106 protein-coding genes and 2 pseudogenes are annotated in these 115,343 nt (G+C 51.3%); 36 read left to right on the top strand and 72 right to left on the bottom strand.

The window, feature by feature from the left end:
* The 9 genes from FEK66_RS05720 to fkpA form a co-directional block, all read right to left on the bottom strand.
* Positions 1–155: GTP-binding protein (locus FEK66_RS05720; RefSeq protein WP_001690099.1), on the bottom strand; the 155-nt coding region annotated here is incomplete at its 3' end.
* 70 nt (positions 156–225) lie between these two features.
* On the bottom strand, positions 226–2,340 hold the full coding sequence (gene fusA, locus FEK66_RS05725; RefSeq protein ID WP_001603897.1) for an elongation factor G: 2,115 nt from the start codon (positions 2,338–2,340) through the stop codon (positions 226–228).
* 96 nt (positions 2,341–2,436) lie between these two features.
* Positions 2,437–2,907 (bottom strand): 30S ribosomal protein S7, encoded by a 471-nt coding sequence (gene rpsG / locus FEK66_RS05730; RefSeq protein WP_001138043.1) that lies wholly within the window; start codon positions 2,905–2,907, stop codon positions 2,437–2,439.
* A gap of 96 nt (positions 2,908–3,003) precedes the next feature.
* A complete protein-coding gene (gene rpsL, locus FEK66_RS05735; protein WP_000246815.1) occupies positions 3,004–3,378 on the bottom strand; it encodes a 30S ribosomal protein S12 in 375 nt (124 codons plus the stop codon).
* 125 nt (positions 3,379–3,503) lie between these two features.
* Entirely contained in the window at positions 3,504–3,791 is a 288-nt protein-coding gene (gene tusB / locus FEK66_RS05740; protein WP_135495223.1) for a sulfurtransferase complex subunit TusB, read from the bottom strand.
* A gap of 7 nt (positions 3,792–3,798) precedes the next feature.
* Positions 3,799–4,158 carry a sulfurtransferase complex subunit TusC gene (tusC, locus tag FEK66_RS05745; protein ID WP_130261005.1) on the bottom strand — a complete coding sequence of 120 codons (360 nt, stop codon included), beginning with the start codon at positions 4,156–4,158 and terminating at the stop codon, positions 3,799–3,801.
* Entirely contained in the window at positions 4,158–4,544 is a 387-nt protein-coding gene (tusD, locus tag FEK66_RS05750) for a sulfurtransferase complex subunit TusD (protein WP_001209689.1), read from the bottom strand. Before tusD ends, tusC begins: the two co-directional genes overlap by 1 nt.
* Positions 4,544–5,266, bottom strand: a complete 723-nt coding sequence (locus tag FEK66_RS05755) for a transcriptional regulator (RefSeq protein WP_000091466.1) — start codon at positions 5,264–5,266, stop codon at positions 4,544–4,546. The genes tusD and FEK66_RS05755 overlap by 1 nt, the downstream gene beginning before the upstream one ends.
* A 166-nt stretch (positions 5,267–5,432) precedes the next feature.
* Positions 5,433–6,245, bottom strand: coding sequence for an FKBP-type peptidyl-prolyl cis-trans isomerase (gene fkpA / locus FEK66_RS05760; protein WP_130208921.1), 813 nt, complete (start codon positions 6,243–6,245; stop codon positions 5,433–5,435).
* Between the two features lie 220 nt (positions 6,246–6,465).
* On the opposite strand from fkpA, the gene FEK66_RS05765 reads away from it, so the two are divergent.
* A complete protein-coding gene (locus FEK66_RS05765; protein ID WP_064527535.1) occupies positions 6,466–6,684 on the top strand; it encodes a protein SlyX in 219 nt (72 codons plus the stop codon).
* Positions 6,685–6,732: 48 nt separating this feature from the next.
* Here FEK66_RS05765 and slyD read toward each other — a convergent pair whose 3' ends face one another.
* From slyD to kefG, 4 genes are all read right to left on the bottom strand, one after another.
* Positions 6,733–7,323 (bottom strand): peptidylprolyl isomerase, encoded by a 591-nt coding sequence (gene slyD / locus FEK66_RS05770; RefSeq protein WP_000861334.1) that lies wholly within the window; start codon positions 7,321–7,323, stop codon positions 6,733–6,735.
* Between the two features lie 94 nt (positions 7,324–7,417).
* On the bottom strand, positions 7,418–7,618 hold the full coding sequence (locus FEK66_RS05775) for a YheV family putative zinc ribbon protein (RefSeq protein WP_001007734.1): 201 nt from the start codon (positions 7,616–7,618) through the stop codon (positions 7,418–7,420).
* 9 nt (positions 7,619–7,627) lie between these two features.
* The gene (kefB, locus tag FEK66_RS05780) at positions 7,628–9,433 is read right to left on the bottom strand and encodes a glutathione-regulated potassium-efflux system protein KefB (RefSeq protein ID WP_000399147.1); all 1,806 of its coding nucleotides are present in this window, start codon (positions 9,431–9,433) and stop codon (positions 7,628–7,630) included.
* Positions 9,433–9,984, bottom strand: a complete 552-nt coding sequence (gene kefG / locus FEK66_RS05785) for a glutathione-regulated potassium-efflux system ancillary protein KefG (RefSeq protein ID WP_130261043.1) — start codon at positions 9,982–9,984, stop codon at positions 9,433–9,435. Before kefG ends, kefB begins: the two co-directional genes overlap by 1 nt.
* Positions 9,985–10,114: 130 nt before the next feature.
* Between kefG and FEK66_RS05790 the strand changes: the two genes are divergently transcribed.
* From FEK66_RS05790 to FEK66_RS05805, 4 genes are read left to right on the top strand one after another with little or no spacing between them, the layout of a single operon-like run.
* Positions 10,115–12,028, top strand: a complete 1,914-nt coding sequence (locus FEK66_RS05790) for an ABC transporter ATP-binding protein (protein WP_135495224.1) — start codon at positions 10,115–10,117, stop codon at positions 12,026–12,028.
* Positions 12,028–13,050 carry a hydrolase gene (locus tag FEK66_RS05795; protein ID WP_135495225.1) on the top strand — a complete coding sequence of 341 codons (1,023 nt, stop codon included), beginning with the start codon at positions 12,028–12,030 and terminating at the stop codon, positions 13,048–13,050. The genes FEK66_RS05790 and FEK66_RS05795 overlap by 1 nt, the downstream gene beginning before the upstream one ends.
* Positions 13,044–13,262 carry a YheU family protein gene (locus FEK66_RS05800; protein WP_064527543.1) on the top strand — a complete coding sequence of 73 codons (219 nt, stop codon included), beginning with the start codon at positions 13,044–13,046 and terminating at the stop codon, positions 13,260–13,262. Before FEK66_RS05795 ends, FEK66_RS05800 begins: the two co-directional genes overlap by 7 nt.
* A gap of 53 nt (positions 13,263–13,315) precedes the next feature.
* Positions 13,316–14,185, top strand: a complete 870-nt coding sequence (locus tag FEK66_RS05805) for a phosphoribulokinase (protein WP_130208927.1) — start codon at positions 13,316–13,318, stop codon at positions 14,183–14,185.
* A 54-nt stretch (positions 14,186–14,239) separates the two neighbouring features.
* Here the strand turns inward: FEK66_RS05805 and FEK66_RS05810 are convergent, their stop codons facing one another.
* Complete coding sequence (locus FEK66_RS05810) at positions 14,240–14,644, bottom strand: OsmC family protein (protein ID WP_001148908.1); 405 nt, start codon at positions 14,642–14,644, stop codon at positions 14,240–14,242.
* A gap of 301 nt (positions 14,645–14,945) precedes the next feature.
* Here FEK66_RS05810 and crp point away from each other — a divergent pair, with 301 nt between their 5' ends.
* Both crp and FEK66_RS05820 read left to right on the top strand, forming a co-directional pair.
* Positions 14,946–15,578, top strand: a complete 633-nt coding sequence (gene crp, locus FEK66_RS05815; protein ID WP_000242755.1) for a cAMP-activated global transcriptional regulator CRP — start codon at positions 14,946–14,948, stop codon at positions 15,576–15,578.
* Positions 15,579–15,628: 50 nt separating this feature from the next.
* Positions 15,629–17,719 carry a YccS/YhfK family putative transporter gene (locus FEK66_RS05820; RefSeq protein WP_130209200.1) on the top strand — a complete coding sequence of 697 codons (2,091 nt, stop codon included), beginning with the start codon at positions 15,629–15,631 and terminating at the stop codon, positions 17,717–17,719.
* Positions 17,720–17,775: 56 nt separating this feature from the next.
* On the opposite strand, the gene argD is transcribed toward FEK66_RS05820, so the two are convergent.
* The 5 genes from argD to ppiA all read right to left on the bottom strand — a co-directional run bounded on the left by argD (position 17,776) and on the right by ppiA (position 21,113).
* A complete protein-coding gene (argD, locus tag FEK66_RS05825) occupies positions 17,776–18,996 on the bottom strand; it encodes a bifunctional acetylornithine/succinyldiaminopimelate transaminase (RefSeq protein WP_135495226.1) in 1,221 nt (406 codons plus the stop codon).
* Positions 18,997–19,081: 85 nt separating this feature from the next.
* Positions 19,082–19,645 carry an aminodeoxychorismate synthase component 2 gene (pabA, locus tag FEK66_RS05830; RefSeq protein ID WP_135495227.1) on the bottom strand — a complete coding sequence of 188 codons (564 nt, stop codon included), beginning with the start codon at positions 19,643–19,645 and terminating at the stop codon, positions 19,082–19,084.
* A gap of 31 nt (positions 19,646–19,676) precedes the next feature.
* Positions 19,677–20,279, bottom strand: a complete 603-nt coding sequence (locus tag FEK66_RS05835; RefSeq protein WP_131161827.1) for a putative adenosine monophosphate-protein transferase Fic — start codon at positions 20,277–20,279, stop codon at positions 19,677–19,679.
* Positions 20,269–20,436, bottom strand: coding sequence for a YhfG family protein (locus FEK66_RS05840; protein ID WP_000736860.1), 168 nt, complete (start codon positions 20,434–20,436; stop codon positions 20,269–20,271). The genes FEK66_RS05835 and FEK66_RS05840 overlap by 11 nt, the downstream gene beginning before the upstream one ends.
* Before the next feature lie 104 nt (positions 20,437–20,540).
* Positions 20,541–21,113 (bottom strand): peptidylprolyl isomerase A, encoded by a 573-nt coding sequence (gene ppiA / locus FEK66_RS05845; RefSeq protein ID WP_064527557.1) that lies wholly within the window; start codon positions 21,111–21,113, stop codon positions 20,541–20,543.
* Between the two features lie 264 nt (positions 21,114–21,377).
* Here ppiA and tsgA point away from each other — a divergent pair, with 264 nt between their 5' ends.
* The 6 genes from tsgA to FEK66_RS05875 all read left to right on the top strand — a co-directional run bounded on the left by tsgA (position 21,378) and on the right by FEK66_RS05875 (position 28,581).
* The gene (tsgA, locus tag FEK66_RS05850; RefSeq protein ID WP_130208935.1) at positions 21,378–22,559 is read left to right on the top strand and encodes an MFS transporter TsgA; all 1,182 of its coding nucleotides are present in this window, start codon (positions 21,378–21,380) and stop codon (positions 22,557–22,559) included.
* A 261-nt stretch (positions 22,560–22,820) separates the two neighbouring features.
* Positions 22,821–25,364, top strand: coding sequence for an NADPH-nitrite reductase large subunit (gene nirB / locus FEK66_RS05855; protein WP_000049213.1), 2,544 nt, complete (start codon positions 22,821–22,823; stop codon positions 25,362–25,364).
* Positions 25,361–25,687, top strand: a complete 327-nt coding sequence (nirD, locus tag FEK66_RS05860; RefSeq protein ID WP_000084764.1) for a nitrite reductase small subunit NirD — start codon at positions 25,361–25,363, stop codon at positions 25,685–25,687. Before nirB ends, nirD begins: the two co-directional genes overlap by 4 nt.
* Positions 25,688–25,813: 126 nt before the next feature.
* The gene (nirC, locus tag FEK66_RS05865) at positions 25,814–26,620 is read left to right on the top strand and encodes a nitrite transporter NirC (protein ID WP_130208937.1); all 807 of its coding nucleotides are present in this window, start codon (positions 25,814–25,816) and stop codon (positions 26,618–26,620) included.
* Positions 26,621–26,638: 18 nt separating this feature from the next.
* The gene (cysG, locus tag FEK66_RS05870) at positions 26,639–28,012 is read left to right on the top strand and encodes a siroheme synthase CysG (protein WP_130261013.1); all 1,374 of its coding nucleotides are present in this window, start codon (positions 26,639–26,641) and stop codon (positions 28,010–28,012) included.
* Between the two features lie 401 nt (positions 28,013–28,413).
* Positions 28,414–28,581: a YhfL family protein gene (locus tag FEK66_RS05875; protein ID WP_064527562.1), complete on the top strand. Its 168-nt coding sequence runs from the start codon at positions 28,414–28,416 to the stop codon at positions 28,579–28,581.
* A gap of 107 nt (positions 28,582–28,688) precedes the next feature.
* Here FEK66_RS05875 and FEK66_RS05880 read toward each other — a convergent pair whose 3' ends face one another.
* The 20 genes from FEK66_RS05880 to hofM all read right to left on the bottom strand — a co-directional run bounded on the left by FEK66_RS05880 (position 28,689) and on the right by hofM (position 46,519).
* Positions 28,689–29,774 carry an aminotransferase class I/II-fold pyridoxal phosphate-dependent enzyme gene (locus FEK66_RS05880; RefSeq protein WP_130261014.1) on the bottom strand — a complete coding sequence of 362 codons (1,086 nt, stop codon included), beginning with the start codon at positions 29,772–29,774 and terminating at the stop codon, positions 28,689–28,691.
* 11 nt (positions 29,775–29,785) lie between these two features.
* The gene (locus FEK66_RS05885; protein WP_130261015.1) at positions 29,786–31,090 is read right to left on the bottom strand and encodes a YhfT family protein; all 1,305 of its coding nucleotides are present in this window, start codon (positions 31,088–31,090) and stop codon (positions 29,786–29,788) included.
* A gap of 11 nt (positions 31,091–31,101) precedes the next feature.
* On the bottom strand, positions 31,102–31,455 hold the full coding sequence (locus tag FEK66_RS05890; RefSeq protein ID WP_000719728.1) for a DUF2620 domain-containing protein: 354 nt from the start codon (positions 31,453–31,455) through the stop codon (positions 31,102–31,104).
* 10 nt (positions 31,456–31,465) lie between these two features.
* Positions 31,466–32,344, bottom strand: coding sequence for a phosphotriesterase-related protein (locus FEK66_RS05895; RefSeq protein ID WP_130261016.1), 879 nt, complete (start codon positions 32,342–32,344; stop codon positions 31,466–31,468).
* Positions 32,341–33,567, bottom strand: coding sequence for a phosphopentomutase (locus FEK66_RS05900; protein WP_135495228.1), 1,227 nt, complete (start codon positions 33,565–33,567; stop codon positions 32,341–32,343). The genes FEK66_RS05895 and FEK66_RS05900 overlap by 4 nt, the downstream gene beginning before the upstream one ends.
* Positions 33,567–34,730 (bottom strand): YhfX family PLP-dependent enzyme, encoded by a 1,164-nt coding sequence (locus FEK66_RS05905; RefSeq protein ID WP_131161833.1) that lies wholly within the window; start codon positions 34,728–34,730, stop codon positions 33,567–33,569. Before FEK66_RS05905 ends, FEK66_RS05900 begins: the two co-directional genes overlap by 1 nt.
* A gap of 83 nt (positions 34,731–34,813) precedes the next feature.
* Positions 34,814–35,176 (bottom strand): PRD domain-containing protein, encoded by a 363-nt coding sequence (locus FEK66_RS05910; protein ID WP_130208951.1) that lies wholly within the window; start codon positions 35,174–35,176, stop codon positions 34,814–34,816.
* Between the two features lie 16 nt (positions 35,177–35,192).
* Positions 35,193–36,098 (bottom strand): GntR family transcriptional regulator YhfZ, encoded by a 906-nt coding sequence (gene yhfZ / locus FEK66_RS05915; RefSeq protein ID WP_135560262.1) that lies wholly within the window; start codon positions 36,096–36,098, stop codon positions 35,193–35,195.
* 291 nt (positions 36,099–36,389) lie between these two features.
* On the bottom strand, positions 36,390–37,394 hold the full coding sequence (gene trpS / locus FEK66_RS05920; protein WP_130208955.1) for a tryptophan--tRNA ligase: 1,005 nt from the start codon (positions 37,392–37,394) through the stop codon (positions 36,390–36,392).
* Entirely contained in the window at positions 37,387–38,145 is a 759-nt protein-coding gene (gene gph / locus FEK66_RS05925) for a phosphoglycolate phosphatase (protein ID WP_135495230.1), read from the bottom strand. Before gph ends, trpS begins: the two co-directional genes overlap by 8 nt.
* On the bottom strand, positions 38,138–38,815 hold the full coding sequence (gene rpe / locus FEK66_RS05930; protein ID WP_135495231.1) for a ribulose-phosphate 3-epimerase: 678 nt from the start codon (positions 38,813–38,815) through the stop codon (positions 38,138–38,140). Before rpe ends, gph begins: the two co-directional genes overlap by 8 nt.
* 17 nt (positions 38,816–38,832) lie before the next feature.
* Positions 38,833–39,669: an adenine-specific DNA-methyltransferase gene (gene dam, locus FEK66_RS05935; RefSeq protein ID WP_130217642.1), complete on the bottom strand. Its 837-nt coding sequence runs from the start codon at positions 39,667–39,669 to the stop codon at positions 38,833–38,835.
* A gap of 106 nt (positions 39,670–39,775) precedes the next feature.
* A complete protein-coding gene (gene damX / locus FEK66_RS05940) occupies positions 39,776–41,074 on the bottom strand; it encodes a cell division protein DamX (RefSeq protein WP_135495232.1) in 1,299 nt (432 codons plus the stop codon).
* Positions 41,075–41,165: 91 nt separating this feature from the next.
* Positions 41,166–42,254, bottom strand: a complete 1,089-nt coding sequence (gene aroB / locus FEK66_RS05945) for a 3-dehydroquinate synthase (protein ID WP_130208963.1) — start codon at positions 42,252–42,254, stop codon at positions 41,166–41,168.
* Between the two features lie 56 nt (positions 42,255–42,310).
* Positions 42,311–42,832, bottom strand: a complete 522-nt coding sequence (aroK, locus tag FEK66_RS05950; protein ID WP_001507994.1) for a shikimate kinase AroK — start codon at positions 42,830–42,832, stop codon at positions 42,311–42,313.
* 400 nt (positions 42,833–43,232) lie between these two features.
* Positions 43,233–44,471 carry a DNA uptake porin HofQ gene (gene hofQ, locus FEK66_RS05955; RefSeq protein ID WP_130261022.1) on the bottom strand — a complete coding sequence of 413 codons (1,239 nt, stop codon included), beginning with the start codon at positions 44,469–44,471 and terminating at the stop codon, positions 43,233–43,235.
* Positions 44,383–44,787 (bottom strand): DUF2531 family protein, encoded by a 405-nt coding sequence (locus FEK66_RS05960; protein ID WP_135495233.1) that lies wholly within the window; start codon positions 44,785–44,787, stop codon positions 44,383–44,385. The genes hofQ and FEK66_RS05960 overlap by 89 nt, the downstream gene beginning before the upstream one ends.
* Positions 44,777–45,217, bottom strand: coding sequence for a DNA utilization protein HofO (locus FEK66_RS05965; RefSeq protein WP_130258692.1), 441 nt, complete (start codon positions 45,215–45,217; stop codon positions 44,777–44,779). Before FEK66_RS05965 ends, FEK66_RS05960 begins: the two co-directional genes overlap by 11 nt.
* Positions 45,201–45,740 carry a PilN domain-containing protein gene (locus FEK66_RS05970; protein WP_130261023.1) on the bottom strand — a complete coding sequence of 180 codons (540 nt, stop codon included), beginning with the start codon at positions 45,738–45,740 and terminating at the stop codon, positions 45,201–45,203. The genes FEK66_RS05965 and FEK66_RS05970 overlap by 17 nt, the downstream gene beginning before the upstream one ends.
* Positions 45,740–46,519, bottom strand: coding sequence for a DNA utilization protein HofM (gene hofM / locus FEK66_RS05975; RefSeq protein WP_130261024.1), 780 nt, complete (start codon positions 46,517–46,519; stop codon positions 45,740–45,742). The genes FEK66_RS05970 and hofM overlap by 1 nt, the downstream gene beginning before the upstream one ends.
* A gap of 119 nt (positions 46,520–46,638) precedes the next feature.
* Between hofM and mrcA the strand changes: the two genes are divergently transcribed.
* On the top strand, positions 46,639–49,191 hold the full coding sequence (gene mrcA, locus FEK66_RS05980; protein WP_130208973.1) for a peptidoglycan glycosyltransferase/peptidoglycan DD-transpeptidase MrcA: 2,553 nt from the start codon (positions 46,639–46,641) through the stop codon (positions 49,189–49,191).
* A gap of 166 nt (positions 49,192–49,357) precedes the next feature.
* On the opposite strand, the gene nudE is transcribed toward mrcA, so the two are convergent.
* Complete coding sequence (gene nudE, locus FEK66_RS05985; RefSeq protein ID WP_126511443.1) at positions 49,358–49,918, bottom strand: ADP compounds hydrolase NudE; 561 nt, start codon at positions 49,916–49,918, stop codon at positions 49,358–49,360.
* Between the two features lie 321 nt (positions 49,919–50,239).
* Here nudE and igaA point away from each other — a divergent pair, with 321 nt between their 5' ends.
* The 4 genes from igaA to hslO all read left to right on the top strand — a co-directional run bounded on the left by igaA (position 50,240) and on the right by hslO (position 54,423).
* Positions 50,240–52,375, top strand: a complete 2,136-nt coding sequence (igaA, locus tag FEK66_RS05990) for an intracellular growth attenuator protein IgaA (protein ID WP_130221393.1) — start codon at positions 50,240–50,242, stop codon at positions 52,373–52,375.
* A 64-nt stretch (positions 52,376–52,439) separates the two neighbouring features.
* On the top strand, positions 52,440–53,108 hold the full coding sequence (gene yrfG, locus FEK66_RS05995) for a GMP/IMP nucleotidase (RefSeq protein WP_130208977.1): 669 nt from the start codon (positions 52,440–52,442) through the stop codon (positions 53,106–53,108).
* A gap of 10 nt (positions 53,109–53,118) precedes the next feature.
* Positions 53,119–53,520, top strand: coding sequence for a ribosome-associated heat shock protein Hsp15 (gene hslR / locus FEK66_RS06000; RefSeq protein ID WP_000660493.1), 402 nt, complete (start codon positions 53,119–53,121; stop codon positions 53,518–53,520).
* A 24-nt stretch (positions 53,521–53,544) separates the two neighbouring features.
* Positions 53,545–54,423 carry an Hsp33 family molecular chaperone HslO gene (gene hslO / locus FEK66_RS06005; RefSeq protein WP_130208979.1) on the top strand — a complete coding sequence of 293 codons (879 nt, stop codon included), beginning with the start codon at positions 53,545–53,547 and terminating at the stop codon, positions 54,421–54,423.
* Between the two features lie 130 nt (positions 54,424–54,553).
* Here the strand turns inward: hslO and FEK66_RS06010 are convergent, their stop codons facing one another.
* Complete coding sequence (locus FEK66_RS06010) at positions 54,554–56,278, bottom strand: DUF4153 domain-containing protein (protein WP_135495234.1); 1,725 nt, start codon at positions 56,276–56,278, stop codon at positions 54,554–54,556.
* 378 nt (positions 56,279–56,656) lie between these two features.
* Here FEK66_RS06010 and pckA point away from each other — a divergent pair, with 378 nt between their 5' ends.
* The 3 genes from pckA to nadS all read left to right on the top strand — a co-directional run bounded on the left by pckA (position 56,657) and on the right by nadS (position 59,068).
* Entirely contained in the window at positions 56,657–58,279 is a 1,623-nt protein-coding gene (gene pckA, locus FEK66_RS06015) for a phosphoenolpyruvate carboxykinase (ATP) (RefSeq protein ID WP_130208983.1), read from the top strand.
* A gap of 116 nt (positions 58,280–58,395) precedes the next feature.
* Entirely contained in the window at positions 58,396–58,713 is a 318-nt protein-coding gene (locus FEK66_RS06020; RefSeq protein ID WP_130208985.1) for a type II toxin-antitoxin system RelE/ParE family toxin, read from the top strand.
* A gap of 58 nt (positions 58,714–58,771) precedes the next feature.
* Complete coding sequence (gene nadS / locus FEK66_RS06025) at positions 58,772–59,068, top strand: NadS family protein (RefSeq protein ID WP_130208987.1); 297 nt, start codon at positions 58,772–58,774, stop codon at positions 59,066–59,068.
* A gap of 30 nt (positions 59,069–59,098) precedes the next feature.
* Here the strand turns inward: nadS and envZ are convergent, their stop codons facing one another.
* Both envZ and ompR read right to left on the bottom strand, forming a co-directional pair.
* Positions 59,099–60,451: a two-component system sensor histidine kinase EnvZ gene (gene envZ / locus FEK66_RS06030; protein ID WP_135408046.1), complete on the bottom strand. Its 1,353-nt coding sequence runs from the start codon at positions 60,449–60,451 to the stop codon at positions 59,099–59,101.
* Positions 60,448–61,167 (bottom strand): two-component system response regulator OmpR, encoded by a 720-nt coding sequence (gene ompR / locus FEK66_RS06035; RefSeq protein WP_001157751.1) that lies wholly within the window; start codon positions 61,165–61,167, stop codon positions 60,448–60,450. Before ompR ends, envZ begins: the two co-directional genes overlap by 4 nt.
* Before the next feature lie 227 nt (positions 61,168–61,394).
* Here ompR and greB point away from each other — a divergent pair, with 227 nt between their 5' ends.
* From greB to FEK66_RS06075, 8 genes are all read left to right on the top strand, one after another.
* A complete protein-coding gene (greB, locus tag FEK66_RS06040) occupies positions 61,395–61,871 on the top strand; it encodes a transcription elongation factor GreB (RefSeq protein WP_000856744.1) in 477 nt (158 codons plus the stop codon).
* 96 nt (positions 61,872–61,967) lie between these two features.
* Positions 61,968–64,289 carry a Tex family protein gene (locus FEK66_RS06045; RefSeq protein WP_135410770.1) on the top strand — a complete coding sequence of 774 codons (2,322 nt, stop codon included), beginning with the start codon at positions 61,968–61,970 and terminating at the stop codon, positions 64,287–64,289.
* A gap of 456 nt (positions 64,290–64,745) precedes the next feature.
* Positions 64,746–64,973 carry a ferrous iron transporter A gene (gene feoA / locus FEK66_RS06050; protein WP_001200455.1) on the top strand — a complete coding sequence of 76 codons (228 nt, stop codon included), beginning with the start codon at positions 64,746–64,748 and terminating at the stop codon, positions 64,971–64,973.
* A 16-nt stretch (positions 64,974–64,989) separates the two neighbouring features.
* Positions 64,990–67,311 carry a Fe(2+) transporter permease subunit FeoB gene (gene feoB / locus FEK66_RS06055; RefSeq protein ID WP_130261029.1) on the top strand — a complete coding sequence of 774 codons (2,322 nt, stop codon included), beginning with the start codon at positions 64,990–64,992 and terminating at the stop codon, positions 67,309–67,311.
* 10 nt (positions 67,312–67,321) lie between these two features.
* Positions 67,322–67,558 (top strand): [Fe-S]-dependent transcriptional repressor FeoC, encoded by a 237-nt coding sequence (gene feoC, locus FEK66_RS06060; protein WP_000157586.1) that lies wholly within the window; start codon positions 67,322–67,324, stop codon positions 67,556–67,558.
* A gap of 203 nt (positions 67,559–67,761) precedes the next feature.
* Entirely contained in the window at positions 67,762–68,640 is an 879-nt protein-coding gene (gene rpnA, locus FEK66_RS06065) for a recombination-promoting nuclease RpnA (protein WP_135495235.1), read from the top strand.
* A gap of 72 nt (positions 68,641–68,712) precedes the next feature.
* Complete coding sequence (locus tag FEK66_RS06070; RefSeq protein WP_130261031.1) at positions 68,713–68,982, top strand: AbrB/MazE/SpoVT family DNA-binding domain-containing protein; 270 nt, start codon at positions 68,713–68,715, stop codon at positions 68,980–68,982.
* Positions 68,976–69,341, top strand: coding sequence for a type II toxin-antitoxin system PemK/MazF family toxin (locus FEK66_RS06075; protein ID WP_135495236.1), 366 nt, complete (start codon positions 68,976–68,978; stop codon positions 69,339–69,341). The genes FEK66_RS06070 and FEK66_RS06075 overlap by 7 nt, the downstream gene beginning before the upstream one ends.
* An 18-nt stretch (positions 69,342–69,359) precedes the next feature.
* On the opposite strand, the gene bioH is transcribed toward FEK66_RS06075, so the two are convergent.
* Positions 69,360–70,130, bottom strand: coding sequence for a pimeloyl-ACP methyl ester esterase BioH (gene bioH / locus FEK66_RS06080; RefSeq protein ID WP_135495237.1), 771 nt, complete (start codon positions 70,128–70,130; stop codon positions 69,360–69,362).
* Positions 70,131–70,167: 37 nt separating this feature from the next.
* Between bioH and gntX the strand changes: the two genes are divergently transcribed.
* The 3 genes from gntX to gntT all read left to right on the top strand — a co-directional run bounded on the left by gntX (position 70,168) and on the right by gntT (position 73,142).
* The gene (gntX, locus tag FEK66_RS06085; RefSeq protein WP_135495238.1) at positions 70,168–70,851 is read left to right on the top strand and encodes a DNA utilization protein GntX; all 684 of its coding nucleotides are present in this window, start codon (positions 70,168–70,170) and stop codon (positions 70,849–70,851) included.
* Between the two features lie 58 nt (positions 70,852–70,909).
* Positions 70,910–71,485: a Fe-S biogenesis protein NfuA gene (gene nfuA / locus FEK66_RS06090; protein ID WP_000619389.1), complete on the top strand. Its 576-nt coding sequence runs from the start codon at positions 70,910–70,912 to the stop codon at positions 71,483–71,485.
* A gap of 340 nt (positions 71,486–71,825) precedes the next feature.
* On the top strand, positions 71,826–73,142 hold the full coding sequence (gntT, locus tag FEK66_RS06095) for a gluconate transporter (protein WP_135495239.1): 1,317 nt from the start codon (positions 71,826–71,828) through the stop codon (positions 73,140–73,142).
* Positions 73,143–73,252: 110 nt separating this feature from the next.
* Here the strand turns inward: gntT and malQ are convergent, their stop codons facing one another.
* Together malQ and malP are read right to left on the bottom strand one after the other, a co-directional pair.
* The gene (gene malQ / locus FEK66_RS06100) at positions 73,253–75,337 is read right to left on the bottom strand and encodes a 4-alpha-glucanotransferase (protein WP_135490435.1); all 2,085 of its coding nucleotides are present in this window, start codon (positions 75,335–75,337) and stop codon (positions 73,253–73,255) included.
* A gap of 9 nt (positions 75,338–75,346) precedes the next feature.
* Positions 75,347–77,740, bottom strand: a complete 2,394-nt coding sequence (gene malP, locus FEK66_RS06105; RefSeq protein WP_135495240.1) for a maltodextrin phosphorylase — start codon at positions 77,738–77,740, stop codon at positions 75,347–75,349.
* Between the two features lie 623 nt (positions 77,741–78,363).
* Here malP and malT point away from each other — a divergent pair.
* Entirely contained in the window at positions 78,364–81,069 is a 2,706-nt protein-coding gene (gene malT / locus FEK66_RS06110) for an HTH-type transcriptional regulator MalT (RefSeq protein WP_130261037.1), read from the top strand.
* A gap of 42 nt (positions 81,070–81,111) precedes the next feature.
* Here the strand turns inward: malT and rtcA are convergent, their stop codons facing one another.
* Positions 81,112–82,128: an RNA 3'-terminal phosphate cyclase gene (gene rtcA / locus FEK66_RS06115; protein ID WP_135495326.1), complete on the bottom strand. Its 1,017-nt coding sequence runs from the start codon at positions 82,126–82,128 to the stop codon at positions 81,112–81,114.
* 3 nt (positions 82,129–82,131) lie between these two features.
* A complete protein-coding gene (gene rtcB / locus FEK66_RS06120) occupies positions 82,132–83,358 on the bottom strand; it encodes an RNA-splicing ligase RtcB (protein WP_130209011.1) in 1,227 nt (408 codons plus the stop codon).
* Between the two features lie 186 nt (positions 83,359–83,544).
* Between rtcB and rtcR the strand changes: the two genes are divergently transcribed.
* Positions 83,545–85,143, top strand: a complete 1,599-nt coding sequence (rtcR, locus tag FEK66_RS06125; protein WP_138211423.1) for a DNA-binding transcriptional regulator RtcR — start codon at positions 83,545–83,547, stop codon at positions 85,141–85,143.
* Here rtcR and FEK66_RS06130 read toward each other — a convergent pair.
* From FEK66_RS06130 to glpE, 3 genes are read right to left on the bottom strand one after another with little or no spacing between them, the layout of a single operon-like run.
* Entirely contained in the window at positions 85,125–85,883 is a 759-nt protein-coding gene (locus FEK66_RS06130; RefSeq protein WP_130209015.1) for a DeoR/GlpR family transcriptional regulator, read from the bottom strand. The genes rtcR and FEK66_RS06130 overlap by 19 nt on opposite strands.
* Before the next feature lie 16 nt (positions 85,884–85,899).
* Complete coding sequence (glpG, locus tag FEK66_RS06135; protein WP_130221379.1) at positions 85,900–86,730, bottom strand: rhomboid family intramembrane serine protease GlpG; 831 nt, start codon at positions 86,728–86,730, stop codon at positions 85,900–85,902.
* A gap of 44 nt (positions 86,731–86,774) precedes the next feature.
* Positions 86,775–87,101, bottom strand: a complete 327-nt coding sequence (gene glpE / locus FEK66_RS06140) for a thiosulfate sulfurtransferase GlpE (protein ID WP_130221378.1) — start codon at positions 87,099–87,101, stop codon at positions 86,775–86,777.
* Positions 87,102–87,290: 189 nt separating this feature from the next.
* Between glpE and glpD the strand changes: the two genes are divergently transcribed.
* Positions 87,291–88,796: a glycerol-3-phosphate dehydrogenase gene (gene glpD, locus FEK66_RS06145; protein WP_135410762.1), complete on the top strand. Its 1,506-nt coding sequence runs from the start codon at positions 87,291–87,293 to the stop codon at positions 88,794–88,796.
* Between the two features lie 57 nt (positions 88,797–88,853).
* Here the strand turns inward: glpD and FEK66_RS06150 are convergent.
* From FEK66_RS06150 to asd, 16 genes and pseudogenes are all read right to left on the bottom strand, one after another.
* A pseudogene (locus FEK66_RS06150) lies at positions 88,854–89,452 on the bottom strand (hypothetical protein).
* 2 nt (positions 89,453–89,454) lie between these two features.
* Positions 89,455–89,801 (bottom strand): annotated as a pseudogene (locus FEK66_RS06155) (hypothetical protein).
* 104 nt (positions 89,802–89,905) lie between these two features.
* Positions 89,906–90,883, bottom strand: coding sequence for a PstS family phosphate ABC transporter substrate-binding protein (locus tag FEK66_RS06160; RefSeq protein ID WP_135495242.1), 978 nt, complete (start codon positions 90,881–90,883; stop codon positions 89,906–89,908).
* Between the two features lie 130 nt (positions 90,884–91,013).
* Complete coding sequence (locus FEK66_RS06165; RefSeq protein ID WP_171020822.1) at positions 91,014–92,144, bottom strand: fimbrial protein; 1,131 nt, start codon at positions 92,142–92,144, stop codon at positions 91,014–91,016.
* 13 nt (positions 92,145–92,157) lie between these two features.
* Positions 92,158–92,934 (bottom strand): molecular chaperone, encoded by a 777-nt coding sequence (locus FEK66_RS06170; RefSeq protein ID WP_130209025.1) that lies wholly within the window; start codon positions 92,932–92,934, stop codon positions 92,158–92,160.
* Positions 92,900–93,424 carry a fimbrial protein gene (locus FEK66_RS06175; protein WP_135495243.1) on the bottom strand — a complete coding sequence of 175 codons (525 nt, stop codon included), beginning with the start codon at positions 93,422–93,424 and terminating at the stop codon, positions 92,900–92,902. Before FEK66_RS06175 ends, FEK66_RS06170 begins: the two co-directional genes overlap by 35 nt.
* A 7-nt stretch (positions 93,425–93,431) precedes the next feature.
* The gene (locus tag FEK66_RS06180; RefSeq protein ID WP_130209029.1) at positions 93,432–93,995 is read right to left on the bottom strand and encodes a fimbrial protein; all 564 of its coding nucleotides are present in this window, start codon (positions 93,993–93,995) and stop codon (positions 93,432–93,434) included.
* Complete coding sequence (locus FEK66_RS06185) at positions 93,995–96,586, bottom strand: fimbrial biogenesis usher protein (protein WP_167854255.1); 2,592 nt, start codon at positions 96,584–96,586, stop codon at positions 93,995–93,997. The genes FEK66_RS06180 and FEK66_RS06185 overlap by 1 nt, the downstream gene beginning before the upstream one ends.
* Before the next feature lie 41 nt (positions 96,587–96,627).
* Positions 96,628–97,380: a fimbria/pilus periplasmic chaperone gene (locus FEK66_RS06190; RefSeq protein ID WP_130209031.1), complete on the bottom strand. Its 753-nt coding sequence runs from the start codon at positions 97,378–97,380 to the stop codon at positions 96,628–96,630.
* Positions 97,381–97,500: 120 nt separating this feature from the next.
* The gene (locus FEK66_RS06195; RefSeq protein WP_130209033.1) at positions 97,501–98,205 is read right to left on the bottom strand and encodes a fimbrial protein; all 705 of its coding nucleotides are present in this window, start codon (positions 98,203–98,205) and stop codon (positions 97,501–97,503) included.
* A gap of 482 nt (positions 98,206–98,687) precedes the next feature.
* Positions 98,688–101,135, bottom strand: coding sequence for a glycogen phosphorylase (gene glgP, locus FEK66_RS06200; RefSeq protein ID WP_130209035.1), 2,448 nt, complete (start codon positions 101,133–101,135; stop codon positions 98,688–98,690).
* A gap of 18 nt (positions 101,136–101,153) precedes the next feature.
* The gene (glgA, locus tag FEK66_RS06205) at positions 101,154–102,587 is read right to left on the bottom strand and encodes a glycogen synthase GlgA (RefSeq protein WP_130209037.1); all 1,434 of its coding nucleotides are present in this window, start codon (positions 102,585–102,587) and stop codon (positions 101,154–101,156) included.
* On the bottom strand, positions 102,587–103,882 hold the full coding sequence (gene glgC, locus FEK66_RS06210; protein ID WP_130217714.1) for a glucose-1-phosphate adenylyltransferase: 1,296 nt from the start codon (positions 103,880–103,882) through the stop codon (positions 102,587–102,589). The genes glgA and glgC overlap by 1 nt, the downstream gene beginning before the upstream one ends.
* A gap of 17 nt (positions 103,883–103,899) precedes the next feature.
* Entirely contained in the window at positions 103,900–105,873 is a 1,974-nt protein-coding gene (gene glgX / locus FEK66_RS06215) for a glycogen debranching protein GlgX (protein ID WP_135495244.1), read from the bottom strand.
* Positions 105,870–108,056, bottom strand: a complete 2,187-nt coding sequence (glgB, locus tag FEK66_RS06220) for a 1,4-alpha-glucan branching enzyme (protein WP_130209043.1) — start codon at positions 108,054–108,056, stop codon at positions 105,870–105,872. The genes glgX and glgB overlap by 4 nt, the downstream gene beginning before the upstream one ends.
* 271 nt (positions 108,057–108,327) lie before the next feature.
* Entirely contained in the window at positions 108,328–109,431 is a 1,104-nt protein-coding gene (asd, locus tag FEK66_RS06225) for an aspartate-semialdehyde dehydrogenase (protein WP_064527660.1), read from the bottom strand.
* A gap of 191 nt (positions 109,432–109,622) precedes the next feature.
* Here asd and yhgN point away from each other — a divergent pair, with 191 nt between their 5' ends.
* On the top strand, positions 109,623–110,216 hold the full coding sequence (gene yhgN / locus FEK66_RS06230; RefSeq protein WP_138211424.1) for an NAAT family transporter YhgN: 594 nt from the start codon (positions 109,623–109,625) through the stop codon (positions 110,214–110,216).
* Positions 110,217–110,272: 56 nt separating this feature from the next.
* Here yhgN and gntU read toward each other — a convergent pair whose 3' ends face one another.
* The 5 genes from gntU to FEK66_RS06255 all read right to left on the bottom strand — a co-directional run bounded on the left by gntU (position 110,273) and on the right by FEK66_RS06255 (position 115,227).
* A complete protein-coding gene (gene gntU / locus FEK66_RS06235) occupies positions 110,273–111,613 on the bottom strand; it encodes a gluconate transporter (protein WP_000210111.1) in 1,341 nt (446 codons plus the stop codon).
* A gap of 3 nt (positions 111,614–111,616) precedes the next feature.
* On the bottom strand, positions 111,617–112,144 hold the full coding sequence (gntK, locus tag FEK66_RS06240; RefSeq protein WP_000108320.1) for a gluconokinase: 528 nt from the start codon (positions 112,142–112,144) through the stop codon (positions 111,617–111,619).
* 138 nt (positions 112,145–112,282) lie between these two features.
* Positions 112,283–113,278: a gluconate operon transcriptional repressor GntR gene (gntR, locus tag FEK66_RS06245; RefSeq protein ID WP_138211425.1), complete on the bottom strand. Its 996-nt coding sequence runs from the start codon at positions 113,276–113,278 to the stop codon at positions 112,283–112,285.
* A gap of 93 nt (positions 113,279–113,371) precedes the next feature.
* Entirely contained in the window at positions 113,372–114,067 is a 696-nt protein-coding gene (gene yhhW / locus FEK66_RS06250) for a quercetin 2,3-dioxygenase (RefSeq protein WP_135495245.1), read from the bottom strand.
* 122 nt (positions 114,068–114,189) lie between these two features.
* Entirely contained in the window at positions 114,190–115,227 is a 1,038-nt protein-coding gene (locus tag FEK66_RS06255; protein ID WP_135408133.1) for an oxidoreductase, read from the bottom strand.
* Between the last annotated feature and the right edge of the window lie 116 nt (positions 115,228–115,343).

Consider the following 115,343-nt stretch of genomic DNA (forward strand, 5'->3'; position numbering starts at 1 on the left):
TTATCGATCTGGTCGAATGCACGAGCAGCACCGCCGTAGGTTTTAGCCAGTACGGTGGTGATTGCAGCGGTCAGAGTAGTTTTACCGTGGTCAACGTGGCCGATAGTACCAACGTTAACGTGCGGTTTTGTACGTTCAAATTTTTCTTTAGACACGGCTATATTCCTTACTATAGTGCTCTCCCCTTCAGGAGAGAGCACGGGACTTTGGTATTAACCCTTAGGCTTATTTACCACGGGCTTCAATTACGGCCTGAGCAACGTTACTCGGCGCTTCATCATACTTCAGGAATTCCATGGTGTATGATGCACGACCTTTGGTCAGAGAACGCAGCTGAGTTGCGTATCCGAACATTTCAGACAGCGGTACTTCAGCGTGGATCTTAACGCCAGTAACTTCAGATTCCTGACCTTTGAGCATACCACGACGACGGCTCAAGTCACCGATAACGTCACCGGTGTTCTCTTCTGGAGTTTCTACTTCAACCTTCATGATCGGCTCAAGCAGAACTGGTTTCGCTTTCTTAAAGCCTTCTTTAAAGGCGATAGAAGCAGCCAGTTTAAACGCCAGTTCAGAGGAGTCAACGTCATGGTAAGAACCGAAGTGCAGACGAACACCCATGTCTACTACCGGGTAGCCTGCCAGCGGACCTGCTTTCAGCTGTTCCTGGATACCTTTATCAACGGCCGGGATGTATTCGCCAGGGATTACACCACCTTTAATGTCGTTGATGAACTCGTAGCCTTTCGGGTTTGAACCCGGCTCCAGCGGGTACATGTCGATAACAACATGACCATACTGACCACGACCACCAGACTGTTTCGCGTGTTTACCTTCAACATCGGTAACTTTCTGGCGGATAGTTTCACGGTAAGCAACCTGCGGTTTACCTACGTTCGCTTCAACGTTGAATTCACGCTTCATACGGTCAACGATGATGTCGAGGTGCAGTTCGCCCATACCCGCGATGATGGTCTGGTTAGATTCTTCGTCAGTCCATACACGGAAAGACGGGTCTTCTTTAGCCAGACGGCCCAGAGCCAGACCCATTTTTTCCTGGTCAGCTTTGGTTTTCGGTTCAACTGCGATGGAGATTACCGGCTCAGGGAATTCCATACGTTCCAGAATGATCGGCGCATCCGGGTCACACAGGGTGTCACCAGTGGTTACGTCTTTCAGACCGATTGCAGCAGCGATGTCACCCGCGCGAACTTCTTTGATCTCTTCACGTTTGTTAGCGTGCATCTGAACGATACGACCGAAACGCTCACGTGCAGCTTTCACGGAGTTCAGTACGGTATCACCAGAGTTAACCACACCGGAGTAAACACGGAAGAAGGTCAGGTTACCAACAAACGGGTCGGTAGCGATTTTGAACGCCAGTGCAGAGAACGGCTCGTCATCACTTGCGTGACGTTCAGCCGGAGTGTCTTTACCGTCGTCCAGGATACCGTTGATCGCAGGTACGTCAACCGGGGATGGCAGGTAATCAATTACCGCATCCAGCATCGCCTGAACACCTTTGTTCTTGAACGCAGAACCACAGGTTACCAGGATGATTTCGTTGTTCAGAACGCGCTGACGCAGAGCACCTTTAATCTCTTCTTCAGTCAGTTCTTCACCACCCAGGTATTTTTCCATCAGCTCTTCAGAAGCTTCAGCTGCGGATTCGATCAGGTTCTGGTGCCATTCGTTAGCCAGTTCAACCATGTCTGCCGGGATATCTTCGTATTCGAAGGTTACGCCCTGGTCAGCGTCGTTCCAGTTGATAGCTTTCATTTTCACCAGGTCAACAACACCGGTGAAATGTTCTTCAGCACCAATCGCCAGCTGCAGCGGAACCGGGTTCGCGCCCAGACGGGTTTTGATCTGGTTAACAACTTTCAGGAAGTTCGCACCCATGCGGTCCATTTTGTTAACGAACGCAATGCGCGGAACTTTATATTTGTTTGCCTGACGCCATACGGTTTCAGACTGCGGCTGAACACCACCAACTGCGCAGTAAACCATTACCGCACCATCGAGAACACGCATGGAACGTTCTACTTCGATTGTGAAGTCAACGTGCCCCGGGGTGTCGATGATGTTGATGCGATGCGGCTCATACTGCTTAGCCATACCAGACCAGAATGCAGTAGTTGCAGCGGAAGTGATGGTAATACCACGTTCCTGCTCCTGCTCCATCCAGTCCATGGTTGCAGCGCCGTCATGAACTTCACCGATTTTATGGTTTACACCGGTGTAGAACAGAATACGTTCGGTAGTAGTGGTTTTACCGGCGTCGATGTGCGCACTGATACCGATGTTACGGTAACGTGCGATGGGTGTTGTACGAGCCATTTGTTTCCTCGTTTATCTTTTAGGCGTTCAATTTAAGTAGCCCAAAGCGGGCTGCTTACTGGAAGCGCCCGCCTGGTGACTAAAACTCCGAAGGGATTACCAACGGTAGTGTGCGAACGCCTTGTTGGCTTCGGCCATACGGTGAACGTCTTCACGTTTCTTAACTGCAGTACCTTTGTTTTCTGCAGCATCGGAAAGTTCGTTCGCCAGGCGCAGAGCCATGGATTTATCACCGCGTTTACGAGCAGCTTCAACGATCCAACGCATTGCCAGAGCATTACGACGAACCGGACGGACTTCAACTGGTACCTGATAAGTAGAACCACCAACGCGGCGAGACTTAACTTCTACAGTCGGGCGCACGTTTTCGAGAGCTACTTCGAATGCTTCCAGTTCAGATTTACCAGAGCGCTGAGCCAGGGTCTCCAGCGCGCTGTATACGATAGATTCAGCAGTAGATTTTTTACCATCTACCATCAGGATATTTACAAATTTAGCCAGCAGTTCTGATCCGAACTTCGGATCCGGCAGAATTTTACGCTGACCAATGACGCGACGACGTGGCATGGAAATACTCCGTTGTTAATTCAGGATTGTCCAAAACTCTACGAGTTTAGTTTGACATTTAAGTTAAAACGTTTGGCCTTACTTAACGGAGAACCATTAAGCCTTAGGACGCTTCACGCCATACTTGGAACGAGCCTGCTTACGGTCTTTAACGCCGGAGCAGTCAAGCGCACCACGTACGGTGTGGTAACGAACACCCGGGAGGTCTTTAACACGACCGCCACGGATCAGGATCACGGAGTGCTCCTGCAGGTTGTGACCTTCACCACCGATGTAGGAAGTCACTTCGAAACCGTTAGTCAGACGAACACGGCATACTTTACGCAGTGCGGAGTTCGGTTTTTTAGGGGTGGTAGTATATACACGGGTACATACGCCACGTTTTTGCGGGCATGCTTCCAGCGCAGGCACGTTGCTTTTCGCAACTTTGCGAGCACGTGGTTTGCGTACCAGCTGGTTAACTGTTGCCATTAAATAGCTCCTGGTTTTAGCTTTTGCTTCGTAAACACGTAATAAAACGTCCTCACACAATATGAGGACGCCGAATTTTAGGGCGGTGTCGAAAAGGTGTCAAGAAATATACAACGATCCCGCCGTCACCAGGCCATCTGGCTGGTGTGCTTAACCGTAAGTCTGACGAAATCAGTATAGTCAATCGGGATGATATCGTTCGAAATTTGAGCAATCAAACCGCGGGCAATGAGGTCTTCGTTCAGGGCATAAACCTTAATGGGGGCATTACGCAGACTTTCAAGGTAGCGGTTGCCGTCAACTGCGGCAGTTACGCCATCCTGCAATAACAGCAGTTCGTCGCCCTCACTGAGCAGACGCAGCAGCGCAGGAAAATCTGTCAGCCAGGGTGAGCGATGTAATGTGTGCAGCATGTACGCCTCAAAATCTCAAAATAACATCGTAGTTGCCGAGTTCGCTGCGTAAGGCTTCTGCTTCAAGCGGCGTGGCTTCGACAACAAATGGTGTCTGCGGATCTAACCCGCGCTCGCGCAGAGAAGCCGCACAAACCCAGCACTGTTCAATGTCGTACAGATCCAACAATTTAAAAGTGGCAATGTAATCACGCGCCAGCACCGCATCGGGCTTTTGTCCTGGCAGAAGCTGAAAAACGCCATCGGCGATAAAGAAGACGGCGAGATCGTCAGTTAAAGCGGAAGTTGCCAGTAAAGCATCTAATCCCTCACGACCAGCCGCGGTGCCATGAGGCGCAGTAGAAAAGACAAACGCTATTCGTTTCATCAGAACTGTACCACCCTGTCACAGGTTAGCGAGGCTTCTGCCAGAGCGCCAAGTCCGCTTAAGGTAAATCCCGGCTGAAGGTTTGACGAGGCCAGCCCCAGTCTTCCTGCTTCAGTTTCATCGACGATACCGCGGCGTAACGCTGCCGCTACGCAGATATTCAGTGCCACACCATGTTGCGCATTCAACTGTTGCCAGCCGCGCACAAGGTCAAATTCGTCGCTTGCCGGTGAGGTCAATTGGTTAGCGTTATAGACCCCTTCCCGGTAGAAAAAGACGCTACTCAACTCATGGCCTTCTGCTATCAGCGCCTGTGCAAACTGAAAAGCACTACTCGCCTGTTGCGTTCCGTATGCTGGCCCGGTCACCACGATGGCAAAACGCATTACTTATCTTGCCCCTGGAAATCACCGCTCTTGAACTGACGGATATAGAGATAAACAGTATGTTTGGAGATGTTGAGACGATCAGCAACCTGGTTGATCGCATCTTTGATATCGAAAATGCCTTTCTCGTAAAGATTCAACACGATTTGACGATTTTTGGCGTTATTAGAAACATTACGATCGGCGTTCACTTCTTCAATGGTGAACTCCAGTGTTTGGGTAACCAGATCTTCAACCGAAGACGCAAAGTTGACACTTGAACCGACGTCCGGGGTTTCTGGCGGCACAAAAGTGCTCATAATCTGCGAGAAGGGAACATCAAGATTCATATTGATGCACAGCAGACCAATTACACGCTGTTCGCGGTTACGAATCGCGATGGTCAGGGACTTCATTAATACGCCGCTTTTGGCGCGAGTAAAGTAGCATTTAGAAACGCTGCTATCCGCTCCCGTCATGTCGTGCAGCATACGCAGTGCCAGATCGGTAATTGGCGAGCCAATCTTCCGGCCTGTATGTTCGCCGTTGGCAATACGAATGGCTGAACATTTTAAATCCTGCAAAGAGTGCAAAACGATTTCACAGTGGGAACCAATGAGCATCGCTAACCCGTCCACCACCGCTTCGTAGGATTTCAGAATATCAAAATCGGTCTGGTCGAAAGGACGTTGATCCAGTAAATCCAACTCACTGGTTTCGTTGGTTAAAAGCGACCTGGACATGAAAAAAAACACTCCTTTTCAGGAGCCTGTCGTTAACTTTTCAGGGCAGGCTCATTAATGATGCGGGTAATTAAATTAATACAGCGGAGGTTCCGCTTTCCAGCACTAATTATATCCGGCCTGCAATAAAAAAACCGCCGCCTGGTCAGGCGGCGGTTTTTAATGCTTATTTTTTAGCAGAATCTGCTGCTTTAGCATCTGCTTCTGGCTTCGTATCAGCCTTCGGTGCTGGTTTCACGTCCAGCAGTTCTACGTCAAATACCAGAGTAGAGTTCGGTGGGATCCCCGGAACGCCCGCTTTGCCGTAAGCCAGCTCTGGTGGAATAACCAGTTTGATCTTACCGCCTTTCTTGATGTTCTTCAGACCTTCAGTCCAGCCAGGGATCACACCGTCCAGACGAAACGAGAGCGGTTCACCACGGGTGTATGAGTTATCGAACTCTTTACCGTCGATCAGCGTACCTTTGTAGTTCACCACTACAGTATCGCTGTCTTTCGGTGCTTCGCCTTTACCGGCTTCTACTACCTGATAAACCAGGCCAGTTGAAGAGGTTTTTACACCTTTCTCTTTGGCAAATTTCTCGCGGTACTCTTTACCTTTCGCTTCGTTATCAGCAGCATCTTTTTCCATCTTCGCCTGAGCGGAGGACTTCACGCGTGCTTCAAACGCTTGCAGAGTCTGTTCGATCTCTTGATCGGAGAGTTTGCTTTTATCAGCAAATGCATCCTGAACACCCGCGATTAGCTGATCTTTATCCAGTTTGATACCCAGCTTTTCTTGTTCTTTCAGAGAATTGTCCATGTAACGACCGAGCGAAGCACCCAGCGCGTAAGCTGATTTCTGATCGTCATTTTTGAACGCTGCTTTGCTGTCAGCAGTTGCAGTTGGTTTCGCCGCTTCGGCAGCAAAAGTGATTGGTGCATGCAGGGCAACGGCCATTGTGGTCGCCAGCAGCGTTACTTTAAACAGTGATTTCATCCATATCTCCAGGATCGGGGCATCTCACCCCTGGGTTAACTATTATCAGAAAGGTACTATAAAACGTTGTCGAACAAATCTACATACAGATACGCCCTATTATCATCTATTTTCAGACTCTTTTTGTTTAAATTAGTTTCGATGACTGCGAAATGAGTGCTGTCTCGGGCAGCAAAGTTAAGTAGAATCCGCGGCGACCATTCGACAAAAGAGGTGAATCATGCAGGATTTAACTTTGGAAGCACGCCTGGCAGAACTGGAGAGCCGGCTGGCTTTTCAGGAAATCACCATTGAAGAACTGAACGTCACGGTGACCGCTCATGAAATGGAGATGGCGAAACTGCGCGATCATCTGCGTCTGCTGACCGAGAAGTTAAAAGCCAGCCAGCCATCGAACATCGCGTCGCAGGCTGAAGAAACGCCACCGCCGCATTATTGAGGCGTAAAAAAAGCGGGGATTCCCCGCTTTTTTGTCACTTTTTCGGTATTAGTGGCAACCGCAACCGCCGTTACCTTTACCGCCACAGCAGCCTTCGCCACCGTGTTCATGACCGTGATCGTGGCCATGACCGCCGCAGCAACCGTCGTGGTCGTGATCGTGGTGATGATCGTGCGCACCGTGAACGTGACCATGAGCCAGTTCTTCTTCAGTCGCTTCGCGAATCGCCACAACTTCAACGTTGAATTTCAGATTCTGACCAGCCAGCATGTGGTTACCGTCAACCACAACGTGATCGTCTTCAACCGCAGTAATTTCAACCGGTACTGGACCCTGGTCGGTTTCAGCCAGGAAGCGCATACCTACCTGCAGTTCATCAACGCCCATAAATACGTCTTTAGGAACGCGCTGCACCAGGTTTTCGTCGTACTGACCGTAAGCGTCGTTCGCGCCAACAGCGACATCAAATTTGTCGCCAACTTCATGACCTTCCAGCGCTGTTTCCAGGCCAGAGATCAGGGAACCGTGACCATGCAGATAGTCCAGCGGCGCACTCACCGGAGACTCATCAACCAACACACCGTCTTCTGTACGTACCTGATAGGCCAGGCTGACCACCAGGTCTTTTGCTACTTTCATGATATCTCCTGAGCATGGGAAGAATAGTGGCGCAGATTGTAGCGGAATTCTGCAGCCGTGTACTCACTAGCTTAAAAAAACTCGGCGCATATCGCTAGTCCGGATGAAAAATCCCGATCACTTGTTCATCTTTGCGAACGTGATCGCGGGCTTCTTTATCGACTTCACGCATCTGGTGTCCACACTTAACACATTCAACAATATCAATATTATTTTCGCGCCACATCGCCATGGAATCTTGCGCCTGACAGGCCGGGCATTTTGCGCCCGCGATAAAACGTTTTCGGATTGCCATCTTTACCCTCTACTCAAATTCATCCCAGCCGTCCAGCTGGCGTCGTTCTTGTTGCATCTCACGCTGGAAAATCTCTTCCAGTTCGCGTCGGGCTTCCCTGGCGCGAGAAATTTGTACGGTATCAGCATGCATCGGGATTAACTCCCGCAGCATTCGCATATCCAGGCGGCGAAAATGCAGTTGCGCCCGCTGCGCCTGATGCGGATGCATGCCAAGCGTGACCAGAGTTTTGCGCCCCAGCTCTAACGCACTGGAGAATGTCTCACGAGAAAACTGCGTCACCCCTGCCTGTAATAACTCATGCGCTTCCACACGTCCGCGCGCTCGCGCAAGAATATGCAAATGCGGGAAGTGTTGCTGGCAAATCTCCACCAGCTTCATGGTGTCTTCCGGCTCGTTACAGGTAATGACAATAGACTCTGCGGCCTCTGCACCCGCAGAACGTAAAAGATCTACCTGCGTGGCGTCGCCGTAATAAACTTTGTAGCCATATTTACGCATCAGGTTAACAGCGCTGATATCCCGCTCCAGCACAGTAATGCGCATTTTATTTGCCATCAGCAAACGACCAATCACCTGACCAAAACGCCCAAAGCCCACGACAATGACCTGCGGTTTATCATCGTTGACCCACGGTTTTTCGTCTTCTTCTTCCGGTCCGTTAAACTGGCGGGATAGCCATTTATCCACCAGCTTCATCAGCAGCGGCGTGGTCATCATGGAAAGCGTCACCGTCACCAGCAACAGCGCCATCTGGTCGCCCTGGAATAAGCGTTGTGAAGAAGCGGTAGAAAAGAGTACAAAGGCAAACTCACCGCCCTGACTCAATACGCCAGCAAACTGCATCCGCTCTGAGCTACGCACGCCATACAGTCGCGCCAGCAAATACAGCACGAGAATTTTCACCGCCACCAGCACAACCACGCTTATCACCACCCACAACAGATGGGTATAAAGCACCCCGAGGTTGAGCGACATCCCGACCGAGATAAAAAATAGCCCGAGCAGCAACCCCTTAAACGGATCGATTGCCGTTTCCAGTTCATGGCGATATTCACTTTCCGCCAGCAGCACGCCTGCAATAAACGTACCGAGCGCCATCGACAGTCCCAGCGCATCCATAAACAATGCGGAACCCAACACCAGCAGCAGCGTCGCGGCGGTGAACACTTCCCGCACGCCAGAAGCTGCAATAAAGCGGAATACCGGACGCAGTAAATAGCGCCCGCCAATCAGCATGCCGACAAACGCCAGCACCTTCATACCGACTTTCATCCAGTCGAAATGTTCGTCAGCCGATCCCGCCAACAACGGCACTAACGCCAGTGCCGGGATCACCGCCAGATCCTGAAACAGTAACACCGAGAAACCTAACTGGCCGGATTCGCTGCGATTCATCCCTTTCTCACGCATCAATTGCAACGCCATTGCAGTTGAAGACATCGCAAGGCCAATGCCACCGACCACTGCCGCCTGCCAGGCGAAATCCGTCAGCATCAATAATCCCGCCAGCAACGCCGCGCTTAACAGCACCTGTGCCGCGCCTACGCCAAAAATCGAACGCCGCAGTTGCCAAAGTTTGGAGGGATTCAACTCCAGGCCGATGATAAACATCAGGAATACCACGCCGAGCTCTGAAAAATGGAGGATCTCATCGACGTCGCTAATAAACCCCAGTCCCCACGGGCCAATTGCAATCCCTGCCAGCAAATATCCCAACACAGCGCCAATACCCAGCCGCGATGCCAACGGCACCGCAGCCACCGCCGCGAAGAGAAACAGCACTCCTGCGAGTAAAAAATCGGAACCTTCCATCAGCGGCCTCCTGGAGACAGTGGATTTGCCAGCCAGTCACCGTAGGCTCTGGCGTGGCTCGCCAGCTCCTGTGCGCTTTGCCGTCTCGCCCAGTAAATAATGATGGGGCTTAACCAATGCATCCGGCACATGCCCGCCGCCAGTTCAAAGGGGCGCAGAACATCGCTCATCGGGTAGCGATTCAATGCGTCATAACGGTAAGCACTTTCCGGCTCGCCGGTGGTAATCACGCTACGCCAGTACTTTCCCGCCAGTTGGTTTCCCCCCGGCCCGCTGGCAAAACCACGACTTAATACCCGGTCCAGCCACTCTTTCAGTAGCGCCGGGCAGCTATAGGTATAAAGAGGATGCTGAAAGACAATCACCTCGTGCCCGCGCAGTAATGCCTGCTCACGGGGGATATCAATAAAAAAATCGGGATAGTGCGCGTAAAGGTCGTGCACGGTAACATTGCTGAGCTGCGTGGCCGGTTTAAGCAGGACCCGGTTTGCCACCGAGTCCTGAGATTCCGGATGGGCATACAGCAGCAAAACTTTCGCTGGCTGAGACATCATCCCCCTCCCGGTATGGTTTTTGTGTATAGTCGCTGTTTTGGGCTACCATTGCGCCCGGTGCGGCAGCTCGCCCATACATTACATTATCATAATGATAAGTTAACATAGTCTGAACATACGGCGCCTTATGATTGTTTTCTCCTCGTTACAAATTCGTCGCGGCGTGCGCGTCCTGCTGGATAATGCCACCGCCACCATCAACCCCGGGCAGAAAGTCGGCCTGGTGGGTAAAAACGGCTGTGGTAAATCTACCCTGCTGGCATTGCTGAAAAATGAAATCAGCGCCGACGGCGGCAGCTACACCTTTCCGGGAAGCTGGCAACTGGCGTGGGTGAATCAGGAAACGCCGGCACTGCCGCAAGCGGCGCTGGAATATGTCATTGATGGCGACCGTGAATATCGCCAACTGGAAGCGCAGCTACACGACGCCAATGAACGTAACGATGGGCACGCCATTGCGACCATTCATGGCAAGCTGGACGCTATCGACGCATGGAGTATTCGCTCCCGCGCCGCCAGCCTGCTGCACGGCCTCGGTTTCAGCAATGAACAACTGGAGCGCCCGGTGAGTGATTTCTCCGGTGGCTGGCGTATGCGCCTTAACCTCGCCCAGGCGTTGATTTGCCGTTCAGACTTACTGCTGCTCGACGAACCAACTAACCACCTCGATCTCGATGCCGTTATCTGGCTGGAAAAATGGCTGAAGAGCTATCAGGGCACGCTGATCCTGATCTCTCACGACCGCGATTTCCTCGATCCGATCGTTGATAAAATTATTCATATCGAACAACAAAGCATGTTCGAGTACACCGGCAACTACAGCTCATTTGAAGTGCAGCGCGCCACCCGTCTGGCGCAGCAACAAGCGATGTATGAAAGCCAGCAGGAACGCGTAGCGCATCTGCAAAGTTATATCGACCGTTTCCGTGCCAAAGCCACCAAAGCGAAGCAGGCCCAGAGCCGCATTAAGATGCTCGAGCGCATGGAGCTGATTGCCCCCGCGCACGTCGACAACCCGTTTCGCTTTAGCTTCCGCGCGCCGGAAAGCCTGCCAAATCCGTTACTGAAGATGGAAAAGGTCAGCGCAGGCTATGGCGATCGCATTATTCTCGACTCGATTAAACTGAATCTGGTCCCCGGTTCGCGCATTGGTCTGTTAGGTCGCAACGGCGCGGGTAAGTCGACATTAATCAAACTGTTAGCCGGTGAACTTGCGCCAGTCAGCGGTGAAATTGGCCTGGCGAAAGGGATCAAGCTCGGTTACTTCGCCCAGCATCAACTGGAATACCTGCGCGCCGACGAATCACCTATTCAACATCTGGCACGTTTAGCGCCGCAGGAGCTGGAGCAAAAACTGCGTGATTACCTCGGCGGTTTTGGTTTCCAGGGCGATAAAGTGACAGAAGAAACGCGCCGCTTCTCCGGTGGAGAAAAAGCCCGCCTGGTGCTGGCATTAATCGTCTGGCAACGTCCGAATCTGCTGCTGCTCGACGAACCGACCAACCACCTTGACCTCGACATGCGTCAGGCACTGACTGAAGCGTTGATCGAGTTTGAAGGCGCGCTGGTTGTCGTTTCGCACGACCGTCATTTACTGCGTTCCACTACTGACGATCTCTATCTGGTTCACGATCGTAAAGTCGAACCGTTCGACGGCGATCTGGAAGATTATCAACAGTGGTTGAGCGACGTACAAAAGCAGGAAAACCAGACCGACGACGCGCCAAAAGAGAACGCGAACAGCGCCCAGGCACGTAAAGATCAGAAGCGTCGGGAAGCGGAGCTGCGTGCGCAAACCCAGCCGCTACGTAAAGAGATCGCCCGTCTGGAAAAAGAGATGGAGAAGCTGAACGCGCAACTGGCGCAGGCGGAAGAAAAATTGGGCGACAGCGAACTGTACGACCAGAACCGTAAAGCGGAACTGACCGCCTGCCTGCAACAACAAGCGAGCGCTAAATCCGGGCTGGAAGAGTGCGAAATGGCGTGGCTGGAAGCCCAGGAGCAGCTTGAACAGATGCTGCAGGAAGGCCAAAGCAACTGATGGCGCAGATAACGACGACCGATGCCAATGAATTCAGCAGCAGTGCTGAATTCATCCCTATGCGCGGTTTCAGCAATTGCCATCTACAAACCATGCTGCCGCGTCTGTTTCGTCGTCAGGTGAAATTCACTCCGCACTGGCAGCGGCTGGAGTTGCCCGACGGCGATTTTGTCGATCTCGCGTGGAGTGAAGACCCTGCACAGGCGAAACATAAACCGCGTCTGGTGGTGTTTCATGGTCTGGAAGGCAGTCTCAATAGCCCTTACGCCCACGGCTTGGTTGATGCGGCGAAAAAGCGCGGCTGGCTGGGTGTGGTGATGCATTTTCGCGGATGCAGCGGTGAACCTAATCGCATGCACCGCATTTACCATTCGGGCGAAACCGAAGACGCCAGTTGGTTTTTACGCTGGCTGCAACGTGAGTTTGGTCATTCGCCAACGGCTGCCGTCGGCTATTCGCTCGGCGGTAATATGCTGGCCTGTTTGCTGGCAAAAGAAGGCAATGATCTCCCGATTGATGCGGCAGTGATTGTCTCCGCGCCGTTTGTGCTGGAAGCCTGTAGTTACCATATGGAAAAGGGCTTTTCCCGCGTTTATCAGCGTTATCTGCTGAACCTGCTAAAAGCCAATGCGGCGCGCAAGCTGGCGGCCTACCCCGGTACGCTACCGATTAATCCCGCGCAGTTAAAATCGGTACGTCGCATCCGTGAATTTGACGATCTGATCACCGCCAGAATTCACGGCTACGCTGACGCTATCGACTATTATCGTCAGTGTAGCGCCATGCCTATGCTGAACCGGATCGCCAAACCGACGCTGATTATTCACGCCAAAGACGATCCGTTTATGGATCACCAGGTGATCCCGAAACCGGAAAATCTTCCTCCGCAAGTAGAGTATCAACTGACCGAACATGGGGGTCATGTTGGTTTTATTGGCGGTACATTACTTCACCCGCAAATGTGGCTGGAGTCACGCATTCCTGACTGGTTAACAACGTATCTGGAGGCGAAATCATGTTGATTCCCTGGCAAGACATCTCCCCTGAAACGCTGGAAAATTTAATTGAAAGCTTTGTGTTACGTGAAGGCACCGATTATGGTGAACAAGAGCGTACGCTTGAACAGAAAGTCGCCGACGTCAAACGCCAGCTACAGTGCGGAGAAGCGGTACTGGTCTGGTCGGAACTGCACGAGACGGTCAATATCATGCCGCGCAGTCAGTTTCGCGAATAACCTGCAACCGTCGGCGGACGAAATAATAATGATAGCCAAGTCATGGAGTTACTATGTCTGCCAAACATCCGGTCATTGCGGTAACAGGATCCAGCGGCGCGGGGACTACCACCACCAGCCTCGCGTTTCGTAAAATATTCGCCCAGTTAAATCTGCAAGCCGCCGAGGTGGAAGGCGACAGTTTTCACCGCTACACCCGCCCGGAAATGGACATGGCGATCCGCAAAGCGCGCGACGCCGGGCGGCATATCAGCTACTTCGGTCCCGAAGCCAACGACTTCGGCCTGCTGGAACAGACCTTTATTGAATACGGCCAGAGCGGCAAAGGGAAATCTCGCAAATATCTGCATACCTACGACGAAGCCGTACCGTGGAATCAGGTACCGGGGACATTCACCCCATGGCAACCTTTACCGGAACCGACCGATGTACTGTTTTATGAAGGTTTACACGGCGGCGTGGTCACACCACAACATAACGTCGCGCAGCATGTGGATTTACTGGTTGGCGTAGTGCCTATCGTTAACCTGGAGTGGATTCAAAAACTCATCCGCGACACCAGCGAGCGCGGGCACTCACGAGAAGCAGTGATGGACTCTGTAGTGCGTTCAATGGAAGACTATATCAACTACATCACGCCGCAGTTTTCCCGCACCCATCTTAACTTCCAGCGCGTTCCCACCGTCGACACTTCAAACCCGTTCGCGGCAAAAGGCATACCATCGCTGGATGAAAGCTTTGTGGTGATCCATTTTCGTAATCTGGAAGGGATCGATTTCCCCTGGCTACTGGCGATGTTGCAGGGCTCATTCATTTCCCACATCAATACATTAGTGGTGCCGGGCGGCAAAATGGGTCTGGCAATGGAGTTAATTATGCTGCCGCTGGTGCAACGACTGATGGAAGGGAAGAAAATCGAGTAGCGCCGCTAATAAGCCGGATAAAATACTATCCGGCGTCACAACGGGGTAGTTAAATCACGCGGCAACCACTTCATACGAGTGGGTAATATTCACGGCTTTTTCCAGCATCAGCGCCACTGAACAATATTTCTCAGCAGAGAGATCCACCGCACGCGCAACCGCTGCGTCCTTCAGGTCGCGACCGGTGACGATAAAATGCAAATTGATATGGGTAAACAGGCGCGGAGCCTCTTCGCGGCGTTCAGAGGTTAGTTTTACTTCACAATCAACCACATCCTGACGCCCTTTTTGCAGGATAGAAACCACATCAATGGCGCTACAGCCACCCGCCGCCATCAGCACCATTTCCATCGGACTTGGCGCTTTATCGCCAGAGTTGCCATCCATTAAAATCTGGTGACCAGAGGCGGATTCACCCAAAAAAGTTAACCCTTCAACCCACTTCACACGCGCTTGCATAATCGGAACTCCATTGCGTCAATTTTCCTGACAGAGTACGCGTACTGACCAAATCGCGCAACGGAAGGCGACCTGGGTCATGCTGAAGCGAGACACCAGGAGACACAGAGCGAAAGCTATGCTAAAACAGTCAGGATGCTACAGTAATACATTGATGTACTGCATGTATGTAAAGGACGTCACATTACCGTGCAGTTCAGTTGATAGCCCCTTCCCAGGTAGCGGGAAGCACATTTCGGCAACCCAGAGACAGCGGCGTTTTCTGGCTCTGGAGAAAGCTTATAACAGAGGATAACCGCGCATGGTGCTTGGCAAACCGCAAACAGACCCGACTCTCGAATGGTTCTTGTCTCATTGCCACATTCATAAGTATCCATCCAAGAGCACGCTTATTCACCAGGGTGAAAAAGCGGAAACGCTGTACTACATCGTTAAAGGCTCTGTGGCAGTGCTGATCAAAGACGAGGAGGGTAAAGAAATGATCCTCTCCTATCTGAATCAGGGTGATTTTATTGGCGAATTGGGCCTGTTTGAAGAAGGCCAGGAACGTAGCGCATGGGTACGTGCAAAAACCGCCTGTGAAGTAGCTGAAATTTCCTACAAAAAATTTCGTCAATTAATTCAGGTTAACCCGGATATTCTGATGCGTCTCTCCGCGCAGATGGCGCGTCGTCTGCAAGTCACTTCAGAGAAAGTAGGCAACCTCGCTTTCCTCGACGTTACAGGTCGCATCGCGCAGACGCTGCTGAATCTGGCGAAACAACCCGATGCCATGACTCACCCGGACGGTATGCAAATTAAAATTACCCGTCAGGAAATCGGTCAGATTGTCGGCTGTTCTCGTGAAACCGTGGGGCGCATTCTGAAGATGCTGGAAGATCAGAACCTGATCTCCGCACACGGGAAAACCATCGTCGTTTACGGCACCCGTTAACCCCATCGGAGTGGCGCGTTACCTGGTAGCGCGCCATTTTGTTTAAACCGATGTGGCGCAGACTGATTTATCATCCTGATATCAACTATGCACTACGACAAACACTGGTGCTATGTTTGCCCGTGGCCGTTGGTCTGTTGTTTGGCGAATTAAGACTCGGCCTGCTGTTTTCACTCGTCCCTGCCTGTTGCAACATTGCGGGGCTTGATACCCCCCATAAACGTTTTTTCAAACGCTTGATTATTGGCGCGTCGCTGTTTGCTACCTGTAGCTTACTGACACAGCTGCTGTTGGAAAAAGATATCCCCCTACCCTTTCTGCTGACTGGGTTAACGCTGGTACTTGGCGTCACTGCCGAGCTTGGGCCATTACACGCAAAATTGCTTCCTGCATCGCTGCTGGCTGCCATTTTCACCCTCAGTCTGGCGGGATATATGCCGGTATGGGAGCCATTGCTCATTTATGCGTTAGGCACACTCTGGTACGGGCTGTTTAACTGGTTTTGGTTCTGGATCTGGCGCGAACAACCCCTACGCGAATCACTTAGTCTGCTCTACCGTGAACTGGCTGATTACTGTGAAATCAAATACAGTCTGCTCACTCAGCACACCGATCCCGAAAAAGCGCTCCCGCCACTACTGGTACGCCAGCAAAAAGCGGTCGATTTAATTACCCAGTGCTATCAGCAAATGCACATGCTTTCCGCGCAAAATAATACTGACTACAAGCGGATGTTGCGCATTTTCCAGGAAGCTCTGGATTTACAGGAACATATTTCGGTCAGTTTGCATCAACCTGAAGAGGTGCAAAAGTTGGTCGAGCGTAGCCATGCGGAGGAAGTTATCCGCTGGAATGCGCAAACCATCGCCGCTCGCCTGCGCGTGCTGGCTGATGACATTCTTTACCATCGCCTGCCGACGCGTTTTACGATGGAGAAGCAAATTGGTGCACTGGAGAAAATCGCCCGCCAACACCCGGATAACCCCGTGGGGCAATTCTGCTACTGGCACTTCAGCCGCATCGCTCGTGTGCTGCGTACCCAGAAACCACTCTATGCCCGCGATCTGCTGGCGGATAAACAGCGGCGAATGCCATTACTTCCGGCGCTGAAAAGTTATCTTTCATTGAAATCTCCGGCACTGCGCAATGCCGGGCGACTCAGTGTGATGTTGAGCGTCGCCAGTTTGATGGGTACCGCGCTGCATCTGCCGAAGTCGTACTGGATCCTGATGACGGTGTTGCTGGTGACACAAAATGGTTACGGCGCGACCCGTCTGAGGATTGTGAATCGCTCCGTGGGAACCGTGGTCGGGTTAATCATTGCGGGCGTGGCGCTGCACTTTAAAATTCCCGAAGGTTACACCCTGACGCTGATGCTGTTTACCACCCTCGCCAGCTACCTGATATTGCGCAAAAACTACGGCTGGGCAACGGTCGGCTTTACCATTACTGCGGTGTATACCCTGCAACTGTTGTGGCTGAACGGCGAGCAATACATCATTCCGCGTCTTATCGATACCATTATTGGTTGTTTGATTGCCTTCGGTGGCACGGTATGGCTGTGGCCGCAGTGGCAGAGCGGGTTATTGCGTAAGAACGCCCATGATGCTTTAGAAACCTACCAGGAAGCGATTCGTCTGATCCTGAGTAAAGATCCGCAACCAACACCACTGGCCTGGCAGCGAATGCGGGTTAATCAGGCACATAACACTCTGTATAACTCATTAAATCAGGCGATGCAGGAACCCGCGTTTAACAGCCATTATCTGGCTGACATGAAACTGTGGGTAACACATAGTCAGTTTATTGTTGAACATATTAATGCCATGACCACGCTGGCACGAGAACACCGGACATTACCACAGGAGCTGGCGCAAGAGTATTTGCAGTCTTGTGAAATCGCTATTCAACGCTGTCAACAGCGGCTGGAATATGACGAGCCGGGCGGGTCTGGTGACGCCAATATCATAGACGCGCCAGAGATGCTGCCGCACGAAGGCGCGGCTGGTACCCTGGAACAGCATTTACAACGGGTTATTGGCCATCTGAACACCATGCACACCATATCGTCGATGGCGTGGCGTCAGCGACCGCATCATGGGATTTGGTTGAGTCGCAAGTTGCGGGATTCGAAGGCGTAATCAATTCATTGCCAGAAGCGACACCCTTTGCCTGATACGACGCTGACGCGTCTTATTTACGCCCCGACCACCTTCGCCACCGCTTGGGCGAAACGTTGCATCCCTTCATCGATATCCGCATCATCCACCACCAGCGATGGCGCAAAACGCATCACATCCGGCCCAGCGTTCAGCACCATTACGCCAGCCTCGGCACCCGCATAAAGAAAATCACGCGCCTGACCTTTGTACTGAGGTTTCAGCTCCGCGCCAATCAACAACCCCATGCCACGAATATCGCTAAACACATCAAACTGCTGATCGATCTTCTGCAAATGGTCAACAAAACGCTGGCATTTCGCCTGAATGCCTTCCAGCACTTCAGGGGTATTGATGATATCAAATGCCGCACCCGCGACTGCACAGGCCAGTGGATTACCGCCGTAGGTGGAACCGTGAGAACCAGGATGAAACGCTGAAGCAATCTCCGCCGTGGTCAGCATGGCGCTAATCGGGAAGCCGCCGCCCAGGGCTTTCGCAGAGGTCAAAATATCTGGCGTCACGCCGTAGTGCATATAGGCAAACAAATCGCCAGTCCGCCCCATTCCACACTGCACTTCATCAAACACCAGCAATGCATGATGCTGATCGCACAACTCACGCAAGCCCTGCAAAAACGCTGGCGTCGCCGCCGTCACGCCGCCCTCGCCCTGAATCGGCTCAACCACCACCGCGCAGGTATGGTCATCCATCACCGCTTTCACTGCGTGAAGATCATTAAAAGGCACGTGGATAATATCTGCCGGTTTCGGCCCAAAGCCGTCGGAATATTTTGGCTGCCCGCCCACAGAAACGGTAAACAACGAGCGACCATGAAAGGCGTTATGGAAGGCGATGATTTTGGTTTTGAACGGACTATGACGCACGCAGGCGTAGTGACGCGCCAGTTTAAAAGCGGTTTCGTTGGCTTCCGTACCGGAGTTCATAAACACCACGCGTTCGGCAAACGTCGCCTCAATCAGTTTACGCCCAAGACGCAGCGCCGGTTCATTGGTGAAAACGTTGCTGATATGCCACAGAGTTTCCCCCTGGGTTTTTAACGCTTCCACCAGCGCCGGATGGCAATGGCCTAACGCCGTTACCGCAATCCCGCCCGCGAAATCGACATACTCTTTGCCTTGCTGATCCCAGACTCGGCTGCCCTGACCTTTTACCGGAATAAACTCTGCCGGAGCATAAATCGGCAGAATCACTTCATCGAAAGTCGCGCGTGTAATTGCTATTTGTTCAATTGCCATCTCATGATCACCCTGTTACGCATAAATCAATGTGAAATTATAATCACAAAATATGCATAAAAAATCACTTGATAGCAATCAGAAATCAGCGATGCAGGAAATTAGCCAGCAGTTGATGTCCTTGTTCGCTAAGAATACTTTCTGGATGGAACTGCACACCTTCCAGATCCCACTGGCGATGGCGAATCCCCATAATCTCGCGGGTTTCGCTCCAGGCCGTCACGTCAAAGCACGCTGGTAATGAGTCAGGTTCCACCACCAGCGAATGGTAGCGCGTCACAGTGAGTGGATTCGCTAGCCCCAGGAATACGCCCTCACCGTTATGTGTAATCGGCGAGGTTTTGCCGTGCATGACCTTTGCGGCGCGCACAACTTTGCCACCAAAAGCCTGTGCCATCGCCTGATGACCGAGGCAGACGCCAAGGATCGGCAAGCGCCCGGCATAGTGACGAATAACGTCAAGGGAGATCCCGGCTTCATCTGGCGTACAGGGGCCGGGTGATATGACAATTTTTTGCGGTTTAAGGGCGTCGATATCCGCCAACGTCAACGCATCGTTGCGCTTAACCAGCACATCGGCCCCCAGTTCACAAAAGTACTGGTAGAGGTTCCAGGTAAAAGAATCGTAGTTATCAATAAGCAGGATCATGGCGGCTCCGGTACGAAAGAACCGCGCTATTTTACTCAGATTCCCCGGCTTCGCTTACCACTTTGCTAAATATCATCTGCAGCGCGGTAAGATCACCCATTGCCCCACTCTGATTCGCCTGATTCCAGGCCTCTTCACCAATACCTTGCCAGTTCAGTTGATATCCGGCATGAATCGCCAGTTGTTCGAAGAAGATCCGCTGCGCCAGACCGCTTCCCGCACGGAATGGATGCAGGACGTTGATTTCACAATAGTAGTGCGCCAGCCGCTCGACGAACTTCGCTTTCTCCAGGCCAACCAGATAACCTTCTTCCTCCAGATCCTGCATCAGGGCATTGCCCTCTTTTTCGATATAGGCAAAGTGGCAGAACGGCGTATCGCCCTGATAAATATCGACTTCGCGTAGTTGCCCCGCCCAGTCGAAAATATCCTGATAAAGCTGGCGATGAATAGCGCGCAAATGCGGTAAACCGCGCACCAGCGGACCAAGCTCAATGGCCGCAGCACGCAGCGCCGTCATTTCGTAAGCAGCCTGTTCCAGCCGCTGCTGCTGGCGGATATTCAACCGATTACGCATGATATCAAGGCCAGGATAAAGATACGGATCGCGCCCTTCGCCGAATTTATCGCTCATAGTGCCTCCTCAGCTCTTCAAGGCGTGCTAAAGCCTCTGCGGCAGTAAGAGTGACTAATGGCATCTCGACGCCTTCAAGGCGGCGGCTGGCCTGGAAATTACGATTACGCTGAAGCTCCCAGAGACGGGACTTTTGCTTATCGGTGAGTTTCTTCACTTGATGCCTCCCTGAACGTGTCCGTTTGCCACAAGTATAAGCGGCAAATCCAGGTTACGCCGGGAGAGCAGAGGCGCGGGCAAGATTACCCGCGCGAGAAATCCTTACGGCAGGACTTTAGCGGAAAGGATAACTACCGGTTTTGACGGCACATTCTGGTACGGGCCAACATCATGGGTTGGGACCTGGGAAATCTTGTCAGCAACATCCATGCCTTTCACCACTTTGCCAAATACCGCGTAACCGAAATCACGCTGACCGTGGTCGAGGAAGGCGTTATCGGCAACGTTGATAAAGAACTGGCTGGTGGCGCTGTCTTTGTCGGCGGTACGCGCCATCGCGATGGTGCCACGGGTGTTACGCAGACCGTTATCAGCCTCATTTTTGATCGGCGGATTCGGTTTTTTCTGCTGCATCTGCTCGGTAAATCCACCACCCTGAATCATAAAGCCCGGGATCACCCGGTGAAAAGTGGTGTTGTTATAAAAGCCGCTGTTCACATAATCGACGAAATTTTGCACTGATACTGGCGCTTTCTGGCTATCCAGCTCCAGTTCGATATTACCAGCAGAGGTTGTTAACAATACGTGCGGATCCCCTTTCGCTGCCATTGCTTCAGGTGAGAGAGCAGAAAGAGCGAAAACAGCTACAACAGCTGCCAGGGTCGATTTGAACATGAGATTTCCTTAACAGAGCAGAAAAAAAGCAAGTGGAGAGATTCTAAATAGCCTTCAATGACAAGGCCATTCCTTTACCTAATTTTACGCACTTGAAATATATGTAACCTGATGATCACGTATATTTCGTGATGAGAATCACCTTAAATATTGCAAATTAGCAACCGTTTGCAATTAAATATTTAATCAGATCACAAAATCACCTAAAATCGCCCGCTCGCAGCATATCCACTATGCCATTTTATCTTTTAACGCAGGCCAATCATGACTAACAGCAATCGCATCAAGCTCACATGGATTAGCTTTCTCTCCTACGCACTGACCGGTGCGTTGGTTATTGTCACCGGGATGGTGATGGGAAACATCGCCGATTATTTCAATCTGCCTGTTTCCAGTATGAGTAATACCTTCACCTTCCTCAATGCCGGCATTTTAATCTCTATCTTCCTCAACGCCTGGCTGATGGAAATCGTCCCGTTGAAAACGCAGTTACGTTTTGGCTTTCTCCTGATGGTGCTGGCGGTTGCCGGTTTGATGTTCAGCCACAGCCTGGCGCTGTTCTCGGCGGCGATGTTCATTCTCGGGGTGGTTAGCGGCATCACCATGTCGATTGGTACGTTCCTGATAACGCAAATGTATGAAGGGCGTCAGCGCGGTTCCCGCCTGTTATTTACCGACTCCTTCTTCAGCATGGCCGGGATGATTTTCCCGATGATTGCCGCGTATCTGCTGGCACGCAGCATTGAGTGGTACTGGGTTTATGCCTGCATCGGGCTGGTGTACGTCGCTATCTTTATTCTGACCTTCGGCTGTGAGTTCCCGGCTCTGGGTAAACATGCGCCAAAAACTGACGCTCCGGTAGCGAAAGAAAAATGGGGGATCGGCGTGCTGTTTCTCTCCATTGCGGCACTGTGCTACATCCTCGGCCAGTTAGGTTTTATCTCCTGGGTGCCGGAGTATGCCAAAGGTCTGGGCATGAGCCTGAACGATGCAGGTACGCTGGTAAGCAACTTCTGGATGTCGTACATGGTTGGCATGTGGGCATTCAGCTTTATTCTTCGCTTCTTTGATCTGCAACGCATTCTGACCGTACTGGCTGGTCTGGCTGCGATTCTGATGTATGTCTTTAACACCGGAACACCGGCACATATGGCGTGGTCAATTCTCGCCCTGGGCTTCTTCTCCAGCGCGATCTATACCACCATCATCACCCTGGGTTCACAGCAGACCAAAGTACCATCGCCAAAACTGGTTAACTTTGTCCTGACCTGCGGGACCATCGGCACCATGTTGACCTTTGTGGTTACCGGACCGATTGTTGAACATAGCGGTCCGCAGGCGGCACTGCTTACAGCAAACGGTCTGTACGCTGTCGTCTTTGTGATGTGCTTCCTGTTAGGTTTCGTCAGCCGCCACCGTCAGCACAACACCCTGACCTCTCATTAATTGCTCATGCCGGGCGGCGCTATCGTCGTCCGGCCTTTTCTTCTCTTCCCCCGCAACGTGCCTTCATCTCTATAAAACCTTTCATTTTGTGTGTTTTTTACACAAACATGAAATATCAGACAATTCCGTGACTTAAGAAAATTTATACAAATCAGCAATATACCACTTAAGGAGTATATAAAGGTGAATTTGATTTACATCAATAAGCGGGGTTGCTGAATCGTTAAGGTAGGCGGTAATAAAAAAGAAATCGAGGCAAAAATGAGCAAAGTCAGACTCGCAATTATCGGTAACGGTATGGTCGGCCATCGCTTTATCGAAGATCTTCTTGATAAATCTGATGCGGCCAACTTTGATATTACCGTTTTCTGTGAAGAACCGCGCATCGCTTATGACCGCGTACACCTCTCGTCTTACTTCTCTCACCACACCGCCGAAGAGCTGTCGCTGGTGCGCGAAGGCTTCTACGAGAAACACGGCATCAAAGTTCTGGTCGGCGAACGCGCTATCACCATCAACCGTCAGGAGAAGGTGATCCACTCCAGCGCCGGGCGTACCGTTTTTTATGACAAGCTGATCATGGCGACCGGTTCCTATCCGTGGATCCCGCCAATCAAAGGTTCTGATACCCAGGACTGCTTTGTCTATCGCACCATTGAAGACCTCAACGCCATTGAATCCTGCGCCCGTCGCAGCAAACGCGGTGCCGTTGTTGGTGGCGGCCTGTTAGGTCTGGAAGCCGCTGGCGCGCTGAAAAACTTAGGTATTGAAACCCACGTTATTGAATTTGCCCCTATGCTGATGGCAGAACAGCTTGATCAGATGGGCGGCGAACAGCTGCGTCGCAAAATCGAAAGCATGGGCGTGCGCGTTCACACCAGCAAAAACACCCTTGAGATTGTGCAGGAAGGTGTTGAAGCGCGTAAAACCATGCGTTTTGCCGACGGCAGCGAGCTGGAAGTTGACTTTATCGTCTTCTCTACCGGTATCCGTCCGCGCGATAAACTGGCAACCCAGTGTGGTCTGGACGTAGCTCCGCGTGGGGGTATTGTCATTAATGATTCCTGCCAGACTTCCGATCCGGATATCTACGCCATCGGTGAATGCGCAAGCTGGAACAACCGTGTATTTGGTCTGGTAGCACCTGGCTACAAAATGGCGCAGGTCGCCGTTGACCACATTCTTGGCAGCGAAAACGCCTTTGAAGGTGCTGACCTTAGCGCCAAGCTGAAACTGCTGGGCGTAGACGTAGGCGGTATTGGTGATGCACACGGTCGCACGCCTGGCGCACGTAGCTACGTTTACCTCGACGAAAGCAAAGAGATCTACAAACGCCTGATTGTCAGCGAAGACAACAAAACCCTGCTCGGCGCGGTACTGGTGGGCGATACCAGCGACTACGGTAATCTGCTGCAACTGGTGCTGAACGCTATCGAGCTGCCGGAAAACCCGGATTCCCTGATCCTGCCAGCGCACTCTGGTAGCGGTAAGCCGTCTATCGGTGTTGATAAACTGCCGGACAGCGCGCAAATCTGCTCCTGCTTCGACGTCACCAAAGGTGATCTGATTGCTGCCATCAACAAAGGCTGCCACACCGTTGCGGCGCTGAAAGCCGAAACCAAAGCGGGTACTGGCTGCGGTGGCTGTATCCCGCTGGTCACTCAGGTACTGAACGCGGAACTGGCGAAACAGGGCATCGAAGTTAACAACAACCTGTGCGAACACTTTGCTTATTCGCGTCAGGAACTGTTCCATTTGATCCGCGTTGAAGGCATTAAAACCTTCGAAGAACTGCTGGCGAAACACGGCAAAGGCTACGGTTGTGAAGTTTGTAAACCGACCGTCGGTTCGCTGCTGGCCTCCTGCTGGAACGAATACATTCTGAAGCCGGAACATACTCCGCTGCAGGATTCTAACGACAACTTCCTCGCTAACATCCAGAAAGACGGCACCTACTCGGTGATCCCGCGTTCTCCGGGCGGTGAAATCACCCCGGAAGGGCTGATGGCAGTGGGTCGTATCGCGCGTGAATTTAATCTCTACACCAAAATCACCGGCTCCCAGCGCCTGGCGATGTTTGGCGCACAAAAAGACGATCTGCCGGAGATCTGGCGTCAGCTGATTGAAGCAGGCTTCGAAACCGGTCATGCCTATGCGAAAGCACTGCGTATGGCGAAAACCTGCGTGGGTAGCACCTGGTGCCGCTACGGCGTTGGCGACAGCGTCGGCCTCGGCGTGGAACTGGAAAACCGCTACAAAGGCATCCGTACTCCGCACAAAATGAAGTTCGGTGTCTCCGGCTGTACCCGTGAATGTTCAGAAGCTCAGGGTAAAGACGTGGGTATTATCGCCACTGAAAAAGGCTGGAACCTGTACGTTTGCGGTAACGGCGGTATGAAACCGCGTCATGCGGATCTGCTGGCGGCGGATATCGATCGCGAAACGCTGATCAAATACCTCGACCGCTTCATGATGTTCTACATCCGTACCGCCGACAAACTGACGCGTACCGCACCGTGGTTAGAAAACCTCGAAGGCGGCATTGATTACCTGAAAGCGGTGATCATTGACGACAAACTGGGGCTGAACGCACATCTGGAAGAAGAGATGGCGCGCCTGCGTGAAGCGGTAGTGTGTGAGTGGACTGAAACGGTCAACACGCCGTCTGCGCAGACTCGCTTCAAACACTTCATCAACAGCGACAAGCGTGACCCGAACGTGCAGATGGTGCCAGAGCGCGAACAGCACCGTCCGGCAACGCCGTATGAACGTATCCCGGTAACTCTGGTGGAGGACAACGCATGAGCCAGTGGAAAGACATCTGCAAAATCGATGACATCCTGCCTGAAACCGGCGTCTGCGCGCTGTTAGGTGACGAGCAGGTCGCGATTTTCCGCCCGTATCACAGCGATCAGGTGTTTGCGATCAGCAACATCGATCCGTTCTTCGAATCCAGCGTGCTGTCACGCGGGCTGATTGCGGAACACCAGGGCGAGCTGTGGGTCGCCAGCCCGCTGAAAAAACAGCGTTTTCGCTTAAGCGACGGCTTGTGCATGGAAGACGAGCAGTTTTCCGTCAAGCATTACGAAGCACGAGTGAAAGACGGCGTGGTACAGCTACGCGGTTAATGTTTTAACGGGAGGCGCAATGCCTCCCCTTTTTGCATTGTCCTGTAATGACCTTCGGTATATTGCAGGACATTTTTTAAACTTTTTGTTTTACTTTTTGTTTTTATTTTTTTAAAGGATAATCAAATGTTTACAGACACTATTAATAAGTGTGCGGCTAATGCTGCGCGCATTGCTCGCCTGTCGGCAAATAACCCGCTCGGCTTTTGGGTCAGCTCCGCCATGGCGGGCGCGTATGTGGGTCTTGGGATCATCCTGATTTTCACGCTCGGTAATTTGCTCGATCCGTCCATACGTCCTCTGGTGATGGGCGCGACTTTTGGTATCGCCTTAACGCTGGTGATTATCGCCGGTTCTGAACTGTTCACCGGACACACAATGTTCCTCACCTTTGGGGTGAAAGCGGGCACCATCAGCCACGGGCAAATGTGGGCAATCCTGCCGCAAACCTGGCTGGGTAATCTGGTCGGTTCCGTCTTTGTTGCCATGCTCTATAGCTGGGGCGGTGGTAGCCTGCTGCCGGTAGATACCAGCATCGTTCACTCCGTCGCGCTGGCTAAAACCACCGCACCGGCAATGGTACTGTTCTTCAAAGGTGCATTGTGTAACTGGCTGGTTTGCCTGGCAATCTGGATGGCGTTGCGCACTGAAGGGGCGGCGAAATTTATCGCTATCTGGTGGTGTCTGCTGGCATTTATCGCGTCCGGCTATGAGCACTCCATCGCTAACATGACGCTGTTCGCGCTCTCCTGGTTCGGTAACCACAGCGAAGCCTACACGCTGGCGGGTATTGGTCATAACCTGCTATGGGTGACGCTGGGTAATACTTTATCGGGCGCCGTATTCATGGGATTGGGTTATTGGTATGCTACGCCGAAAGCGAATCGTCCGATTGCGGACAAATTTAATCAAACTGAAACGGCTGCCGGTTAATTACTAAGGGGTTTTTACGTGGATCATTTGCCTATATTTTGCCAATTACGCGATCGCGACTGTCTGATTGTCGGCGGTGGTGATGTCGCGGAACGCAAAGCAAGGTTGCTGTTAGACGCAGGCGCTCGCTTAACGGTGAATGCATTAGCGTTTATTCCACAGTTCACCGCATGGGCAGATGCAGGCATGTTAACCCTCGTCGAAGGGCCATTTGATGAAAGCCTTCTCGACACCTGCTGGCTGGCGATTGCAGCGACGGATGATGACGCGCTTAACCAGCGTGTCAGCGAAGCCGCTGAATCTCGTCGTATCTTCTGTAACGTGGTCGATGCGCCGAAAGCCGCCAGCTTTATTATGCCGTCGATTATTGACCGCTCACCGCTAATGGTAGCGGTCTCCTCTGGCGGGACCTCTCCGGTTCTGGCGCGACTGTTGCGCGAAAAACTTGAATCACTGCTGCCGCTGCATCTGGGCCAGGTGGCGAAATATGCCGGGCAGTTACGCGGTCGGGTCAAACAACAGTTCGCCACGATGGGTGAACGTCGCCGTTTCTGGGAAAAATTGTTCGTTAACGACCGCCTGGCGCAGTCGCTGGCAAACAACGATCAGAAAGCCATTACTGAAACCACCGAACAGTTAATCAACGAACCGCTCGATCATCGTGGTGAAGTGGTGCTGGTTGGCGCAGGTCCGGGCGATGCCGGGCTGCTGACTCTGAAAGGTCTGCAACAAATTCAGCAGGCTGATGTGGTGGTCTACGACCGTCTGGTTTCTGACGATATTATGAATCTGGTACGTCGAGATGCGGATCGTGTCTTCGTCGGTAAACGCGCGGGATACCACTGCGTACCGCAGGAAGAGATTAACCAGATCCTTCTTAGGGAAGCGCAAAAAGGCAAACGCGTGGTGCGTCTGAAAGGCGGCGATCCGTTTATTTTCGGCCGTGGTGGCGAAGAGCTGGAAACACTGTGCAACGCGGGTATTCCGTTCTCGGTGGTTCCGGGTATTACCGCAGCTTCTGGTTGCTCTGCCTATTCGGGTATTCCACTTACGCATCGCGATTATGCTCAGAGCGTACGCTTAATTACCGGACACTTAAAAACCGGTGGCGAGCTGGACTGGGAAAATCTGGCGGCAGAAAAACAGACGCTGGTATTCTATATGGGGCTGAATCAGGCCGCGACCATTCAGCAAAAACTGATTGAACACGGAATGCCTGGTGAAATACCAGTGGCGATTGTTGAAAACGGCACGGCAGTCACGCAGCGCGTGATTGACGGTACGCTCGCGCAGCTAGGTGAACTGGCTCAACAAATGAACAGCCCATCATTAATTATTATTGGTCGGGTCGTTGGCCTGCGCAATAAATTAAATTGGTTCTCTAACCATTAATTTAAAAAAAATTAACTAAGGCCGGATATTTCTGGCCTTTTTTTATTTACAAACATACTTATATTAATGTTTATTTTCAGCATACATAAAACAAACTTTTAACTATACTCTAAATAATTCGAGTTGCAGGAAGGCGACAAGCGAGTGAATCCCCAGGAGCTTACATGAGTAAGTGACTGGGGTGAGCGAACGCAGACGCAGCACATGCAACTTGAAGTATGACGAGTATAATTTATTTTAATAACGCCCTGCAGTTACAGCGGCTTACAAATATAAGCATAATATTCATAGTCCGTTCACTGACGCACAATAGATATTCCTGTATCGTCTTTAGCGAGCTGTTTGCTTATATTCACATAATCAATGAATATTACTCGATATATTTTACATAGGGAATGAAAATGAACAAGTTTATTAAAGTGGCACTGGTTGGTGCAGTCCTGGCAACATTAACTGCATGTACTGGTCATATTGAAAACCGTGAAAAGAACTGCTCTTACGACTACCTGCTGCACCCGGCAATTTCTATTTCTAAAATCATTGGCGGCTGCGGTCCTACTGCACAGTAAGTCTCTGACTGAAATTAGCTAACGCTGATTTAATTACCTGACGCCCTCGGGATTACCTGAGGGCGTATTTGTTTTTGTATTAACTCCGAAAACGTCATTCACAACGATTAAACGCTGGCAATACTCTCACGCAAAATCCGCAGCACCGTCTCTTCACCACTACGATTCGGATTAATGCGAATCGCACAATGTTCTAATTGTGGATTCGCCTGGCGAAACGTTCCGGAAAGGCGGTAAAAGAGCGGCGAGATTTCATATTTCGACTCCGCACCCACCGGGTAAGGCAACGCGCCGCGCTTTTGCGCCTCTTCCAGCACCCTGGCGGCAATCGGCTGATGAAACTCCACAATTAATACTTTCGACTGCGCATTAGCAATGACGGCGTTTTTAACTTCCGGCACCGCACCACCGTTAAGTAAAGCCAGCAACCGTTCAGAAACACCCGCCTGCACCGCATGCATTACAGGCGCGAACACCAGCCCACGCAACACTTCCAGCGCCTGAGCCCCCTGAATCTGGCTGCCGCCGGAGTAAAGCGTGGCGCGAATCCGACTAATAACATCGGCATCACCTACCACCGCGCCAACACCCTCTGGCCCAAACAGCTTGAAGCAGGAGAATGTCGAAACATTCGCCCCGCATTCGCAGCCGATTCGCGCTACCTTCATCACCGCATAGTTGTCATCGGTTAACGCTGGAACGCCAGACGAGCGCAACGTTGCCAGCACATCTGCCAGCATGTAGCTGTCCTGTGGCTGCTGGCGCGTATGCTGTACTAGCGCCGCATCCGGTTGTTGCTCTTCGACGACCTGCTTAAGTGCCGCCAGGTCATTGAAATCAGCAGTGATAAGCGTCAGCCCCATCTGCTCAACAATGACCTGCGTCGTCGGATAAACAGGCGCGTCATGCACCAGAAGAAGCTGCCCCGGTTTGAGCAAAGCCGCCAGCCCGGCGCGAATTGCTCCAGTCCCCGCGCCCTGCACCAGCGCCGCGGCCTGTGCGTGAAATGCATCAGCCAGCACCTGCTCCACCCGTTGGGTAATACGCGGTTGATTCAGACCTGGAGTTAACCCTAAATCACCGCCAGTAAGAAACTCGCTGCCGGGGAAATGGCGGCAAATGCTATCCACCAGCGCAAACTGCTTTTGCTGCGCCTCAATAATCGTCAGGCTTTGCAGAGGAAACGTCTTCATCGATGCCTTCCTTAAGCCGGAACGAACAGGCCAAGCCAGTAAAGAACATTCAGCAGGATGCCGGTGATCATTACTGCCACGACCGGTGCCGCCATTTTCTGTACCGGACGGCCCAGGGATTCGTTGAGGAAGTAAATGGCAACCGCGATAGAGAATCCGGTATAACCCGCCATCTTAATTGCTGCGAAAATCGAACCGACCAGCAGCGCCACTTCCATCAGCATATTCATGGCGTTACGGATGTTATCCGACGCATTACGCACCGACGGGTAGCGCCCCAGCCATTTGCCGATCGAACGAAGCAGCAAGACTTCTGCCGAAATAACCACTGCGCCTAATACCGCTGCAACCATCGGATTCGGCGAGAGATAGCCCACCGCATAAACAAAGGTAAAGCCCGCAACTGCATATACGCCGGTGGCTAACGCGGTGGTGGCAATCAACGGCACAAACCCCAGCCCACGCATAAATTCCGCCAGTGCCGCCTGATTGATCAGCGTTTGCGATTGTTCCGGCGTTACGCCTGCGGAATATGCTTTCTCCAGTGTGAAGATCGACACTTCGCTACCAGCAAAAATCTTCATGCTGGCAACGGCGGCAATCAATGCCCCCACGATGGCGATATAGGGTAAATTTTTGATAATCCGCGACGTACGCTCTTCAAAGACGGAAAGTCCGCTTGTATCAAGATCATTTTCATCACGATGACGCAGGTCGTGAGTTATCGCGATCCCCAGCAGCATCACCATGCCAATAAAGATTTCGATGGATTCCGGATTGAGATGCGGGAAATAGCGCACTACCACCACACGGGTCATCAGCACAACCACGGCAGCGATCAGACTTTGCTTCCAGCCAAACTGGTAGAAAATCGCTACCAGCGGGAACAGTGCAAACGCTGAAACCACCGGTGAGCTTAATTCCCCCAGGCTACCTAATACATCCACCGGTAGCGCGGTCAGTAGCTGGTTTACCGGCAACAGGCAAGTAAGGATCAACACGCCCCAGATAGCGCCAAGACCAAACGCCATCAGGCTGTTTATCGCCAGTACGCCGAGGATATCGGTAGGAAGAAAGAGTAACCATGCGTTGAGTAGCCCGGTTTTCAGGGTAAAAGAGATCCCCACCGAAGCCACAAAACCAATGCTCAGACCAAAAGCGATACTCCCCGCCTCGCGACGGTTCATATAGCCTTCAATCAGTTGCGGCAGGATCGGGCGGATACCGTCATGAAAAACAGCCGCCGAGCGATGCGCCAGAAGCGATGTCATACCCGTCAGGCACGCCACCACGATAATCTGAATATACAGATCCATAGTCGTGCCTTTTATTTCAGATGGTTAATCAACATCGGAATCGCGTGTTCGACGTGCTCAACGGAAAGCCCAAACGCCACTTTTCCTTCGGCGATCATTTTGGCGATATGTTCGTCTTTCGCTTTAATGCCCGGCTTGGCAATGGTGCAACTTTTGTTATAGCCAATCACCGCGATGGCAATCGACAATGCCGCGCCCGCACCGGTATTACACGCGCCGATGTAGTAATCCAGTTGTCCGGATTTCACCTTCATCGCTGCTTCCATATCGTTATGAATGAAAACTTCAAAACAGCCTGGAGCCGTCGCTTCAATGGTTTTTTTAATCTGCTCACGCTGTAAGCCTGCAACACCAATCTTTTTCATGAGTCTGTCCTTATTGGAAAAATTGAGAGGGATTTTCACGTAACATCACATCCACATCGGCCTGACTGAATCCTGACTGGCGCAATTGCGGAATAAAGGTGGTCAATAAATAGTCATAGCCATAACCACCGTTGGCTTTTAAATGAGAGCGCCGTGTAATATCCATCGACAGCATGACGCGGTTCAGCAACCCACGGTCGCGTAGCGCATGAAGCATCGCAATACGCTTTTCGTCCGGGTAGTAACTGTTCTTACCAATGGTGTCGAACTGCACGTACGCGCCGAGATCGATCATCTTCAAAATGTTGTCGAGGTTGTCTTTCAGATCGCAGTGACCAACGGTGACGCGCGAAAGATCAACTCCGTGGGCGTGCAGTAGCGCCAGTTGTTCCAGCCCCATGGTGCTAAAAGAGGTATGTGTGGAGATCGGGCGTCCGGTCTGGTTATGTGCCAGCGCGGCGGCAATAAATACCTTCTCTTCCAGCGGCGTAATCTTTCCTTCGCTGGAGCCAATCTCCGCGATAATCCCGGCTTTCAGGTCGGTGCCATCGATACCCTGTTCAATTTCATCGACCATCTCCTGCGCCAGTTCCTGCACGCTGCGGATCGCCACATGTTCCGGGAAAAACGCATCCTGGTAATAACCGGTACAGGCCACCACGTTGATCCCGGTTTCGCGCATTACATCAAGCATAAATTGCGCATTGCGCCCCATGTAACGGTTGGTCATCTCGATCACATTACGAACGCCCTGGGCCATCAGGTCGTTCATCTCCTGGCAGATGAACCCATACTGATCAAGGCGGCAGTCCACGTTGTTTTTAAAGCCGGAGAGATCAATATGCAGATGCTCATGGGCCAGGGTGTAACCCGTCGGATCAAAACTCATAGGGTGTCTCCTGCAAACCGGAGGGAGGAAAGAAAAGAGCGACCATTTTGTGGCGGTGGCGCACGGAAAAATTCACACACGGTAGCCCCCACATCAGAAAGCGTGGTGCGCACACCGAGTTGCGTATGGACCAGCCCTTGCTGATAAACCAGCACAGGCACGACTTCGCGGGTATGGTGGCTGTGACCGATTGTCGGGTCGTTGCCGTGATCCGCCATGACAATCAGGCAGTCATCTGGCTGCATCGCCTCAACCAGGAGAGCAAGATTACGGTCAACGACCTGCAAACGTTCGGCATAACGTGCGACGTCTTCTGCGTGACCAGCGAGGTCGGTTTCCTGAATGTTGGTGCAAATAAACGCTGTCTGATGGGTGATAAATTCGTCGAGGGTGATATCCATAATCCGCTGGCTATCCACCAGGTTTTGCCAGCTCACGCCATAAGGATTGTTGACGATATCTGCCACCTTACCCACCAGCACGGTTGGCACGCCTGCTTCATACAGTTTTTGTGGCACCTGCACTTTTTCATCGACGCCATAGCCCATATGCACGACCTGGAAACCGTTGTCATAAGCGCCAGAACGCGGCGCGTTGATGCCAATAAAGCGCCCTTCTTTGCTTTCTGCGGCATCGAGAATACGCTGACTGTCGGTTAACAAGCCGCCAAATGTAATGACCCGACCGACCTGTACTTGGTCACGCACGATACGACCAATTTTGATTGCGTCGTCAAAAGAGATCACAGAGAGATTGGCTGTGATGTTATAGACTTGGCCTAAATCCGCCTCGAGATTATCGCCAATCGCAACCGCCTGATTGACCCACAGAAATTGCAGATCATCGCCACGGCGCTCCACCTGCCAGCCAGCGTTAAGTAATGCTTGCTCAACACGGTCAAGCACATCGCGAAAGGGCATCCGTAGCGGCGGTAACGGGCGCGTGCCTAAAATTTCCTGATGCCCCATAAAGGTATCGCCACCTTCATGTTGCAGCTCTGCCACGCCCCAGGTTGAGGAGTCTGACGGCTGCATATCTCCAGGCACATAACCTAATGCGTTGATTAGCCCCATTTTCTCCAGCGTTGGCAGCTGCAAATGCGGCAGCTGGCTCAGAATGTGACCACAGGTATTCGCTCCCGCATCCTGCGGACGCACCAGCGTGACATCTTTCATTGCGCCTACGCCAAAGCTATCAATCACTAACACCACGAATCGCGCCATTACGCCCCCAGAGAGTTTCCAAGACTGTCATAACGACCGACGATCTCCGGTTCGCCACGCTGAATACCCGATACCAGCACGACATCACTGCGGGTAACAAAAATCTGCGTACGAAAACAGAGCACCACCGCGCTGCTCACCGGAAACTCACCTGCTAACGGCAGGGTGTAGTCGATACTGCTGTCATCTACAGTTTTGAGATTGGTTTCAGTAATCTTTTGATTTTCTTTAGTAAAAACCAGAGCGCGGTGAGCATGACCACGACGGTAGTAACCGCCGCCGTAGCAGTAGCTGTCGCCACGGAAATGATGGGAGATTTCACTTAACCAGAGCATGGCGATACGTTCAGGCTGATCGCCCTGCTGGTTTGCCGGAATAGTGCCCGTCAGTGCATGACCGGGTTCGGCATGAGTCACACCGTATTCCGCCAGTAATGGCAGCGAAGTGCAGCTGGTCGCTGAAGGCGCGTTCAGTTGCTCAATCGCAATACCAGATTTCGCCAGTTGATCCCGTGCTTGTACCAGCGTGTGAAGATTCGGTGTCGGCAAAACTTTCCCGCTTGTTTCATCCCAAAGCAGGCAAGGGAAATGGGTAAGTCCCGCTAAATGTAGTCCCGGCAGTTTCTGGATTTCAGCGACAATGTCATGCAGCGTGTTTTGGGGAAAACCGCTCTCCTGGCCCGGATAAAGAAAATCATCGTCGCTATAAACTTTGAGCAGCACAGACTGCACACGTCCGGCATTCACCGCTGCCGCAGAGACTTCCCGCGCTTTGTCGAGAGTAAACACGGTGATGACGTCAGTTCCCTGTGCAACGGCGTCAGAAACCTGGTGACAAGGGATTTGCACCAGATGTCCCTGATGCGCCACCGGCAGACCGGCGCGGCGCATGACCCGCGCCTCTTTGTAATCCACCGCCACAATGCCGCTGTAGCCCAGTGCCAGAAGTTTTTCCGCCAGCCATGGATTACGGCCAAACTGCTTGGTCATCAGATACAGCTCAATGCCGTAAAGCCGCGCCGTCTCAATCAGCCTCTTACCGTTTTCCAGTAACTGATCCACGTCGACAACCCAACTGTCCGGGGCGATCTTGCCCTGCTGCCACAAGCTTAGTGCGGCGGAAATCAGCGCTGGGTTCTGGCGTTTCAATGCTTCTACAAACATCTTGTTGCCTCGTTTCTATTCCTTGAATTAAACATTCATTTTTTTGAATATTTAAGTTATGTGACGCGGATTTGCCGTATAACTCAGACACCTTCGTTGGCGGCCATCCATAATCCATAGAGATTGGCCAGCAAATACCCTTCTTCACACGGGTTAATTTCCAGCGCGAATTCCTTCAATAGCACCTGATGCAATTGCACAATCGCTGGCCAGTATGTGGATTGCGCCAGTTCCGCCAGTAATTCGTCATCCAGCGGCAGTATGTGTTCGCCCCGACGACTGCGCATCAGCGCACTCGCCATATGCGTCATCGCCATCGTTCCCTGCTCGCTGCGTATGGGAAGATGGCATTCTGTTTCCAGTACTTTGACGACCTGCATCATGCCTTTGCAGATGTCCTTATCAATGACGCCTGCCTCGCAAAGCAGGTTGAGTCTGTTTTCCATTTAAGACGCCTTTCGCTTAATAACTGGGTTCAAGTTCCCCACTGACGACTCGCTGTTGATGAGCAAGCAGGGCATGTTTATCAACAACCGCACGTAGCAATTGTTGCATCGGGTAATCATCGGCTCGCGTTAGCACCACGGCTTCAGTGGCCTGTAAAAATCGTGGATCGTTCGTCAGCGGCGTCGCTTCTAATCCCAGCATGGCCAGTTCGCTTTCCGCCACCACGTTCCAGATAACCGCATCGACATCGCCTTTTACAATGCGTTGTAAACTCTCGTGATATGAGAGGTCGACGCGCTCCACATCGCTATTGCCAAAAAAGACATCGGTCATGATTTTCTGATCCGCCGAGCGGTTATCCAGCCCCACGCGTTTCACGTTGCCGGACGCCCCTTTACGGCAAATCAGCTGGTGCTCGCCAACATAGGTATGCGGCCCAAGTTCCAGCGCCAGGCATAACCCTTTTTGCGTGAGATAACTTTCTGCCGCCAGGCGGGACACTACCGCCATGTCATAGACGCCGTTAAGTAAACACTCCACGCGAATATCCGCGCCGCGCATATGCGCATAATAAAAAGGAATGCTATCAAACTGAGCTTTCAGCCCGCTTGCCAGTCCTTCGTACAAACGGGTATAGGGCAAGGGCATCGCACATACCACGTTGTTGATATCCACATGAGTCAGCAATGCTTTGTTATCCATCTCGACCAGATAACTGCCATTGCGCCCACGGCGTTCAATTCTAATCGCGCCGCTTGATTCCAGCGTTTTCAGCGCGGCCTGTGTCAGACCAACCGATGAATGGCATTCAGTTGCCAGTTCATCTATGGTTTTCAATCGATTACCGCACTTTTCACCTAACAGATAACGAGCCAGAGTCGTGATGACGACGCCTTCTTTTTTGATAAACGTTCGACGCATAATATATTTTCAATAAAGTGAATATTTATATCTTCATTAAAATGAAGATAAGTGGCAACTAAGAGATGTGGAAACGGCGAGGCACTTCACATTTTTTCGGGTTGTTGCGAAAAGAGGATAAAAAAACCGGGTTTCCCCAGTTTCAGAGTGATGATAAAAGCAAAATTGCCTGATGGCGCTACGCTTATCAGGCCTACATTTCCTTGCAATATGTGCATTACTTTGTAGGCCGGATAAGGCGTTCACGCCGCATCCGGCATGAACAAAGCGCAATTTGCCAGCAATAGTGAATTACGGCTTCGCCACAAAACCAATCGCTTCATACACCGCTTTCAGCGTACGGGAAGCGTGCGCGCTGGCTTTTTCTGCGCCGTCTTTCATCACCTGTTGCAGGAAGGCTTCGTCATTGCGGAAACGGTGATAGCGTTCCTGCAATTCAGTCAGCATACCGGAAACGGCATCAGCCACTTCGCCTTTCAGATGACCATACATCTTGCCTTCGAACTGTTTTTCCAGTTCCGGGATGCTCTTGCCAGTAACTGCAGAAAGGATATCCAGCAGGTTGGAAACGCCCGCTTTGTTCTGCACATCGTAGCGAACTACCGGTGGCTCGTCGGAGTCAGTGACCGCACGTTTGATTTTCTTCACTACCGATTTCGGATCTTCCAGCAGGCCGATAACGTTATTGCGGTTATCGTCAGACTTGGACATCTTCTTGGTCGGCTCCAGCAGCGACATTACGCGCGCGCCAGATTTCGGAATAAACGGCTCCGGTACTTTAAAAATATCGCCATACAGCGCGTTGAAACGCTGGGCGATATCGCGGCTCAGTTCCAGATGCTGTTTCTGATCTTCACCGACCGGCACCAGATTGGTTTGATACAGCAGGATGTCCGCCGCCATCAGCACCGGATAGTCAAACAGACCAGCGTTGATGTTCTCGGCATAACGCGCAGATTTATCTTTGAATTGGGTCATGCGGCTCAGTTCGCCGAAGTAGGTATAGCAGTTCAACGCCCAGCCTAGCTGCGCATGTTCTGGTACATGGGACTGAACAAAAATGGTGCTTTTCTCAGGATCGATGCCACATGCCAGGTACAGGGCCAGCGTATCCAGCGTCGCTTTACGCAGCTTTTGCGCATCCTGGCGCACGGTGATGGCATGTTGGTCAACGATGCAGTAAATGCAATGGTAGTCATCCTGCATGTTTACCCACTGACGCAGCGCACCCATGTAGTTACCAATGGTCAATTCACCTGAGGGCTGTGCGCCACTAAAAACGATGGGCTTAGTCATTTTTCGATTCCTGATTTTCGCTATGCGGAAGCCCTAATGCGGGCAGAAGGTCATTTATAGAGTGATAAATTACATCAGGCTGGCTGAGATCGATAGCCTCGCCGTAGTTATATCCGTAGGTTAAGCCAACTGATGGGCAACCTGCCGCTTTTGCCGCCTGAATATCATTGCGTGAGTCGCCAACAAACAGCATCTGTTGTGGGGCAATTCCCATCCGCGCAGCCACCAGTAACAGCGGGTCCGGATGCGGTTTTTTGTTTTGCACGTCATCACCACCAATCACCACGCTGAAGTATTTGGCGATATCTAAGGCTTCGAGCAGCGGCGCGACGAACGGCGTCGGTTTGTTGGTAACCAGGCCTAGCGGCAGGCCTTTAGCCTGCAACGCGCCCAGAGTATCGGCAACGTGCGGGAACAAAAACGTCCCCTCTTCGGCAACCTCGCCATAGTAGCGATCGAACAGTTTACGCAGAATACGTACCTGTTCTTCTGCCGGAATGTCGTCATCAACGGGCGGTTTACCCATTGTTTTACGCAGGGTCGCACGTTCCTGACGCGCCCAGGCCAATGCCCGCTCCATCAGGACATCTGCGCCGTTGCCAATCCAGGTAATAACGCGTTCTTCGCCTGCAACGGGCAACTCCAGCGCATACAGCGCCATATCTACCGCAGCAGAAAGACCTGGAGCACTGTCCACCAGCGTACCGTCGAGATCAAAAGCGACGCCGCGAATATCTTCAAACTTATTCATGACTTACCTTTGCCAGTTCACTGCGCATTTCATCAATGACTTTTTTGTAGTCTGGCTGGTCGAAGATTGCCGAACCGGCGACGAACATATCCGCTCCCGCCGCAGCGATTTCGCCAATGTTGTTCACCTTCACACCACCGTCCACTTCCAGACGGACATCAAAGCCCGACTCATCGATGCGGCGGCGCACTTCGCGCAGTTTATCCAGTGTTTGCGGAATGAAAGACTGACCGCCGAAACCAGGGTTGACGGACATCAGCAGGATCACATCCAGCTTGTCCATCACATAATCCAGATAGCTCAATGGTGTCGCCGGGTTAAATACCAGCCCCGCTTTACAGCCATTTTCTTTAATCAGTTGCAGCGTGCGGTCAACATGCTCGGAGGCTTCTGGATGAAAGGTAATGATACTGGCGCCAGCAGCAGCGAAATCCGGCACAATGCGATCGACGGGTTTCACCATCAGATGCACGTCGATAGGGGCGGTAATGCCGTAGTTACGCAAGGATTTCAGCACCATTGGCCCAATTGTCAGGTTGGGAACATAGTGGTTATCCATGACGTCAAAATGCACGACATCAGCGCCAGCTGCCAGGGCCTTTGCGGTATCTTCACCCAGGCGGGCAAAATCAGCCGACAGAATTGAGGGGGCAATCAAATACTGTTTCATCCGCTTCTCCTTGAGAATTATTTTTTCGCGGGTGAAACGACTCCTGGTTTGTACAAAGCCAGCAGTTCGTCCACCTTTTTACGTGTGCCGCCGTTGCTGCTTATACTGCGTCGAACTTTGACGACATGCAATTTTGCGCGCTGATACCACTCACGCGTTAACATCGTATCGTGATTGGAGATCAGCACAGGAATATGGCGATCAACCAGACCTTCTGCGATCTCCGCCAGATGGGCTTGTTGTTCAAGCGTAAAACTGTTTGTGTGATACGCCGTGAAGTTAGCGGTCGCAGAAAGCGGCGCATAAGGCGGATCGCAATAGACGACGGATGCATCATCTGCGCGCGCCATGCTGTCGGCGTAAGACTCACAATAGAAAAAGGCATTCTGCGCTTTTTCGGCAAAATGATACAACTCAGCTTCCGGGAAATAGGGCTTTTTATAACGGCCAAACGGCACATTAAATTCACCGCGCAGATTGTAACGGCACAAACCGTTGTAACCGTAGCGGTTCAAATATAAAAACAGTACTGCCCGACGCAAGGGATCCTGGCTTTTGTTGAACTCTTCGCGGAACTGATAGTAGACCTCGGCGCAATTTGTTTCGGGAACAAACAGCTCGCGGGCAGCCTGCACATACTCTTCAGTACGCGTCTTTACAATGTTGTAGAGACTAATCAGATCGCTGTTGATATCAGCAAGGATATAACGAGAAAAGTCGGTGTTAAGAAACACCGACCCGGCACCAACAAAAGGCTCAACCAGACATTCGCCCTTAGGCAAATGCCGTTTAATATCATCAAGCAAGGGATATTTGCCCCCTGCCCACTTCAAAAAAGCGCGATTTTTCTTCATGCTGACTAACTAATTACACCTTCTCCGGCTGTGGAGAAAGCTCCGACAGCATCCAGCGCTTCAGGCAGTTCCCGCAACGGTTATCCATTGCGGGAAATAGCCTTGATTACTTCAGATCGGCCTGTACCTGACGCAGCGGTTTCGCCCAAGGATTTTTGGCCTGGACATCGGCTGGCAATGTAGATACCGCTTTTTTCGCTTCTTCTTTCGAAGCGTACACGCCAGAAACCAGGACATACCACGGCTGACCATTACGCGTCGTTTCATAGACAACGTAGTTTTTCAGGTTCTCTTTCTTCGCCCAACCGTTCAGGTTGTCGTAGTTAGAGGAACTGCTCAACTGCAGAGTGTAATGGCTTGACGGTGCCGATTTCAACGAACCAACATTACCCGCGCTCTTCGCCCCAGCAGCTGGTGTTGTCGTGGTTTGCGCCGGAGATGCCGTTTGTGCCGGCTCCGTGCTGGCAGTCGCATTCGGCGCTGGCGTTGCCGCTGGCGTAGAAGTCGCAGCCGGTGCCTTCGAGCTCGCCACTGGCGCTGCTGGTTCGGTACGCTTCGGTTGCTGTGCTACCGGCTTCGGTTCGGTTTTCACAGTTGCTTGCGGTTTTTTCGGTTCAATCACTGCCTGCTGACGCGGCGGACGCATGGTGGTCGGACGTTCAGCGGTTTGCGTTTTTGCCGTGTCGCGCGATGCATTGCCATTGCGTACTGGCGCAACCGTTGCGGGTTCGGTCGGCAATGTCGAATTTACCGCCACATTGTTCAGCTGTTGCTGATTTTGTGGCTGGGTCAGGGCATTGTTCAGATCACCCTGTACTTCAACACGCTGTTGACCATCCGTTGCCGCCGGGGTCTGCCCCTGGGTCGGCGTAGAAGAAATCGGCGGCAGAGAAACATCCTGCTGAGTATTTTCCGCAGACGTGGTTCCCGGTGCTGGCTGCACGCCATTCGCCTGATCGGTCGCATTGCCAGCAAGATCAATACTCTTCTCGCCAGACGCAGTTTGATCGCTGGAAGAGGTCGAGGGGGCTTTTAACGCAGAACCGATACCGATGATCAACAGCAACAGAACCAGAATACCGACGCCCATCATCATATACTGACGAGAAGCAGGTTTGCTGGCTGCTTTTTTGCGCTTACGCGGACGCCGCTCTACACGCTCTTCATCCACCGTTTCATCTTCGGATTCGTCATATTCTTGTTCGATTTCCGGTTCCTCATCGCGCTCTTTTTGCGCGCGGGTCGGACGGCGATCATCCGTATCATCAAGTTCAATATCATCAAAATTGATCTGCGGTTCGCCACGTTCAGTACGTTCAGAACGCTCAGAAGATTGACGAGAACGACCAGTACGACGATCGCTGGGATCGGGTTTCAGCTCGTCTTCTGGTTTGAATTCATCCATTTAACACCCCACTAAAAGGTTAATGCTTACCACGTTGCAATTAACCTGAAGCTAATAAACCGCCGGATAAGCGGCCTGACCTTTCTTGTTGTTACGCTAACTGACAATCAGCAATGGCGTTAAGAACGATATCGTGCGAAACACCGCCGCGAACTTCGCTCTTACCAATTGCCAGCGGAAGAATTAAGCGCATTTCTCCCGCAAGAACTTTCTTGTCACGCAGCATATGCGGTAAATATGCCTGCGCGGACATTTCGCGCGGCCCATTGACCGGTAACCCAGCCCGCGTGAGCAGGGTAATAATACGCTGCGTTTCGGCAGAACTGAACTGCCCGAGACGTTCCGATGTGCGCGCCGCCATTACCATACCCGCAGCAACCGCTTCACCGTGTAGCCAATTACCATAGCCCATTTCAGCTTCAATGGCATGACCAAAGGTATGTCCAAGATTGAGTAAAGCACGTAAGCCAGCTTCACGCTCGTCGGCGGCGACAACTTCTGCTTTCAGCTCACAGCAGCGGCGAATACAGTACGCCATTGCAGGGCCATCCAGACGAAGCAGCGCGTCGAGATTCTCTTCCAGCCAATGGAAAAACTCGCCGTCAAGAATAATGCCGTATTTGATGACTTCCGCTAGCCCCGAAGCCAACTCACGCTGAGGAAGCGTTTTCAGACAATCGAGATCTACCACCACCGATGCAGGTTGGTAAAACGCGCCAATCATGTTTTTACCGAGGGGATGGTTTACCGCGGTTTTGCCGCCAACGGAGGAGTCAACCTGCGACAATAACGTCGTTGGGACTTGAATGAAGCGAACGCCGCGCTGATAGCTCGCCGCCGCGAAACCGGTAAGATCGCCCACCACGCCGCCGCCAAGTGCAACCAGTGTAGTATCGCGGCCATGCGGCTTTTGCAACAACGCTGTAAAGACGGTGTCGAGTACAGCCAGGCTTTTATACTGCTCGCCGTCAGGGAGGATAACGCTATCGACGTTAACACCCGCCTGTTCAAGTACGCCGCGGACCTTATCGAGATACAGAGGAGCCAGAGTTTCGTTGGTGACCAACATCACCTGCTCGCCCGATTTCAGCGGTAAGAATGAAGCTGGTTCGTTAAACAAACCAGATGCGATGGTAATTGGGTAACTACGTTCCCCGAGAGTGACGACTATCCTCTCCATAACGCGACATCCACCTTAATTACTGTACCCGCAGACGAGTGTATTTAAAGCCAGAATTAGTTGCTTTCCAGCATGTTAATAATCTGGTTTGCGACCACTTTAGCGCTTTGGTCATCAGTACGAATGGTCACGTCGGCAATCTCTTCATACAGCGGATTGCGTTCATTGGCCAACGCTTCCAGAACTTCACGTGGCGGTGTTTCAACGTGCAGCAACGGGCGTTTTTTATCACGCTGCGTGCGTGCAAGTTGCTTTTCGATGGTCGTTTCAAGATAAACGACAACGCCACGAGCGGAAAGACGGTTACGCGTTTCGCGGGATTTCACAGAGCCGCCTCCAGTAGCCAGCACAATACCCTGCTTCTCGGTCAATTCATTGATGACCTTTTCTTCGCGATCGCGGAAGCCTTCTTCGCCTTCTAAATCGAAAACCCAGCCCACATCAGCTCCGGTTCGTTTCTCAATCTCTTGATCGGAATCGTAAAATTCCATATTGAGTTGTTGAGCTAACTGGCGCCCAATAGTGCTTTTTCCGGCACCCATAGGCCCAACCAGAAAGATATTGCGTTTCTCTGCCATTTTTTCGGTACTACTAAGACTATTCGTTAATGATAAACCCGCTTCGCTCAGAGAGCGCAGCAGGACATGAACTGAAACCTCATAAGATATTGCGAGAGTCAGACTGAAAATTATCTCAATACTCCAGCAGGTTTGGCAACTGAATAAATCGCCCATCCCTCTGCATATCTGGTCGCTGCAGGCATGCTGCCTTGCTATCACCGCTTTGGCGATAAATCACCGGGTAAGATTAGCGTAAAAAAGACAGCAAAATGCCGCCTGAATGATAAATCATCATCATAAAACGCAGGCAGCTAAGAGCACCAACTCTCAAATCGGTACTCCTTGTATGCTAAATACCTGCGCGCGTCAAATAGATGAAACACGTTCAACGTAAAAACATCACCGCTTTTGCGGCGGTTTACTCACTGGAAACCAGTCGTGGCGTGATAAACACCACTAACTCACGTCGTTCATCTTCTTTTCCGTCATGACGAAATAATTGCCCGAACCAGGGAATGTCACCCAACAGCGGTACGCTATCCTGACCCGATTTATTTTTACGGGTAAAAATGCCGCCCAGCGCCAACGTTTCTCCGCTTTTGACCTCGACTTGCGTTTCGATCTCCTGCTTGTCAATTGCCAGCACTTCGCCATCGGCTTGTTGAAGGACCTGCCCCGGAACGTTCTGGCTGATGTGTAATTTCAGCCGGATGCGACCTTTTTGTAACACCGTGGGTGTGACCTCCATTCCCAGTACCGCCTCTTTAAACTCCACCGATGTTGCACCACTTTCACCACTGGAAACCTGATACGGAATTTCGCTTCCCTGTTTAATGCTGGCAGGCTGGAGATGCGAAGCCAGTAAACGTGGACTGGCGATGATATCCAGTTGCTGTTTCTGTTCTAGTGCGGAAAGCTCCAGATCCAGCAAACGTCCGTTGATCCGCCCAATGTTAAAACCGATATGCGTCGTCGCCGTCGCCACCGCGAGATCGCTACCGAGCGTAGTCACTTGCCCAACGCCGCCAGCTTGTTGCGCATCGGCCAACGTCCATTTCACGCCTAACTCGCGCAGACTTTTTTCATTAATGGTGACAATGTGTGCCGACAGTTCAACCTGGCCTACCGGCAAATCCATTTGCATGACCCACTGTTCCAGTGCAGTTAACGCCGCCTGGTTATCGTGCAGCAAAAGGCGATTAGTGCGTTTATCAACGGTCATGCTGCCTTTGGCGCTAAGTAGCTTCTCCCCCGCTTTCGCCAACTCTCCGGCATCGGCGTATTGCAGGGTAATGCTGCGATTTTCCAGCGGCAGGTTTGCCTGCGCCCGTGCCTTCTCTGCCTCCTGGCGGGCGATATTTTCATTTTGCCAGGCAACGGAATGCACTGAAAGAATATTGCCTTCCTGACGCGTTATCAGCCCGGCGCTTTTCACTACGGTTTGTAGCGCCTGCTTCCAGGGAACATCCGTTAAATGTAGCGATACCGTACCGCTGACGTCTGGCGACACCACCAGGTTTAGCTTCTCCTGTTCGGCCAGCGCCTGCAAAACCTGAGCAACCGGAACGTCATCCACCATCAGCGTGACTTTTTGCGGCTTTGCCGCCTGCACGATGGGCATCATCATCAACAGTAGTGCGGCTATCCATTGCTTCATTTGTATCTCCTTGCCGTTGCCACAACCACTGTGGCGGTTCGCAGTTTGTCCCGGTTCCCAGCGTTAGTGTGTCTGGCGTCAGCTGTAAGATCATCCAGCCGTTTTCCAGCACATCGTTTTGCTGCACCCGTCGCCATTTCTTTTGCCCATCTTTTATTACGCCGATAACGCGCTCGCCTCTTCCTACCATCCCCTGATAGCGCCACTGGGTAAGTTCGCTAATCCGGCATAGATCTTCCGGTGGTTTAAACGGGTCGCGCATGCCGGTTAATAGCCATAATGCAACACCAGCCAGCAGCCAACGTTTAGCCATCATTCGCCCCCTCCAGTTGGAGCGTGAACAAGAGTTCATCACCTTCCACGCTTAACGAAAAACGACTTACGCTGACGTTGCGCTCTGCCAGTCGTGTAAATGCCGACGGCACCGCTTCCCAGAGCGTTTTCAACGCCAACTCCCCTCCCTGGGCGGACGGATGCCAGTAAACCAGTTGCGCGCCAGGCAACTGAAAATCCAGCGGCGAAAAGGGCAACGTCTTTTCTTCGCGGATGGGTGTGGTGTCTACCAGGCGATGCAGTGCAGCCCACTGCTGGTGATTACTTGCCCGCAGTCGAATTAATGCGTCGCTCTCTTCCTGATGGGCCAATGAAAGAACGATGATTGTGAATAACACCAGCAACCAGACTGCCCAGCCAAACTGACGGGTACGAGGAGATGTGGTAAACCACCAGTCAAAGAGCGAGTTCATCGCTAACCTTCCTTGTTAACTGGTACGCAAATTGCCAGCGCCCTTGTGCATCCTGCTGCGTGGCCCCTCGCTGGTTGAACTGAAAAGAGGCATCCTCACGGAGTGACTTCTCCAACCCATTTAGTGCGGTGATGTTCGACGTAAGTCCTTTGACTTCCAGCGTTCCCTGCTGCCAGCTCAGCGTGGTCAGCCAGGCTTTTTCTGGTAAAAGCGTCGCCAGCGCTTCCAGCGCTGGTTGCCAGTCGCGGGTAAATTGTCGCTGACGCTGACGTCGCAAATGCTGTTCGCGTAACTGTTGGCGTTCCAGCAAACGTGGCTTAGTGACCTGTAAGCTACGGGCGAGTTGTTGTTCTCCCTCGAGCAAAATGGCGTCTACGCGTGCTTCGGCGTTATATGCCAGACGCTGCATTAGCGTTATCCCTATGGTCAGCAGCAGAGGGGCAACAAACATCTGCAACCAGAAGCGAAAAAAGGCCGCACGGCGTTGCTGTCGCCAGGGCAAAAAATTGATTGGTGGGTTCATTAGCGACTCTCCCCAAGCGCCAGCCCCAGCGCAATGGCGAAGTCTCCACCTGGTGGCGGTAGCGGCGGCTGACGAACAGAAACCGCCTCCCAGGGGTCAAATCCGCCTTCGCCGCATATTGCGATACTGTCGGGATCCACGGATAACATCGCTGCAAGGTCATTCGCGCTTGTCATCCCCACCACCAGCTTGCGCCCCCAGCTATAACGCGTCGCCCACAACCACTGTTCGTGATCACACCAGGCCAGACATTGCTTGTGAGGGGGTAAAAAAGGCAGAAACCGTTGTAAAGCGCAGGCATCTGGGGTAATTGCGCTAACGTGAACACGCAATCTTTCTGCCAGGGTAAGTAACGTTGCCAACTCTTTGCTTTGCGCGGCGGTCACGTTATAGGCCGGGCTTAGTGAATCTTCGCTATAATCGAAGCGCAGGGAGTCCGGTTCCATATCCAGCTCGCGTGCCATTGTGCCTGCCAGCCATGCCGTTTGCTCTCGCTCACCGAGAGACATCGCCGGGCGTGGAAATGCCCTCTGTAACGTTCGACCAGCAGGAAATGCCAGCATAATGTGATGTCGATGCGGCAGTTCACGACTCCACGGTAACAACGTTTTTGCCAGCCGCTCTGTATCGAGAATGCGTCCATCTTTGATAATGTCTGTCGCCAGCGGCAAACGCCACCAACGTTGCAAAAAACATTCTTTTGCACCACGCACGATAGCAACCGCCACCGCTTCTTGCTGTTGTAAATGCAACCCAATTTGCCAGTTCTTAAATGCCATTGTGATGATCTCCTTATCACCCGTCACTCTGACGGGTATATCAATGCGTCTGGCTTGCCTTTATACTACCGCGCGTTTGTTTATAAACTGCCCAAATGAAACCAAATCGGAAATTTCCAGTGAAGTTCGTAAAGTATTTATTGATCCTTGCAGTCTGTTGCATTCTGCTGGGAGCAGGCTCGATTTATGGCCTCTACCGCTACATCGAGCCACAACTGCCGGATGTGGCGACATTAAAAGATGTTCGCCTGCAAATTCCGATGCAGATTTACAGCGCCGATGGCGAGCTAATTGCGCAATATGGTGAAAAACGTCGTATTCCGGTTACGTTGGATCAAATCCCGCCGGAAATGGTGAAAGCCTTTATCGCGACGGAGGACAGCCGCTTTTATGAGCATCACGGCGTTGACCCGGTGGGGATCTTCCGTGCGGCAAGTGTGGCGTTGTTCTCTGGTCACGCGTCACAAGGGGCGAGTACCATTACCCAGCAACTGGCGAGAAACTTCTTCCTCAGTCCGGAACGCACGCTGATGCGTAAGATTAAGGAAGTCTTCCTCGCGATTCGTATTGAACAGTTGCTGACTAAAGACGAGATCCTCGAGCTTTATCTGAACAAGATTTACCTCGGTTACCGCGCCTATGGTGTCGGTGCTGCGGCACAAGTCTATTTCGGTAAAACGGTCGACCAACTGACGCTGAACGAAATGGCGGTGATTGCCGGGCTGCCAAAAGCCCCATCCACTTTCAACCCGCTCTACTCAATGGATCGCGCCGTCGCGCGGCGTAACGTTGTGCTGTCGCGTATGTTGAGCGAAGGGTATATCACCCAGCAGCAATATGATCAGACGCGTAGTGAGCCGATTAACGCCAATTATCACGCGCCGGAAATTGCCTTCTCGGCGCCGTATCTCACCGAAATGGTGCGTCAGGAGATGTATAGCCGTTACGGCGAAAGCGCTTATGAAGACGGTTATCGCATTTACACCACCATTACCCGCAAAGTTCAGCAGGCCGCGCAGCAAGCGGTGCGTAACAACGTGCTGGACTACGACATGCGTCACGGTTATCGCGGCCCGGCTAATGTGCTGTGGAAAGTGGGTGAGACGGCGTGGGACACCAAAAAGATAACCAATACTCTGAAAGCGTTGCCGACTTACGGTCCGCTGCTGCCTGCCGCAGTTACCAGCACCAATCCGCAGGAAGCGACAGCGATGCTGGCTGACGGAACGTCCGTAACGTTGCGTATGGAAGGCGTTCGCTGGGCGCGTCCTTACCGTTCAGACACTCAACAGGGACCGACGCCGCGTAAAGTGACTGATGTGGTGCAAACGGGTCAGCAAATCTGGGTTCGCCAGGTTGGCGATGCCTGGTGGCTGGCGCAGGTGCCAGAGGTGAACTCGGCGCTTGTGTCGATCAATCCGCAAAACGGTGCCGTCATGGCGCTGGTTGGTGGCTTTGACTTCAACCAGAGCAAGTTTAACCGCGCAACTCAGGCGCTGCGTCAGGTGGGTTCGAATATCAAACCGTTCCTCTACACCGCAGCAATGGATAAAGGTCTGACGCTGGCAAGTATGCTGAACGATGTGCCGATTTCCCGCTGGGACGCCGGTGCTGGTTCTGACTGGGAGCCGAAAAACTCACCGCCGCAATATGCCGGTCCAATCCGTTTACGTCAGGGACTGGGTCAGTCGAAGAACGTAGTGATGGTGCGTGCAATGCGGGCTATGGGCGTCGACTACGCTGCAGAGTATCTGCAACGCTTCGGCTTCCCGGCGCAAAACATTGTTCATACCGAATCGCTGGCGCTGGGTTCCGCGTCCTTCACGCCGCTGCAGGTGGCGCGCGGCTACGCAGTAATGGCGAACGGTGGCTTCCTGGTGGATCCGTGGTTTATCAGCAAAATTGAAAACGACCAGGGCGGCGTGATTTTCGAAGCGAAACCGAAAGTAGCTTGCCCGGAATGCGATATCCCGGTGATTTATGGCGATACGCAAAAATCGAACGTGCTGGAAAATAACGACGTTGAAGACGTGGCTATCTCCCGCGAGCAGCAAAATGTTTCGGTGCCGATGCCGCAACTGGAGCAAGCTAATCAGACATTAGTCGCGAAGACCGGCGCGCAGGAGTATGCTCCGCACGTTATCAGCACTCCGCTGGCATTCCTGATTAAGAGCGCACTGAACACCAATATCTTTGGTGAACCAGGCTGGCAAGGTACTGGCTGGCGCGCAGGTCGTGATTTGCAACGTCATGATATCGGCGGGAAAACCGGGACCACCAACAGCTCGAAGGATGCATGGTTCTCGGGTTACGGACCAGGCGTAGTAACCTCAGTATGGATTGGCTTTGACGACCACCGTCGTAATCTCGGTCATACCACGGCTTCCGGGGCAATTAAAGATCAGATCTCTGGTTATGAAGGTGGTGCTAAAAGCGCGCAGCCTGCATGGGACGCTTATATGAAAGCCGTTCTGGAAGGCGTACCGGAACAACCGCTGACGCCGCCGCCGGGTATTGTGACGGTGAATATCGATCGCAGCACTGGGCAACTGGCCAGCGGCGGCAACAGCCGCGAAGAGTACTTCATTGAAGGTACACAGCCTACACAGCAGGCGGTGCGCGAGGTGGGAACGACCATTATCGATAATGGTGAGGCACAGGAATTGTTCTGATTAAAAAGGCGCTTCGGCGCCTTTTCAGTTTGCTGGCAAAGTGCGCGTTGTTCATGCCGGATGCGGCATGAACGCCTTAGCCGGCATGCAAAATCTTGAAAACTCAATACATTGCAGGAACCCCGTAGGCCTGATATGCATGACGCATCAGGCAAGATCTACGTATTTACAACCGTCCCTGCCCCTTCAACCACTCACGTACCAGGAACAGCGCGCTGACATTGCGCGCTTCATTGAAGTCAGGATCTTCGAGCAAATCCATCATATGCGCCAGCGGCCAGCGAACCTGCGGTAGCGGCTCTGGCTCATCGCCTTCCAGCGACTCCGGGTAGAGATCTTGCGCCACCACAATATTCATTTTGCTGGAAAAGTAAGACGGCGCCATGCTGAGTTTCTTCAAAAAAGTCAGATCGTTCGCACCAAATCCCACTTCTTCTTTTAGCTCGCGGTTAGCTGCTTCGTAGACGCTTTCACCGGGATCAATCAGCCCTTTCGAAAACCCTAACTCGTAGGATTCAGTTCCCACCGCGTACTCACGAATCAGGATCAGATGGTCGTCCACAATAGGCACAATCATCACCGCTTCCCTGTTGGTTGGACGCATTCGTTCATAAACACGCCGCACGCCATTGCTGAACTCCAGATCCACGCTTTCGACGGTAAACAGTCGGGAACGGGCTACAGTTTCAACATTCAGAATGGTGGGTTTTTGTAATGATTTTCTCATTGTGGAATCTTTGCAGTGAAATCAGTATTTATTGTGCGATATCGGACACCGTTTCGGCAATGTGAATTGCATGTTATTTACATTTATGCAACCTGATAAATAATCGTTCTCAAATCAAATTAAAAGTCAATAGGTTGAAATAACTCCAGGAATTTGCTGATATTCCGCCCTCAGAGGGTTTGCTATGATCAGCGGTTACTGGGATGCGCTTAATGATGCTCAAGTTCAACTCCACGCTTGCCGATAGCCAACCGCAGAATCCTATATTGTGTCCAGGGTGCGAATAATCACGCCTGACAAATTAAGTAAGATGGGGAAAGCATGAGCACCATTGTGATTTTTTTAGCTGCTTTGCTGGCCTGCTCACTACTTGCGGGATGGCTGATAAAAACCCGCACCAGGCGGCGACAATTGCCCTGGGCTAACGCCTTCGCTGATGCGCAAACGCGCAAACTCACTCCGGAAGAACGTAGCGCTGTTGAAAATTATCTCGAGAGCCTGACGCAGATTTTGCAGGTTCCCGGTCCGACGGGGGCCAGCACGGCGCCTGTCTCTCTGACGCTGAACGCCGAAAGCAATAATGTGATGATGCTGACGCACGCTATCACACGTTATGGCATCTCTACCGACGATCCCAATAAATGGCGCTACTACCTTGACTCGGTAGAAGTCCACCTGCCGCCTTTCTGGGAGCAGTACATCAACGACGAAAACACCGTTGAACTGATTTATACCGACTCACTCCCATTAGTCATTTCACTCAACGGCCATACGCTGCAAGAGTATATGCAGGAGACTCGCGGTTACACGTTACAACCTATTCCATCAACGCAGGCATCGATTCGCGGTGAAGAGAGCGAACAAATTGAGTTGCTCAACATTCGCCAGGAAACGCACGAAGAGTATGCACTTAGCCGCCCACGAGGATTGCGGGAAGCGCTGCTGATTGTCGCCTCATTCCTGATGTTCTATTTCTGCCTGGTGACCCCGGATGTATTTGTCCCGTGGTTAGTTGGCGGCGCGCTGCTGCTGCTGGGCGCGGGCCTGTGGGGATTATATGCGCCACCTGCCAAATCCTCTCTAAGGGAAATCCACTGCCTGCGCGGGACACCGCGTCGCTGGGGGCTGTTTGGTGAAAACTCTCAGGAACAGATTAACAATATTTCGCTTGGTATTATCGATCTGGTCTACCCCGCGCACTGGCAACCTTACATTGCCCAGGATCTCGGACAACAAACCGATATCGATATCTACCTCGACCGTCACGTCGTGCGCCAGGGGCGCTATCTTTCGCTGCATGACGAAGTAAAAAACTTCCCGTTGCAGCACTGGCTACGCAGCACGGTTATCGCAGCCGGTTCGCTGATAGTCTTGTTTATGCTGCTGTTCTGGATCCCACTGGATATGCCGCTGAAATTCACTCTCTCGTGGATGAAAGGCGCGCAGACTATTGAGGCCACCAGTGTTAAACAGCTCGCGGACGCTGGCGTACGCGTAGGCGATACCTTACGTCTAAGTGGTACAGGCATGTGTAATATCCGCACTTCCGGCACCTGGAGCGCGAAAACCAATTCACCGTTTTTGCCGTTTGACTGCTCGCAAATCATCTGGAATGACGCCCGTTCATTGCCATTACCGGAATCGGAACTGGTTAACAAAGCTACGGCGTTGACCGAAGCAGTAAACCGTCAACTGCACCCTAAACCGGAAGATGAATCACGCGTCAGTGCCTCATTACGTTCTGCGATTCAGAAATCCGGCATGGTTTTGCTTGATGACTTTGGCGACATCGTACTGAAGACAGCAGATCTCTGTGCAGCCAAAGATGATTGTGTGCGCTTAAAAAACGCCCTGGTGAATCTTGGCAACAGTAAGGACTGGGACGCACTGGTGAAACGCGCCAACGCAGGAAAACTTGATGGTGTGAATGTATTACTCCGCCCGGTGAGCGCAGAATCGCTGGATAATCTGGTGGCGACTTCCACCGCACCGTTTATCACTCATGAAACGGCGCGAGCGGCACAATCACTGAATAGCCCAGCGCCTGGCGGCTTCCTGATTGTCAGCGACGAAGGCAGCGATTTTGTCGATCAACCGTGGCCAGCAGCCTCACTTTATGACTACCCGGCGCAAGAACAATGGAACGCTTTCCAGAAGCTGGCGCAAATGTTGATGCATACACCGTTTAACGCCGAGGGGATCGTCACCAATATTTTCACCGATGCCAACGGCACGCAGCATATCAGCTTGCACCCTATTCCGGACCGTTCTGGCCTGTGGCGCTATCTCGGCACCACATTACTGCTACTGACGATGTTCGGCTGTGCCATCTATAATGGCGTGCAGGCCTGGCGTCGTTACCAGCGTCATCGCACCCGCATGATGGAGATTAAGGAATATTACGAAAGCTGCCTGAATCCGACGCTGCTCACGTCTTCAGAAAGCCTCATCGAATAACACGTTTGCGCGGCAGGTTATGCTACCCTGTCGCGCAAATTGCTTCACTCTGGAGATTTCCCCCATGCATATCAACATTGCCTGGCAGGACGTAGACACCGTTCTGCTGGATATGGACGGCACGTTGCTCGACCTCGCCTTCGATAACTATTTTTGGCAAAAGCTGGTGCCTGAAACATGGGGCGCGAAAAACGGTGTTACGCCACAGGAAGCAATGGAATATATGCGCCGGCAATATCACGACGTGCAGCATACGCTAAACTGGTACTGTCTTGATTACTGGAGCGAGCAACTGGGTCTGGATATCTGTGCGATGACCACCGAGATGGGGCCGCGTGCTGTGTTGCGTGAAGATACTATTCCGTTTCTCGAAGCGCTGAAAGCCAGCGGCAAGCAGCGAATTTTGCTCACTAACGCCCATCCACATAACCTGGCCGTTAAACTTGAGCATACGGGTCTGGACGCACACCTTGATTTATTACTTTCCACCCACACATTTGGTTATCCGAAAGAGGATCAGCGGTTATGGCATGCGGTGGCCGAAGCTACGGGTCTGAAAGCTGAAAGAACGCTGTTTATTGATGACAGCGAAGCCATTCTCGATGCTGCCGCGCAATTTGGTATTCGTTACTGTCTCGGCGTCACCAACCCTGACTCTGGAATAGCCGAAAAACAGTATGAACGCCATCCGTCACTGAATGACTACCGCCGCCTGATCCCCTCGCTAATGTGAAGGAGACGCCATGAAAGAAAAACCGGCTGTTGAGGTTCGACTGGATAAATGGCTATGGGCCGCCCGTTTTTATAAAACCCGCGCGCTGGCCCGCGAAATGATTGAAGGCGGTAAGGTGCATTACAACGGGCAACGCAGCAAGCCGAGTAAAGTCGTCGAGCTGAATGCCACGCTCACGCTGCGCCAGGGAAATGACGAACGAACGGTGATTGTAAAGGCGATTACTGAACAGCGTCGCCCCGCCAGCGAGGCGGTCTTGTTGTATGAAGAGACTGCGGAAAGTGTAGAGAAACGCGAAAAAATGGCGCTGGCACGTAAACTTAATGCCTTAACCATGCCGCACCCGGACCGGCGCCCGGACAAAAAAGAGCGCCGTGACCTGTTACGATTTAAACACGGCGACAGTGAATAACTGTCACCTGCAAGAGAGATGATTATGCCGCAACATGACCAATTACATCGCTATCTGTTTGAAAACTTTGCCGTTCGCGGCGAACTGGTAACCGTTTCGGAAACCCTGCAACAGATCCTTGAGAATCACGATTATCCGCAGCCGGTGAAAAACGTGCTGGCAGAACTGCTGGTCGCGACCAGCCTGTTGACCGCTACGCTGAAGTTTGATGGTGATATCACCGTACAGCTGCAAGGCGACGGTCCGATGAATCTGGCGGTTATTAACGGTAACAATAAACAGCAGATGCGTGGTGTGGCGCGCGTGCAGGGCGAAATTCCAGAAAATGCCGACCTGAAAACGCTGGTCGGCAATGGTTACGTGGTGATCACCATTACCCCGAGCGAAGGCGAACGCTATCAGGGCGTGGTTGGTCTGGAAGGTGATACCCTGGCGGCTTGCCTGGAAGATTACTTTATGCGTTCTGAACAGCTGCCGACGCGCCTGTTTATTCGCACCGGTGACGTAGACGGCAAACCGGCTGCGGGCGGTATGTTGTTGCAGGTAATGCCTGCGCAAAATGCCCAGCAAGACGACTTCGACCACCTGGCGACGCTGACCGAAACCATCAAAACTGAAGAGCTGCTGACGTTACCGGCAAACGAAGTTTTGTGGCGCTTATACCACGAAGAAGAGGTGACGGTTTACGATCCGCAGGATGTTGAATTCAAATGCACCTGCTCGCGTGAACGTTGCGCAGGCGCGCTGAAAACGCTGCCGGATGAAGAAGTTGATAGCATCCTCGCGGAAGAAGGCGAAATTGACATGCATTGTGATTACTGTGGTAACCACTATCTGTTCAATGCAATGGATATTGCCGAGATCCGCAACAATGCGTCTCCGGCAGATCCGCAGGTTCATTAATCGCCATGTCCGGCAGAGATGACTCTGCCGGATATCATGACTAAATTGCCTGATGCGCTGCGCTTATCTGGCCTACGGATTAAATGCAATTTATCGCAGGTAAGATAAGGCGCCGCATCCAACCGCGCTGTCACTCATTCAGATTCAAATCCAGCGTTTCACCATCCACCGTAAGATCGCGCCACACTTTAGGCTTTGTCCCCAGTTTTCCATCCTTCGCCGCTGTGAGTAATTTCTCTTTCGTTATTACACGCGGAAGTGAACTCATCGTAATCTCTTTCCATTCTTTCCCGGCAGGATCAACACCATAGACAATGACTCTTTCATCATTAAAGGCAAACAGGATCCGCTCAGCCCTACCATCACTATTCAGATCTTGCTCTACCAGCACGCAGGCATCTTTTTCAATACATATCATTGCGTTATAGCGATTTTTCATCACTACCGACCAGAATGTCGTATCAGGTTTGCCAGAACCTGGGGCAATAAATACATTATCAGCTAATGCTTTTTCCGATATCTGCTGCTGAAGACGTTGCACTCCATCAAACGCCATCAGCAGACCCCGCCTGCGTTTCGGGTCTTTCATATACTCGACATCGCTTTTCAGCGACTCAAGCGCTGCACGCCCATAGCGACCGCTATGTTCGAGCATGTAGATACTTACCTGGTCTGGCGTGTTCTTGCCACTCTGATAACGCGCCATATGGCTGTTCACGCTAATGCGCATACTGTCCAGCACCGGTGAATTAAGAAGCACCAGTATCACCAGCACCAATAACGAAACCGTAAGGTTCACTTTGCCCTGAAGAACAAGGGGATTTTGCCCTTTACGCCAGGCAATACTGACGAAATACCCCAGCGACCAGACCAGTAACACCACCACCGCCAGTGCGCCGTGCAAGCGTTCGGTAGTCCAGCCGTATTGAGCGACCCGCATCCATATAGCCCAGGCGGCGATCAGCACATAGAGCGGCGCCACCAGCAGAGACGTTTTTATCAGGCAACGCAACGGGCCAGTCCAGGGAAGCGATGCTTTTTGCGGATCGCGGACAATGGCCATTAAGAGCAACTGCAAAAAGGCCAGAGTTAAAAGCAGCCCAGCGGCGGAGATGTGGCGGGAAATCGCATTCAAACCAGCAAAGGGCAAAGTGATAATAAACAGCAGCGTCAGCAGTGAAACCAGTGGTAGCAAACCTGTAGCGATTAACGTGAAGAGCTTTTGAATAGAGGCGATTAACCGCGATTGAGTCCGCGCAAGAATGACTGCCAGAGCGGTAACCAGGCCCAGCGTAAGATAAATAAACCAGTCGGTTGAAAAAAAGAGGGTACTGAAAAACGTGATGCCAACAAGTTTAAATAACTCACTCCACAGTAAAAGTACCAGCCATGTCAGACCATTAGTGATCAAAATCACCATCAATATTAGAGCGTTATGCCACGCTGACTGGTAAAAAAAGCTATAGTTCGTTCGCTCTTTTCTGTCGTGCAAATTCAGTTGTATCCAGGGCAATAACAACATCGCCATTAACAGCAGATAACAACCAAATTCCCAGAGTTCCTGGTCCGCTCGCCAGGGACTCATGCCATCAATTTGCCACTTCAGCCAGCCGCTCATCGCCAGGGTGGTAATAAATACCAGCGCCAGCCACCCCCACAAACGCTTCTGTTTGAAGGATTCCACGGTGAATAACAAAACGGATGAAAGCGCCACGGTCGCAGGAATGCCGTAAACAATCCAGTTGTTATTGTCCACAGCCAGCCAGGTTATCAGAAAATAGCAAACCAGCCCCTGGATTAATCCAGTGGCGACCATTCCCCACCGTGTTGCAGGTGAAATTTCAACGTTATCCATGTTCGTGATCCGGAATCAAAAGGAAGGTTAATTATTGCATTCAGGCAGTACTAATATTTATTTTAAGAAAAATTTACAAAAAATTTTGCGGTGGTGAATCGATACTTTACTGATTGATTTTACATAAATTTCAATCAAGAATGAGATTTAACTCACATTATAATGGCCAATTAAACTAACATTTAACCTTTTAGGAACATTTTCCACACCTGAAATGCTATTTCTGCGATAATAGCAACCGTTTCGTGACAGGAATCACGGAGTTTTTTGTCAAATATGAATTTCTCCAGATGCGTAAATCTATGAGCCTTGTCGCGGTTAACACCCCCAAAAAGACTTTACTATTCAGGCAATACATATTGGCTAAGGAGCAGTGAAATGCGCGTTAACAATGGTTTGACCCCGCAAGAACTCGAGGCTTATGGTATCAGTGACGTACATGATATCGTTTACAACCCAAGCTACGACCTGCTGTATCAGGAAGAGCTCGATCCGAGCCTGACAGGTTATGAGCGCGGGGTGTTAACTAATCTGGGTGCCGTTGCCGTGGATACCGGGATCTTCACCGGGCGTTCACCAAAAGATAAGTATATCGTCCGTGACGATACGACTCGCGATACCTTCTGGTGGGCAGACAAAGGCAAAGGTAAGAACGACAACAAACCTCTCTCTCCGGAAACCTGGCAACATCTGAAAGGCCTGGTGACCAAACAGCTTTCCGGCAAACGCCTGTTCGTGGTTGATGCTTTCTGTGGCGCTAACCCGGATACTCGCCTTTCCGTACGTTTCATCACCGAAGTGGCCTGGCAAGCGCATTTCGTCAAGAACATGTTTATTCGCCCGAGTGATGAAGAGCTGGAAGGTTTCAAACCTGACTTTATCGTCATGAACGGCGCGAAGTGCACCAACCCGCAGTGGAAAGAACAGGGTCTGAACTCTGAAAACTTCGTGGCGTTTAACCTCACCGAGCGCATGCAGCTGATTGGTGGCACCTGGTACGGCGGCGAAATGAAGAAAGGGATGTTCTCAATGATGAACTACCTGCTGCCGCTGAAAGGTATCGCTTCTATGCACTGCTCCGCCAACGTTGGCGAGAAAGGCGATGTTGCGGTGTTCTTCGGCCTTTCCGGCACCGGTAAAACCACCCTTTCCACCGACCCGAAACGTCGCCTGATTGGCGATGACGAGCACGGCTGGGACGATGACGGTGTGTTTAACTTCGAAGGCGGCTGCTACGCGAAAACCATTAAACTGTCGAAAGAAGCAGAGCCAGAAATCTATGGCGCTATCCGTCGCGATGCACTGCTGGAAAACGTCACTGTACGTGAAGATGGCACCATCGACTTTGATGATGGTTCAAAAACCGAGAACACCCGCGTTTCTTATCCGATCTATCACATCGATAACATCGTTAAGCCAGTTTCCAAAGCGGGCCACGCGACTAAAGTTATCTTCCTGACCGCAGATGCTTTTGGCGTACTGCCGCCGGTTTCTCGCCTGACTGCCGATCAAACTCAGTACCACTTCCTCTCAGGCTTCACCGCCAAACTGGCTGGTACAGAGCGTGGCATCACCGAACCGACACCAACCTTCTCTGCCTGCTTCGGCGCGGCATTCCTGTCGCTGCACCCAACTCAGTACGCAGAAGTGCTGGTAAAACGTATGCAGGCAGCGGGCGCGCAGGCATATCTGGTTAACACTGGCTGGAACGGCACTGGCAAACGTATCTCCATTAAAGATACCCGCGCCATTATCGACGCCATCCTCAACGGTTCGCTGGATAACGCAGAAACCTTCACTCTGCCGATGTTTAACCTGGCGATCCCGACCGAACTGCCGGGCGTAGACACGAAGATCCTCGATCCGCGTAACACCTACGCTTCTCCGGAACAGTGGCAGGAAAAAGCTGAAACGCTGGCGAAACTGTTTATCGACAACTTCGACAAATACACCGACACCCCAGCGGGTGCCGCGCTGGTAGCGGCTGGTCCTAAGCTGTAATCGGTTAATATTTCACTGGCCCCTTATCCAAACGGATAAGGGGTTTTTTTATATCTAATTAGCTACCAATATGTACATGGTACACTTATAATTATCAATAGACCGCAGGATGCATTATGTTCACGTTTATTGAACTACAAGGATTTAGCAAACGCCGCCAGTTATTGTTGCCTGATGATGAGTTCCGGGCTTTTCAGGAACTACTCATTCAAGATCCATCTGCCGGTGACATTATCGCGGGCACAGGCAGTTTTAGAAAAATTCGCTGGAACCGTTCTGGTATGGGGAAACGGGGTGGCATTCGGATAATTTATTACAACGTGACACGCAATGGCCGAATTTATCTGGCGTTGATTTATCCTAAAAATGAACAGGATGATTTAACAGAAGAACAAAGAAAGGCATTGAAACTATTGTCCGAGAAGCTGCTTTAATGTTGAAGCTCCACAAATTCCACCATGGCCGAAATGCCAACGGAGACATTGAAAACAGATGAAAGATGAATTATTTGCTGATCTTCTTGCCAGCGCAGAAGAAATGGTACGCATCGAAAAGGGTGAAAAAACGCCTGAACCAGAGCACGTCCATACTTTTAGCGAAATCGATGTAAAAGCGATCCGTGAAGCAACTGGCTTACGCCAGCAAGATTTTGCTGTCGCCGTAGGGGTAAGTTATGACCTGGTAAAAAGCTGGGAAACCAAACGCCGTCAACCTACCGGAGCACCTCGAAAATTGCTCCTGCTTTTGCAAGCGAATCCTTTCATTATCAATCAATTGAAAACAATCTAAAAACGGGAGGTACCTTCGCCTCCCGTTTATTTACCCTTCTTTTGTCGTGCCCTGCGCCCGCGTTACCGGTAATGGCAGCCAGGCGCGAATGGAAAGCCCGCCCCGCTCGCTGGTGCCAAGCTCCAGCATCCCGTTATGGTTATCCACGATACGCTGCACAATCGCCAGGCCTAGTCCCGTGCCGCTAATGGTGCGCGCACTGTCGCCGCGGACAAAAGGCTGGAACAGATGCTTACGCTGTTCAGGCTCGATACCCGGACCGTCGTCTTCCACCTGGAACCAGGCGCGATTTGGCTCGGTGCCACTGCTGACTTTAATCCAGCCATTGCCATAGCGGGCAGCGTTCACCACCATATTCGCCACCGCACGTTTGATTGACAGCGGATGCATTTTCACTTCTATGCAGCCAGGATAAAGCGCGGTATCAATTTCACGCTCATAGCCACTTTCCGCGGCAATCACCTCACCAAGCACCGCATTAAGATCCGCCAGTTCCATTGGCATCTCCTGCCCGGTGCGCAGGTAGTCGATAAACTGCTCAATGATGGCGTTGCACTCTTCGATATCTTTGTTGATCGATTCCGCCAGGTAGCCATCCTGCTCGCTCATCATCTCGGTCGCCAGACGAATACGCGTGAGTGGCGTGCGCAGGTCATGACTTACCCCTGCCATCAGCAGCGTGCGGTCATCCGCCAGTTGCTTAACACCAGCCGCCATATGGTTGAAGGCTCGGGTAACCGAACGCACCTCCGAAGCGCCATATTCACGCAGTGGCGGCGGAATAATCCCCTTACCCACCTGCAAAGCAGCGTGTTCGAGATCAACAAGGGGTCGATTCTGGATACGAATAAACAGCCATGCCCCACCTATCGCCAACAGCATAATCGCCAGCGTATAGCGGAACAGCGGAGAAAAATCGCCCTGATGAATTTCGGTCAGCGGCACACGTACCCAGATATTGGGCGACAGCCAGGTTTTCAGCCAGACGACAGGCGAGCTTTTGTTAACCTCGACGCGAACTTCCGTCGGACCGCCCAGCTGCTGCGCCATCTGATGGCTTAAGAATTCATAGTGTTGCGCCCAACGCAGCCCGGCCTCTTCGGCAGCTTCGTTGGAATAGAGAGAGATCCCCAGCTCACGGTAGATCTCCCGACGGAAAGCGGGAGGCACAACCAGCTGCGTGCCGTCCTCCAGTTGCAGTTTGTCGGTCATCAACATACGCACTTCGTACGCGAGGACTTTATTAAACTGCTGGAGGCTCGGCAAAATCGCGAAGTTCAGCACCACCAGATAAGTCGTCACCAGGCTGACGAACAGCAAGGTGACGATGAGCAATAACGTGCGGGCAAATGAACTTCGTGGCGAGAAGCGCAATCGCCTCATGCTTTAGAACCGTCCGGCACGAAAACGTAGCCCAGACCCCAAACGGTCTGAATGTAACGCGGATGCGCCGGATCTTCTTCCACCATGCGGCGCAGACGAGAGATCTGCACGTCGATGGAACGTTCCATTGCGGAATATTCACGGCCACGGGCAAGGTTCATCAGCTTATCGCGGGAGAGCGGCTCACGCGGGTGGCTGACCAGCGCCTTCAGAACCGCAAATTCACCGCTGGTCAGCGGCATCGGTTCATCTTCGCGGAACATTTCACGCGTACCCAGGTTAAGTTTGAACTTACCGAAAGCAATCACAGCTTCTTCCTGTGACGGCGCGCCCGGCAGTTCATTCGCCTGACGACGCAGCACCGCACGGATGCGGGCCAGCAATTCACGCGGGTTAAATGGTTTTGGAATGTAATCGTCAGCACCAATTTCCAGGCCAACGATACGGTCAACTTCTTCCCCTTTCGCCGTTACCATAATGATCGGCATCGGATTACTCTGGCTACGAAGACGTCGGCAAATCGACAAACCATCTTCACCAGGTAACATCAAATCCAGTACCATAAGATGGAAAGATTCACGAGTCAGCAGGCGATCCATCTGTTCTGCATTAGCGACGCTTCGAACCTGGAAGCCTTGTTCGGTGAGATAACGCTCCAGCAGCGCACGCAAGCGCATGTCGTCATCGACCACCAGAATCTTGTAGTTCTCTTGCATTGTTTGTACTCCCAAAGGTTCGCAACAATTTGTAAGCGTGTATTCTTAAAAAAGCTCACGTTCGTCACCAGCTAAATCTGGTATGAATTTCAGCCTAAATTGTTACAAAGCATATTAAACAGCGGCTTAAGTATACAATTTATTCAGCGAAACATTATTGATTCTGTTGATATGATCACGTTATACCCAATGTGCGCATTATCAAACAGACAAAGGGAATCAACGAGATGAAAACGCCCCTGGTTACCCGGGAAGGGTATGAAAAACTCAAACAAGAGCTAAATTATCTCTGGCGTGAAGAGCGCCCGGAAGTCACAAAGAAGGTGACCTGGGCCGCAAGTCTGGGCGACCGCAGCGAAAACGCTGACTATCAGTATAATAAAAAGCGCCTGCGTGAAATCGACCGTCGTGTGCGCTATCTCACTAAATGCATGGAAAATCTCAAAATCGTCGATTACTCGCCCCAGCAGGAAGGCAAAGTTTTCTTTGGCGCGTGGGTAGAGATTGAAAACGACGATGGCGTGACTCACCGTTTCCGTATCGTCGGCTACGATGAAATCTTTGGCCGTAAAGATTACATCTCTATCGATTCCCCGATGGCCCGCGCATTGCTGAAAAAAGAGGTGGGCGATCTGGCGGTGGTGAATACCCCTGCCGGGGAAGCGAGCTGGTATGTTAATGCTATCGAGTACGTGAAACCGTAAGGAAGAGTCTTAACCTCCTGCCGATGGCTGGCATTTTTGCCAGCCAGTCCGTATAACTATCCCCTGATTTTTGATCCGAAAAGATGAACTCAAACCATGATGAATGATTCGTTCTGCCGCATTATTGCGGGTGAAATTCAGGCGCGCCCGGAACAGGTTGACGCAGCCGTTCGCCTGCTTGACGAAGGGAATACCGTGCCGTTTATCGCACGTTATCGTAAGGAAATCACCGGCGGTCTGGATGACACGCAGCTGCGTAATCTGGAAACGCGTCTGAGCTATCTGCGCGAGCTGGAAGAGAGACGTCAGGCTATTCTCAAGTCCATTTCTGAGCAAGGCAAACTCACCGACGAGCTGGCGAATGCCATCAACGCTACCTTGAGCAAAACCGAACTCGAAGACCTCTACCTGCCTTACAAACCGAAACGTCGTACCCGCGGGCAAATCGCCATTGAAGCAGGGCTTGAGCCGTTGGCTGACCTGCTGTGGAGCGATCCATCACACACGCCAGAAGTCGCCGCTGCACAATATGTTGATGCCGATAAAGGCGTGGCAGATACCAAAGCCGCGTTGGACGGCGCGCGCTATATCCTGATGGAACGCTTTGCCGAAGATGCCGCGCTGCTGGCGAAAGTGCGTGATTATCTGTGGAAGAACGCGCATCTGGTGTCGACCGTAGTGAACGGTAAAGAAGAGGAAGGCGCGAAATTCCGCGACTATTTCGATCATCACGAACCGCTGTCAACGGTGCCTTCTCACCGCGCGCTGGCGATGTTCCGTGGGCGTAACGAAGGTGTACTCCAGCTTTCGCTGAATGCCGATCCGCAGTTCGACGAGCCGCCGAAAGAGAGCTATTGCGAGCAAATCATCATGGATCATCTCGGCCTGCGCCTGAACAATGCCCCGGCGGATAGCTGGCGCAAAGGCGTGGTGAGCTGGACGTGGCGCATCAAGGTGCTGATGCACCTGGAAACAGAACTGATGGGAACCGTGCGCGAACGTGCGGAAGATGAAGCGATTAATGTCTTTGCCCGTAACCTGCACGATCTGCTGATGGCGGCCCCTGCCGGACTGCGTGCGACGATGGGCCTCGATCCGGGTCTGCGTACCGGGGTAAAAGTAGCGGTGGTCGACGCAACGGGCAAACTGGTAGCAACCGATACCATTTATCCGCACACCGGACAGGCCGCAAAGGCGGCGATGACCGTTGCCGCCCTGTGTGAAAAACATAATGTTGAATTGGTAGCGATCGGTAACGGTACGGCTTCCCGCGAAACCGAGCGTTTCTATCTTGATGTCCAGAAGCAGTTCCCGAAGGTTACCGCGCAGAAAGTGATCGTCAGCGAAGCTGGCGCGTCGGTTTACTCGGCTTCCGAGCTGGCAGCGCAGGAGTTCCCGGATCTCGACGTTTCTCTGCGTGGCGCAGTATCTATCGCCCGCCGTTTGCAGGATCCGCTGGCGGAGCTGGTGAAAATCGATCCGAAATCTATCGGCGTTGGTCAGTATCAGCATGACGTCAGCCAGACGCAGCTGGCCCGCAAGCTGGATGCAGTAGTAGAAGACTGCGTAAACGCCGTTGGCGTTGATCTGAATACTGCTTCTGTTCCGCTGTTAACTCGCGTGGCGGGCCTGACGCGCATGATGGCGCAAAACATCGTGGCCTGGCGTGATGAAAATGGTCAGTTCCAGAACCGTCAGCAACTGTTAAAAGTGAGCCGTCTGGGGCCGAAAGCCTTCGAACAGTGCGCGGGCTTCTTGCGCATTAACCACGGCGATAACCCGCTGGACGCGTCTACCGTTCACCCGGAAGCCTATCCGGTGGTGGAACGCATTCTGGCAGCAACACAGCAGGCGCTGAAAGATCTGATGGGTAACAGCAGTGAACTGCGTAATCTGAAAGCGTCTGATTTCACCGATGAGAAATTCGGTGTGCCGACAGTAACCGACATCATCAAAGAGCTGGAAAAACCGGGTCGCGATCCGCGTCCGGAATTTAAAACCGCTCAGTTTGCTGATGGCGTCGAAACGATGAACGACCTGCAACCGGGTATGATCCTCGAAGGTGCTGTCACCAACGTCACCAATTTTGGTGCTTTTGTTGATATCGGCGTACATCAGGACGGCCTGGTTCACATCTCTTCTTTGTCGAACAAGTTTGTGGAAGATCCGCATACCGTGGTGAAAGCAGGCGACATTGTGAAGGTGAAAGTGCTGGAAGTGGATCTTCAGCGTAAACGTATCGCCCTGACCATGCGTCTGGACGAGCAGCCTGGCGAAACCAACGCTCGTCGCGGCGGCGGTAACGATCGCCCGCAAAACAACCGCCCGGCAGCCAAACCGCGTGGGCGTGAAGCGCAGCCTGCCGGTAATAGCGCGATGATGGATGCGCTGGCGGCAGCAATGGGCAAAAAACGTTAAACGCTCCGACTGGCCTACGGTTCGAATTTGCACGAAATCGTAGGCCAGATAAGGCGTTCACGCCACATCTGGCAACGAACGCCTTGCCTGACATAAAAATGCCGGAGAATATCTCCGGCATTTTTATTCCGCAACGAAACTCACACTATATTTCGTTAATATTTATCACAACATTAACAATTGAAACCTTAATAAAACATTAAGCAGCCATAATAATTCGTCCTCCGAATTATATTTTTGCTCCGATATAACCTTGAGCCACATCAACATTCACGCAGATTATTATCTAAACCAACATTCGCACACATTTTAAGTATTGCTGATAGAAACCATTCTCATTATCATTGTACTGTTGATTATTTAATCTCTCCTTCGTTGGCAAATCATCTGGTCCCATGTCGCTGTCAAACGCCCCATGAGGTAGTTATCCAGTTAATGAGAAACAAGTAGGCACCTATGCAATACACTCCAGATACTGCGTGGAAAATCACTGGCTTTTCCCGTGAAATCAGCCCGGCATATCGTCAGAAGCTGCTTTCTCTTGGCATGTTACCTGGCTCCTCTTTTAATGTGGTGCGCGTCGCTCCACTCGGCGATCCCATTCATATCGAAACCCGTCGTGTAAGCCTGGTATTACGCAAAAAAGATCTGGCCTTATTAGAAGTGGAAGCGGTTTCCTGTTAATACGGTGATAACAACAATGAAAAAATTAACCATTGGCTTAATTGGTAATCCAAATTCTGGCAAGACAACCTTATTTAACCAGCTCACCGGAGCACGTCAGCGTGTAGGAAACTGGGCTGGCGTTACCGTCGAACGTAAAGAGGGTCAGTTTTCCACCACCGATCATCAGGTCACGCTGGTGGACCTGCCCGGTACTTATTCTCTGACTACTATTTCATCGCAGACGTCGTTGGACGAGCAAATCGCCTGCCACTACATTTTGAGTGGCGACGCCGATCTGCTGATTAACGTGGTGGATGCGTCTAACCTTGAGCGTAACCTGTATCTGACGCTACAGCTGCTGGAACTCGGTATTCCCTGCATCGTGGCGCTGAACATGCTCGACATTGCCGAGAAGCAAAATATTCGCATTGAAATTGATGCGCTGTCGGCGCGTCTTGGCTGCCCGGTGATCCCGCTGGTTTCCACGCGTGGTCGCGGTATCGAAGCTCTGAAACTGGCGATTGACCGCTACAAAGCCAACGACAATGTAGAACTGGTGCATTACGCACAGCCGCTGCTCAACGAAGCAGATTCACTGGCAAAAGTGATGCCGTCCGACATCCCGCTGAAACAGCGTCGCTGGCTGGGTCTGCAAATGCTGGAAGGCGATATCTACAGCCGCGCCTACGCCGGTGAAGCGTCGCAGCATCTGGATGCCGCCCTCGCCCGTCTGCGTAATGAGATGGACGATCCGGCGCTGCATATTGCCGATGCGCGTTACCAGTGTATTGCTGCTATCTGCGATGTGGTAAGCAACACGCTGACGGCAGAACCCAGTCGCTTCACCACGGCAGTGGATAAAATCGTGCTCAACCGTTTCCTCGGGCTGCCGATTTTCCTCTTTGTGATGTACCTGATGTTCCTGCTCGCTATCAACATCGGCGGGGCGTTACAGCCGCTGTTTGACGTCGGCTCCGTGGCGCTATTTGTGCATGGTATTCAGTGGATTGGCTACACGCTCCACTTCCCGGACTGGCTGACTATCTTCCTCGCCCAGGGCCTGGGCGGCGGTATTAACACCGTGCTGCCGCTGGTGCCGCAGATCGGCATGATGTACCTGTTCCTCTCCTTCCTTGAGGACTCCGGCTATATGGCGCGAGCGGCGTTTGTGATGGACCGCCTGATGCAGGCGCTGGGCTTGCCTGGGAAATCCTTTGTGCCGCTGATCGTCGGCTTCGGTTGTAACGTGCCGTCTGTGATGGGTGCGCGAACTCTTGATGCGCCGCGTGAACGCCTGATGACCATTATGATGGCACCGTTTATGTCCTGCGGCGCGCGTCTGGCTATCTTCGCAGTATTTGCGGCTGCCTTCTTCGGGCAGAACGGCGCGCTGGCGGTCTTCTCGCTGTATATGCTGGGTATCGTGATGGCGGTGCTGACTGGCCTGATGCTCAAGTACACCATCATGCGCGGTGAAGCGACGCCGTTTGTCATGGAGCTGCCGGTCTACCACGTACCACACGTTAAGAGTCTGATTATCCAGACCTGGCAGCGTCTGAAAGGCTTCGTGATGCGCGCAGGTAAAGTGATCATCATCGTCAGCATTTTCCTGAGCGCCTTCAACAGCTTCTCGTTGAGCGGGAAAATCGTCGATAACATCAACGACTCGGCACTGGCTTCCGTTAGCCGTGTGATCACCCCGGTCTTCAAACCGATTGGCGTACATGAAGATAACTGGCAGGCAACGGTTGGCCTGTTTACAGGTGCCATGGCGAAAGAAGTGGTGGTGGGTACGCTCAACACTCTCTACACCGCAGAAAATATTCAGGACGAAGAGTTCAATCCAGCAGAATTTAACCTCGGTGAAGAGCTGTTCAGCGCGGTAGATGAAACCTGGCAGAGCCTGAAAGACACCTTCAGTCTTAGCGTACTGATGAACCCCATTGAAGCAAGCAAAGGCGACGGCGAAATGGGTACCGGGGCGATGGGCGTGATGGATCAGAAATTCGGTAGCGCAGCTGCCGCTTACAGCTACCTGATTTTCGTCTTGCTGTATGTACCGTGCATCTCGGTGATGGGAGCCATCGCCCGTGAATCAAGCCGTGGCTGGATGGGCTTCTCCATCCTGTGGGGGCTGAATATCGCTTACTCGCTGGCAACATTGTTCTATCAGGTTGCCAGCTACAGCCAGCATCCAACCTACAGCCTGGTGTGCATTCTGGCGGTTATCCTGTTTAACATCGTGGTTATCGGTTTGCTGCGCCGCGCGCGTAGCCGGGTGGATATCGAACTGCTGGCAACGCGCAAATCGGTAAGCAGTTGCTGTGCAGCCAGCACCACTGGCGATTGCCACTAAGGATACAGCAATGGCTTCGCTCATTCAGGTGCGTGATTTGCTGGCGTTACGGGGTCGTATGGAAGCGGCCCAGATAAGCCAGACATTGAACACTCCACAGCCAATGATTAACGCCATGCTGCAACAACTGGAAAGTATGGGCAAAGCAGTGCGGATTCAGGAAGAACCTGACGGCTGCCTCTCCGGCAGTTGTAAAAGCTGCCCGGAAGGAAAAGCCTGCCTGCGCGAGTGGTGGGCGCTGCGTTAACCTTACTCCACCGCCTGTTTTGAAAAGCCCGGTATGCGTTTGCTACCGGGCTTTTTTTGCGTGCGGCTTTCCATAAAAATGCAATTCTTGCAGCACAGCGTAAGTTCCTCTGAAAGCGTCTCGCAGGGATGAAAACTGGCTAATGCACAGGTGTGGAGTGGCGCGTAGAGTCGCGGCATTCAAACAACAGGTGAAGGAACGCCATGAGCAAAAAGCAGAGTTCAACCCCACACGATGCACTGTTCAAACTCTTTTTACGCCAACCGGACACGGCACGCGATTTTCTTGCGTTCCATTTACCGGCCCCCATTCACGCGCTCTGTGATATGAAAACCCTCAAGCTGGAGTCGAGCAGTTATATTGATGACGATCTGCGTGAAAGCTACTCCGACGTGCTGTGGTCGGTGAAAACCGAGCAAGGACCAGGATACATCTATTGCCTGATTGAACATCAAAGCACCTCAAACAAACTGATCGCATTTCGCATGATGCGTTACGCCATTGCCGCAATGCAAAACCACCTTGATGCCGGATACAAAACGTTGCCGATGGTGGTGCCGTTGTTGTTTTACCATGGTATTGAAAGCCCCTATCCCTATTCGCTGTGTTGGCTGGATTGTTTTGCCGATCCCAAACTGGCAAGGCAGCTCTATGCCTCTGCATTTCCGCTGATTGATGTCACCGTCATGCCTGATGATGAAATCATGCAGCACCGACGTATGGCGCTTTTGGAGTTAATTCAAAAAAATATACGCCAACGCGATCTGTTAGGGCTGGTAGAGCAAATGGCCTGCTTATTAAGTAGTGGATACGCTAATGACAGACAAATCAAAGGGCTGTTTAATTACATATTGCAAACCGGCGATGCGGTACGTTTTAACGATTTTATCGACGGTGTGGCCGAACGTTCACCGAAACACAAGGAGAGTTTGATGACTATTGCGGAAAGATTGCGGCAGGAGGGAGAACAATCCAAAGCCCTACATATAGCCAAAATAATGCTTGAGTCGGGAGTCCCTCTTGCAGACATCATGCGCTTTACCGGGGTGTCAGAAGAAGAGTTGGCTGCGGCGAGTCAGTAGACACTATCCCCTGCTTAAGTGCTACTTTGTGCTATCTTGTATGTAACACAAAGTAGCACTTAAGGAACTAATATGCAGACAGTGAAATTACGGCAACAAGGAGGAGCCATGATCGTTACTATCCCACGAGATCTTGCTACCGATCTTGGATGGTCACCAGGGACGGAACTTACCGTGGAGAAAAAAGGCGATAGTGTTAATTTGCGCCCCACAGAGCACAAACCGCGTGGGCGTCTTACCGTCGCGCAGTTGTTGAGCCAGATCGATGAAAACGAAATTACGGAGTTAAATCAGTCCACAGAAGGATGGGCTGAAGGAAAAAAAGGTAATGAAGCATGGTAAAGGCAAGGACGCCACATCGTGGAGAGATATGGTATTTTAACCCTGATCCGGTTGCCGGACATGAACTTCGCGGACCACATTATTGCATTGTGGTAACGGACAAAGAACTCAACAATGTTTTAAAAGTTGCTATGTGCTGTCCAATTTCAACAGGCGCAAATGCAGCGCGTTCCACAGGGGTGACAGTGAACGTCCTCCCCCATGATACGCAAACCGGTAGCCTGCATGGCGTTGTACTTTGTCACCAGCTAAAAGCCGTCGATCTTATTGCCCGTGGCGCTAAATTTCATACCGTTGCCGATGAAGCATTGATTAGTGAAGTTATCAGTAAACTGGTGAATTTAATCGACCCACAATAATTAGCTCTCACTTACCACCTACACCCTCTGCTTCAACGCCACCAGCAGGTGACAAAACTCGTCCGGATGTGAAATAAACGACGCATGGGCCGCTTTGGCGAAGATGTATGACTCGCTGTGCGGCCAGAGTTTATCCAGCATCGGCACCACTTTGCGCGGCACCAGACCGTCGAGATAGCCATACAATCGCAAAAACGGCATGGACACGTTTTGCAACGACTGACGGAGATCGACCGTTTTCAGAATTTCCAGCCCACCATTAAGCACGTCAACCTCCGGCATCGGTAACGCCAGAACGGTTTTCTTCAGCGCTCGCGCATCCTGGCGCGCCGTTTCTGTACCCATGGTTTGTAACGCAAGGAACCGTTCTACTGTGCGCTGAAAATCTTCACTCAGTTGCTGCTGGAAACCTGCCAGCACGTCCGGTTTTATCCCCGGCCAGCCGTCACGAGCACTGAAACACGGTGACGATGCCACGGTAACCAACGCCTGAACATGCTCGGGATGGGTTAACGCAATCTGGCTTGCCACCAGTCCACCCAGACTCCAGCCCAGCCAGATGGCCTTATCCGGCGCCTGTTGCAGCACCACTTCAGCCATATCAGCAAGCGACATCGCACCAAATCCCTGGCTGCGCCCGAAGCCAGGAAGATCAACAAGATGCAACGTAAAATGCGAGCTAAGTTCCTCGTCAATGCAACGCCACACTTCGGCATTCAGTCCCCATCCGTGCAGCAGCACAAGATGAACATTCCCCTGACCTTTGGTCTGCCACCAGATGTTATTCATCCGCTATTGTTCTCTTTTTACTTACAAGGATGAACATATGCTAACAGTACCGGGATTATGCTGGCTATGCCGAATGCCGCTGGCGTTAGGTCACTGGGGGATTTGTTCGGTATGCTCTCGTGCCGCCCGTACAGATAAAACGCTATGCCCACAATGTGGATTACCTTCCACACACTCACATCTTCCTTGCGGTCGCTGCCTGCAAAAACCGCCGCCCTGGCAAAGACTGGTCACGGTCGCCGACTATGCGCCCCCCTTAAGTCCGCTCATCCACCAGCTTAAGTTTTCGCTACGCAGCGAAATCGCCAGCGCCCTGTCACGTCTGTTACTATTAGAAGTCTTACACGCCCGTCGGACTACCGGATTACAACTGCCGGATCGCATCGTCAGCGTCCCGTTATGGCAGCGCCGTCACTGGCGTCGGGGGTTTAATCAGAGCGACTTGCTGTGTCAGCCGTTATCACGCTGGTTGAATTGCCAATGGGATAGCGAAGCCGTCATGCGTACACGAGCCACTGCGACCCAGCATTTCCTCAGCGCCCGACTACGCAGACGCAATCTGAAGAATGCTTTTCGCCTTGAATTGCCCGTGCAAGGTCGCCATATGGTGATTGTGGATGATGTCGTTACCACCGGAAGTACCGTCGCAGAGATTGCGCAGCTGCTTTTACGCAATGGTGCGGCGACAGTCCAGGTCTGGTGCCTTTGTCGAACCTTGTAGAGCCTCGATGATGGGCGTATTATAACCAACTAAAATAGTCAACTATTAGGCCATTACTATGATCCGTATTTCCGATGCTGCACAAGCGCACTTTGCCAAACTGCTGGCAAACCAGGAAGAAGGGACACAAATCCGCGTATTTGTGATTAACCCTGGCACGCCTAACGCTGAATGTGGTGTTTCTTATTGTCCGCCGGACGCTGTGGAAGCCACCGATACCGCCCTGAAATTTGACCTGCTGACCGCGTATGTTGATGAGTTAAGCGCACCTTACCTGGAAGATGCAGAGATTGATTTTGTTACCGACCAGTTGGGTTCTCAGCTGACGCTGAAAGCACCAAACGCCAAAATGCGTAAAGTAGCTGACGATGCGCCGCTGATGGAGCGTGTGGAGTACATGCTGCAATCGCAGATCAACCCGCAACTTGCCGGTCACGGTGGTCGCGTTTCGCTGATGGAAATCACCGAAGACGGCTACGCCATTCTGCAATTCGGTGGCGGCTGTAACGGTTGTTCTATGGTCGATGTGACGCTGAAAGAAGGGATCGAGAAGCAGCTGCTGAACGAATTCCCGGAGCTGAAAGGTGTACGCGATCTCACCGAACACCAGCGCGGCGAACACTCTTACTACTAAGTTACCCTCTCTTTTGTAGATTGCCCGATGCGACGCTAAAGCGTCTTTTCGGGCCGTCTGCCAGGCATTGTCTCGGCAAATCCAATCCCTACGTTTCCCCGCGATAATATGACCAACCTCTCATAATTTAAATTTACCCCGCTCTGGTGATTCTCAAGCACGCGATGTTACCCGTATCATTTGCATGGGCACCAAACACACTCATAACATCTGACTACACTAACTAGTTTTAGAAGTCGTCAGCCATGGTGCTGTTATATCTCTGTTCCCAGTTGGGACGATCAGAATTTATCGTCAGAAGCCTGACGTTACCCATAACAAATGAAAGGCCAGGTAAATCATGCCATTAGTCATTGTTGCTGTCGGTGTAATCTTGTTATTACTCCTGATGATTCGCTTCAAAATGAACGGTTTCATCGCTCTCGTCCTGGTGGCACTTGCTGTTGGATTAATGCAAGGTATGCCACTGGATAAAGTTATTGGCTCTATCAAAGCCGGTGTCGGCGGGACGCTCGGCAGCCTTGCCCTGATCATGGGTTTTGGCGCGATGCTGGGCAAAATGCTGGCAGACTGTGGCGGTGCACAACGTATCGCCACCACGCTGATTGCCAAATTTGGTAAAAAACATATCCAGTGGGCCGTGGTACTAACCGGTTTTACCGTTGGTTTTGCCCTGTTCTATGAAGTGGGCTTCGTACTGATGCTGCCGCTGGTGTTCACCATCGCTGCTGCGGCAAATATCCCGCTGCTGTATGTTGGTGTACCGATGGCCGCTGCGCTGTCTGTCACCCACGGCTTCCTGCCGCCGCATCCGGGCCCGACTGCGATTGCCACCATTTTCAATGCCGATATGGGTAAAACCCTGCTGTACGGCACCATTCTGGCAATCCCGACCGTGATTCTCGCGGGTCCGGTTTACGCTCGCATGCTGAAAGGTATCGATAAGCCAATCCCGGAAGGTCTGTACAGCGCGAAAACCTTCAGCGAAGAAGAGATGCCGAGCTTTGGCGTCAGCGTCTGGACTTCTCTGGTGCCAGTTGTGCTGATGGCGATGCGTGCGATTGCCGAAATGATCCTGCCGAAAGGTCACGCTTTCCTGCCGGTGGCGGAGTTCCTCGGTGACCCGGTAATGGCAACGCTGATTGCCGTGCTGATTGCGATGTTCACCTTTGGTCTGAACCGTGGCCGTTCAATGGATCAGATTAACGACACGCTGGTTTCTTCCATCAAAATCATTGCGATGATGCTGTTGATCATCGGTGGTGGCGGTGCGTTCAAGCAGGTGCTGGTAGACAGCGGCGTGGACAAATACATTGCTTCCATGATGCACGAAACCAACATTTCTCCGCTGCTGATGGCCTGGTCGATTGCTGCCGTACTGCGTATCGCGCTGGGTTCCGCAACCGTTGCGGCAATCACTGCAGGTGGTATCGCTGCGCCGCTGATTGCAACGACAGGCGTTAGCCCAGAGCTGATGGTTATTGCGGTTGGTTCCGGTAGTGTGATTTTCTCGCACGTGAACGATCCGGGCTTCTGGCTGTTCAAAGAGTACTTTAACCTGACTATCGGCGAGACCATCAAATCCTGGTCGATGCTGGAAACCATTATCTCAGTGTGCGGTCTGGTTGGCTGTCTGCTGCTGAATATGGTGATTTGATAATACTGATGGCCGGATGCGGCGTGACCGCCTTATCCGGCCTACGATTCGGTATCAATTAGTAGGCCGGATAAGACGCGTCAAGCGTCGCATCCGGCATCAACCGCACTCTACTTCTTCTTCGCTGCCGCCCTGCGCCGCTTGTCCAGATCCTTAATCAACTTGTTCACCCCATCATCGGCAAACATCGTCTCAAGCGTTGCGGAAAGCTTGCGTCGCCAGTTTTTGTACTGGTAACTGGTTCCAGGAATATTTACCGGTTCCGCCATATCCAGCCAGTCTTCCGGCTGTAGCCCTAACAGGGCGCTGTTGCTGTCGGCAATGTAGCGTTGCAAACCACGATTAAGCGTCGGCGTCATCGCCATCAGCGACGCCTTATGCCCGGTGCGTTTAGGCAGGCAGCCATATTTGTGCAGTGCATCCAGCAGCCCCTGCTTCGCCTGCTCACGATCCTGATACAAACCGCGTAGCACCTCTTCATCCGGATACAGCCCCAGCGTTTTGCCCAGCGTTAAATCACCGCTCTCCCAGTAACCGCGAAGCGTTGGCAGGTCGTGTGTCGCCGCAACTGCCATCGACTGCTCCGGGTACGCTTTCGGCGCGCGGAATGTCTTCTCGTGGTCGCTTTCGAAATAGAGCACTTTATAGGAGTAAACACCGCTACTGCGCAGTTTACCGACAATCTCTACTGGTACAGTGCCGAGATCTTCCCCAATCACCATGCAGCGATGACGCTGACTTTCGAGTGCCAGAATCGAGAGCAGATCATCCACCGGATAGTGAACATATGCCCCCTGATCCGCCGTCTCGCCATACGGTATCCACCACAAACGCAGCATCGACATCACATGGTCAATTCGTAATGCGCCGCAGTTTTGCATGTTCGCGCGCAGCAGCTCGATAAACGGTTCATAGGCGCGCGCGGTGATGATATGCGGGTCCATCGGCGGCAAGCCCCAGTTCTGCCCCAGCGGGCCGAGGATATCCGGCGGCGCGCCAACCGACGCTTTCAGGCAATACAATTCGCGGTCGCACCAAGTTTCTGCCCCACCTTCTGCTACACCAACCGCCAGATCACGATACAAGCCAATCGGCATTTCATAGCCCTGGCTTATCTCCCAGCAGGCGGCAAACTGGCGGTAAGCCAGCCACTGCAACCAGAGATAAAAATCGATGTCATCGCGATGTTCTTCGCAGAACTGACGCACTTCTGGCGAATCCACGTTCTGATACATCTCAGGCCATGCTGGCCAGCCCCAGCGCATTTCGTCTTCTTTCACTTGCTGGGCATGTAGCGCATCAAAGGCTGCCTGCCAAAACAGGCTATCGCCTTGCTCTGCAACAAACTGGCGAAACGCGGTCATCTGCTCATCATCACGTTGCGCGAAACCTTTCCACGCCATCCGCAATGCTGTCATTTTCAGGGCGGTAACCGTGGAGTAATCTACCCAGCCGGCATCCCGCGCCTGTTGCAGCGTCTGCTGCGTGGTCGGCATGTGCCACCAGGCTTGCGCCTCTTCGCTAAGCTGAAAATCTTCAACAGCGTTGACGTCGATATAAATCACGTTCAGCCAGCGGCGAGAAGACGGGCTATATGGGCTGGCGCTTTCCGGGTTTGCCGGATAGAGCGCATGAATCGGATTCAGGCCGATAAACGCTCCACCACGTTTCGCCACATCCACCAGCATAGCTTTGAGATCGCCAAAATCCCCAATACCCCAGTTTTTTTCCGATCGCAGCGTATAAAGCTGAACGCAAGCGCCCCACAGCTTTTGCTTATTGAGCAATGCCTGCGGTTCGTAGCAGCGTTTCGGGGCGACAATCACCCGACAATGAGCACGCTGTTCATCCTGAGTAAGCGTCAGCGTGTGATAACCTTCCGGCAGCTTCGTCGGTAGATTGAACGCGTTACCACCGCTCACGTGGCCTTTGTACTGCGTACCTTCTTCGGTGGTCAGCAACCAGCTAAATTCGCCGCTGCCCTCTACCGCCATTGGCATTTTTTTCCCGGAGGTATACACCATGACATTTGGCACTGGTGTTACCGCCACTTTCGTGGCGGTACTTTGATGCATCGCATCAAGCAAACGCCGTTTGGTTTCGGCGCTAATCGACTGCGGTTTTCCGTGGGCATTGATGTAATTGGGGCTGATCCCCGCCGCCAACGCGGCTTTGTCCAGACGTTTGCTTTCCATCGCGCTTCCTTAGCGTTTTGCCTGCCAGATACGGGCCTGATAATCACGGATTGAGCGATCCGAGCTAAACATACCGCAGCGGGCGGTATTGAGGATCGCCGCGCGAGTCCAGGCCTCCTGGTCGCGGTACAGCACATCCACGCGTTTTTGCGCTTCGACATAAGCCGCAAAGTCCGCCATCACCAGATACGGATCGCCGCCCTGCTTACCGAGGCTATGCAGCATCTGGTCAAACGCGTGTTTATCGCCATCGCTATATTTACCGCTTTCCAGCTCTTTTAATACCGCATCAAGCACCTTATCTTTCTTCCGCCATTTCACCGGATCATAGCCCTTAGCTTTCAGCGCCTTAACCTGCTCCACGGTATGACCAAAGATAAAGATATTCTCTTCACCGACTTTCTCGGCGATCTCCACGTTTGCACCATCCAGCGTGCCGACAGTGAGCGCACCGTTAAGCGCCAGTTTCATATTGCCAGTACCAGAAGCTTCTTTACCTGCGGTGGAGATCTGCTCGGAGATATCCGCCGCCGGGATCAGCATTTCCGCAGCAGATACACAATAATCTGGCAGGAATACAACCCTCAGCTTGTCGCCCACCTGCGGATCGTTGTTGATCACCTCAGCCACTTTGTTGATCGCAAAGATAATGTTCTTCGCGAGGTAGTAGCCTGGCGCCGCTTTCGCGCCGAACAGGAACACGCGCGGTACGCGGTCAGCCTGCGGGTTCTCGCGAATTTCTTTGTACAGCGCCAGAATATGCAACAGATTCAGGTGCTGGCGTTTGTACTCGTGCAGGCGTTTGATCTGAATATCGAAAATCGCCTGAGGATTGATTTCAATACCGGTACGGACTTTCACAAACTCCGCCAGACGAACTTTATTCGCCTGTTTGATCTCGCGATATTGCTGGCGGAATTTCTCGTCATCAGCGAATTTTTCCAGATTGATCAACTGATCGAGATCGTTAGCCCACTCTTTTTTCAGTGACTTATCCAACAATGCCGCCAGTGCCGGGTTGCACTGTTTGATCCAGCGACGCGGGGTAATGCCGTTGGTGACGTTATGGAATTTGTTCGGCCATAGCTGGTGATATTCCGGGAACAGATCTTTCACCACCAGATCCGAGTGCAACGCCGCCACACCGTTTACCGCAAAGCCGCTTACCACGCACATATTGGCCATGCGAACTTGTTTGTCATGCACCACCGCCAGCTTCGCCCATACCGCTTTATCGCCCGGCCAGGTTTTTTCCACCAGCTTCTTAAAGCGGTTGTTGATTTCGTTGATTACCTGCATATGGCGTGGCAGCAGGGCTTTTACCAGTTTCTCATCCCAGCACTCAAGTGCTTCTGGCATTAGGGTATGGTTGGTATAAGCAAAGGTATTGCTGGTGATTGCCCATGCGTCATCCCAGCTCATCTGGTGCTCATCGATTAGCACACGAAGCAGCTCCGGAATAGCGATAGTCGGGTGGGTGTCGTTCAGTTGAATGACTTCGTAATCTGCCAGCTCGTGCAGTTTATGCCCCGCCAGATGGTGACGACGCAGAATGTCGGCAACCGAACAAGCACACTGGAAATATTGCTGCATCAGACGCAGTTTTTTACCGGCAGTATGGTTGTCGTTTGGATAGAGTACTTTAGTCAGTTTTTCAGCGTCGATGCCCTGTTGTTCAGCTCGCAGGAAATCGCCGTCGTTGAATTTGGTGAGGTTAAACGGATGCGCATGTGTCGCTTGCCATAAACGCAGCGGCTGCGCCACACCATTTCGGTAGCCCAGCACAGGTAAATCCCACGCCTGGCCGGTAATGGTAAATGCGGGCTCCCAACGTCCGTCTTTCGTGACCTTGCCACCAATCCCAACCTGCACGTCAAGCGCTTCATTATGGCTGAACCACGGATAGTTACTGCGATGCCAATCATCTGGCGCTTCCATTTGTTGACCGTCAACAAATGACTGACGGAACAGACCATATTGATAGTTCAGACCATAGCCTGTTGCGGATTGTCCGACGGTCGCCATTGAATCGAGGAAACATGCCGCCAGACGGCCCAGACCGCCGTTGCCCAGCGCCGGGTCAGTCTCTTCTTCCAGCAGATCTGTCAGGTTGATGTCATAGGATTTCAGCGAATCCTGAACAGCCTGATACCAACCGAGATTTAACAGGTTGTTGCCCGTCAGACGACCAATCAAAAACTCCATTGAGATGTAATTAACATGGCGCTGATTCGCCGTCGGTTTGGCAAAAGGCTGGGCACGCAACATTTCCGCCAGCGCTTCACTCACGGCCTGCCACCACTGACGAGGGGTCATCTCAGCTGCAGAAGTTAAGCCATAACGCTGCCATTGACGTGACAGGGCTTCCTGAAATTGCTTTTCATTAAAAATGGGTTGTGACATAGGAGTTCCAGTTTTCTTAGACATTAAACACAACGTTATCGTTAGTTTGCCAGGCTCCATGTTGACCTTCCTCATCCTACGGGGGATTAGGCGGGGAGGAGTGACGGGGATGAGCAAGAAAATGTGATCGCGAACACTTAAAGGTAGTGCAATCAACTGCAAAAGCATCGGCCCAGTGCCAAAGAGCGCAAAAAAACCGACGATTAACAGTAAGAAAGGGCGTCGCGTATTATCAAAAAGCGGAAAGCCACTCTATAAATTAAGTAAAGCAGCGAAATAGTTTCAGCAATGAAATACCAATCGTGATTCATCTCATTCTTAATAGATTTATTAAGATCATCTTTTTAGATAGACCTTTCATCATGAATTAAGGAAGCATCATTGCTTTAATAACACTATTGAACCATGAGAAAACACCATAAGATCCAGTATCTACGCTGGATCAGCGTAGTTTTAAGATGAAACATTAATAAAGGTTTTGAATTGTGACAGAGTGCAAATTCAGACACATAAAAAACCGTCATCGCTTGCATTGCACAGATTTCTAGCCGACCTTATAACCATTAATTACGAAGCGCAAAAAAAATAATATTTCCTCAATTTCCACAGTGAAGTGATTAACTATGCTGATTCCGTCAAAATTAAGTCGTCCGGTTCGACTCGACCATACCGTGGTTCGTGAGCGCCTGCTGGCTAAACTTTCCGGCGCGAACAACTTCAGGCTGGTGCTGATCACAAGTCCTGCGGGCTACGGAAAGACCACACTCATATCCCAATGGGCGGCAGGCAAAAACGATTTGGGCTGGTACTCGCTGGATGACGGCGATAACCAGCAAGAACGTTTCGCCAGCTACCTGATTGCCGCAATTCAACAGGCCACCAACGGGCATTGCCCCGCCAGTGAAGTGATGGCGCAAAAGCGGCAATATGCCAGTCTATCCTCACTTTTTGCCCAACTGTTTATCGAACTGGCAGAGTGGCACCAGCCGCTCTACTTGGTTATTGACGATTATCATCTGATCACTAACCCAGTGATTCACGAGTCAATGCGCTTCTTTATTCGTCATCAACCGGAAAATCTGACCCTGGTAGTTTTGTCGCGCAATCTTCCGCAACTGGGTATTGCCAATTTGCGTGTACGTGACCAACTGCTGGAAATTGGCAGCCAGCAACTGGCGTTTACCCACCAGGAAGCCAAGCAGTTTTTTGATTGCCGTCTGTCTTCACCCATCGAAGCCGCTGAAAGTAGCCGGATTTGCGATGACGTTTCTGGTTGGGCAACGGCTTTACAATTAATCGCCCTCTCCGTCCGACAGAATACCCACTCTGCGCACAAATCCGCACGTCGCCTGGCGGGCATTAATGCCAGCCATCTTTCTGATTATCTGGTCGATGAAGTGTTAGATAACGTTGATCTGGCAACACGTCATTTCCTGCTGAAAAGTGCCATTTTGCGATCGATGAACGATACGCTAATCACCCGCGTGACAGGTGAAGACAACGGGCAAATGCGCCTCGAAGAAATTGAGCGTCAGGGACTGTTTTTGCAACGGATGGATGATACCGGCGAGTGGTTCTGCTATCACCCATTGTTTGGCAACTTCCTGCGCCAGCGCTGCCAGTGGGAACTGGCGGCGGAACTGCCCGAAATTCATCGTGCCGCTGCAGAAAGCTGGATGGCGCAAGGTTTTCCCAGCGAAGCTATTCATCATGCGCTGGCCGCGGGCGACGCGCTGATGCTGCGCGATATTCTGCTTAATCACGCCTGGAGTTTGTTCAACCATAGCGAACTGTCACTGCTGGAAGAGTCGCTCAACGCCCTGCCGTGGGACAGCCTGCTGGAAAACCCACAGCTGGTGTTGTTGCAGGCGTGGCTGATGCAAAGCCAACATCGCTATGGCGAAGTGAACACCCTGCTTGCACGTGCCGAGCATGAGATCAAGGACATCAGAGAAGGCACCATGCACGCAGAATTTAACGCTTTGCGCGCCCAGGTGGCGATTAACGACGGCAATCCGGATGAAGCTGAACGGCTGGCAAAACTGGCACTGGAAGAACTGCCTCCGGGCTGGTTCTACAGCCGCATTGTGGCAACCTCCGTGCTTGGCGAAGTGTTGCACTGCAAAGGTGAATTGACCCGTTCACTGGCGTTAATGCAGCAAACCGAACAAATGGCACGTCAGCACGATGTTTGGCACTACGCCTTGTGGAGTTTAATCCAGCAAAGTGAAATTCTGTTTGCCCAAGGGTTCCTGCAAACTGCATGGGAAACACAGGAAAAAGCGTTCCAGTTGATAAACGAGCAGCATCTGGAACAGTTGCCGATGCATGAGTTTCTGGTGCGCATCCGTGCACAGCTGCTATGGGCCTGGGCGCGGCTGGATGAAGCCGAAGCCTCGGCACGAAGCGGGATTGAAGTCTTGTCGTCTTATCAGCCGCAGCAACAGCTTCAGTGCCTGGCAATGTTGATCCAATGCTCGCTGGCCCGTGGCGATTTAGATAACGCCCGTAGCCAGCTAAACCGTCTGGAAAACCTGCTGGGGAATGGCAAATATCACAGCGACTGGATCTCTAACGCCAACAAAGTCCGGGTGATTTACTGGCAAATGACCGGAGATAAAGCGGCTGCCGCCAACTGGCTGAGCCATACTGCGAAACCAGAGTTTGCGAACAATCACTTCCTGCAAGGTCAATGGCGCAACATTGCCCGCGCACAAATCTTGCTGGGAGAGTTTGAACCGGCGGAAATAGTCCTCGAAGAACTGAACGAAAACGCCCGCAGTCTGCGGTTGATGAGCGACCTCAACCGTAACCTGCTTCTACTCAATCAGTTGTACTGGCAAGCCGGGCGTAAAAGCGACGCCCAGCGTGTGTTGCTGGATGCATTAAAACTGGCAAACCGCACTGGATTTATCAGTCATTTTGTTATTGAAGGCGAAGCGATGGCGCAGCAGTTACGTCAGCTGATTCAACTCAATACGTTGCCGGAACTGGAACAGCACCGCGCACAGCGTATTCTGCGGGAAATCAATCAACATCATCGACATAAATTCGCTCATTTCGATGAGAGTTTCGTTGAACGTCTGCTAAATCATCCGGAAGTGCCAGAACTAATCCGCACCAGCCCGCTGACGCAACGTGAATGGCAGGTACTGGGGCTGATTTACTCCGGTTACAGCAACGAGCAAATTGCGGGCGAGCTGGAAGTCGCGGCGACCACTATCAAGACGCATATCCGCAATCTGTACCAAAAACTCGGCGTCGCCCACCGCCAGGCTGCGGTACAACACGCGCAGAAACTGCTGAAGATGATGGGGTATGGAGTGTGAATTTAGCCGGATAACGCGCCAGATCCGGCTGACATCTCTGCATCATTCAACGCTCACTCGCGTTACGCCGTCTGTTTCTATCAGACTGAACCGCACGGGCAAGAAACGCTCCACCACCGCAATATTGGTCAGCAGATGGCATGAGGGATGGGCGACCGTAAATTGTCCCGCGCCCGCCAGCGCCATTGGCAACACTAGCTGGTCAGCAAGATATTCCCCCACCGCCGCCGTGCTTGCCAGGTAGCGCTTCACCTCTTTTATCAGTTGTGCCGCGACCACTTCGGCGCTGACGCGCTTTTCACCGACGACGAAAAAGCGTTCGGTAATATTTTCACTTTCGACTTCAAGCGAGACGGTATTACCCGGCCCCTGGTCGCGCGGCAGGTTATGAATATTCTGCTCATGCAGGGAAAAACTCCCCGCCAGCGTAGCGATTTCACGTTCAGCGACATGCCTCGGCACGCCAGCCAGTAACACCTCACCACGCATCCGCGTAATGTTTCCGCGCTCGCCAAGTAGCAAGGTGTTAAACGATGTCACGGGCGCGACTTCCGTTGCCACCACGCCGCCTCCGGCAGGATAAAAACCGTGGCGTAATAGTGTGGTTTGCTGATGAATTCCTATTTTCGCCAGCAGCGGCTCCAGCACCCGGCGCATAAAATCCGCAGGCGGGGCCGACGGGTTATCAGTGCCGCCGCTCACTTCTACGCGAGAAGGCCCATCGGCAAACCACAGCGCAGGCAGCACCGTTTGCAGCACCAGCGTACAACTTCCGGCGCTACCGATAGCAAAGCGGTAATCGCCGCCACGCACGTTACCGGGCCGGAAGACCAGGCGCTGCGACCCCAGCTCCGCGCCTTCCACCGTTGCTCCGCAAATTTCCGTCGCCGCCTTTACCGCCGTCAGATGCTGGCGCAACAGCCCCGGTTTCGCCCGTCCGGCACGAATGCCGGTGATGGTAAATGGCTTGCCGGTTATCATCGACAGGCTCAGCGCCGAGCGCAGGATCTGCCCGCCGCCTTCGCCCTGTGCGCCATCCAGCGCAATCATCCTTTTCATCATTTATCCTTTTACGCACACCACCTGACGCAGGGTATAGATAACTTCCACCAGATCGCTTTGTGCCGCCATCACCGCATCAATATCTTTATACGCCATCGGGATTTCGTCGATCACTTCGGCATCTTTACGGCATTCCACATGCGCGGTGGCTCGAATTTGGTCTTCCACGCTGAACAGTTTTTTCGCTTTAGTACGGCTCATTACCCGTCCGGCACCGTGGCTGCACGAACAGAACGACTCTTCATTTCCCAGCCCACGGACGATAAAGCTTTTCGCCCCCATCGAACCGGGAATAATTCCATATTGACCAGCACGCGCAGACACCGCCCCTTTACGCGTCACATAGATCTCTTCGCCAAAGTGCTGTTCTTTTTGCACATAGTTGTGGTGACAGTTGATCTCTTCCATCGCCAGCGTTTGCGGCTGTCTTACCTTTTTCTGCGTAACGCTCTGCAACGCCGTTACCACGTTTTCCATCATCGCATCGCGGTTAAGGCTGGCAAAAAGTTGCGCCCAGGCCACGGCTTTCAGGTAATCATCAAAGTATTCCGTACCTTCCATAAAGTACGCCAGGTCACGCGATGGCAGCGTTTCAAGCTGGTCCTGCATCTCTTTTTGCGCCAGATCGATAAAATAAGTTCCGATGGCGTTACCAATTCCGCGTGAACCGGAGTGCAGCATAATCCACACCTGATCCGACTCATCAAGGCAGATTTCAATAAAGTGGTTACCCGTTCCCAGCGTTCCCAGGTGTTTATAGTTGTTAGTGTTAAGGAAACGGGGATATTTTTGCGTTAACCACTGATAACCGGCTTCAAGCTCAGCCCATTTAGCATCGACGTTAACAGGCGGATTTTCCCATGCGCCTTTATCACGACGGCTACGATTATTGGAACGCCCGTGCGGTACGGCAGTTTCAATCGCCTGACGCAGCTCCGCCAGGTTTTCAGGCAGGTCTGCCGCCGTTAACGCAGTACGCAGTGCATTCATTCCACAACCGATATCCACACCCACCGCTGCCGGAATAATCGCCCCTTTGGTCGGGATCACGCTACCAATGGTGGAACCTTTACCCAGGTGTACATCAGGCATTACCGCAATATGTTTGAAAATAAACGGCATCTTCGCCGTATTAATAAGTTGCTGACGCGCATCGGCTTCTACCGGCACGCCTTTGGTCCACATTTTTACCGGGGCATTTTCAGTGGTCAGTAATTCGTAATTCATTTTGTTTTTCTCTTTTCGTTGGTATGTCCTGATAATTGCAACCGTCGTGCCAGAAAATTAAATAAGCAGATTAATTTTTTAATTCATTGTTTTAAAAAAGATTATGTCTTTACGTCCGTAACCGGAGATTTCCCGCAAAGCCGATTTACCGATAATGAAATATCGTCTTTTATAAGGATATCTAAGATGCGTAAAACAGTGGCTTTTGGCTTTGTCGGAACGGTGCTGGATTATGCCGGGCGCGGTAGTCAGCGCTGGTCAAAATGGCGCCCGACACTCTGTTTATGCCAGCAAGAATCGTTGGTCATCGATCGACTGGAATTATTGCACGACGCCCGCTCGCGCTCGCTATTTGAAACGCTTAAACGCGATATCGCCAGCGTTTCGCCAGAAACAGAAGTGGTGAGCGTTGAGATTGAACTGCATAACCCGTGGGATTTCGAAGAGGTTTACGCCTGCCTGCATGATTTTGCCCGTGGCTACGCGTTTCGCCCTGATAAAGAAGAGTATTTAATTCACATCACCACCGGCACCCACGTGGCGCAGATTTGCTGGTTTCTACTGGCGGAAGCGCGTTACCTGCCCGCCCGGCTGATACAATCTTCACCACCGCGCAAAAAAGAACAACCGCGCGGCGCAGGTGAAGTGACGATCATCGATCTCGATTTAAGCCGTTATAACGCCATCGCCAGCCGCTTTGCTGAAGAACGCCAGCAAACCCTCGATTTCCTCAAATCCGGCATTGCCACGCGTAACCCCCAATTCAACCGCATGATTGAGCAGATCGAAAAAGTGGCGATTAAATCCCGCGCGCCAATTCTGCTTAACGGCCCGACAGGCGCAGGTAAGTCATTTCTGGCGCGACGCATCTTTGAATTAAAACAGGCGCGGCATCAGTTTAGCGGCGCGTTTGTTGAGGTGAACTGCGCCACCCTGCGCGGCGATACCGCCATGTCGACGCTGTTTGGTCATGTGAAAGGCGCGTTTACCGGGGCGCGGGAATCGCGGGAAGGGCTGCTACGTAGCGCCAACGGCGGGATGTTGTTTCTCGATGAGATTGGCGAACTGGGCGCAGACGAACAGGCAATGCTGCTGAAAGCCATTGAAGAGAAAACCTTTTATCCGTTTGGCAGCGATCGCCAGGTGAGTAGCGACTTTCAGCTTATCGCCGGAACGGTGCGCGATTTGCGCCAGCTGGTTGCCGAAGGCAAATTTCGCGAAGATCTGTACGCGCGGATCAATCTCTGGACCTTCACCCTGCCGGGTCTACGCCAGCGCCAGGAAGATATTGAACCGAACCTTGATTATGAAGTGGAGCGCCACGCCTCACTCACTGGCGACAGCGTGCGTTTTAACACCGAAGCGCGGCGCACCTGGCTGGCCTTTGCGACATCTCCCCAGGCAACATGGCGCGGTAACTTTCGCGAGCTTTCTGCCAGCGTTACGCGGATGGCAACCTTTGCCACTAGCGGACGCATCACTCTGGAAGTGGTTGAAGATGAGATAAACCGTCTGCGCTATAACTGGCAGGAGAGCCGCCCTTCGGCACTTACGACGTTGTTAGGCGCAGAGGTGGAGAACATCGATCTCTTCGACCGCCTGCAACTGGAAAACGTTATCGCCGTTTGTCGCCAGGCAAAATCGCTTTCCGCTGCCGGACGACAGCTTTTTGATGTTTCGCGCCAGGGCAAAGCCAGCGTCAATGACGCGGATCGGCTACGCAAATACCTGGCGCGTTTTGGTCTGACGTGGGAAGCCGTGCAGGATCAGCACAGCTCCAGTTGAATATGATGGTCCGTCAGCACCTGCATCACGCCCGCTGGCGGCGGGGCGTCGGTGTAGACGGCATCAACCATGTTGATGCTGCCCATATTGACCATCGCGTTACGGCCAAATTTCGAGTGATCGACAACCAGCATAACGTGACGCGAGTTCTCAATAATGGCGCGTTTGGTGCGAACTTCGTGGTAATCGAACTCCAGCAGCGAGCCGTCGCTATCGATGCCGCTGATCCCCAGAATGCCAAAGTCCAGACGGAACTGAGAGATAAAATCGAGCGTCGCTTCGCCAATGATCCCGCCATCGCGGCTGCGTAATTCGCCTCCGGCGAGAATGATGCGAAAATCTTCTTTTACCATCAACGTGTTAGCAACGTTGAGATTGTTGGTGACAATGCGCAAATTGCTGTGATTGAGCAGCGCGTGCGCCACCGCTTCCGGCGTGGTGCCGATATCGATAAACAGCGTCGAGCCGTTGGGGATTTGCTCCGCCACTTTACGGGCGATGCGCTCTTTTTCTTCGGTCTGGGTGGCCTTGCGATCGTGCCACGGCGTGTTAACCGAACTGGAAGGCAGCGCCGCACCGCCATGATGGCGCAGGATCAGGTTTTGCTCTGCCAGCTCGTTGAGGTCGCGGCGAATAGTCTGCGGGCTGACGGAGAAATGTTCTACCAGCTCTTCGGTGCTGACATAACCCTGCTGTTTAACCAGTTCGATAATACCGTTGTGACGTTGTGTTTGTTTCATTTATAAATCCCTGGAATTATTTTCGTTTTCGCGCATTGAGCGAATCAACAAAAGCCATCGCTAAACCCACGGCTAACCCGGCGATGTGTGCTCCGTTCGCCATCGACATCCCAAACAAATCAAACCATCCGGCGACAATCCAGATCAGCGCGAAGATGATTAACCCACGTTGCAGGTAAATGCCACTTTGCGGATCGCGTTCGCCACGTAGCCAGACGTAGCCCATCAGCGCATACACCACGCCAGAAAGCCCGCCAAACCACGGCCCGCTGAATTTTTGCTGCACATAGCCACTTAACAGGGCGCTAATGAGAGTAATGACAATTAGCTTACCGCTGCCGAGGCGTTTTTCCACCGCACCGCCGAGATACCACCACCAGAGCAAGTTAAAGAGGATATGCATTAGTGAGAAATGCATTAACGCATGGGTGAAGTAGCGCCAGAACTCAAATTTCAGCGTCGGATCGAATGGCCAGGCCAACCATAGCATCACGTCCTGATCGCCAAGGATTTGCATGGCGATAAACACCAGCACGCAGGCGATCATCATCACCCAGGTTACCGGACCTGCACGTTCACGCAAGGCAGCAAAGAAAGGATAACGGCGATAATGCAGGCCACTGCCGGTATGGCCCGCCTGCCAGCTGGCAGCGAGATAACGCGGATCAGCCGGGTTTTCGAGAAAACGCGCCAGCTCCGCCCGCACACGTTCAGCCTGGGATTCATCCGCCAGCCAGACATCGCTTTGATTATGTTGTTGAATCGTGAGGATAACACCCTGCGTCGCCATGTAATCGACAAACGCCTGCGCCACGCGGGGGTTAGCAAAAGAGGTAATCATCAACATTGTTGCTGTCGCTTATTCCACACAAAAGGGGACAGTATAAAGCCTTACGCGCCGTACGCCACCTCTGTGGGAAACTGACGTTGCCAGGCTTCAAAACCGCCATCAATGCTATAGACCACATCGTAGCCCTGTTGCAGCAGATACTGCGCCGCGCCTTTGCTGCTATTACCGTGGTAACACATCACCATCACCGGCGTATCGAAGTCGTTATCACGCATAAACGCGCCCAGTGTGTCGTTAGTCAAATGGAAAGCCTGCGCCGCATGCCCCATTGCGAAACTCTGTGGATCGCGAATATCGACCAGCACCGCCTCTTTTTCCTGCAACTTCTGGTGCGCGTCGGCAACGTTAATACATTCGAACTGATCCATGCGTCTCTCTTTCTTTACAAACAAGTGGGCAAATTTACCGCACAGTTTACGTCGAAGCGGCAGATAAACGCCATAATGTTATACATATCACTCTAAAATGTTTTTTCAATGTTACCCAAAGCGCGATTCTTTGCTAATATGTTCGATAACGAACATTTATGAGCTTTAACGAAAGTGAATGAGGGCAGCATGGAAACCAAAGATCTGATTGTGATAGGTGGCGGCATCAATGGTGCTGGTATCGCGGCAGACGCCGCTGGACGCGGTTTATCCGTGCTGATGCTGGAAGCCCAGGATCTCGCTTGCGCGACCTCCTCCGCCAGTTCAAAACTCATTCACGGTGGCCTGCGCTACCTTGAGCACTATGAATTCCGACTGGTCAGCGAGGCGCTGGCCGAACGTGAAGTGCTACTGAAAATGGCGCCGCATATCGCCTTCCCGATGCGTTTTCGCCTGCCGCATCGCCCACATCTGCGCCCGGCGTGGATGATTCGTATTGGTCTGTTTATGTACGATCATCTGGGTAAACGCACCAGCCTGCCGGGATCAACCAGTTTGCGTTTTGGCGCAAATTCAGTGTTAAAACCGGAAATTAAGCGCGGATTCGAATATTCCGACTGTTGGGTAGACGACGCCCGTCTGGTACTCGCCAACGCCCAGATGGTGGTGCGTAAAGGCGGTGAAGTGCTTACTCGTACTCGTGCCACTTCTGCTCGCCGCGAAAACGGCCTGTGGATTGTGGAAGCGGAAGATATCGATACTGGCAAAAAATATACATGGCAGGCGCGCGGCCTGGTTAACGCCACTGGCCCGTGGGTGAAACAGTTCTTCGACGACGGCATGCATTTGCCCTCGCCTTATGGCATTCGCCTGATCAAAGGCAGCCATATTGTGGTGCCGCGCGTGCATACCCAAAAACAAGCCTACATTCTGCAAAACGAAGATAAACGTATTGTCTTTGTGATCCCGTGGATGGACGAGTTTTCCATCATCGGCACCACCGATGTGGAATACAAAGGCGATCCAAAAGCAGTGAAGATTGAAGAGAGTGAAATCAATTACCTGCTGAAAGTGTATAACACGCACTTTAAAAAGCAGTTAAGCCGGGACGATATCGTCTGGACCTACTCCGGCGTGCGCCCACTGTGTGATGACGAGTCCGATTCGCCGCAGGCTATTACCCGTGATTACACCCTTGATATTCATGATGAAAACGGCAAAGCACCGCTGCTGTCGGTATTTGGCGGTAAGCTGACCACCTACCGCAAACTGGCGGAACATGCGCTGGAAAAACTGACGCCGTATTATCAGGGTATTGGCCCGGCGTGGACGAAAGAGAGCGTGCTGCCGGGTGGTGCCATCGAAGGCGACCGCGATGACTACGCCGCCCGCTTGCGCCGCCGCTATCCATTCATTACGGAATCGCTGGCACGTCATTACGCGCGCACTTACGGCAGCAACAGCGAGCTGCTGCTCGGCAATGCGGGGGCGATAAGCGACCTCGGGGAGGATTTCGGTCATGAGTTTTACGAAGCGGAGCTGAAATACTTGGTGGATCACGAATGGGTCCGTCGCGCCGACGATGCCCTGTGGCGTCGCACAAAACAAGGCATGTGGCTGAATGCGGAACAACAATCTCGTGTGAGTCAGTGGCTGGTGGAGTATACGCAGCAGAAGTTGTCGCTGGCGTCGTGATTTAACGTAAAGTGGTCAGGTCAGATTTCAATCTGACCTACTTTTTGATTCAGGGAATTACCGCAAAGCCCACGCCATCATACCCAACGTAACAAAACTAAGGCACGTTCCCCACTCGCTCCACATCCGCCCCTGGCTTCTATTTTTGCTACGCCACTGGCAGTAATATCCCAACGCAAAACCAAGCTGGGCGCTTGTCGGACCGATAAAGCCAGTCCACGGTTGGGCCAAAATGGCGAAAAATTCAGTGGGGGCCAGACAACTGTCAGAAAGAAACTGCGCATATTTTCCAGCAACGCAATTTTCGCTGGTGCGACGTAAAAAATGATATTCCACAGGAGCAGCCAGAAATAAACTGGTGCAAATACCAGCCAACAATGCAGTTTTCTTTTTAATTTAGGTGGCGTTCTGCGAGCAAATTGCCAACCGACGCAGCACATTACACAGAAGAAAAGCGCATATTCGACCGATAACCAAAGTTGTAATTCCAGAAATGAAATACGCCTGATCATGAGCGGGATAGAGAACAGTATCTCCCCCAGAAAACTCAGCGTTATAACAGAAGCAGCCAGCGCAACTACCGTCGGCCATATCAACAACGGTACAATAATAAAGCCGAGAATTAGCGGGGGAATATAAAGTCTGATTTTATTCATCTTTATTGTCCTGATGATTCGGATGATGCGTCATACATCGCGCATAAACACTCATCAACCATCCAGTCATCTTCCCAGACCTGATATCGTGTGCCCTGTTCAGGCTGTTTAAGCGGGTTTTCAATCGCTTGCCGCGCGCGTTCTTTCAGGATGGATTGCTTGTTGTCAGCCCAGGTATTGATTTGGGCGGTAATAGTTTTATCGTCATCATCCTGCTCAAAGCTGCTATTTGTTCCTGCTGACTCAGGCAATATTCACAACAAACCACACATTGCTTCGGCACTGGATAACGGTGAAAGGTGTGATATATCTGCTCAATTAATGCCTGCATGGCGGGGCTGGGTTGCATAATTATCCCCTCGCCCGCTGGTCGCGTGTAAACGGTTGATAGATAAAACGAACATTTGCTGCGTTCAGGCGAATAATAGTAGTATCCATATTATTTCTCCTGCTTTAAGGTTGCGTTTTATACAGCGGCACATATCCCACATCCTCTACCAATTGCTGCCCCTGCGGGCTTAAAAACCAGTCGACGAATTTCTGCGTCTCCGGCGTGGGGTTTTCACGCGTCACCATATAAGCATCAATTATGTACGGATAAGTGCCGTTACGGATATTTTCCTCTGTAGGCGCAACACCGTTTATAGCCAGCAGTTTGATCTGTTTGCGCATTTTGAGCATATTGTCATTCATACGTGTGACGTAATAGTGGAAGGTGTATCCAATGGAAGATGGTGTGTTTTGATAGTCGGCGACTTCGGTAATTAAACCGCCCATAAGATCAATAACAGTGGATTTTTTGGCTGGCAGCATTGGAGTGTCTTGCATAACCAGTCCCTTCATAACCGTTTGGCTTCCTGAATCTTCTGGCCGCTGCCAGACTTTTATGCGGTCGTCACCACCGCCTACTTTATTCCAGCGACTCACTTTACCGCTAAAAATGTCTTTGACCTGCTGTTCGCTAAGCGAATTAACCGGGTTTTTGATATCAACGATAAAGACAAAGGCTTCGCGGGCAAACGCGGTATATTTCAGCTTAACTCCCGCTTCTTCTGCACGTTTTTTCTGTCCTTCAGAAGGTTGCGCGACAAAAATAACTGTCGCAGTACCTTTAATCAGACTATCGTAGGCTTCCGCTGTTCGGGTTTGCTGTAAACCATACGCCTGCCAGGCCAGCGAAGTTTGATCCGCATCTTTCGGCTCCGGTACTAATTCATAATATGCAGAAGCATACAGCGGGTATAAAGCTGTTGCACCGTACACTCTCGGCCATCTTGACCAATCATCGCTGTAACGTAATTCAGGTTCTCCCCGCAGAGAAGTCAGTCCCCGACTCTCTTCTTCCCTGACACTGTTATAGTAGGCTTCCCGGTCGGCGCATCCCGCCAGTAATACTGCACCTAACAGTAAAACGCCTGTGAATTTATTCATCGCGCTGATTCCTTTGCATCGAATTTTATTTCATTGTTGGATACATCGGCACATATCCCACATCTTCCACCAGGCTCTGCCCTACCGATGGCTAAAAGCGGGCTAATCCGTTTCTGCACTGACTCACATATCACTGATATTCCACCCGTAAAACAGCCAGGGCGTTATAACGCCCCGCGGCAGGTAGTCGCCCTGTGGTACTGACGGGGAGAGACAGAAAAGTCACGTCTGCCGTCTGAGCGGATGCTGCCCGGTTTTCTATTAACTTAAATGGTACTCCAACATGAGTAGCAAGAGCGTTCAAATCTACGGACTCCTGTTGGCTATCCATAATCATAATGCCAACGTCTGGGTTATCCTCCGCCTGAAGAATACTTTGCCGACCGTTAACATCTCTCGTTGATGAAATATTTCCATCAAAAACCAGCGTCATTACGGCATCAATATCTTTGTTCGTGCAATTGATCGGAATAGTGGTTGCAACTGGAGAAATACCTGTTGGCTTCACTCCAGCGCCAGCCCGACTTAACTCACTAGCCCAGACATCAGGCATATTAACGGTAAAACTGGTGCCCTCATTAATTGTGCAGCCTTGTGGAACCTCAATATTTAAGTTGCCAATATAAGCATTAAATACAGGAACGGGGCCATGTTCAGTTGGGAACTGGCTAACGTACAAAGAAACTAGTAGCACACTATTTATTGAGACATCGGATATTATTTTTTTATCCAGTCTGATTTTTATATATCCCTCTGTTCCTGAGGTCCAATCAGATGGTTTACTTCTGTCTGCTGGATAATTGGTGCTATAGTTATCAAAAGGTACTGTTTTATCTGTCATTGTGCCATTTTTATTATAGAGTTTTATATGTGTCGAGACAGATATTTCATGAGTCAGAGGAATAAATATATCGCTCCCCTGATGATCACCAGATGCTCCCGACGGGTCAATTCCAGACACACCGGAAAAATAAACTTCATAATCATCAAGAGAATTGCAATATGCCTTATAACGCCCTATTTTCCAGTTCTGCGTTGGTAATACCGTTCCAGGAGAGTTATTATTGACATCAGAGACAGTAATAGTACCAAAATTATAAGAAAATACTGCTGGCGTACTGTTATTACCAGGAGAACCAGGATAACAAAAAGCGCGATCACGTCCCATATCTTCAGCATACACAATGTTATAGAAATTACTGATTAAAAGAATAGAAAATATAAAAATTGCTTTTACATTTCCCCAAAAACAAGTAAACATCATGCCTCTCCAGTTATCCATGTATCGCTGCTGTACCCATAGCATTATTTTGCAAAACATTTAATTTCACACTCCATACAGGTAAAGCATTATTGTAAAGATCCAACGTCTGCCAGTTAATCTCGCAATATCCTTGCCCCTGACACCAATTCTGTTGACGATGGCTAAATGGTGCGACCATGCCACCATTTATGTTTTTACCATCAATAGATAAATTATAGAGTGTCACATACCAGGGAGTAGGATTAAAAACAGTGACAGCCTCATTGCTTCGCGACCAGCGTAACTGCTGATAAGCGTTAAGTGGATTACCTGATAACGCCTCCGGGCGATAAAATATTTTCATCCGGTTGCGTACAGCTACCTGGAGTTGATTTTCGTGCTTAAGCTGTGAGTCTTGTTCCTGAGCAGGTAACGCAGCAACATTCAGTATAAATAAACTCTCACGATCTGTAGGTAACTGACCACCTACGCGATTAATTCTTATTTTGGTATTTTTATCTTGTTTAAGAACCAATAATGGTGGCGTAGCAATAAATGCCTTATCTGGAAGTAAAGGCTGAGATTCTACTGTCCCATTTAACTGACGTCCATCATCAGGTGTCACGGAAATTTTAACCAGCATATCTTTACTGGCAGTATTTTTAAGCTCGACCGAAATTGATGACTGCTTTTCTGGGTAAACAAAACGGGTACCGCCAACGACAACCCCTGCTTGCGCATTTACGCAACATATTAAAAAGCATATCAGCACATTAATCATAAGTGACGATAAAGGAAACTGATGCATTCGCATCTCCTGGTTGTACATCATTTTTTATCGCTTTATAAGCAGCAAAGAAATGCAATGTATTATCTACCAATGGCGTAAGGGCATAACTGGTACTTTTTATACCATTACTAATACTTTGTTTGTTGTTATCATAAATAGCCAGTGCTAACCCCTCAACAGATCCCTCTTCCAGTTTATACAGAGTGGTATCTTCACTCACTGATGCTCCATCAAATTTGATATTGGCATTACTGACATCACTGCCACATCGGGTTAATTTTATAGAGAAGTCAATTTTTTCAGTGATATCCCCTGAATTTTTAACCCTATAACTGGGAACATCAGGCATGTTAACCGTGAAATTTTTAGACTCATCGGCAACAATACAAGTCTTTGCCGTTATTATTCCTTCTATACGTACAATACCTGCATGCGTTGTATCATCAGCAATGGATGACATGGATATCACAGAGAATAACAGAGCAATTAAATTCCAATAGCGAGTCATATTATCCTCACTGATAGTCTATATCAAAGTACAACAGTGCATTCGCCTGCCCCGCATGTACGTTTTGCTGAGTTGACTTATAGCGGAGTTTAAAGGCCAAACTGGCATCGCCATTATTATCTAAAACTAATTCCCGGAAGCCTGACTCACCATTAATTGCTATAATTTTATCATTGCTATCTAAAATTTCGACGCCCACTCCAGTTGCGCTATCTGCACTGGAAGTAAGGCGTAATAAAGTGGTATTGATAGCATCTGTATCCCCGCTAAACCGCACATTAGCACTAACTCCTGAACTATAAACAGTGCTGGTTGTCGTTGGACACCCTTCCAGATTTATTGTAAATGTACGGCTACCAGAAACATCTCCCACATTTAAAAAATCATTGACGTCATAAGTTCCCATGTTTACTGGCTGGTCTTTACTTCCAGCTGTAATATCACACGTTTTTGCTAATAACTGGCCTGTAAATGTGACCACTACGGTATCGTTAGCCAGTGCATTATATGAAACCACCATCATGGATAATGAAGTGAAAATTAATAAAATAAATTTCTGTAATATATTCATCAGCGGCACTCCAGATTTGCATAGCTAATAGCATTATCTAGCTCACTTTCCGGTAATTGATAGCTTGCCTGACATTGCTGATAAGAACTTTCTCCCCACTGTATATTTATTATGCCTTGCAAAGGCAAACCGGAGAGATAAACCTGCCCACTGTCACCCACTATTCCTGTAATCTGAGTGGTTCCCTCAGTGGGTACACTGGCCGTCGCACCAAATGGAACTGGTTTATTACGATAGCTCAAATTAAATAAAGCACGAATACCGACATGGGCATTAAACTCAGCGCGAACTAAAGCGCCTTTACTGGGTATCACTTCCATGCTAGTGGCATCTAATTCTGTATGCATGTTCATAGACATAGGGTCTAAAGAGATATTATTACGCCGATATTCCGTGGCATAAGGTACGACAGCATAGCCACGCCAGTCTGTCTTAACCCCCGTTCCGCGTTCCACATTTACATTGTTTGCCCCAGGTGCTTTTATCAGTATATTTTTTTCACCTAACGGCTGGCTTAGCGTGATACCATTTTCGTGAACAACCAAGGCGCCACTTAAACCATAGTTGAATTGCTGGTTACCATTATTATCGTAGCTGTATCCGGAATTTAGTGAACCATAAGTACCGCGGTAATTTAAACCTACCGAGCCATTTCCGGTATTATTCTGATTGGCAAAATTTTGTTGAATATTATAGTTGAGATTATGTTGTTCCAGCAGTGAGCCAGATACTCCAGCATACTGATTCACATGACCGCTATTATCCTGACTGTAACCATAGGTCGCTGTCATAGAATTTGTCGCAGTGCGCCCATCGACTGCTGGTGATAACCAATTGCTGATCGGCAATGATATATTGACGGATAAGATTCTGTCCGCATCTGAACCTGGTGATTTGCTGTAATTATAAGCAATGTTTAAATAAACCCCATGCACACTCGTATTATAGCCAGCCTGGTATAAGGTATCTTTATTATTCGTATTCCAGTAAGTTTGTTGACTCGCTGCCAAATACATAGAGCCATATTCGCCCAATGGTTGTGATATATTTGCCTGAAATTTTCCTTTTTTGTTATAACGTAAATTATAAAAATCATTCCAGTTATAAACATAGTCTTTTTCATTAAGGGTATCTGGATCGATAACCGTACCCGACATTTGTTTGTATGTGGTATCACTCAACGAATAAAATCCCTCCGTCGAGTAGCGATAACCAATAATCTGAAAAGCTGTACCTGTTTGCACTAACGATTTTGAATATAGAAAACGGTACGATTGCCCTTGATGTTTACTGCCATCAGCAAGTGTGCTATTGGCTTGCGTCAAATCAAATGAGGTCGCACCAAACATACCAAGGTTGAACCCAAGCCCGAGTGCTATTGCCCGATAATTATCAGAGTATTGTATCCCTCCATAGGCGGTAATATCCCAGGGTAACCCCCAAATCAAATCGCCTTGAAAGATATTCGGATTATTTTGATTATAGCTATTACTACGATATTTACCGGCAGTTGCGGAATATTTAATATGTCCTTCGCGTTGAAGGATGGGTACAGCGGCGTAAGGAATAGTATAGACAGTTTCGGAATTATCAGACTCTTTGATCGTAACTTCCAAATCCCCTGCGGAAGACGTAGGGTTCAGATCGTTGATTTCAAAAGGTCCGGGAGGAGTATATGTCTGATAAATAACATAGCCATTTTGTTTAATCGTTACCTGAGCATTACTTTTAGCAATACCGCGCACAGTGGGGGCAAAACCACTTTGGCTATCTGGTAGCATGTTTTCATCGGATTCAAGTTTAGCACCACGAATACTCACGCTGTCGAAAATATCCGATGAAGACCAGGTATCACCTAGTGTTAACTCACTTTTAAAAGGAATAATTACTCGTTGTAACGTACTACTCACATGTGCAATTTTACCCGATGAATTAGCTGAACGACTCCATGTAGAATAATCACGAAAACGCCACGCCCCTAAATTTAAACCTGAACGAAGATTTAAATAATAACTATCAGACGCATAGTCTCCACGATCGCTGTTACCAGAAAAGTCATAATTAATAAGAACTGCCGGGATACCATTATCCCATTCCTCAGGTGGGATATAACCACGTGCTTCATGCTTTAATATTGCCTGCGGGAAGGTCAGTTTGAGTCGTTGCGCATCCAGTTCAGGAGTATATTGAACTTCAGCAAACCATATGCGTAAATCGAGACAATGATTTCCCTCTGCTTGCGCCTGCTCCGGCAATGCACTTTTGTTAATTCCTAAAGTAACTAACTCATCGAGCGAAAAACAGGGAATCAACTGATTCTGCTCATCAGCTTTGAAAGTAACCTTACGTGATGTCAAAGGCGAATCATTGACCCATATTTCAACCTCATAGCTACCTGGCAGATACGTCATCCCTTTCTCAAAACGAGATAAATCAGCAACAGCTTCTGTATCACCCGACAAAAAGGCAGGATTAAAGCGCATACCCGCCACTGAACACGTAGGCAAAAGTGTCAGGAGAAGCGGTATACACAGCCTCATCTGCTTTTTCCTTGCCATCCAGTGTTCGAGTTTTCTGAGCTTTAGGTTCATATCCCTGACCTGAGTTGCTTTAACGTTTTAATCTTCCAGGTTTATTGCATCGTTCCCTTTTGCCTGGCCGTTGTGGCACCGTAATCATTGATAGTTTGATAAGTAATTTCGCCCGCTAACGTCACCGGAGAAGAAACTGTGATGTCACTTTTCGGGGGAACAAACGCATTGGGTAATTTTGCCCCTTGCATCCTGATTCCTGTCACCGTCAGGTAATAGGGAGAAGGATTAATGATTCTCAGCTGTTTACCTTCGTATTTAAATCGCAGCATATCCCGTGCTTTACCAGCCTGAATGGGTAAATTAGTCGGACGGTAAAATAATTTAATTCTGTTTTGTAACGCCAGTTGTAACGTGTTTTTCTGAGTATTCTTCTCATCCGTCGGCGGAATCGCTTTCACATTCATCCAGAATAATGTCTCTCGATCAGTCGGTAACTGCGATTTGCCAATAAACATTATCCTCAATGATGCCTCTTTTCGGGTTGGCAACATAAATAAAGGAGGCGTAACCACAAAATCCTGACTTTTTTTACTGCTTTGATTGTCATCAATCCATGACTGGATTAAATAGCTGGTGTTAGCCCCACCATTCTGTACACTTAACGTAATCTGCTGACTGTCAGATGGATAAACCAGACGCGTAGAACCAAGACCGAAACCACCCGCAGCCATAGCGTTGACAGATATGGCGGACAGCAAAAATAGAGCCGCTGCCCTTATGGCATATTGAGTCTTCAGCAAAGAATTTATATTTCTATTGGCTAAACATTTATTTTTTGAAATCCATCTCATACTGCATCCTTGTAGATGAAATTAATTGTAATTGCTGATACGTGTCTATTTATTATAAATAAACACGTAATATTAATTTCAGGCTACAATTAACTGTAACCTGAAATTATCTTGCTGTAATTATTCGTACAGCACAACGAAACTTGCCGTAGCTTTCACCAGACCTGGTGCAACGGTACTACCGTTCTGCGCATAGCCCGCAGTAAATGCCGCAGTATAATCATGTTTGGCTGCATCGCCAGGAATCACGTAAGCTGCCGAAGAACTACTCCCCTGAGGAGTTTGTGTATTCAGTTTAATCAGACCATCAGCTGTAGTGTTTTTAGAATAAATACGAATCCCTACACCTGTTGCACCTGCTTCGCCAGTACTATCAGCATCAGCGGCCCCTTCAACTTCATTGGCAAGCGTCTGGTTGGCACTGTCTGCTACGCCAGTAAAACGAAATTCAATGTTTTGACTGTCTGTATTGCTGCAGTCGGTCAGTTTAATGTTGAAGTCAGTCTGGTTACTGGCACCCGTTGCTTCGGTATCAATGCCCGTGAAAGCGTTAGAAGGTACGACTGGCAGTACCACTTCAATCTGTTTCGATTCTGTAGCAACCTTACACGTCGCTTTAACCACACGACCAGTAAAGCGGATGTTTCCGCCCATCGCATCGGTGTTGCTATCCATATCGGTGAGTTTTGGATAATCAACGGTGCTCCAGTCTGTATCCGCACCACCAAATTGTGATGCATCGCCTGGCGCAGCAGTTACCGCAGTTGACATCAGCATACCTGATGCGAGTAAAACTACGGATAAATTAGATAGATTGAATTTCATTTATACCTTTCCTTTTGTTAAAAAATCCAAGCAATATTGGCGATTATTTTTACATTCAGCTTTAACAAATCACATTATTTAAATGAATAAAGCTGGTGTGGTTAATCCCAGAAAAATTAAGAGATAGAATGGCTGGAAAATATTATATGAGCTGCTTGGTAATGTAACTAAAAGAATCAATGCTCGCAATAATTGACTTTATATAAAAATACAGTCATTTGAAAACAAAGGAGTTTATTTTAGAAAGAAGAACTGAGGAGTGAGTAAATATATAAACACGACAAATGATTTATTATTTATTTATAATGTTCGTTATATGGAACATTCCCTGATGAGGTACCTTATTAATAAATAACAAATATTAATTATATATTGATAGCATATGTAAATTTTCATGATATTTTGTTTATCTGATATAAAAATGCCGTGTGCCCATTAACGGTAGCTTTAAGGGAACACACGGCAGTTATCACTTTACGAACTTACAATCTCACTGGATCAATATGCCAGATATGATCGGCGTACTCTTTTATCGTACGGTCTGAAGAGAAGTAGCCCATATTGGCGATGTTCAGCATCGCTTTTGCAGTCCACTCTTCCTGACGCTCGTAGAGTTCGTCGACTTTATCCTGACAATCGACATAGCTGCGATAATCCGCCAGCACCTGATAGTGGTCGCCAAAGTTGATCAGCGAATCAACCAGATCGCGGTAACGGCCTGGGTCTTCAGGGCTGAACACGCCGCTGCCGATTTGCGTCAGCACCTGATGCAGCTCTTCATCTTTCTCGTAGTATTCACGCGGTTTGTAACCCTGACGACGCAGTTCTTCCACCTCTTCCGCAGTGTTACCAAAGATAAAGATATTGTCATCACCGACATGATCCAGCATCTCGACGTTCGCGCCGTCCAGCGTACCGATAGTCAGCGCGCCGTTAAGAGCAAACTTCATGTTACTGGTGCCGGAGGCTTCCGTCCCCGCCAGTGAAATCTGTTCAGACAGATCGGCCGCCGGAATGATCAACTGCGCCAGACTAACGCTGTAGTTCGGAATAAACACCACTTTCAGCTTGTCGCCAATCTGCGGATCGTTGTTGATCACTTTAGCAACATCGTTGATCAAATGGATAATGTGCTTCGCCATGTAATAAGCCGAAGCGGCCTTGCCGCCAAAAATATTCACGCGCGGCACCCAATTAGCATCCGGATCGGCCTTGATACGGTTATAACGAGTGATAACGTGCAACACATTCATCAATTGACGTTTGTATTCGTGAATACGTTTGATCTGCACATCAAACAGCGCCTTCGGATTCACCACCACATTCAACTGCTGGGCGATGTACTCGGCCAGACGTTTTTTGTTATCCAGCTTCGCCTGATGCACCGCATGGTTGACCATCGGGAAATCACAGTGCTGTTGCAGCTCGCTCAGCTGGCTAAGGTCGGTGCGCCAGTTACGGCCCAGGTGTTCGTCCAGCACGGCTGAAAGCGATGGGTTTGCTACCGCCAGCCAGCGACGCGGCGTCACACCGTTGGTAACGTTGGTGAAACGACCCGGGAAGATTTTCGCAAAATCAGCAAACAGTGACTGCACCATCAGGTTAGAGTGCAACTCCGAAACACCGTTGACTTTATGACTCACGACAACCGCCAGCCAGGCCATCCGCACACGACGCCCGTTGGATTCATCAATGATTGACGCCCGTCCCAGCAGGTCAGTGTCGTTCGGATACTGCTCTTGCAAGGTTTTCAGGAAATAGTCATTAATTTCAAAGATTATCTGCAAGTGACGCGGCAGAATTTTACCCAGCATATCTACCGGCCAGGTTTCCAGCGCCTCGCTCATCAGCGTGTGGTTGGTGTAAGAGAAGACCTCGCAACACACTTCAAAAGCGTCATCCCAGCTGAATTTATGCTCGTCAATCAGCAGACGCATCAATTCAGGAATCGACAGCACCGGATGGGTGTCATTGAGATGAATCGCGATTTTATCTGCCAGATTATCGTAGGTTTTATGCAGCTGATAATGGCGGCTTAAAATGTCCTGAATGGTCGAGGAAACCAGGAAGTATTCCTGACGCAGACGCAGTTCACGCCCGGAATAAGTGGAGTCGTCCGGGTACAGTACGCGAGATACGTTCTCGGAGTGGTTTTTGTCTTCCACCGCCGCGAAGTAGTCACCCTGATTGAATTTACCCAGGTTAATTTCGCTACTGGCTTGTGCGCTCCATAAACGCAGGGTATTAGTTGCGTCAGTGTCATAGCCGGGGATTATCTGGTCATAAGCAACGGCCAGAATTTCTTCAGTTTCAATCCAGCGAGTTTTCTTGCCTTCTTGCTGAATACGTCCGCCAAAACGCACTTTGTAGCGCGTATTGTGTCGTTTAAATTCCCACGGGTTGCCGTATTCCAGCCAGTAGTCCGGTGACTCTTTCTGGCTGCCGTTAACGATGTTCTGCTTGAACATGCCGTAGTCGTAACGAATACCGTAGCCGCGACCTGGTAACCCTAAAGTCGCCAGAGAATCCAGGAAGCAGGCCGCCAGACGCCCCAGACCGCCGTTACCGAGGCCAGGGTCATTTTCCTCATCAATCAACTCTTCGAGATTCAATCCCATCGACTCCAGCGCTCCCTGGACATCGTCATAAATACCTAACGACAGCATGGCGTTGGAGAGAGTACGACCGATCAAAAACTCCATCGACAGATAGTAAACCTGACGAGTTTCTTGCGACAGCTGGGCACGATTCGAGCGTAACCAGCGCTCCACGAGACGATCGCGCACAGCAAATAACGTTGCGTTCAGCCATTCATGTTTATTGGCAACGACAGGATCCTTGCCAATCGTAAACATCAGTTTATAAGCGATAGAGTGCTTAAGAGCTTCTACGCTAAGCGTGGGCGATGAATATGTAAACGGAGCATTCATATAGGCGTTTCCTGAAAACTATTTCAAGCGATAGTAAAGCTCACGGTACGACTTCGCCGCGACCTGCCAGCTAAAATCCATTGCCATAGCCTGACGTTGCACAAACCGCCACAATGAAGGGCGGGACCATAGAACAAAAGCGCGTCGAATAGCCCGTAACAACGACCAGGCATTACTATCTTCAAAGACAAACCCACTGGCGACGCCATCTGCAAGGTTCTCAAGAGAACAGTCAGAAACCGTATCAGCAAGCCCACCGGTACGCCGCACTAACGGCAGCGTGCCGTACTTCAATCCATAAAGTTGCGTTAAGCCGCACGGTTCAAAACGACTGGGCACCAGAATGACGTCCGCGCCGCCCATAATGCGATGCGAAAATGCTTCGTGATAACCAATCTGTACACCAACCTGACCGGGGTGTTCCGCTGCTGCAGCAAGGAAACCTTCCTGCAATACCGGATCGCCCGCGCCGAGCAGCGCCAGTTGTCCGCCCTGTTCCAGAAGGCCCGGTAAGGCTTCTAACACCAGATCCAGGCCTTTCTGGCTGGTCAGACGGCTCACCACTGCAAAAAGCGGCACTTTATCGTCAACCTTAAGCCCCATTGCGATTTGCAACTGGCGCTTATTCTCCGCTTTATCCTCCAATGAATCGCGGGTGTAACGCGAGGCTAAAAGTAAGTCCGTCTCTGGACTCCAGATTTTCTCGTCCACGCCGTTCAGTACGCCGGAAAGTCGCCCTTCACGATGACGCTGCTGAAGTAAACCTTCCATACCGTAGGCAAACTGTGGTTCAGTAATCTCGCGAGCGTAGGTCGGACTAACCGCTGTAATATGGTCAGCGTAATACAGTCCGGCTTTCAGGAAAGAGATTTGCCCGTTGAACTCCAGCCCGTGAACATTAAAGAATGACCATGGCAATTGGATGTCATTCATGTGATGTGCATAAAACATGCCTTGATAGGCCAGATTGTGCACAGTAAACACCGACTTCGCCGGACGCCCGCGTGCCGCCAGATACGCAGGCGCAAGGCCGGCATGCCAGTCGTGCGCGTGCACCACATCAGGGCGCCAGAATGGGTCCAGCCCACTGGCCATTTCTGCCCCGACCCACCCCAACAGCGCAAAACGCAACACGTTGTCAGTGTAGGCAAATAAGTTGGTATCGTGATACGGGCTTCCGGGACGATTGTAGAGATGCGGCGCGTCAATCAGGTAAATACCAACCCCGTTGTAATGTCCGAACAGCAGCGTGATATGCCCGGCAAAGGTATCACGACGAGATACCACCTGCGCATCGGTCACGCCACGGCGAATATCGGGAAATGCAGGCAACAGTACGCGAGCGTCAACGCCGTCTGCGATTTGTGCTGCGGGTAATGCCCCAATAACATCAGCCAGACCGCCGGTTTTAAGCAGCGGGAACATCTCTGAACATACATGTAAAACCTGCATTATCGCTCCTGTTTATACCCTAACTTCCGTAGCATTTCGCGCGTAACCAGCACGATGCCTTCTTCTGAACGATAGAAACGACGTGCATCTTCCTCTGCATCCTCACCAATCACCATGCCTTCCGGAATGACACACGCGCGGTCAATGACACAGCGGCGCAGACGGCACGAGCGACCTACCCATACTTCCGGTAACAATACGGCGGAATCAATGTTGCAGAATGAATTAACACGAACGCGCGAGAACAGAACGGACTGCACCACCACTGAACCAGAGATTACACAACCGCCGGAAACCAGTGAGTTAAGGGTCATCCCATGGCTACCGGAGCGATCCTGAACGAATTTCGCTGGTGGCAATGATTCATTGTAGGTGCGAATTGGCCAGTTGCGATCGTACATATCCAGTTCCGGCACCACAGAGGCCAGATCAAGGTTCGCTTTCCAGTAAGCTTCCAGCGTTCCCACATCGCGCCAGTACGGCTCGGCGTCTGGGTCAGACTGTACGCAAGATAGAGGGAATGGATGCGCATAAGCCAGGCCTGCTTCGGTGATTTTTGGAATCAAATCTTTACCAAAGTCGTGGCTGGAATTTTCATCACGATCGTCTTCTTCCAGCAATTCATATAGATAGTCGGCGTCAAAGACGTAGATACCCATACTCGCCAGAGATTTGCTCGGATCGTTTGGCATTGATGGCGGGTTAGCAGGTTTTTCAACAAATTCGATAATTTTATCGTTTTCATCGACTGCCATAACGCCAAATGCAGAGGCTTCTTCAATCGGTACTGGCATACAAGCAACAGTACAACGCGCACCTTTTTCGACGTGGTCGATAAGCATTCGCGAGTAGTCTTGCTTGTAGATGTGGTCACCAGCCAGGATCACCACATACTCCGCTTTATAGCGGCGGATGATATCGAGGTTTTGAGTGACCGCGTCTGCGGTACCGCGATACCAGTTTTCCCCTTTCATTCTCTGCTGCGCGGGCAGCAGGTCGACAAACTCGTTCATTTCTTCATTGAAGAACGACCAGCCGCGCTGAATATGCTGCACCAGGGTGTGAGACTGGTACTGGGTGATCACGCCCATACGACGGATCCCAGAGTTGATGCAGTTGGACAGCGCAAAGTCGATAATGCGGAACTTACCGCCGAAGTGTACGGCAGGCTTTGCTCTCTTATTGGTTAAATCCTTCAGGCGGGTACCACGTCCTCCCGCCAGTATCAGGGCAACAGATTTCAATGGCAGCTGGCGCGCCAACATTAAGTGATCGTTCTTCTCTAAACTAACCATGACTAACTCCTTTTTTATCATCTCTGGAACACACACAATCCGTGTGCAGGTCCCGGCCAGACAGCCGTAATCACTGGGTTATCCTCTCCAGCGAATGGGGGAATGGCGTGCCACTCCCCAGCAGGTAAAACAATCTCTGTTACCTCAAGCGTGGCGTTTATTGCGATCAAAAAACGATCCGAAAGCAAAATTTGCAGCTGCTTTGGCCCGTTTTGCCACTCATCCGAGCTTAAAGGTTGAGCATATCGATTCAGCCAACGGACATTGCCATCGCCTTCTTCCCACCAGCGATCCTCTACCAAAGCAGGAATGCGCTTGCGCAAATGGATTAACGCGGCGGTAAACGCCGTTAACCCACTGTTTGCCTGCGACCAGTCCAACCACGTTAGTTGGTTATCCTGACAGTAGGCATTGTTATTGCCATGCTGGCTGTGACCATGTTCATCACCTGCCAGTAACATCGGCGTACCCTGGGAGAGCAACAACGTCGTTAACAGGGCGTGAATGCTGTCGCGCCGCCGTTCAATCAAATCAAGAGTACCGCCTAACCCTTCTTTACCATGATTGTTACTGTAATTGTTGTTGGTCCCGTCGCGATTTTCCTCTCCATTTGCTTCATTGTGTTTATGGTTGAAACAAACGCAGTCGCGAAGCGTAAAACCGTCATGCGCAGTAACGAGATTAATCGCAGCGCTCGGCAGACGGCCATTACGTTTAAAAACATCGCTGGAGGCGGCAAAACGCCCGGCAAACTCACCCAGCGACAAGTTATAGTGCAGCCAGAAACGGCGTGCGGCGTCGCGGAAATGATCATTCCACTCGGCAAACAGCGGTGGGAAATTGCCCACCTGATAACCACCTGGCGCGATATCCCACGGTTCGGCAATCAACTTCACTTGCGAAAGCACTGGGCAATTCTGGATAGCCGTAAACAGCGGCGCATCCTGACGAAACTCCGGTGTTCGCCCCATGACTGCTGCGAGATCGAAGCGGAAACCATCAACGTGGCAGGTTTCCACCCAGTAGCGTAGACAGGCGCTGGCGTACTCCACTACCGCCGGATGGCTCAGATTGAGCGTATTACCACAGCCGGTCCAGTTGTGATAATCGCCGTCTTCTCTTATCCAATAATAGCTACGGTTGTCGATCCCGCGCAGTGAGAATACCGGGCCGTCCAGGTCCAGTTCCGCACTGTGGTTGAGTACGATGTCGAGAATAACTTCAATACCCGCCTTGTGCAGGGCTTTCACTGCGTCGCGGAATTCGTCCAACGCCGTTTCGGGCGAGCTGGCATATGCCGGATGCAGCGCAAACAGCGCCACCGGATTGTAGCCCCAGTAGTTACTTAGCCCCATACGTTGCAGGCGCGGTTCACTGGCAAACTGCGCCACTGGCAACAGTTCCAGTGCGGTAATACCCAACCGTTTTAAATAGTTGATCATCACCGGATGGCCGAGCGCTTTATAGGTGCCGCGGATCTCAACCGGGATCTCCGGATGCAGATAGGTTAATCCTTTGACATGGGCTTCATAAATGATGGTGCTGCCCCACGGCGTGCGCGGCGGGGCATCATCCTCCCAGTCATAGTGATCGACCACCACCACGCATTTCGGCGCAATGGCGGCGTTGTCACGATAATCAGGTTCATTATGGCCTGCATGCAGCAGCGGGTTATCTTTAAACTCACCCTCAATTTGCCGCGCGCAAGGATCAATCAACAACTTCGCCGGGTTAAAGCGATGCCCCACGGCAGGTTGCCAGGGGCCATGTACGCGATACCCATAGTGCAAACCCGGGCGAGCATCCGGCAAGTAACCGTGCCAGACATCGCCGCTGCGTCCTGGCAAGTCATACCGGTGTTCTATGCCCTGAGCGTCAAACACACACAGCTCTACCCGCTCGGCATGAGCGGAAAAGAGCGTGAAGTTGACGCCCTGGCCATCATAGTGCGCGCCAAGGGGAGCAGGTTTGCCAATGGCGAGTTGTGTCATTCTCCCTCCCGCACCAGCCAGATAGTGGCCAGCGGTGGTAGAGTAAGGCTCAATGAATGCTGACGACCGTGGCTGGCGATCTCATCGCTATGTACCGCGCCGCCATTGCCAGCATTGCTGCCGTGGTAGTGCATGGAATCGGTGTTGAGAATCTCACGCCACTTACCTGGCTGATTAATGCCAAAGCGATAATCATGGCGCGGCACCGGCGTAAAGTTGCTGGCAACGATAATTTCGTTACCCTCTTTATCGCGACGCACAAAGATCAGCACCGAGCGCTCATGGTCATCCACCACCAGCCATTCAAAGCCGTAGGCGTCGAAATCCAGCTCGTGCAGAGCTTTGTGGTGACGATAAGTATGGTTCAGATCGCGTACCAGTCGCTGGACACCGTGATGCCAGTTGTCGCCACCTTCCAGCAGATGCCAGTCGAGGCTGGCATCGTGGTTCCACTCACGCCCTTGGGCAAATTCGTTACCCATGAACAACAGTTTCTTGCCCGGGAACGCCCACATCCAGGCATAGTAGGCTCGCAGATTGGCAAACTTCTGCCATGCATCGCCAGGCATCCTGTCGAGAATCGATTTTTTGCCGTGCACCACTTCGTCGTGCGACAGCGGCAGGACGAAGTTTTCAGTGTAGTTGTAGAGCATCCCGAAGGTGAGTTTATTGTGGTGGTATTGACGATAAACCGGGTCGAGCTTCATGTAATCCAGAGTGTCGTGCATCCAGCCGAGGTTCCACTTGTACCAGAAGCCCAGACCACCAATATCCTGCGGGCGGGAAACGTTCGGGAAGTCGGTAGACTCCTCCGCCATCGTCACTGCACCAGGAACTTGTTCACCGATAATACGGTTGGTATTGCGAAGGAATTCAATCGCTTCCAGATTCTCGCGTCCACCATACTCGTTCGGGATCCACTCGCCTTCTTTACGGCTGTAATCACGATAAATCATCGAAGCAACCGCATCGACGCGCAGCGCATCGATACCAAAACGCTCGATCCAGTACAGCGCATTACCAACAAGGAAATTGCTGACCTCACGGCGGCCATAGTTGTAAATCAGGGTGTTCCAGTCCTGATGGTAGCCTTCACGCGGATCGCTGTGTTCATACAGATTTGTGCCGTCAAATTCGGCAAGTGCAAAGTCATCTGTCGGGAAGTGACCCGGCACCCAGTCGAGAATCACGTTCAAACCTGCTGCGTGGGCGGCATCAATGAAATAGCGGAAATCATCGCGAGTGCCAAAACGGCGAGTTGGCGCATACAAACCTGTCGGCTGATAGCCCCAACTGCCATCGAATGGATGTTCGTTAATTGGCAGCAGTTCGAGGTGGGTAAAGCCCATCCATTTAGCGTAAGGCACCAACTGATCGGCAAGTTCGCGATAGCTTAACCAGAAGTTGTTGTCTGCATGACGACGCCATGACCCCAGGTGAACTTCATAGATAGAAATTGGCGCATCAAACTGATTCGCTTTTTTGCGCTCTTCGGTCTGCACGACCTTTTCAGGCAGTCCGCAAATAAGGGAAGCGGTTTCCGGGCGCATCTGCGCTTCGAAGGCATAAGGATCAGACTTCAAACGCAGATTGCCATTGGCATCAATCATTTCGTATTTATAGAGCTGACCGTTATGCGCGCCAGGGATAAACAGTTCCCAAATGCCGCTCTCTTTACGCAGGCGCATCGGGTGACGACGACCATCCCAGTAGTTGAATTGCCCAACAACCGAGACACGGCGGGCATTTGGCGCCCAGACAGAAAAACGCGTGCCGGTAACGCCATCCATAGTATCTGCGTGCGCACCTAAGGTTTCATATGGGCGCAGGTGGGTACCTTCAGATAACAACCAGGCGTCCATTTCCTGGATTAAAGGGCCAAAACGGTAAGGATCATCAATCAGATTCTGCTGGCCATGCCAGACAACCGCCAACTGATAGCGGAAAAAATTTTTACGCCGAGGAACGACGCCGCTGAAGAATCCACGAGAGTCGAGACACTCCAGTTTAGCGACTTTGCGTCCAGTTTTTGGTTCAATTACCCACACATCGGTGGCGTCAGGTAAAAGGGCACGGACTTCCAGTCCCGCTGTGGTTTTATGCATTCCAAGTACGGAAAAAGGATCCGCAAAATGACCTGCAATTAGCGCGTTAATCACGTCTCTATCGATACGATCGGACATGCTTGTCTTCCTGTTTTATTGTGTCACCCCATCCAACTAATTTTTGACATCTGGTTGTGACATTTTTTTGACCTGAACGGCGCAGCACTCTGTGCATCCTCTCTACGCCGTCCTCACTTCAGGTAAGGCATTGAATACGTATGTATCCCGCCACCCTTAAAGAATAGCCAATGCTCTACTTAACTCCCGGTAAATCATGAAACATCTGCGCTTACTCCTGTACTACGCACTAAAAGGGGCAGCATTACGCCCCAAATTTAATGAATAAACATTACGCCAGTTGACGAAGCATCCGGCGTAGCGGCTCCGCGGCCCCCCACAGCAGCTGGTCGCCCACGGTAAAGGCTGACAGGAACTCAGGTCCCATATTCAGCTTACGCAAACGGCCTACCGGCGTGGTCAGCGTACCGGTGACGGCAGCTGGGGTTAGCTCACGCATAGTGATTTCGCGATCGTTTGGAACCACTTTTGCCCACGGGTTATGGGCCGCCAACAGTTCTTCCACGGTCGGAATAGACACATCTTTTTTCAATTTGATGGTGAATGCCTGGCTGTGGCAGCGCAACGCCCCGACACGCACACACAAACCATCTACCGGAATAACGGAAGATGTGTTGAGAATCTTGTTGGTTTCTGCCTGCCCTTTCCATTCTTCGCGGCTCTGACCGTTATCAAGCTGTTTGTCGATCCACGGAATCAGGCTACCCGCCAGCGGCACGCCAAAGTTATCCACTGACAACTCGCCGCTGCGGGTTAAAGTCGTGACTTTGCGTTCAATATCGAGAATAGCAGAGGACGGTGTCGCGAGTTCATCCGCCACATGGCCATACAGTTGGCCCATCTGGGTTAACAACTCACGCATATGTCGCGCACCACCGCCGGAAGCCGCCTGGTAGGTTGCAACGGAAACCCAATCTACAAGATCATTGGCGAATAAACCGCCCAACGACATCAACATCAGGCTTACGGTACAGTTACCGCCAACAAAAGTCCTGATGCCTTTATTTAATCCATCAGTAATGACGTCCTGATTGACTGGGTCAAGAATGATGATGGCGTCATCTTTCATGCGCAGAGACGATGCTGCGTCAATCCAGTAACCTTGCCATCCGCTCTCACGGAGCTTTGGATAGATTTCGTTGGTATAATCGCCGCCCTGACAGGTTACGATGATATCGAGAGCCTTCAGCGCCTCCAGATCAAAGGCATCCTGAAGTGTGCCAGAAGCACCGCCGAAGGAAGGCGCAGCCTGACCAGACTGTGAAGTCGAAAAGAAGACAGGGCGAATGGCGTCGAAGTCGCGCTCTTCAACCATGCGTTGCATGAGAACGGAGCCGACCATACCGCGCCAGCCGATAAAACCAACATTTTTCATAAGCGTTTTTTCCTGCAAAGATGTGTGCTGTATATATGTGCCGGTGTCCTCATGGCACATCTTTCACCATACAAAAAGCAGCCAAAGTCGCAAGTGAAATTAATCAATGATAGCGAAGCCATCAGTAATGCGACTTATCCTGCTTTCGTAGCACGCAGAAAGTCCACGGCAATTATCAGGGAACTTGAGTTATGAATGAAATCATTTCTGCAGCAGTTTTATTGATCTTGATTATGGATCCGCTCGGAAACCTACCTATTTTTATGTCCGTACTGAAACATACAGAACCGAAAAAACGTCGGGCAATCATGGTGCGAGAGTTGCTTATTGCTCTCATGGTGATGCTGGTGTTCCTGTTTGCGGGTGAGAAAATTCTGGCATTTCTTAGCCTGCGGGCAGAAACCGTCTCCATTTCTGGCGGCATCATTCTCTTTCTGATCGCCATTAAGATGATTTTCCCCAGTGCTTCAGGCAATAGCAGTGGGCTTCCGGCAGGTGAAGAGCCGTTTATTGTGCCGCTGGCAATCCCATTAGTAGCAGGGCCGACTATCCTCGCCACATTAATGTTGCTGTCTCACCAATACCCGAATCAGATGGGGCATCTGGTAATTGCGCTGCTGCTGGCCTGGGGCGGCACCTTTGTTATCCTGCTACAGTCATCGCTATTTTTACGTCTGCTGGGCGAGAAAGGAGTGAATGCGCTGGAACGCCTGATGGGATTGATTCTGGTGATGATGGCAACCCAGATGTTCCTCGACGGCATTCGGATGTGGATGAAGGGGTGACGAGAGGCATTACCAGGAAGGAGCCCGGTAGTGTAAGACCTACCGGGCAAACAGACTTAACTCAACAACTGGAACGCAATCATCCCGACGATGGCACCAACAGTGCCGAGGATGGTTTCCATCATGGTCCAGGTTTTCAGCGTTTCGGCTTCGGTCGCACCGGTAAATTTACCGAACAACCAGAAACCAGCGTCGTTAACGTGGCTGACGACAATCGAACCACCAGCGATACAAATCGACAGTGCCGCCATTTGCGCACCGGAGTAGTTCAGTTGTTCAATAACCGGCATCACCAGCCCCACCGCCGTTAAACAGGCAACGGTGGCAGACCCCTGAATGATGCGCACTGCAGCTGCCAGCACGAAGCAGGTGATGGCAATCGGCAGGCCCATGCCGGTTAACGCTTCGCCCAGCGCCGGACCTACGCCAGAGTCAACCAGCACCTGTTTGAACACGCCGCCCGCACCAATCACCAGCAGAATGATCCCCGCCGGTTGCAGCGCGTGACCGCAAATCTCCATCACTTTATCTTTTGGCATGCCCTGACGCATTGCCAGGCCATAAATTGCTACCAGACAAGCAACCAGAATCGCAGTAAACGGATGACCGATAAACTCAAACCATTCGTAAGCAGTGGATCCTTCTGGTACAAAACGCGCAGCAATGGTTTTAAGACCTACCAGCACCAGCGGCAGCAGGATCAGCGACAGGCTGAATCCAAAAGACGGCATTTTGCCTTCGCCGAGATGCGGTTCGCTGATGTCGTCAGGAATATGCAGCTCAACGTAACGGCTGATGAAATTGCCCCACAGCGGCCCGGCAATAATCATTCCCGGAATTGCCGCACACAGGCCAATCAGGATCATCCAGCCAAAGTCGGCGTTCATCTGCGATGCCAGCAGCATCGGCGCTGGTCCAGGCACCAGAAATGCCGCTGCTGCCGCCACGCCTGCGAATAATGGGATTACCAGTTTCACCAGATTCGTACCGGTGTGGCGCGCCATCGAGAAGGCAACGCTAATCAGCAGAACAATCGCCACTTCAAAGAACAGCGGTAGCGCGCAGACCAGCCCCGCAAGGCCGATGGCATAATGCGCGCGGCTGTGACCGAAGGATTTGAGCATTTTGACGGCAATCTGATCGACTGCGCCGGTTTCATGTAAGATCTTGCCAAACATGGCTCCCAGGGCGACAACCACCGCCAGGAAGCCGAGGGTGCCTCCCATCCCTTTTTCCATCGTCGCTGCGATTTTATCGAGCGGCATACCGGAAAAAAGGCCAGCCCCCATGGACACCACCATTAAAGCCAGGAAAGCGTGCATACGCGCCTTCATGACTAAAAACAGCAGCAGTAAAACAGACCCTACTGCTGTTAAAACAAGCGTTAATGTAGTCACTACTTATTTGCCTTTTTTAATAACCTCAATGGTGCTTGCCACAACACCTTCCAGCGGTTGATCGATATCCACCACCAGTACATCGGTTTCGTCCGCACCCGGCTCCTGCAGCGTTTCAAACTGCGTCACCAGCATTTGGGTTTTAAAGAAATGGCCTTTGCGCGCTTTCAGGCGGCTTTCAATCACATCAAAATCGCCTTTCAGGTAGATGAAAGAGAGATTCGGATTACCTTCACGCAGCAAGTCGCGATAGTGTTTTTTCAGTGCAGAGCAGACGATCAGCGACACTTTATTGGTACGCTGCATGGCAAACGCGGCGTCGTTCAGCGCCTGCAACCACGGTTTGCGATCGTCGTCGTTCAGCGGTTCACCAGACGCCATTTTTTCGATATTGCAGCGCGGATGGAGGAAATCGCCATCAAGAAACGCGGCATGAAGTTGATGCGCCACTTCACTGGCGACCGCAGATTTGCCGCTGCCTGAGACGCCCATCAGAACGTAAATGTGGTGATCATGGTTAGTCGTGCTCAAAGTGGTGCCCCCACAGTACAAGAATTAAAAATGTTACGGGTAACTGTTATCGGTAACATTGTCCGGTCGGACAAAATCAGAAGCAATATCCATCCGTGCCTTAAGTGTATAAGTGTGAGCTACTTCAAATTTGTAGGCTTAAATAGATCCACCCGGTGACAAGGTGAAACCTAAATCTAACATTTTCGGCGTCACCGCTTCGCCACGAATACGCGCCAGCAGGCGTTCAGCGCCAATGCTGCCCATCCGCTCACGCGGCGTCAGCACACTTGCCAGCCGTGGCTCCATCACCTGGCCAATGTCATGACCGTGGAAACCGGCAATCGCCATATCGTCAGGAACTTTCAACCCCAGACGCTGACATTCAAACGCCGCGCCGACCGCCAGGTCATCGTTCGTACAGAACACGCCATCCAACTGCGGATATTCCCGCCGCGCCTGACGAATCAGTTCAATACCGGAAGAGTAAGAAGAAGATTGTTCAACCATCACGCTATATGGCACCAGGCCTGCATCCAGCATCGCCTGCTCATATCCCTTCTGTTTGATGATAGTACGTTCGTCGAGACGTGCGCCGAGATAAGCAATGTGTCGATGCCCGCGAGCAATAATAGCGGCAGTCATCTGGCGTGCCGCTTCAAAGTTATTAAAACCGACAGCGATATCGAGGCACGGCGACTGGCTGTCCATCAGCTCCACCACCGGAATACCCGCCACTTCAATCATCTTTAAGGTGCGTGGCGTGTGGGTGCGTTCAGTAAGGATCAGGCCATCGATATTCCAGGAGAGCATCGATTCAAGGCGTTCTTGCTCCATTTCCGGCTTATAACCGTAGTGCGCCAGCATCGTCTGATAACCGTGCGCGTCGGTGACGCTTTCGATTCCGCGTAATACTTCCGCAAAAACCTGGTTGGTGAGAGAAGGTAACAGGACGCCAATCGCCCGGCTGGTGGCGTTAGAGAGGATATCGGGCGCGCGATTGGGAATATAGCCCAGTTCATCAAGAGCGGCGGCAATCTTGCCGCGTAGAGCGACGGAAACCTGCTCCGGGTTACGCAAAAAACGGCTGACCGTCATTTTGGTCACGCCTACACGGTCAGCCACATTCTGAAGTACGGGTCTTTTCTTTTTCATCGTCCTGAAAGGTACAAAAGGGATAGATTCCTTTAGTTTACCACGGACGCATCACAACCTTCCTGATTCCTCAGGAAGGTTTGTGAGATAAATTTAGACTGGCGGTAAATCGAACAGCAGGATTTCACTGTCGCTATCAGCGTGGACGGAAATCGCCTGCTCATCCCAAATCGCCAGACCATCGCTGGTCGAGGCTTTTACGCCGTTAATAGTGACATTACCTTTCACCACCTGGATCCAGACGCGGCGTTCAGCGGAAATCTGATGTATCGACTGCTCATCTTTTACCAGCGCCCAGCGGTACAGTTCCATATCCTGATACACTTTCAGCGAACCGTCACGCGCATCCGGCGAGAGCACCAGCTGTTTGCCCTGCACGGCATCGAAGCGACGCTGTTCATAACGCGGCGTAATACCGTTTTCTTCTGGCATGATCCAGATCTGATACAGGTGCAGACGCTCGGTGCTGCTTGGGTTGTACTCTGAGTGACGAATACCCGTACCCGCACTCATAATCTGGAACTCGCCCGCCGGAACCTGTTCTTTATTGCCCATGCTGTCCTGATGCTCAACAGTACCTTCCAGCACGTAGGTCAAAATTTCCATATCTTTATGCGGGTGAGTGCCGAAGCCCTGCCCTGCTTCAATCACGTCGTCGTTAATCACGCGCAGCGCGGAGAAGCCCATAAAGTTCGGATCGTAATAATTGGCAAAAGAGAAAGTATGCCAGGAGTCCAGCCAGCCATGATTAGCATGACCGCGTTCATTTGCTTTGCGTAAGTAGATCATTTGTATTCGCCCCCTGAATGATTTCGATGGGCTTAGTGTGGACCCGATCTGCCTGGGATGATAGAGGGTGAAAATTGACCCCTCTGTTCAAAAAAATTGAACTATTCGAGGAGCCATCAAACTTACTTCACGAGAGTCACTGTGGAGGGAGAGGCTTGTTCAAAACCGCGTTCAAGGATTTCCAGATTGGTAAGAACTTCAGATTCCTTGACGTAATTTGGCGCACCGTTGGTGATGGTTTGGTACAACGCATCATACACACGTCCATAGTCGCCCATCTCCGGCTTCATCTCTTCTCTGACCGTCACGCCCTCGTCATTGACATACTCCAGCACACCGACCGAATCATCCGCCGCAAATCCAGGTTCGCCCGGCATAATATTAGCCTTCAGGCTGGTTTCCTGCTGGTCGATGCCGTATTTAATAAATGTACCTTTCTTACCGTGAACGATAAATTTCGGATAATCGATTTTCACCAGATGACTGGTTTTAACGATCGCTTTCAGGTCGCCATAAAACAGCTGCGCTTCAAATGTGTCGTCAGGATTGGCTTTATTACGCAGGCTGCGGATGTCATAAGCGACGTGATCCGGGCGACCAAACAGCGAGATAACCTGGTCCAGGGTATGCACACCAAGCCCATAGAATGCGCCATCCTGCGGCAGTCCAGGTTTGGTTTCTGCCACCGGGCGGTAATAGTCAAAATGGCTTTCCACTTCGACAATCTCTCCCAGCTTGCCGCTTTCAATCGCTTTTTTCGCCGTCAGGAAGCAGGAATCAAAACGACGATTCTGATACGGCGTGACGGTCAGCCCTTTACTTTTCGCCAGCGCAAACAGCTCTTTCGCCTGCGCAAGCGTCGGGGTGAACGGTTTTTCGACCAGTACATTTTTCCCGGCTTCCAGCGCGCGCTCCGCGTACTCGAAGTGGCTGTCCGCGTGGGTGCAGACGACAACCAGCTTAACATCGGGATCGTTTAATACTTCGTCGAGATCGCTGGTGAAATGAATATGGGAATAAATGGGGGCCTGTTCTTCCGGCTTCGCATGACGGCGAAAAATATGCGCGACATGCCAGCTATCCTTGCGGTTAAGTACATACGGCAGATGGTAACGGGTGGTGCTTTTGCCGAAGCCAATAAAGGCACAGTTGATGACCATGATTTCGTCCTTTTTAAGGTGGTTATTTACACCTTAGCGCAAAGCGGACGCGGTTCCTATGCCTGGGCTTCAGTACGTCAGATTGTTGGCAAAGTGCACTTTGATCATGCCGGATG

This window comes from Escherichia sp. E1130 (assembly GCF_005781065.1).
In the GTDB taxonomy this organism is placed as follows: domain Bacteria; phylum Pseudomonadota; class Gammaproteobacteria; order Enterobacterales; family Enterobacteriaceae; genus Escherichia.

What these genes read in the sequence shown, in the direction of transcription:
- fusA (WP_001603897.1), bottom strand. Translation starts at nt 2,340, where the DNA reads ATGGCTCGTACAACACCCATCGCACGTTACCGTAACATCGGTATCAGT.
- rpsG (WP_001138043.1), bottom strand. Translation starts at nt 2,907, where the DNA reads ATGCCACGTCGTCGCGTCATTGGTCAGCGTAAAATTCTGCCGGATCCG.
- rpsL (WP_000246815.1), bottom strand. Translation starts at nt 3,378, where the DNA reads ATGGCAACAGTTAACCAGCTGGTACGCAAACCACGTGCTCGCAAAGTT.
- tusB (WP_135495223.1), bottom strand. Translation starts at nt 3,791, where the DNA reads ATGCTGCACACATTACATCGCTCACCCTGGCTGACAGATTTTCCTGCG.
- tusC (WP_130261005.1), bottom strand. Translation starts at nt 4,158, where the DNA reads ATGAAACGAATAGCGTTTGTCTTTTCTACTGCGCCTCATGGCACCGCG.
- tusD (WP_001209689.1), bottom strand. Translation starts at nt 4,544, where the DNA reads ATGCGTTTTGCCATCGTGGTGACCGGGCCAGCATACGGAACGCAACAG.
- FEK66_RS05755 (WP_000091466.1), bottom strand. Translation starts at nt 5,266, where the DNA reads ATGTCCAGGTCGCTTTTAACCAACGAAACCAGTGAGTTGGATTTACTG.
- fkpA (WP_130208921.1), bottom strand. Translation starts at nt 6,245, where the DNA reads ATGAAATCACTGTTTAAAGTAACGCTGCTGGCGACCACAATGGCCGTT.
- FEK66_RS05765 (WP_064527535.1), top strand. Translation starts at nt 6,466, where the DNA reads ATGCAGGATTTAACTTTGGAAGCACGCCTGGCAGAACTGGAGAGCCGG.
- slyD (WP_000861334.1), bottom strand. Translation starts at nt 7,323, where the DNA reads ATGAAAGTAGCAAAAGACCTGGTGGTCAGCCTGGCCTATCAGGTACGT.
- FEK66_RS05775 (WP_001007734.1), bottom strand. Translation starts at nt 7,618, where the DNA reads ATGGCAATCCGAAAACGTTTTATCGCGGGCGCAAAATGCCCGGCCTGT.
- kefB (WP_000399147.1), bottom strand. Translation starts at nt 9,433, where the DNA reads ATGGAAGGTTCCGATTTTTTACTCGCAGGAGTGCTGTTTCTCTTCGCG.
- kefG (WP_130261043.1), bottom strand. Translation starts at nt 9,984, where the DNA reads ATGTCTCAGCCAGCGAAAGTTTTGCTGCTGTATGCCCATCCGGAATCT.
- FEK66_RS05790 (WP_135495224.1), top strand. Translation starts at nt 10,115, where the DNA reads ATGATTGTTTTCTCCTCGTTACAAATTCGTCGCGGCGTGCGCGTCCTG.
- FEK66_RS05795 (WP_135495225.1), top strand. Translation starts at nt 12,028, where the DNA reads ATGGCGCAGATAACGACGACCGATGCCAATGAATTCAGCAGCAGTGCT.
- FEK66_RS05800 (WP_064527543.1), top strand. Translation starts at nt 13,044, where the DNA reads ATGTTGATTCCCTGGCAAGACATCTCCCCTGAAACGCTGGAAAATTTA.
- FEK66_RS05805 (WP_130208927.1), top strand. Translation starts at nt 13,316, where the DNA reads ATGTCTGCCAAACATCCGGTCATTGCGGTAACAGGATCCAGCGGCGCG.
- FEK66_RS05810 (WP_001148908.1), bottom strand. Translation starts at nt 14,644, where the DNA reads ATGCAAGCGCGTGTGAAGTGGGTTGAAGGGTTAACTTTTTTGGGTGAA.
- crp (WP_000242755.1), top strand. Translation starts at nt 14,946, where the DNA reads ATGGTGCTTGGCAAACCGCAAACAGACCCGACTCTCGAATGGTTCTTG.
- FEK66_RS05820 (WP_130209200.1), top strand. Translation starts at nt 15,629, where the DNA reads ATGTGGCGCAGACTGATTTATCATCCTGATATCAACTATGCACTACGA.
- argD (WP_135495226.1), bottom strand. Translation starts at nt 18,996, where the DNA reads ATGGCAATTGAACAAATAGCAATTACACGCGCGACTTTCGATGAAGTG.
- pabA (WP_135495227.1), bottom strand. Translation starts at nt 19,645, where the DNA reads ATGATCCTGCTTATTGATAACTACGATTCTTTTACCTGGAACCTCTAC.
- FEK66_RS05835 (WP_131161827.1), bottom strand. Translation starts at nt 20,279, where the DNA reads ATGAGCGATAAATTCGGCGAAGGGCGCGATCCGTATCTTTATCCTGGC.
- ppiA (WP_064527557.1), bottom strand. Translation starts at nt 21,113, where the DNA reads ATGTTCAAATCGACCCTGGCAGCTGTTGTAGCTGTTTTCGCTCTTTCT.
- tsgA (WP_130208935.1), top strand. Translation starts at nt 21,378, where the DNA reads ATGACTAACAGCAATCGCATCAAGCTCACATGGATTAGCTTTCTCTCC.
- nirB (WP_000049213.1), top strand. Translation starts at nt 22,821, where the DNA reads ATGAGCAAAGTCAGACTCGCAATTATCGGTAACGGTATGGTCGGCCAT.
- nirD (WP_000084764.1), top strand. Translation starts at nt 25,361, where the DNA reads ATGAGCCAGTGGAAAGACATCTGCAAAATCGATGACATCCTGCCTGAA.
- nirC (WP_130208937.1), top strand. Translation starts at nt 25,814, where the DNA reads ATGTTTACAGACACTATTAATAAGTGTGCGGCTAATGCTGCGCGCATT.
- FEK66_RS05875 (WP_064527562.1), top strand. Translation starts at nt 28,414, where the DNA reads ATGAACAAGTTTATTAAAGTGGCACTGGTTGGTGCAGTCCTGGCAACA.
- FEK66_RS05880 (WP_130261014.1), bottom strand. Translation starts at nt 29,774, where the DNA reads ATGAAGACGTTTCCTCTGCAAAGCCTGACGATTATTGAGGCGCAGCAA.
- FEK66_RS05885 (WP_130261015.1), bottom strand. Translation starts at nt 31,090, where the DNA reads ATGGATCTGTATATTCAGATTATCGTGGTGGCGTGCCTGACGGGTATG.
- FEK66_RS05890 (WP_000719728.1), bottom strand. Translation starts at nt 31,455, where the DNA reads ATGAAAAAGATTGGTGTTGCAGGCTTACAGCGTGAGCAGATTAAAAAA.
- FEK66_RS05895 (WP_130261016.1), bottom strand. Translation starts at nt 32,344, where the DNA reads ATGAGTTTTGATCCGACGGGTTACACCCTGGCCCATGAGCATCTGCAT.
- FEK66_RS05900 (WP_135495228.1), bottom strand. Translation starts at nt 33,567, where the DNA reads ATGGCGCGATTCGTGGTGTTAGTGATTGATAGCTTTGGCGTAGGCGCA.
- FEK66_RS05905 (WP_131161833.1), bottom strand. Translation starts at nt 34,730, where the DNA reads ATGTTTGTAGAAGCATTGAAACGCCAGAACCCAGCGCTGATTTCCGCC.
- FEK66_RS05910 (WP_130208951.1), bottom strand. Translation starts at nt 35,176, where the DNA reads ATGGAAAACAGACTCAACCTGCTTTGCGAGGCAGGCGTCATTGATAAG.
- yhfZ (WP_135560262.1), bottom strand. Translation starts at nt 36,098, where the DNA reads ATGCGTCGAACGTTTATCAAAAAAGAAGGCGTCGTCATCACGACTCTG.
- trpS (WP_130208955.1), bottom strand. Translation starts at nt 37,394, where the DNA reads ATGACTAAGCCCATCGTTTTTAGTGGCGCACAGCCCTCAGGTGAATTG.
- gph (WP_135495230.1), bottom strand. Translation starts at nt 38,145, where the DNA reads ATGAATAAGTTTGAAGATATTCGCGGCGTCGCTTTTGATCTCGACGGT.
- rpe (WP_135495231.1), bottom strand. Translation starts at nt 38,815, where the DNA reads ATGAAACAGTATTTGATTGCCCCCTCAATTCTGTCGGCTGATTTTGCC.
- dam (WP_130217642.1), bottom strand. Translation starts at nt 39,669, where the DNA reads ATGAAGAAAAATCGCGCTTTTTTGAAGTGGGCAGGGGGCAAATATCCC.
- damX (WP_135495232.1), bottom strand. Translation starts at nt 41,074, where the DNA reads ATGGATGAATTCAAACCAGAAGACGAGCTGAAACCCGATCCCAGCGAT.
- aroB (WP_130208963.1), bottom strand. Translation starts at nt 42,254, where the DNA reads ATGGAGAGGATAGTCGTCACTCTCGGGGAACGTAGTTACCCAATTACC.
- aroK (WP_001507994.1), bottom strand. Translation starts at nt 42,832, where the DNA reads ATGGCAGAGAAACGCAATATCTTTCTGGTTGGGCCTATGGGTGCCGGA.
- hofQ (WP_130261022.1), bottom strand. Translation starts at nt 44,471, where the DNA reads ATGAAGCAATGGATAGCCGCACTACTGTTGATGATGATGCCCATCGTG.
- FEK66_RS05960 (WP_135495233.1), bottom strand. Translation starts at nt 44,787, where the DNA reads ATGATGGCTAAACGTTGGCTGCTGGCTGGTGTTGCATTATGGCTATTA.
- FEK66_RS05965 (WP_130258692.1), bottom strand. Translation starts at nt 45,217, where the DNA reads ATGAACTCGCTCTTTGACTGGTGGTTTACCACATCTCCTCGTACCCGT.
- FEK66_RS05970 (WP_130261023.1), bottom strand. Translation starts at nt 45,740, where the DNA reads ATGAACCCACCAATCAATTTTTTGCCCTGGCGACAGCAACGCCGTGCG.
- hofM (WP_130261024.1), bottom strand. Translation starts at nt 46,519, where the DNA reads ATGGCATTTAAGAACTGGCAAATTGGGTTGCATTTACAACAGCAAGAA.
- nudE (WP_126511443.1), bottom strand. Translation starts at nt 49,918, where the DNA reads ATGAGAAAATCATTACAAAAACCCACCATTCTGAATGTTGAAACTGTA.
- igaA (WP_130221393.1), top strand. Translation starts at nt 50,240, where the DNA reads ATGAGCACCATTGTGATTTTTTTAGCTGCTTTGCTGGCCTGCTCACTA.
- yrfG (WP_130208977.1), top strand. Translation starts at nt 52,440, where the DNA reads ATGCATATCAACATTGCCTGGCAGGACGTAGACACCGTTCTGCTGGAT.
- hslR (WP_000660493.1), top strand. Translation starts at nt 53,119, where the DNA reads ATGAAAGAAAAACCGGCTGTTGAGGTTCGACTGGATAAATGGCTATGG.
- hslO (WP_130208979.1), top strand. Translation starts at nt 53,545, where the DNA reads ATGCCGCAACATGACCAATTACATCGCTATCTGTTTGAAAACTTTGCC.
- FEK66_RS06010 (WP_135495234.1), bottom strand. Translation starts at nt 56,278, where the DNA reads ATGGATAACGTTGAAATTTCACCTGCAACACGGTGGGGAATGGTCGCC.
- pckA (WP_130208983.1), top strand. Translation starts at nt 56,657, where the DNA reads ATGCGCGTTAACAATGGTTTGACCCCGCAAGAACTCGAGGCTTATGGT.
- FEK66_RS06020 (WP_130208985.1), top strand. Translation starts at nt 58,396, where the DNA reads ATGTTCACGTTTATTGAACTACAAGGATTTAGCAAACGCCGCCAGTTA.
- nadS (WP_130208987.1), top strand. Translation starts at nt 58,772, where the DNA reads ATGAAAGATGAATTATTTGCTGATCTTCTTGCCAGCGCAGAAGAAATG.
- envZ (WP_135408046.1), bottom strand. Translation starts at nt 60,451, where the DNA reads ATGAGGCGATTGCGCTTCTCGCCACGAAGTTCATTTGCCCGCACGTTA.
- ompR (WP_001157751.1), bottom strand. Translation starts at nt 61,167, where the DNA reads ATGCAAGAGAACTACAAGATTCTGGTGGTCGATGACGACATGCGCTTG.
- greB (WP_000856744.1), top strand. Translation starts at nt 61,395, where the DNA reads ATGAAAACGCCCCTGGTTACCCGGGAAGGGTATGAAAAACTCAAACAA.
- FEK66_RS06045 (WP_135410770.1), top strand. Translation starts at nt 61,968, where the DNA reads ATGATGAATGATTCGTTCTGCCGCATTATTGCGGGTGAAATTCAGGCG.
- feoA (WP_001200455.1), top strand. Translation starts at nt 64,746, where the DNA reads ATGCAATACACTCCAGATACTGCGTGGAAAATCACTGGCTTTTCCCGT.
- feoB (WP_130261029.1), top strand. Translation starts at nt 64,990, where the DNA reads ATGAAAAAATTAACCATTGGCTTAATTGGTAATCCAAATTCTGGCAAG.
- feoC (WP_000157586.1), top strand. Translation starts at nt 67,322, where the DNA reads ATGGCTTCGCTCATTCAGGTGCGTGATTTGCTGGCGTTACGGGGTCGT.
- rpnA (WP_135495235.1), top strand. Translation starts at nt 67,762, where the DNA reads ATGAGCAAAAAGCAGAGTTCAACCCCACACGATGCACTGTTCAAACTC.
- FEK66_RS06070 (WP_130261031.1), top strand. Translation starts at nt 68,713, where the DNA reads ATGCAGACAGTGAAATTACGGCAACAAGGAGGAGCCATGATCGTTACT.
- FEK66_RS06075 (WP_135495236.1), top strand. Translation starts at nt 68,976, where the DNA reads ATGGTAAAGGCAAGGACGCCACATCGTGGAGAGATATGGTATTTTAAC.
- bioH (WP_135495237.1), bottom strand. Translation starts at nt 70,130, where the DNA reads ATGAATAACATCTGGTGGCAGACCAAAGGTCAGGGGAATGTTCATCTT.
- gntX (WP_135495238.1), top strand. Translation starts at nt 70,168, where the DNA reads ATGCTAACAGTACCGGGATTATGCTGGCTATGCCGAATGCCGCTGGCG.
- nfuA (WP_000619389.1), top strand. Translation starts at nt 70,910, where the DNA reads ATGATCCGTATTTCCGATGCTGCACAAGCGCACTTTGCCAAACTGCTG.
- gntT (WP_135495239.1), top strand. Translation starts at nt 71,826, where the DNA reads ATGCCATTAGTCATTGTTGCTGTCGGTGTAATCTTGTTATTACTCCTG.
- malQ (WP_135490435.1), bottom strand. Translation starts at nt 75,337, where the DNA reads ATGGAAAGCAAACGTCTGGACAAAGCCGCGTTGGCGGCGGGGATCAGC.
- malP (WP_135495240.1), bottom strand. Translation starts at nt 77,740, where the DNA reads ATGTCACAACCCATTTTTAATGAAAAGCAATTTCAGGAAGCCCTGTCA.
- malT (WP_130261037.1), top strand. Translation starts at nt 78,364, where the DNA reads ATGCTGATTCCGTCAAAATTAAGTCGTCCGGTTCGACTCGACCATACC.
- rtcA (WP_135495326.1), bottom strand. Translation starts at nt 82,128, where the DNA reads ATGAAAAGGATGATTGCGCTGGATGGCGCACAGGGCGAAGGCGGCGGG.
- rtcB (WP_130209011.1), bottom strand. Translation starts at nt 83,358, where the DNA reads ATGAATTACGAATTACTGACCACTGAAAATGCCCCGGTAAAAATGTGG.
- rtcR (WP_138211423.1), top strand. Translation starts at nt 83,545, where the DNA reads ATGCGTAAAACAGTGGCTTTTGGCTTTGTCGGAACGGTGCTGGATTAT.
- FEK66_RS06130 (WP_130209015.1), bottom strand. Translation starts at nt 85,883, where the DNA reads ATGAAACAAACACAACGTCACAACGGTATTATCGAACTGGTTAAACAG.
- glpG (WP_130221379.1), bottom strand. Translation starts at nt 86,730, where the DNA reads ATGTTGATGATTACCTCTTTTGCTAACCCCCGCGTGGCGCAGGCGTTT.
- glpE (WP_130221378.1), bottom strand. Translation starts at nt 87,101, where the DNA reads ATGGATCAGTTCGAATGTATTAACGTTGCCGACGCGCACCAGAAGTTG.
- glpD (WP_135410762.1), top strand. Translation starts at nt 87,291, where the DNA reads ATGGAAACCAAAGATCTGATTGTGATAGGTGGCGGCATCAATGGTGCT.
- FEK66_RS06160 (WP_135495242.1), bottom strand. Translation starts at nt 90,883, where the DNA reads ATGAATAAATTCACAGGCGTTTTACTGTTAGGTGCAGTATTACTGGCG.
- FEK66_RS06165 (WP_171020822.1), bottom strand. Translation starts at nt 92,144, where the DNA reads ATGTTTACTTGTTTTTGGGGAAATGTAAAAGCAATTTTTATATTTTCT.
- FEK66_RS06170 (WP_130209025.1), bottom strand. Translation starts at nt 92,934, where the DNA reads ATGCATCAGTTTCCTTTATCGTCACTTATGATTAATGTGCTGATATGC.
- FEK66_RS06175 (WP_135495243.1), bottom strand. Translation starts at nt 93,424, where the DNA reads ATGACTCGCTATTGGAATTTAATTGCTCTGTTATTCTCTGTGATATCC.
- FEK66_RS06180 (WP_130209029.1), bottom strand. Translation starts at nt 93,995, where the DNA reads ATGAATATATTACAGAAATTTATTTTATTAATTTTCACTTCATTATCC.
- FEK66_RS06185 (WP_167854255.1), bottom strand. Translation starts at nt 96,586, where the DNA reads ATGAACCTAAAGCTCAGAAAACTCGAACACTGGATGGCAAGGAAAAAG.
- FEK66_RS06190 (WP_130209031.1), bottom strand. Translation starts at nt 97,380, where the DNA reads ATGAGATGGATTTCAAAAAATAAATGTTTAGCCAATAGAAATATAAAT.
- FEK66_RS06195 (WP_130209033.1), bottom strand. Translation starts at nt 98,205, where the DNA reads ATGAAATTCAATCTATCTAATTTATCCGTAGTTTTACTCGCATCAGGT.
- glgP (WP_130209035.1), bottom strand. Translation starts at nt 101,135, where the DNA reads ATGAATGCTCCGTTTACATATTCATCGCCCACGCTTAGCGTAGAAGCT.
- glgA (WP_130209037.1), bottom strand. Translation starts at nt 102,587, where the DNA reads ATGCAGGTTTTACATGTATGTTCAGAGATGTTCCCGCTGCTTAAAACC.
- glgC (WP_130217714.1), bottom strand. Translation starts at nt 103,882, where the DNA reads ATGGTTAGTTTAGAGAAGAACGATCACTTAATGTTGGCGCGCCAGCTG.
- glgX (WP_135495244.1), bottom strand. Translation starts at nt 105,873, where the DNA reads ATGACACAACTCGCCATTGGCAAACCTGCTCCCCTTGGCGCGCACTAT.
- glgB (WP_130209043.1), bottom strand. Translation starts at nt 108,056, where the DNA reads ATGTCCGATCGTATCGATAGAGACGTGATTAACGCGCTAATTGCAGGT.
- asd (WP_064527660.1), bottom strand. Translation starts at nt 109,431, where the DNA reads ATGAAAAATGTTGGTTTTATCGGCTGGCGCGGTATGGTCGGCTCCGTT.
- yhgN (WP_138211424.1), top strand. Translation starts at nt 109,623, where the DNA reads ATGAATGAAATCATTTCTGCAGCAGTTTTATTGATCTTGATTATGGAT.
- gntR (WP_138211425.1), bottom strand. Translation starts at nt 113,278, where the DNA reads ATGAAAAAGAAAAGACCCGTACTTCAGAATGTGGCTGACCGTGTAGGC.
- yhhW (WP_135495245.1), bottom strand. Translation starts at nt 114,067, where the DNA reads ATGATCTACTTACGCAAAGCAAATGAACGCGGTCATGCTAATCATGGC.
- FEK66_RS06255 (WP_135408133.1), bottom strand. Translation starts at nt 115,227, where the DNA reads ATGGTCATCAACTGTGCCTTTATTGGCTTCGGCAAAAGCACCACCCGT.